106 protein-coding genes, 1 tRNA gene, 3 pseudogenes and 2 riboswitches (2 of these 112 only partly in view) are annotated in these 113,088 nt (G+C 61.3%); of the genes and pseudogenes, 80 read left to right on the forward strand and 30 right to left on the reverse strand.

The genetic code is table 11. The features are described 5' to 3' along the window. The 3 genes in view from AC0AII_RS02475 to AC0AII_RS02485 are tightly spaced (at most 24 nt apart) and all read left to right on the forward strand, a layout consistent with a single transcriptional unit that may run on beyond the window. Positions 1-366, forward strand: partial view of an inositol monophosphatase family protein gene (locus AC0AII_RS02475; RefSeq protein WP_045924645.1) — the 3' end only. It extends 471 nt beyond the left edge of the window; 366 of the gene's 837 nt are visible here — the last part of the coding sequence; the start codon falls outside the window, past its left edge; the stop codon is at positions 364-366. 24 nt (positions 367-390) lie between these two features. Next, the gene (locus tag AC0AII_RS02480; protein ID WP_490445963.1) at positions 391-594 is read left to right on the forward strand and encodes a ubiquitin-like protein Pup; all 204 of its coding nucleotides are present in this window, start codon (positions 391-393) and stop codon (positions 592-594) included. Positions 595-597: 3 nt separating this feature from the next. Continuing rightward, positions 598-2,025, forward strand: coding sequence for a proteasome accessory factor PafA2 family protein (locus AC0AII_RS02485; protein ID WP_490445964.1), 1,428 nt, complete (start codon positions 598-600; stop codon positions 2,023-2,025). A 97-nt stretch (positions 2,026-2,122) separates the two neighbouring features. Here the strand turns inward: AC0AII_RS02485 and AC0AII_RS02490 are convergent, their stop codons facing one another. The 12 genes from AC0AII_RS02490 to AC0AII_RS02545 form a co-directional block, all read right to left on the reverse strand. Continuing rightward, complete coding sequence (locus tag AC0AII_RS02490; protein ID WP_015022121.1) at positions 2,123-2,410, reverse strand: HU family DNA-binding protein; 288 nt, start codon at positions 2,408-2,410, stop codon at positions 2,123-2,125. A 169-nt stretch (positions 2,411-2,579) separates the two neighbouring features. After that, positions 2,580-5,051 (reverse strand): lysylphosphatidylglycerol synthase transmembrane domain-containing protein, encoded by a 2,472-nt coding sequence (locus tag AC0AII_RS02495; RefSeq protein ID WP_490445965.1) that lies wholly within the window; start codon positions 5,049-5,051, stop codon positions 2,580-2,582. A gap of 2 nt (positions 5,052-5,053) precedes the next feature. Next, positions 5,054-6,499 (reverse strand): adenylosuccinate lyase, encoded by a 1,446-nt coding sequence (purB, locus tag AC0AII_RS02500; RefSeq protein WP_490445966.1) that lies wholly within the window; start codon positions 6,497-6,499, stop codon positions 5,054-5,056. Between the two features lie 72 nt (positions 6,500-6,571). Beyond that, positions 6,572-7,999: an esterase/lipase family protein gene (locus AC0AII_RS02505; protein ID WP_490445967.1), complete on the reverse strand. Its 1,428-nt coding sequence runs from the start codon at positions 7,997-7,999 to the stop codon at positions 6,572-6,574. Then, positions 7,996-8,325 carry a hypothetical protein gene (locus AC0AII_RS02510; protein ID WP_306221070.1) on the reverse strand — a complete coding sequence of 110 codons (330 nt, stop codon included), beginning with the start codon at positions 8,323-8,325 and terminating at the stop codon, positions 7,996-7,998. Before AC0AII_RS02510 ends, AC0AII_RS02505 begins: the two co-directional genes overlap by 4 nt. A 127-nt stretch (positions 8,326-8,452) precedes the next feature. Then, a complete protein-coding gene (locus AC0AII_RS02515) occupies positions 8,453-8,986 on the reverse strand; it encodes a DUF6466 family protein (RefSeq protein WP_490445968.1) in 534 nt (177 codons plus the stop codon). Then, positions 8,983-10,011: a vWA domain-containing protein gene (locus AC0AII_RS02520; RefSeq protein WP_490445969.1), complete on the reverse strand. Its 1,029-nt coding sequence runs from the start codon at positions 10,009-10,011 to the stop codon at positions 8,983-8,985. The genes AC0AII_RS02515 and AC0AII_RS02520 overlap by 4 nt, the downstream gene beginning before the upstream one ends. Next, positions 10,008-11,084: a vWA domain-containing protein gene (locus AC0AII_RS02525; protein WP_313838027.1), complete on the reverse strand. Its 1,077-nt coding sequence runs from the start codon at positions 11,082-11,084 to the stop codon at positions 10,008-10,010. Before AC0AII_RS02525 ends, AC0AII_RS02520 begins: the two co-directional genes overlap by 4 nt. Then, positions 11,081-11,614: a hypothetical protein gene (locus AC0AII_RS02530; protein WP_490445970.1), complete on the reverse strand. Its 534-nt coding sequence runs from the start codon at positions 11,612-11,614 to the stop codon at positions 11,081-11,083. Before AC0AII_RS02530 ends, AC0AII_RS02525 begins: the two co-directional genes overlap by 4 nt. Then, a complete protein-coding gene (locus AC0AII_RS02535; protein ID WP_490445971.1) occupies positions 11,611-12,543 on the reverse strand; it encodes a DUF58 domain-containing protein in 933 nt (310 codons plus the stop codon). The genes AC0AII_RS02530 and AC0AII_RS02535 overlap by 4 nt, the downstream gene beginning before the upstream one ends. Then, complete coding sequence (locus tag AC0AII_RS02540; RefSeq protein WP_144085759.1) at positions 12,540-13,595, reverse strand: AAA family ATPase; 1,056 nt, start codon at positions 13,593-13,595, stop codon at positions 12,540-12,542. Before AC0AII_RS02540 ends, AC0AII_RS02535 begins: the two co-directional genes overlap by 4 nt. A gap of 45 nt (positions 13,596-13,640) precedes the next feature. Next, on the reverse strand, positions 13,641-14,429 hold the full coding sequence (locus AC0AII_RS02545; protein ID WP_232341819.1) for a uracil-DNA glycosylase: 789 nt from the start codon (positions 14,427-14,429) through the stop codon (positions 13,641-13,643). A gap of 149 nt (positions 14,430-14,578) precedes the next feature. Here AC0AII_RS02545 and AC0AII_RS02550 point away from each other — a divergent pair, with 149 nt between their 5' ends. The 3 genes from AC0AII_RS02550 (at position 14,579) to groL (ending at position 17,529) form a co-directional block, all read left to right on the forward strand. Next, complete coding sequence (locus tag AC0AII_RS02550; RefSeq protein ID WP_490445972.1) at positions 14,579-15,217, forward strand: LytR C-terminal domain-containing protein; 639 nt, start codon at positions 14,579-14,581, stop codon at positions 15,215-15,217. A 169-nt stretch (positions 15,218-15,386) separates the two neighbouring features. Further along, the gene (locus AC0AII_RS02555) at positions 15,387-15,590 is read left to right on the forward strand and encodes a cold-shock protein (RefSeq protein ID WP_045924634.1); all 204 of its coding nucleotides are present in this window, start codon (positions 15,387-15,389) and stop codon (positions 15,588-15,590) included. Positions 15,591-15,909: 319 nt separating this feature from the next. After that, on the forward strand, positions 15,910-17,529 hold the full coding sequence (gene groL, locus AC0AII_RS02560) for a chaperonin GroEL (protein ID WP_101432598.1): 1,620 nt from the start codon (positions 15,910-15,912) through the stop codon (positions 17,527-17,529). Positions 17,530-17,724: 195 nt separating this feature from the next. Here groL and AC0AII_RS02565 read toward each other — a convergent pair whose 3' ends face one another. Beyond that, entirely contained in the window at positions 17,725-18,018 is a 294-nt protein-coding gene (locus AC0AII_RS02565) for a WXG100 family type VII secretion target (protein ID WP_024626574.1), read from the reverse strand. 69 nt (positions 18,019-18,087) lie between these two features. Between AC0AII_RS02565 and AC0AII_RS02570 the strand changes: the two genes are divergently transcribed. The 6 genes from AC0AII_RS02570 to AC0AII_RS02595 all read left to right on the forward strand — a co-directional run bounded on the left by AC0AII_RS02570 (position 18,088) and on the right by AC0AII_RS02595 (position 25,860). Continuing rightward, a complete protein-coding gene (locus AC0AII_RS02570; RefSeq protein WP_490445973.1) occupies positions 18,088-18,879 on the forward strand; it encodes a TPM domain-containing protein in 792 nt (263 codons plus the stop codon). 4 nt (positions 18,880-18,883) lie between these two features. Then, complete coding sequence (locus tag AC0AII_RS02575) at positions 18,884-19,642, forward strand: response regulator transcription factor (RefSeq protein ID WP_144085762.1); 759 nt, start codon at positions 18,884-18,886, stop codon at positions 19,640-19,642. Positions 19,643-19,661: 19 nt separating this feature from the next. Then, entirely contained in the window at positions 19,662-21,566 is a 1,905-nt protein-coding gene (locus tag AC0AII_RS02580; protein WP_490445974.1) for a sensor histidine kinase, read from the forward strand. 86 nt (positions 21,567-21,652) lie between these two features. Then, positions 21,653-22,042 (forward strand): cold-shock protein, encoded by a 390-nt coding sequence (locus AC0AII_RS02585; protein ID WP_490445975.1) that lies wholly within the window; start codon positions 21,653-21,655, stop codon positions 22,040-22,042. 68 nt (positions 22,043-22,110) lie between these two features. After that, positions 22,111-23,115: a DUF3027 domain-containing protein gene (locus AC0AII_RS02590; RefSeq protein ID WP_490445976.1), complete on the forward strand. Its 1,005-nt coding sequence runs from the start codon at positions 22,111-22,113 to the stop codon at positions 23,113-23,115. 102 nt (positions 23,116-23,217) lie between these two features. Further along, entirely contained in the window at positions 23,218-25,860 is a 2,643-nt protein-coding gene (locus AC0AII_RS02595; protein ID WP_490445977.1) for an ATP-dependent Clp protease ATP-binding subunit, read from the forward strand. A 183-nt stretch (positions 25,861-26,043) separates the two neighbouring features. Here AC0AII_RS02595 and iolD read toward each other — a convergent pair whose 3' ends face one another. Beyond that, a complete protein-coding gene (gene iolD / locus AC0AII_RS02600; RefSeq protein WP_490445978.1) occupies positions 26,044-27,918 on the reverse strand; it encodes a 3D-(3,5/4)-trihydroxycyclohexane-1,2-dione acylhydrolase (decyclizing) in 1,875 nt (624 codons plus the stop codon). Positions 27,919-28,174: 256 nt separating this feature from the next. Here iolD and AC0AII_RS02605 point away from each other — a divergent pair, with 256 nt between their 5' ends. The 12 genes from AC0AII_RS02605 to AC0AII_RS02660 all read left to right on the forward strand — a co-directional run bounded on the left by AC0AII_RS02605 (position 28,175) and on the right by AC0AII_RS02660 (position 40,614). Next, positions 28,175-29,635 carry an NAD-dependent succinate-semialdehyde dehydrogenase gene (locus tag AC0AII_RS02605; RefSeq protein WP_490445979.1) on the forward strand — a complete coding sequence of 487 codons (1,461 nt, stop codon included), beginning with the start codon at positions 28,175-28,177 and terminating at the stop codon, positions 29,633-29,635. Between the two features lie 161 nt (positions 29,636-29,796). After that, a complete protein-coding gene (locus AC0AII_RS02610) occupies positions 29,797-30,630 on the forward strand; it encodes an IclR family transcriptional regulator (RefSeq protein WP_490445980.1) in 834 nt (277 codons plus the stop codon). Continuing rightward, positions 30,611-31,411: an IclR family transcriptional regulator gene (locus AC0AII_RS02615; protein WP_490445981.1), complete on the forward strand. Its 801-nt coding sequence runs from the start codon at positions 30,611-30,613 to the stop codon at positions 31,409-31,411. Before AC0AII_RS02610 ends, AC0AII_RS02615 begins: the two co-directional genes overlap by 20 nt. Before the next feature lie 251 nt (positions 31,412-31,662). After that, complete coding sequence (locus AC0AII_RS02620) at positions 31,663-33,090, forward strand: sugar porter family MFS transporter (RefSeq protein ID WP_490445982.1); 1,428 nt, start codon at positions 31,663-31,665, stop codon at positions 33,088-33,090. Positions 33,091-33,158: 68 nt separating this feature from the next. Next, positions 33,159-33,944, forward strand: coding sequence for a TIM barrel protein (locus tag AC0AII_RS02625; protein ID WP_490445983.1), 786 nt, complete (start codon positions 33,159-33,161; stop codon positions 33,942-33,944). A 96-nt stretch (positions 33,945-34,040) separates the two neighbouring features. Then, positions 34,041-34,583 (forward strand): heme-degrading domain-containing protein, encoded by a 543-nt coding sequence (locus AC0AII_RS02630; RefSeq protein WP_463428562.1) that lies wholly within the window; start codon positions 34,041-34,043, stop codon positions 34,581-34,583. Positions 34,584-34,651: 68 nt separating this feature from the next. Beyond that, positions 34,652-35,539 (forward strand): 5-deoxy-glucuronate isomerase, encoded by an 888-nt coding sequence (gene iolB, locus AC0AII_RS02635; protein WP_490445984.1) that lies wholly within the window; start codon positions 34,652-34,654, stop codon positions 35,537-35,539. Between the two features lie 118 nt (positions 35,540-35,657). Beyond that, entirely contained in the window at positions 35,658-36,710 is a 1,053-nt protein-coding gene (locus tag AC0AII_RS02640) for a 3-isopropylmalate dehydrogenase (protein WP_198230084.1), read from the forward strand. Between the two features lie 27 nt (positions 36,711-36,737). Further along, positions 36,738-37,607, forward strand: coding sequence for a sugar phosphate isomerase/epimerase family protein (locus tag AC0AII_RS02645; RefSeq protein WP_463428565.1), 870 nt, complete (start codon positions 36,738-36,740; stop codon positions 37,605-37,607). 75 nt (positions 37,608-37,682) lie between these two features. After that, positions 37,683-38,570, forward strand: coding sequence for a sugar phosphate isomerase/epimerase family protein (locus AC0AII_RS02650; RefSeq protein WP_490445985.1), 888 nt, complete (start codon positions 37,683-37,685; stop codon positions 38,568-38,570). 63 nt (positions 38,571-38,633) lie between these two features. Then, a complete protein-coding gene (gene iolE / locus AC0AII_RS02655; RefSeq protein ID WP_490445986.1) occupies positions 38,634-39,500 on the forward strand; it encodes a myo-inosose-2 dehydratase in 867 nt (288 codons plus the stop codon). Positions 39,501-39,549: 49 nt separating this feature from the next. Further along, a complete protein-coding gene (locus tag AC0AII_RS02660) occupies positions 39,550-40,614 on the forward strand; it encodes a Gfo/Idh/MocA family oxidoreductase (protein WP_490445987.1) in 1,065 nt (354 codons plus the stop codon). Between the two features lie 166 nt (positions 40,615-40,780). On the opposite strand, the gene AC0AII_RS02665 is transcribed toward AC0AII_RS02660, so the two are convergent. Both AC0AII_RS02665 and AC0AII_RS02670 read right to left on the reverse strand, forming a co-directional pair. Beyond that, positions 40,781-43,213, reverse strand: a complete 2,433-nt coding sequence (locus tag AC0AII_RS02665; RefSeq protein WP_490445988.1) for an energy-coupling factor transporter ATPase — start codon at positions 43,211-43,213, stop codon at positions 40,781-40,783. 33 nt (positions 43,214-43,246) lie between these two features. Further along, on the reverse strand, positions 43,247-43,852 hold the full coding sequence (locus tag AC0AII_RS02670) for an ECF transporter S component (protein WP_490445989.1): 606 nt from the start codon (positions 43,850-43,852) through the stop codon (positions 43,247-43,249). A gap of 5 nt (positions 43,853-43,857) precedes the next feature. Next, positions 43,858-43,992: riboswitch (FMN riboswitch) on the reverse strand. 165 nt (positions 43,993-44,157) lie between these two features. Here AC0AII_RS02670 and AC0AII_RS02675 point away from each other — a divergent pair. From AC0AII_RS02675 to AC0AII_RS02705, 7 genes are all read left to right on the forward strand, one after another. Continuing rightward, positions 44,158-44,808 carry an RNA polymerase sigma factor gene (locus tag AC0AII_RS02675; RefSeq protein ID WP_490445990.1) on the forward strand — a complete coding sequence of 217 codons (651 nt, stop codon included), beginning with the start codon at positions 44,158-44,160 and terminating at the stop codon, positions 44,806-44,808. Continuing rightward, on the forward strand, positions 44,795-45,658 hold the full coding sequence (locus tag AC0AII_RS02680) for a hypothetical protein (protein ID WP_490445991.1): 864 nt from the start codon (positions 44,795-44,797) through the stop codon (positions 45,656-45,658). Before AC0AII_RS02675 ends, AC0AII_RS02680 begins: the two co-directional genes overlap by 14 nt. A 34-nt stretch (positions 45,659-45,692) precedes the next feature. After that, the gene (locus AC0AII_RS02685) at positions 45,693-46,550 is read left to right on the forward strand and encodes an ABC transporter ATP-binding protein (protein ID WP_490445992.1); all 858 of its coding nucleotides are present in this window, start codon (positions 45,693-45,695) and stop codon (positions 46,548-46,550) included. 154 nt (positions 46,551-46,704) lie between these two features. Then, positions 46,705-47,838, forward strand: a complete 1,134-nt coding sequence (locus AC0AII_RS02690; RefSeq protein WP_490445993.1) for a hypothetical protein — start codon at positions 46,705-46,707, stop codon at positions 47,836-47,838. After that, positions 47,831-48,568: an ABC transporter ATP-binding protein gene (locus tag AC0AII_RS02695; protein ID WP_198200110.1), complete on the forward strand. Its 738-nt coding sequence runs from the start codon at positions 47,831-47,833 to the stop codon at positions 48,566-48,568. Before AC0AII_RS02690 ends, AC0AII_RS02695 begins: the two co-directional genes overlap by 8 nt. A gap of 140 nt (positions 48,569-48,708) precedes the next feature. After that, complete coding sequence (locus AC0AII_RS02700) at positions 48,709-50,625, forward strand: FtsX-like permease family protein (RefSeq protein WP_490445994.1); 1,917 nt, start codon at positions 48,709-48,711, stop codon at positions 50,623-50,625. Between the two features lie 61 nt (positions 50,626-50,686). After that, entirely contained in the window at positions 50,687-51,712 is a 1,026-nt protein-coding gene (locus AC0AII_RS02705) for a glycosyltransferase (RefSeq protein ID WP_490445995.1), read from the forward strand. Between the two features lie 12 nt (positions 51,713-51,724). Here AC0AII_RS02705 and AC0AII_RS02710 read toward each other — a convergent pair whose 3' ends face one another. Together AC0AII_RS02710 and AC0AII_RS02715 are read right to left on the reverse strand one after the other, a co-directional pair. After that, positions 51,725-52,498 (reverse strand): histidine phosphatase family protein, encoded by a 774-nt coding sequence (locus tag AC0AII_RS02710; RefSeq protein ID WP_490445996.1) that lies wholly within the window; start codon positions 52,496-52,498, stop codon positions 51,725-51,727. A 52-nt stretch (positions 52,499-52,550) separates the two neighbouring features. After that, positions 52,551-53,330: a nitroreductase family protein gene (locus AC0AII_RS02715; RefSeq protein ID WP_490445997.1), complete on the reverse strand. Its 780-nt coding sequence runs from the start codon at positions 53,328-53,330 to the stop codon at positions 52,551-52,553. 168 nt (positions 53,331-53,498) lie between these two features. On the opposite strand from AC0AII_RS02715, the gene ppgK reads away from it, so the two are divergent. The 4 genes from ppgK (at position 53,499) to AC0AII_RS02735 (ending at position 59,342) form a co-directional block, all read left to right on the forward strand. Beyond that, positions 53,499-54,269 carry a polyphosphate--glucose phosphotransferase gene (gene ppgK / locus AC0AII_RS02720; RefSeq protein WP_101432572.1) on the forward strand — a complete coding sequence of 257 codons (771 nt, stop codon included), beginning with the start codon at positions 53,499-53,501 and terminating at the stop codon, positions 54,267-54,269. A gap of 75 nt (positions 54,270-54,344) precedes the next feature. After that, entirely contained in the window at positions 54,345-55,526 is a 1,182-nt protein-coding gene (locus tag AC0AII_RS02725) for a pyridoxal phosphate-dependent aminotransferase (protein ID WP_490445998.1), read from the forward strand. Between the two features lie 131 nt (positions 55,527-55,657). Further along, positions 55,658-57,034 carry an MFS transporter gene (locus AC0AII_RS02730; protein ID WP_490445999.1) on the forward strand — a complete coding sequence of 459 codons (1,377 nt, stop codon included), beginning with the start codon at positions 55,658-55,660 and terminating at the stop codon, positions 57,032-57,034. 70 nt (positions 57,035-57,104) lie between these two features. Continuing rightward, positions 57,105-59,342: an exo-alpha-(1->6)-L-arabinopyranosidase gene (locus tag AC0AII_RS02735; RefSeq protein ID WP_490446000.1), complete on the forward strand. Its 2,238-nt coding sequence runs from the start codon at positions 57,105-57,107 to the stop codon at positions 59,340-59,342. An 18-nt stretch (positions 59,343-59,360) separates the two neighbouring features. Here AC0AII_RS02735 and AC0AII_RS02740 read toward each other — a convergent pair whose 3' ends face one another. Next, a complete protein-coding gene (locus AC0AII_RS02740) occupies positions 59,361-61,619 on the reverse strand; it encodes a hypothetical protein (RefSeq protein WP_490446001.1) in 2,259 nt (752 codons plus the stop codon). A gap of 50 nt (positions 61,620-61,669) precedes the next feature. Here AC0AII_RS02740 and AC0AII_RS02745 point away from each other — a divergent pair, with 50 nt between their 5' ends. The 3 genes from AC0AII_RS02745 (at position 61,670) to AC0AII_RS02755 (ending at position 68,921) form a co-directional block, all read left to right on the forward strand. After that, positions 61,670-65,098 carry a tetratricopeptide repeat protein gene (locus AC0AII_RS02745; protein WP_490446002.1) on the forward strand — a complete coding sequence of 1,143 codons (3,429 nt, stop codon included), beginning with the start codon at positions 61,670-61,672 and terminating at the stop codon, positions 65,096-65,098. Next, positions 65,091-67,655 (forward strand): NAD-dependent DNA ligase LigA, encoded by a 2,565-nt coding sequence (ligA, locus tag AC0AII_RS02750; protein WP_490446003.1) that lies wholly within the window; start codon positions 65,091-65,093, stop codon positions 67,653-67,655. The genes AC0AII_RS02745 and ligA overlap by 8 nt, the downstream gene beginning before the upstream one ends. Positions 67,656-67,724: 69 nt before the next feature. Then, a complete protein-coding gene (locus AC0AII_RS02755) occupies positions 67,725-68,921 on the forward strand; it encodes an Mrp/NBP35 family ATP-binding protein (protein ID WP_490446004.1) in 1,197 nt (398 codons plus the stop codon). A gap of 44 nt (positions 68,922-68,965) precedes the next feature. Here AC0AII_RS02755 and AC0AII_RS02760 read toward each other — a convergent pair whose 3' ends face one another. From AC0AII_RS02760 to AC0AII_RS02780, 5 genes are all read right to left on the reverse strand, one after another. Beyond that, positions 68,966-70,312, reverse strand: a complete 1,347-nt coding sequence (locus tag AC0AII_RS02760; RefSeq protein ID WP_490446005.1) for an MFS transporter — start codon at positions 70,310-70,312, stop codon at positions 68,966-68,968. A gap of 202 nt (positions 70,313-70,514) precedes the next feature. Next, entirely contained in the window at positions 70,515-71,951 is a 1,437-nt protein-coding gene (gene glnA, locus AC0AII_RS02765) for a type I glutamate--ammonia ligase (RefSeq protein WP_101432564.1), read from the reverse strand. 143 nt (positions 71,952-72,094) lie between these two features. Continuing rightward, the gene (locus AC0AII_RS02770) at positions 72,095-72,829 is read right to left on the reverse strand and encodes a DUF4191 domain-containing protein (protein ID WP_490446006.1); all 735 of its coding nucleotides are present in this window, start codon (positions 72,827-72,829) and stop codon (positions 72,095-72,097) included. A 48-nt stretch (positions 72,830-72,877) separates the two neighbouring features. Then, positions 72,878-74,365 carry a dihydrolipoyl dehydrogenase family protein gene (locus AC0AII_RS02775; protein ID WP_490446007.1) on the reverse strand — a complete coding sequence of 496 codons (1,488 nt, stop codon included), beginning with the start codon at positions 74,363-74,365 and terminating at the stop codon, positions 72,878-72,880. Positions 74,366-74,505: 140 nt separating this feature from the next. Next, the gene (locus AC0AII_RS02780) at positions 74,506-75,132 is read right to left on the reverse strand and encodes a DUF3043 domain-containing protein (protein ID WP_101432561.1); all 627 of its coding nucleotides are present in this window, start codon (positions 75,130-75,132) and stop codon (positions 74,506-74,508) included. A gap of 66 nt (positions 75,133-75,198) precedes the next feature. On the opposite strand from AC0AII_RS02780, the gene AC0AII_RS02785 reads away from it, so the two are divergent. The 5 genes and pseudogenes from AC0AII_RS02785 to AC0AII_RS02805 all read left to right on the forward strand — a co-directional run. Beyond that, a complete protein-coding gene (locus AC0AII_RS02785) occupies positions 75,199-76,575 on the forward strand; it encodes a dipeptidase (RefSeq protein ID WP_490446008.1) in 1,377 nt (458 codons plus the stop codon). A 3-nt stretch (positions 76,576-76,578) separates the two neighbouring features. Beyond that, positions 76,579-76,694, forward strand: a riboswitch (TPP riboswitch). Positions 76,695-76,743: 49 nt separating this feature from the next. Next, complete coding sequence (locus tag AC0AII_RS02790; protein ID WP_490446009.1) at positions 76,744-77,418, forward strand: ECF transporter S component; 675 nt, start codon at positions 76,744-76,746, stop codon at positions 77,416-77,418. Positions 77,419-77,428: 10 nt separating this feature from the next. After that, positions 77,429-77,989, forward strand: a pseudogene (locus AC0AII_RS02795) (energy-coupling factor ABC transporter ATP-binding protein); the annotation flags it as partial. Between the two features lie 213 nt (positions 77,990-78,202). Then, a pseudogene (locus AC0AII_RS02800) lies at positions 78,203-78,886 on the forward strand (energy-coupling factor ABC transporter ATP-binding protein); the annotation flags it as partial. Positions 78,887-79,195: 309 nt separating this feature from the next. After that, a pseudogene (locus AC0AII_RS02805) lies at positions 79,196-79,924 on the forward strand (energy-coupling factor transporter transmembrane component T family protein); the annotation flags it as partial. Positions 79,925-80,033: 109 nt separating this feature from the next. Here the strand turns inward: AC0AII_RS02805 and AC0AII_RS02810 are convergent. Continuing rightward, complete coding sequence (locus AC0AII_RS02810; RefSeq protein ID WP_015022073.1) at positions 80,034-80,654, reverse strand: superoxide dismutase; 621 nt, start codon at positions 80,652-80,654, stop codon at positions 80,034-80,036. 235 nt (positions 80,655-80,889) lie between these two features. Between AC0AII_RS02810 and AC0AII_RS02815 the strand changes: the two genes are divergently transcribed. The 20 genes from AC0AII_RS02815 to AC0AII_RS02910 all read left to right on the forward strand — a co-directional run bounded on the left by AC0AII_RS02815 (position 80,890) and on the right by AC0AII_RS02910 (position 102,626). Continuing rightward, complete coding sequence (locus AC0AII_RS02815; RefSeq protein WP_490446010.1) at positions 80,890-81,810, forward strand: TrmH family RNA methyltransferase; 921 nt, start codon at positions 80,890-80,892, stop codon at positions 81,808-81,810. A gap of 69 nt (positions 81,811-81,879) precedes the next feature. Further along, entirely contained in the window at positions 81,880-82,947 is a 1,068-nt protein-coding gene (gene pheS, locus AC0AII_RS02820) for a phenylalanine--tRNA ligase subunit alpha (protein WP_198200149.1), read from the forward strand. Between the two features lie 7 nt (positions 82,948-82,954). After that, a complete protein-coding gene (pheT, locus tag AC0AII_RS02825) occupies positions 82,955-85,561 on the forward strand; it encodes a phenylalanine--tRNA ligase subunit beta (RefSeq protein ID WP_490446011.1) in 2,607 nt (868 codons plus the stop codon). A gap of 25 nt (positions 85,562-85,586) precedes the next feature. Next, entirely contained in the window at positions 85,587-86,204 is a 618-nt protein-coding gene (locus AC0AII_RS02830) for a DUF4190 domain-containing protein (RefSeq protein WP_490446012.1), read from the forward strand. Positions 86,205-86,264: 60 nt separating this feature from the next. Further along, a complete protein-coding gene (locus AC0AII_RS02835; protein WP_490446094.1) occupies positions 86,265-86,717 on the forward strand; it encodes a DJ-1/PfpI family protein in 453 nt (150 codons plus the stop codon). Positions 86,718-86,824: 107 nt separating this feature from the next. Next, positions 86,825-87,919, forward strand: a complete 1,095-nt coding sequence (gene argC / locus AC0AII_RS02840; RefSeq protein WP_490446013.1) for an N-acetyl-gamma-glutamyl-phosphate reductase — start codon at positions 86,825-86,827, stop codon at positions 87,917-87,919. Continuing rightward, positions 87,916-89,085: a bifunctional glutamate N-acetyltransferase/amino-acid acetyltransferase ArgJ gene (argJ, locus tag AC0AII_RS02845; RefSeq protein WP_490446014.1), complete on the forward strand. Its 1,170-nt coding sequence runs from the start codon at positions 87,916-87,918 to the stop codon at positions 89,083-89,085. Before argC ends, argJ begins: the two co-directional genes overlap by 4 nt. A gap of 71 nt (positions 89,086-89,156) precedes the next feature. After that, positions 89,157-90,104: an acetylglutamate kinase gene (gene argB / locus AC0AII_RS02850; RefSeq protein WP_490446015.1), complete on the forward strand. Its 948-nt coding sequence runs from the start codon at positions 89,157-89,159 to the stop codon at positions 90,102-90,104. Between the two features lie 28 nt (positions 90,105-90,132). Further along, positions 90,133-91,407: an acetylornithine transaminase gene (locus tag AC0AII_RS02855; RefSeq protein ID WP_490446095.1), complete on the forward strand. Its 1,275-nt coding sequence runs from the start codon at positions 90,133-90,135 to the stop codon at positions 91,405-91,407. 47 nt (positions 91,408-91,454) lie between these two features. After that, positions 91,455-92,429 (forward strand): ornithine carbamoyltransferase, encoded by a 975-nt coding sequence (gene argF / locus AC0AII_RS02860; protein WP_490446016.1) that lies wholly within the window; start codon positions 91,455-91,457, stop codon positions 92,427-92,429. After that, on the forward strand, positions 92,429-92,965 hold the full coding sequence (locus AC0AII_RS02865) for an arginine repressor (RefSeq protein ID WP_101432549.1): 537 nt from the start codon (positions 92,429-92,431) through the stop codon (positions 92,963-92,965). The genes argF and AC0AII_RS02865 overlap by 1 nt, the downstream gene beginning before the upstream one ends. 59 nt (positions 92,966-93,024) lie before the next feature. Further along, the gene (locus AC0AII_RS02870) at positions 93,025-94,260 is read left to right on the forward strand and encodes an argininosuccinate synthase (RefSeq protein ID WP_121912662.1); all 1,236 of its coding nucleotides are present in this window, start codon (positions 93,025-93,027) and stop codon (positions 94,258-94,260) included. A gap of 17 nt (positions 94,261-94,277) precedes the next feature. Beyond that, on the forward strand, positions 94,278-95,723 hold the full coding sequence (argH, locus tag AC0AII_RS02875) for an argininosuccinate lyase (protein WP_490446096.1): 1,446 nt from the start codon (positions 94,278-94,280) through the stop codon (positions 95,721-95,723). Positions 95,724-95,816: 93 nt separating this feature from the next. Beyond that, positions 95,817-96,548 (forward strand): SGNH/GDSL hydrolase family protein, encoded by a 732-nt coding sequence (locus tag AC0AII_RS02880; RefSeq protein ID WP_490446017.1) that lies wholly within the window; start codon positions 95,817-95,819, stop codon positions 96,546-96,548. Between the two features lie 227 nt (positions 96,549-96,775). After that, complete coding sequence (gene tyrS, locus AC0AII_RS02885; RefSeq protein ID WP_490446018.1) at positions 96,776-98,107, forward strand: tyrosine--tRNA ligase; 1,332 nt, start codon at positions 96,776-96,778, stop codon at positions 98,105-98,107. A gap of 23 nt (positions 98,108-98,130) precedes the next feature. Then, positions 98,131-100,251: a tetratricopeptide repeat protein gene (locus AC0AII_RS02890; RefSeq protein ID WP_490446019.1), complete on the forward strand. Its 2,121-nt coding sequence runs from the start codon at positions 98,131-98,133 to the stop codon at positions 100,249-100,251. Further along, positions 100,251-101,312, forward strand: a complete 1,062-nt coding sequence (locus AC0AII_RS02895; protein WP_490446020.1) for an HAD-IIA family hydrolase — start codon at positions 100,251-100,253, stop codon at positions 101,310-101,312. The genes AC0AII_RS02890 and AC0AII_RS02895 overlap by 1 nt, the downstream gene beginning before the upstream one ends. Positions 101,313-101,317: 5 nt before the next feature. Continuing rightward, positions 101,318-101,638: a hypothetical protein gene (locus AC0AII_RS02900; RefSeq protein ID WP_490446021.1), complete on the forward strand. Its 321-nt coding sequence runs from the start codon at positions 101,318-101,320 to the stop codon at positions 101,636-101,638. Positions 101,639-101,685: 47 nt separating this feature from the next. Next, complete coding sequence (locus AC0AII_RS02905; RefSeq protein ID WP_490446097.1) at positions 101,686-102,444, forward strand: TlyA family RNA methyltransferase; 759 nt, start codon at positions 101,686-101,688, stop codon at positions 102,442-102,444. A gap of 105 nt (positions 102,445-102,549) precedes the next feature. Next, a tRNA-Arg gene (locus AC0AII_RS02910) sits at positions 102,550-102,626 on the forward strand. Positions 102,627-102,768: 142 nt separating this feature from the next. Here the strand turns inward: AC0AII_RS02910 and AC0AII_RS02915 are convergent. From AC0AII_RS02915 to AC0AII_RS02930, 4 genes are all read right to left on the reverse strand, one after another. Continuing rightward, positions 102,769-102,969 carry a hypothetical protein gene (locus AC0AII_RS02915; RefSeq protein WP_490446098.1) on the reverse strand — a complete coding sequence of 67 codons (201 nt, stop codon included), beginning with the start codon at positions 102,967-102,969 and terminating at the stop codon, positions 102,769-102,771. Between the two features lie 5 nt (positions 102,970-102,974). Next, positions 102,975-103,340: a hypothetical protein gene (locus AC0AII_RS02920; RefSeq protein WP_490446022.1), complete on the reverse strand. Its 366-nt coding sequence runs from the start codon at positions 103,338-103,340 to the stop codon at positions 102,975-102,977. Between the two features lie 72 nt (positions 103,341-103,412). Beyond that, on the reverse strand, positions 103,413-103,865 hold the full coding sequence (locus AC0AII_RS02925) for an ImmA/IrrE family metallo-endopeptidase (protein ID WP_490446023.1): 453 nt from the start codon (positions 103,863-103,865) through the stop codon (positions 103,413-103,415). Further along, positions 103,855-104,268, reverse strand: coding sequence for a helix-turn-helix domain-containing protein (locus AC0AII_RS02930; RefSeq protein ID WP_490446024.1), 414 nt, complete (start codon positions 104,266-104,268; stop codon positions 103,855-103,857). Before AC0AII_RS02930 ends, AC0AII_RS02925 begins: the two co-directional genes overlap by 11 nt. Before the next feature lie 94 nt (positions 104,269-104,362). On the opposite strand from AC0AII_RS02930, the gene AC0AII_RS02935 reads away from it, so the two are divergent. Together AC0AII_RS02935 and AC0AII_RS02940 are read left to right on the forward strand one after the other, a co-directional pair. Beyond that, positions 104,363-104,605 carry a helix-turn-helix domain-containing protein gene (locus AC0AII_RS02935; RefSeq protein ID WP_490446025.1) on the forward strand — a complete coding sequence of 81 codons (243 nt, stop codon included), beginning with the start codon at positions 104,363-104,365 and terminating at the stop codon, positions 104,603-104,605. A gap of 14 nt (positions 104,606-104,619) precedes the next feature. Further along, positions 104,620-104,775 carry a hypothetical protein gene (locus AC0AII_RS02940; protein WP_490446026.1) on the forward strand — a complete coding sequence of 52 codons (156 nt, stop codon included), beginning with the start codon at positions 104,620-104,622 and terminating at the stop codon, positions 104,773-104,775. Here the strand turns inward: AC0AII_RS02940 and AC0AII_RS02945 are convergent. Then, positions 104,772-105,503 (reverse strand): hypothetical protein, encoded by a 732-nt coding sequence (locus AC0AII_RS02945; protein WP_490446027.1) that lies wholly within the window; start codon positions 105,501-105,503, stop codon positions 104,772-104,774. The two genes, AC0AII_RS02940 and AC0AII_RS02945, sit on opposite strands and share 4 nt — an antisense overlap. Before the next feature lie 72 nt (positions 105,504-105,575). Between AC0AII_RS02945 and AC0AII_RS02950 the strand changes: the two genes are divergently transcribed. The 15 genes from AC0AII_RS02950 to AC0AII_RS03020 form a co-directional block, all read left to right on the forward strand. After that, positions 105,576-106,397, forward strand: a complete 822-nt coding sequence (locus tag AC0AII_RS02950; RefSeq protein ID WP_490446028.1) for a BRO family protein — start codon at positions 105,576-105,578, stop codon at positions 106,395-106,397. Continuing rightward, positions 106,394-106,642: a hypothetical protein gene (locus AC0AII_RS02955; protein WP_490446029.1), complete on the forward strand. Its 249-nt coding sequence runs from the start codon at positions 106,394-106,396 to the stop codon at positions 106,640-106,642. Before AC0AII_RS02950 ends, AC0AII_RS02955 begins: the two co-directional genes overlap by 4 nt. A 71-nt stretch (positions 106,643-106,713) precedes the next feature. Further along, positions 106,714-106,971, forward strand: coding sequence for a DivIVA domain-containing protein (locus AC0AII_RS02960; RefSeq protein WP_490446030.1), 258 nt, complete (start codon positions 106,714-106,716; stop codon positions 106,969-106,971). Next, complete coding sequence (locus AC0AII_RS02965; protein ID WP_490446031.1) at positions 106,964-107,683, forward strand: hypothetical protein; 720 nt, start codon at positions 106,964-106,966, stop codon at positions 107,681-107,683. The genes AC0AII_RS02960 and AC0AII_RS02965 overlap by 8 nt, the downstream gene beginning before the upstream one ends. After that, a complete protein-coding gene (locus AC0AII_RS02970) occupies positions 107,683-108,312 on the forward strand; it encodes a hypothetical protein (protein WP_490446032.1) in 630 nt (209 codons plus the stop codon). Before AC0AII_RS02965 ends, AC0AII_RS02970 begins: the two co-directional genes overlap by 1 nt. Continuing rightward, on the forward strand, positions 108,312-108,521 hold the full coding sequence (locus AC0AII_RS02975; RefSeq protein ID WP_490446033.1) for a hypothetical protein: 210 nt from the start codon (positions 108,312-108,314) through the stop codon (positions 108,519-108,521). Before AC0AII_RS02970 ends, AC0AII_RS02975 begins: the two co-directional genes overlap by 1 nt. Continuing rightward, the gene (locus AC0AII_RS02980) at positions 108,521-108,730 is read left to right on the forward strand and encodes a hypothetical protein (protein WP_490446034.1); all 210 of its coding nucleotides are present in this window, start codon (positions 108,521-108,523) and stop codon (positions 108,728-108,730) included. The genes AC0AII_RS02975 and AC0AII_RS02980 overlap by 1 nt, the downstream gene beginning before the upstream one ends. Continuing rightward, positions 108,727-108,876, forward strand: a complete 150-nt coding sequence (locus AC0AII_RS02985; RefSeq protein WP_490446035.1) for a hypothetical protein — start codon at positions 108,727-108,729, stop codon at positions 108,874-108,876. The genes AC0AII_RS02980 and AC0AII_RS02985 overlap by 4 nt, the downstream gene beginning before the upstream one ends. Positions 108,877-109,086: 210 nt before the next feature. Next, the gene (locus AC0AII_RS02990; protein ID WP_490446036.1) at positions 109,087-109,590 is read left to right on the forward strand and encodes a single-stranded DNA-binding protein; all 504 of its coding nucleotides are present in this window, start codon (positions 109,087-109,089) and stop codon (positions 109,588-109,590) included. A gap of 18 nt (positions 109,591-109,608) precedes the next feature. Next, complete coding sequence (locus AC0AII_RS02995; RefSeq protein WP_490446037.1) at positions 109,609-109,986, forward strand: putative PDDEXK endonuclease; 378 nt, start codon at positions 109,609-109,611, stop codon at positions 109,984-109,986. After that, positions 109,979-110,380: a DUF2493 domain-containing protein gene (locus tag AC0AII_RS03000; RefSeq protein ID WP_490446038.1), complete on the forward strand. Its 402-nt coding sequence runs from the start codon at positions 109,979-109,981 to the stop codon at positions 110,378-110,380. Before AC0AII_RS02995 ends, AC0AII_RS03000 begins: the two co-directional genes overlap by 8 nt. Further along, positions 110,377-111,495, forward strand: a complete 1,119-nt coding sequence (locus tag AC0AII_RS03005) for a DNA cytosine methyltransferase (protein ID WP_490446039.1) — start codon at positions 110,377-110,379, stop codon at positions 111,493-111,495. The genes AC0AII_RS03000 and AC0AII_RS03005 overlap by 4 nt, the downstream gene beginning before the upstream one ends. A gap of 69 nt (positions 111,496-111,564) precedes the next feature. Further along, positions 111,565-111,957, forward strand: a complete 393-nt coding sequence (locus tag AC0AII_RS03010) for a hypothetical protein (RefSeq protein WP_490446040.1) — start codon at positions 111,565-111,567, stop codon at positions 111,955-111,957. Beyond that, on the forward strand, positions 111,947-112,831 hold the full coding sequence (locus tag AC0AII_RS03015; protein WP_490446041.1) for a hypothetical protein: 885 nt from the start codon (positions 111,947-111,949) through the stop codon (positions 112,829-112,831). The genes AC0AII_RS03010 and AC0AII_RS03015 overlap by 11 nt, the downstream gene beginning before the upstream one ends. Continuing rightward, on the forward strand, positions 112,828-113,088 hold the 5' portion of the coding sequence (locus tag AC0AII_RS03020; protein ID WP_490446042.1) for a hypothetical protein. It continues 252 nt past the right edge of the window; only the first 261 of its 513 coding nucleotides appear in the window; its start codon is at positions 112,828-112,830; its stop codon lies beyond the right edge, outside the window. The genes AC0AII_RS03015 and AC0AII_RS03020 overlap by 4 nt, the downstream gene beginning before the upstream one ends.

Consider the following 113,088-nt stretch of genomic DNA (forward strand, 5'->3'; position numbering starts at 1 on the left):
TCCACGATGACCACCCTGAACGGATCAGTGATCAGCTTCGGCATGTCCTACTTCCCCAACGAGTCCGAAAAGGTCCTGCAGATCGTCTCGCGCATGGCCGGCAAGCCTGCCGACATCAAGCGCGTGGGTCCGGTCTCGCTGGATCTGTGCCGGGTGGCGGACGGCAGCTACGATGCCTACTTCGAACCGGCCCTGCACTCCTGGGACATCCCTGCGGTCTCTGCGGCGGCTGTCGTGGTCCGGGAGGCCAAGGGTACCCTCTGGCGCTGGGACGGCGGGCACGTGCGCTGGGAGGGCAGCAACGACGTGGTGGCCACCAACGGGCTTATCGCCGAGGATTTGAACACGTATCTGAGCGGGCGCTGATCCGCGCCGGGAAGGAGAACGACCATGGCTGAGGCATCCCAGCAGGGACGGCGCATGGCAGCCGGGCAGCAGCAGGAGCAGGAAGAGGATCTGCCGCAGACCAGCGCCCAGGAACAGGGCCAGGCAGCTGGGTCCGACCTGGATGCCGTCCTGGATGACATCGAGACCACCCTGGAGACCAACGCCAAGGAGTATGTGCAGGGGTTCGTCCAGAAGGGCGGCCAGTGATTCATGGCGGATGGGCAGGGGGCTGACTCGGACTTTCGAAGGATATTCGGCATCGAGACCGAATACGGACTGAGCCTGACCGGCGCCAGTGGACCCTACGCTGCTGGCCGGGTCGCCATGGCCATGTTCCGCCCTCTGATTGAGAAGCACGGGTCAACCAACATCTATCTGCCCAATGGCGCCCGACTCTACCTGGACGTGGGCTCCCACCCGGAGTATGCCACGGCGGAGGCCCGCGATCCGCTGACGGCTCTGACCCAGGTGCTGGCCGGTGAGCGGATCATGACCGACCTTGCCGAGGGCGCCCGGAAGCGCCTGGCGGAGGACCTGGGCAGGCCGGTGAAGGTTCACCTCTTTGCCAACAATATGGATGCCCAAGGCCATGCCTTCGGCTGCCATGAGAACTATTTGCTGGACCGGCGAGTCCCCCTGGACATGATCGGAGCCTGCCTGGTCCCCTTTCTGGTCACCCGACAGCTGATCACCGGGGCGGGTCGTCTGAGCCCAGACGGGTTCCAGCTCAGCCAGCGGGCCGATTTTCTGGACGAAGGGGTCTCCTCGGCCACCACCCGTGCCCGTCCTATGGTCAACACCCGTGACGAGCCTCTGGCTGATCCCGAACGATGGCGGCGTCTGCATGTGATCGTGGGTGATACCAACCGGTCGCCGCTGGCCACCTGGTTCAAGATGGCCAGCACCCACCTGGTCCTGAACTTGATCGAGCAGGCCTGTCGCCAGGGCCGACGGCCAGACCTGGCCGACTGGGCCTTGGCTGATCCCGGTGCAGCGGTCCGAGCCGTCAGCCGGGATCGGACCGGCCGGGTAACCTTTGAGCTGCAGGCTTCCATGAAGACCGGCAGCATCAGCGCTCTGGGTCTGCAAGAGGCCTATTGGTCGGCCTGCAAGGCCTTGGTGGACCAGCAGGAGGATATAGGCATCGACCGGCCCCAGGCTCTGCGTGCCCTGCGACTTTGGAGAGCGGCCTTGGATGCGCTGGATGCTGGGCGTTGGCAGGATCTGGCTGACTGGGTGGACTGGGCCGCCAAGCTGCGGTTGCTCCAGGGCCTGAGTCGGCGAGGCGCCGGACGGGATCTGGACGAGGCGCTGGACCTGGACTATCACGATCTGAGCGCGGGAAGGTCCTTCCCTGGCCTGGTCAGGCATGGGCTCATGCGCTCGCCGGTCGACGACTCTGAGATACGTCGCGCCATGGATCAACCTCCAGAGGATACCCGGGCCCGTCTGCGTGGCAATTTCGTCCGTGCCGCGGACCGGGGAACGCGCACCTGGTCTTGCGACTGGAGCCACCTGGTCCTGGGCGGCTCTCACCGCGTCGAGGTGGCCCTGCCTGACCCCTTCGACCATCTGGGCCCACCCCGATACCACTCCCTGATGGATTTCCTGAGGGGTACAGCGGAGCCGCATGCCTAGGGATGGTTTGCATATGGGACATCGGTCAAGTCTGCTGTAAAAAGAAGGGCCCTGGCATCCGTGGATGGATGCCGGGGCCCTTGCAGAAAGGCTGGTTTCACTTCTTGTTGGTGACGGCCTTCTTCAGCAGCGAGCCGGCAGAGATCCGCACGCCATAGCTGGCCGGAATCTTGATGGTCTCACCGGTGCGGGGGTTGCGTCCGGTGCGGGCGGCACGCTTGACGCGCTCGGCCGAGAACAGACCGGTCAGCTTCAGACCCTCGCCGGACTTCATGGCCTCGACGAAGACATCCTGGAAGGCGTTGACAGCAGCTTCCGCCTGAGCCTTGGTCAGGTTGGACTTCTGCGCAATCTTCGAAACGAGATCAGACTTGTTGTATGCCATAGAACATCCTTCTTTCGGGGGCCTCCCATTGCTTGATTGGGGGAAAGCCCAACGGTCAATGACTGATATTACCGCAGATTAGGCCCAAACACCGCATTTTCCGGGGGTTTCCGACATTTCATCAAGCGATTTTTGAGGCCCTTGGGAATGAAAGTGTCCGAGGGGCCCTTTAGATGCGATTATGGTTGCTCAGCCAGCGCATGGCCAAGGCTCCCAAGGGGATGCGCAGCCAATAGGTGGCCACCCGGAAGACCAGAGTGGCCGAGATGGCTACGCCCGAGGGAACGCCTGCCAGGCGGAAGGCGGAGAAGAGCACCGCCTCTATGGCTCCCAGGCCGCCGGGTGTGGGGACAGCCGAACCCAGCGTATTGGCCAGGAGGAAGACGAAGGTGGTCTCGAAAACGTTGGTCCGGCAGCCGAAGGCCATCAGGGCGGCCCAGAAACTCATGCCCAGGGCGGCTGACTGCATCACAGCCCCAAGCACGGCCACCACCAGCTGCCTGGGCTGAGTCAATATCTCCACAAGGTGGCGGGCGTAGGAGGCCACGATGGGCATCAGGCGTTCCATGACCAGTCGCCGTGTGTAAGGCACGGCCATGATCAGGGCTGCGATGATGGCCACTGTTCCGATGACGATGACCAGGGTGTTGGTGGGGATCATCCCGGATAGGGTGTTGCGCCCGGTGAACAGCCCGATGCCGATCAGCAGACAGAAGGTGGTCGCGAACTGGACGGCCACCACGGCGCTCATGATGGCCGTGGCCATGGTGTTGTCATAACCGTCCCGCCGCAGGAACTGCAGGTTGACGAAGGCCGGCCCCACCCCGGCGGGCATGGAGACCGAGGTGAACGAGGAGGCCACCTGGGATAGGAAAATGCCCTTGAAATCGCGCTTGGCCGGGTCGATGAAGACTCCCAGGGTGATGGCGCAGCCCACCCAGGACAGTGATCCCAGCAGGAAGGAGAGGCCAGCCATCCAAGGGTTGGCATTGCGGACGGCGCTGATGACCTGGGGCAGATTGAACTGGGTGACGATGACGGCGACAGCTACTACCAGCAAGGCCAGGGCCACGAAGCTGCGCAGACTGAAACGTGAGAGGGTTACCTGGCCGGTCTCAGCCACCGACTCAGGAGGAGCCAAGGTCTGCAGCTGTTTGCGCAGATCAGTCAGAATCTGTCGATCCCAGCCAGGCAGGGCCTGGGTCTGTGAGGGGATGGCCACCATCTGGCAGAATGGCGATAGCCCCGCCAGGGTCTTGACCCCCCAGGAGGCTCGGGCGGCCGTGATGGCTTGATCCACGCCGATCATCGCGGCGATCAGGGCGAGAAGCTGGACCCGGTCCAGGGCGATGTTGGCCTGGGAGCTGGCGCTGTCTCCGTTCTCCCAGCCGGCGATGACCGCGGATCCCGACTGATCCAGGGCCAGAGTCTCTGGGCGGATGCGGCGGTGTGTGAAGCCGCGCTCGTTGGCTCGGCGAAGATAGTCCATCAGCTGCTTGGCCCTGTCGGCGTCCAGGTTCTCAGGTTCCAAGGGCCCAAGATGGACATCATCCTCAAGGACCAGAATTGAGGATTCGGCGCTCTCCGCCAGACCATAGGGGTGCAGGGTGGTCAGTCCCAGGTCCCGCAATTCAGTCAGCATGGCCATGTGGTGTTGCATGGAGTTTCTGACCGACCGATCCCGGCGCATGGAGACTCCGGACAGTTTGATCCACTGCCAGAGCTGCATCAGATAGCCCATGGTGTGCAGCTGGCCGTCCATGACCGAAACCGTGTAGGTGCGGCCATCCCTGTCACGGGCCCTGTAGATGCGTGAGGCCTCGATAAGGTCGTCGTCGAGGGCGGGCAGTGGCTGGCCATCGTTGTCTAGACTGGGATCCTGACGCTCCAGGCTGGCGGCATGGATGCCGATGGAGGCTATGGCCTGCACCACGCCCTGCCCCCAAGCGCCCTTGTTCTGCGTGCCCGCCAGGTATCGGACGACCATGCCCATGATTCGGCCAAGGATCAGCGAGACCAGAACCCCGCTGGCCGAATTGGAGGATATGGCGACCATGATGATGGCCACGACGTATAGAGCGTTCCATCCCCACTTGACCGAGCTGCGTAGTCGACGGGGTCCTGCTGCACTCAGGAAGGCAGCCAGACCGGCATAGAAGTCAGGCAGCAGGACGGGAGATCCTATGGCGTTCTGGGAGCTGAATGAGGCGATCAGGGTCGGGTTGCCCGCCTTCAGGATCAGGTTGGAGGTCAGCATGACCAGCCCGAAGCCCAGGAACATGGCCAAGGGGGCAGTGATGGCCTGGATCCATTCCCTGTTGACCAGCAGATGGACAAGCACCGCCAGGACCACGGTCACGGTCACTGCCTGCTGAAGGAAGGCCGTGGGCACGTCCATGAGCCAGTCCATGGCATTGCCGGCCTGGCGCATGTCCGACTCGACCCCGGCGGCTATGCCCTTCAGATAGACAGCTGCCAGGGTGACCAGGATTCCCAGGATCAGTGCTGCCAGGGCTCGAAGCAGGTCTTCGGCATCATGAACCCGCTGGGGTGGGGTATCCCGAATGATGACCTGGTCTTCCTGCACAGGGTCGGCGGAATCGGTGTCCTCGGGGGTGATGGTCGACTGGGACGGGGTCATGGTCAGTCGCGATCGAAGTCCACCAAGGTTCCGGCTGCACCGGTGTAGGTTGCCGGTGTCAAGGCCTTGAGCCGGCTCGCCGTGTCCTGGTCCAGGTCCAAGCCGTCGATGAAGTGCTCGACATCCTCCCGGCCGATCCTCTTGCCCCTCATCAGCTCCTTGACCTGCTCATAGGGGTGATCCATGCCTGAGCGTCCAGCCAGTCCGGCGGCCCGCATGGCCGTCTGTATGGGCTCGCCCAGGACCTCCCAGTTGCTGTCCAGCTCGTGGGCCATTAGGGCCTTGTCGGGGTGGATGGTCTGCAGGCCGCCGTCCAGGTTGTCCAGAGCCAGCAGGCTGTAGCCCAGGGCCGAACCGATGTTGCGCTGGGTGGTGGAGTCAGTCAGGTCCCGCTGCCAGCGGGTTTCGGTCAGGGTGGTGGCCAGGGTGTCCAGCAGGGCTCCTGAGATCTCCAGATTGGCTTCGGCGTTCTCGAAGCGTATGGGGTTGACCTTGTGGGGCATGGTGCTGGACCCTGTCGCGCCTTTGACGGGTTCCTGGGCAAAGACGCCGCGGGAGATGTACATCCAGACATCCACGGCCAGGTTGTGCAGGATCCGGCCCAGGTGGGCGATGTTGCCGAAGAGCTCGGCCTGCCAGTCGTGGGACTCGATCTGAGTGGTCAGCGGGTTCCAAACCAGGCCCATCCGCTCTGTGATGAAGGCCCGGGTCAGATCGATCCAATCCACCTGCGGCAGGGCGGCCAGATGAGCGCCAAAGGTTCCAGTGGCGCCATTCATCTTGCCCATGTAGTCCTGATGACGGATCCTGCCCAGCTGTCGGTGCAGCCGGTGGACGTAGACCGCCATCTCCTTGCCCAGGGTGGTGGGTGTGGCTGGCTGGCCGTGGGTCAGGGCGAGCATGGGCAGATCCCGGTATTGCTCCGCCATGGTCGCCAGATGGCTCTCGATTCGGGTGGCCTTGGGGAGCCAGACCTGTTCGACCCCGCCTCGGATGCAGCGGGCATAGGCCAGATTGTTGATGTCTTCGCTGGTGCAGGCGAAGTGGACCAGGGGTGTCAACCCGGGAAGTTGGGACTCAGGGCCAAGGGCTGTGGCTGAAGCCTCCAGACGGCGGTCGATGTAGTATTCCACAGCTTTGACATCGTGGTGGGTCTGGGCTTCAATGCCTGCCAGTTCGGTGATGCCATCGGCATCGAAATCCTCGGGGATGGCTCGCAGGTAGGCCTGTTCTGCCTCTGTTAGAGGCTCTACGCCCGGCAGGACCGGGTGCTGGCCGTTGCCCTGGTAGCCGTTGGCCAGCATGATCATCCATTCGACCTCGACCCGCATACGCTCGCGGTTCAAGGCAGGTTCGCTCAGATAGTCCACCAGATCGGCGGTCTGCCTGCGGTAACGTCCGTCCAAGGGATTGAGGGGGATGACTGGGGTGATTCGGCTCAGGTTCATGCCTCCAGCCTAGACGACCGGGTCAACCAGCAGGAATCGACATGGGCGCTTCTGGTGGATCGCGTGTCCTGCTCATCGCTGCAGCCTGCCGCGGTAATAGCGGGTCTCCTGCAGATCGCCCTCGATGGCATGGGCGAAGTGGTCGTCCTGGCGTCGTACTGCCGGTGAGTTCTGATCCCGGGCATCAGCCCAGGCCGCCCGCTGGTAGGCCATGCCATGGGTGGATTCCTTGCCGGATCCGGCAGTGGTCACTGTCCGGCCAGTTTGGCTGCCGCCTGGAGGGGGAGGTCCGCCTGCCCTTCCCCTGACGGTCAGTTGATTGGGCCGTGAGGGGTTGTCGGCTCCATCGAGGCTGGAGACCAGCTCTTCGCGCATTTCCACGCTGGTGACCCAGGTGCTTGACCCTATCTGGCGATGGGCGATGGGCGATCCGACGGTCACGATGTGATCGAAGTGGTAGCGGTTGGAAAGATCCGAGGCCATGGTGGCGGCCACGATACCGCCCTGGGAATGACCCACCAGGCTGACCGGATCGTCCGGACGCACCCCGGCATCCTGCATGGCCTGGTCCACTAGACGCAGCGAGGCCGCCCTTTCGCGTACTGAAGCCTTGTCGCTCATGAGCTGGATGTTTTGGCACCAGCCGATGGGGGAATCGAGATGGGAGCTGGTGCCGGGTATGTAGACCAGCCAACGGTCCCTGCCGTCCGCCACCCGATATCGTTGTACAGCGATGGTTGCGTAAGGAATGCCGTCCTGGCAGGATCCCAGGCTCTCCAGATTTTGCAGGGCGGTGGCAATGTCATGAGCCTCGCCCAACCCCTTGCCCTGTGGCTGTATAGGATCCATCGTGAGCTGGTCACCCTGAAGATGAGCGAGGATGAAGGGCACCAGCAGGCCTGGATCGGTGACCAATCTGCCAATAGGATCGCGGTGGTCCGAGGTCAGGTCGGATGCGGCGGCGGCCAGCAGAGGCTGATGGATGCCGGCCGTAGTTTCCAGAAATTCCTGGAATTGCGAGGCATCCAGTTTGCCGGTCAGTTTAGCTGCTCCCAAGCTCAGACCGATGGTTCCCAGCATGAACGGGGCAATAGGCTGAAACAGGGTCAAGGCCTTGGACATCAGGGAGTCTATCAGCCTTTCCATGAATGATTCCGCCTGCGAGTACAACCCGTAGGCCTTGGTCAGCCGATCGGCCACAGACTGGAGCTTGGTGCGTAGGTCTTCGCAGGCCTGAGCTTGGTCACTGCAGAAGGTCACCATCAGGTCCAGGGGCAGACTGGCGTGGCCTGGCGGCGGCACGGCAGCCTGGGTGCAGGGGAGGGCGGGCAACCCTGGCATGGTTCTGCGGATGGCCTGATTGGTGAGAATCCATTGCGTCTGCAGGGTGGCCAGGGCTCCGCCTGCCTGGTTGAGCCGGTCCGCCATGCCGGTCAGGTGGTCCAATTCTGTGCTGGTGTAACCGTTGGCATCGGGTGTGGCGGTGACCGTCCGCTTCATGGTCGGCTCTCTTGATCGATCAGGTTCAGGGTGCGTCCTGCCTGGACACGCTGATCCTGGCAGAGGGCATCCATGGCCCGTACCTGGGCCCGGTAGGCCTGAGCGGCCTTTCCCTGCCAGTCGACCCTCAGAGCCTGGTCGGCTAGTTCGCTCAGGTGGACCAGGGTTGTTCGCGACTGCCGAGCCATATCGGCCAGCATGGTCCGGCAACGGGCCACCCGTGCGTGGCAGGGGCAGGCTCCGGCCGCCTCAGGATCGGACAGGTAGGAGGGCTGCTCGAGGAAGGGGCCTAGGGTGGGTAGTGACGATGGTGATGACTTGTCCATGCGTCTACTTCATCACTGCAGTCATGCTTGCATGGCGTCGATTGGGCCATGTGGTCGAATGTTGCCTGATCCGTTTTGATGGGGACAGGTCTTCGAAAAATGATCGAGCAATGCCTGGTAAGGCCGGTCACCAGGGTTTGACGCCCTTTTCCTGATCCTGGTGGCCGCCCGTATTGCCTGTTGGGTTGGGGGAGGAGGAGGGATCGCTCTGTTGTTGGTTGCGCCTGAGCAGGTCCTCCACCTCAGCCTCCTGCTGCTTGGTCAGCCCAGAGGATGAGCCCTTACCTGATCCACTTTTTCCATCCTGCCCATTCTTGGTTGTGGCTGCTTGTTGTTTTTTGAGTATCCGTTCCGTACGTTTGGTCAGTGCAGTGCTGGTCGCTTGGTTGGCTTGCGCGGCCTGCCTGGTCTTCGGCAGAAGCAAGGGGCCCGGCCGCTCCACTTGGGCGAAAAGGCGGTCCGCCTGATCTTGCAGCGCCTTGATTGCTGCCGGGTCTGCCTGTGGGTTTCGAGCCTGCCGAATGCTGGTGTTCAGTGTGCGCGTGGCCTCGTTGTACGTGGCGATGGCTCTGACGTTGATCAGGCCCCATGCCCCGGCCAGCGCTGCTATCAGGGCTAAAACGATAAGGACCAGACGCGTTCGAAGGGTGTTCCTGCTCATAGCAATCTCCTCGAAGTACGGACCCATTGTCCTGCCTCAACCAGGATCAGGACCAGTTCTACCAGTGCCAAGGGCCAGACCAGCGGGGTGACATGTCGGCGCACCTGGTCGACCGTGGTCACCCGGTAGCGCTTGGAGACCGAAGCTGTAGCGCCCTCGCGGACAGTGACCCCCTTGGCCAGGGCCTGATAGTGGCCGCTCATCTCGTCGGCCATGGCCTTGAGGGTGTCCGGATCCATGGCCGAGATGCCCGGCTGGCCGGTCTGCGGATCCGTCACCCAGCCTCCGGCGCCGCTGCCGCCGACATCCGAGGTCAACGGCACCCTGCCTCCCTTGGCTGAGCCGGTTCCCAGGACAAAGGCCTCGTCCAGCCCCTCTCTAAGAACGCTGAAGGATCGCCGTTCGTCTCTGCCAGTCTGCTCTCCATCGCTGATCAGATAGAGCAGGATCCGGTCGTTGGGATGTCGGTCCCTGGTCTGCTTCAATGCCAGAGTCAGCCGATCCAGAGGAGCATCCAGACTGGAGCCGGAGGAACGGGAGGTGGGTTCTGTGGCCAGCCCACGGGCCCAGTTGTCCACAGCTCGCACGTCGGGGGTCAGGGGCAGATCGACGCTGGCCGAGGCGCCGAAACTCAGGGCCGAGAAGGATGCATCCGGATAGGTGTCGACCAGGTCGCGGACGGCTGCTTTGGCCGCCTCCAACCGGCTGATGCCGTCCTGGGCCCCATATCCGGCATCCTTGACTGCCATGGATCCGGTCACGTCAACCGCAATGAAGACATCAGTGGCGTTGACGGCCTTGTTGGTGGTTTTGCTGACGGTGCTGGGGGTCAGGACCATGAGGGCCAGGATCAGGACCATGGCGGTGCGCCGGGCCAAGGCCCAGCGATCGGCATCCGTATCCCGGCCCTTGCGCAGTCCATGGATGACCAGCGCAATGGCCAGGAGCAGCAGCAGACCTGCCAGAAGGCCGCCGGCCACCCAGCCCAGGGCAGGCTCAAAGGTCAGTGACTTGAGTATGTTCATCGCTTCAGCCTCCAGGCCAGGAGCAGATATCCGGACAGCGCCAGGGCCAGGGCCAGGGTCCACCAGCCGGGTGCATCCACCAGGCTGGACTGCTCCTGCTGGCGTGGGTCGGCTCCATGGCGATGTTCGATCCGGCGGACCAGCGCGTTGATGGAGTTCCCGTCCTGCCGTCGCAGGAAGATGCCGCCGCGGGCTTCGATCAGCCGCTGCATCTGCCGGGTGCTCTCCGCCTCGGTGCCTTGGTCCGGTCCCGAATAGAGTCCGTCCACCGCGATTCCTGCGGCCGAGGTCAGCTTGAGCGCCTCCTCCAGGGTGTATGTGGGTTTGCCGGAGACTACGTTATCGGTGGCCAGGACCAGGGAGCTCGAACGTTGGTCGGCCTTTGCCGGTCCGGGTTGGCCCTTGGGAGCGAATTGCGGCAGGAGCGCAGCGCAGCCCACCAGCCCGTCGCCGATCAGTGAGGTGGTGTCCCGGCGGTTCTGCGTGCCCTCCAGCCAGTCGCTGATGTCCTGGTACTGTCGCCCGCTCATGGCATCGATGCGGTCCTGGGACTGCACTCCGTCCAGGATTCGTCGTGCCTTGCTCAATTCGGCGGTGATCATGCCGTAGTCGTCGGTCAGGGGGAAGACGGTGCGCGAGGTGGAGTTGAAGATGCTCAGAGCCATGCGTTCGCCCCGGAAGTTGCGGACCAGATCGAGGTAGGAGGCGATCACCTGCCGGTCGTAGGGCAGGGTGGAGCCGGACACATCCAGACACAGCACGATATCGCGGTTGTGCCCCTGCTCCAGTGTCCGATCGACCCGGGCGGGCCTTGCCGCCAGGCTCAAAACCATCAGCAGGGCCAGAGCGAGCAGGATTGCGGCGCAACGGTTCAATCGTCGCCAGCGCTTCAGCGCCTCATGGCCCTCCTCGGTGTCCAGGTCGCTGTCCAAGGTCCAGATCCGGGCGCCCCGTTCCTGATCCAGCTTGCGACGACGCGCCGCGCGGGAGGCCAGCAGGCCGAACGCCAGGGCCAGGAACAGGGCCAGCACTGGCAGCCAGGGCCACCTCCAGGACAGATTGCCTATGCTCATCGTGGCCACCGTTCAATCAACTCCCGTACCCACTCGGCTGCCTGATCCACCGTGGCGTCGGTTCCTGTGCTGTTCCTGGGAAGGGCAAATTCAGGCGGGTAAAGGGCATCTATGGTCTGCCGAAGCAGGTCCAGACCCTGCCGGGTGCTCGGCGTACGGGGCTGAGCCTGGATTTCGGCCAAAGTCTTGGACTTCATATCACTGTTCCAGGAGCGGGAGGCAAATCCACGAGCGATGGTGGCCAGTGCCGTCATGGCCTGGTCGCGGTTCAGATGGCCCTTGTCGTACTGGGCCACCACCTGATCAATCCGCTGACGCCATGCATTGAGGGAGTCAGAGCTCGCTTGGATCGGATGCTCTTCCTGCTGACGGTGGAATCTAGGCAGGAGAATGGCTGCTCCGGCCAGGGCCAGGGCCAGTATGATGGCGGTCGCCGTCAGAGCCAGCAGCCAGGTGGGCTGAGTCATGGCGGGCATGATCTTGATTTGACCATGACCGGACGCAAGACGAATCAGGACGACAGCACTCATGCCGCCATCACCGTCCGTCGCATGGGAATGCCTGGTCGGCCGGCTGAGAGCAGGTGGATGAACCTGTTGAACATGGCTGTGCTGGAGTCGGCCCTGATCAGCGAGGCTCCGATTCTGGTCAATTCCCGGCTAAAGGCCTCGATCTGATAGCGCCTGTGCAGGTCCACGGCTTGCGTCCCGTTCGCGGTACGCAGGAAAGCCGGGATCTTGCGTCCGCTGGGCGCATCCGTTACCGAGCCCATGGCGGGCTGTTGCCGCAGGGGATTCATGGTCTCCACTCCGATGAAATTCAAGGGGTGGGTGGTTGCCAACTGTCGGATGGTCGGCATCAGGTCAACATGCAAGGCCGACTGGTCGGTGGCGATGACCAGCATGGCCTGCCTGTCCTGGATGCCGGCAGCGTAGCCCAGCAGTGCCTCAAGGTTGCGTGGCTGATCCAGCGGTGACTCCAGAGCCCGGTCCAGGGTCTGTTCGAATCGGGCGAAGCCCCCCTGGCATGGTATGCGGCGGATGGCGGATGAATCGACCAGGACCAGGTCCACCTCATCGCTGCGGCGCAGGCAGAGGGAGGCGAACATGCAGAGGGCGTTGGCGGCCACCTGGATGGCCTGCTCCCCGTCAGGGCACGTTCCAGACATCTCGCGGCCGACATCCAGCAGCAGCCAGACCTTGCTGGTAACCAGGCGCTCGCGCTCAACCACCATGGGTCGACCCATCCGTGCGCTGGCATGCCAGTCGATCATGCGGGTTTCGTCTCCGAACTCATAGGCGCGCAGGTCGGCACGTTCGTCTCCACCGCCGCGTCGGCCAGAGGAGTGCTCGCCCTCCAGCAGTCCAAGGGCCCTGCGCACCGTGGGAAGCCGCAGACTGGTGTCCAAGGACTCGATTCGTCTGCGGACCGGGTCGCGATTCGAGCGTCGGCGGCTCATGGCACCGGCACCGTGTCGACGATCTGGTCGATGATGTCGTCGCTGCTGATGCCGTCGGCCTGAGCCTCAAAGGTCAGCAGGATCCGGTGGCGGAGTACCGAATGGGCCCAGTCCTTCAGATCCTCGGGAATGACGTAATCCCTGCCAGTCAGCAGGGCCCTGGCCTGGCCGATGCGCACCAGGGCGATGGAGGCACGCGGGCTGGCTCCCAGCCTCACCTGCTCGGCCAGCCCTTGGATGGGCCGCGATCCAGCCCCCCTGCTGGTGGCCGCCAGATCGACCGCATATCGCATGATGGGCTGTGCCACGTGGACCTGCCGGGCCTTCTGCCTCAGGAAGTCCACATCGGCGATGGTCAGTGCGTCCCGATCGTCCTTGCCGGGCATATCGGTGCCTCGGCTGGTCAGCATCTGCAGCATTCGGGTCTCCTGGTCGGCATCAGGATAGGTCATGACGGCCTTGAGCATGAACCGGTCCATTTGGGCCTCGGGCAGGTTGTAGGTGCCCTCCTCCTCGATGGGGTTCTGGGTGGCTATCACCATGAAGGGCCGGGGCAGGGCTATGCGTTCGCCGCCGATGGTGGTGGCGCCCTCGGCCATGGCCTCCAGCATGGCTGACTGGGTCTTGGCGTTGGAGCGGTTGATCTCGTCCATGAGGACGAAGTTGGCGTGAATGGGACCCAGCTGTGTCGAGAAGCGCTGTGTGGAGAAGTCGTAGACCTGGGTGCCTACCAGATCCGAGGGCATCAGGTCGGGCGTGCACTGGATCCGCTTGAAGCTGCCGGAGACCGAGGTGGCCAGAGTCTGGGCGGCGGTGGTCTTGGCCAGGCCGGGCACGGATTCGATCAGGATGTGTCCTGAGGCCACCAGCGTCAGGATCAGGGCCTCGCGCAGGTTCTCCTGGCCTACCAGAGTCCTGGAAAAGCGGGTTCGAATCCGGTCGGCCAACTGACGGCAACGTTGCAGGTCGTCCTGGCTGATTGGCGGAACCTGCCGGTCCTGACCGGGCTGAACAGATGGGGACTGACTGGGTCGAGGTGGGAATAATGCCATAGCAGATATGGTAACGGCATTTCCTGACGACTCAGCCAGCAGGACTCAGGTCAGGGACCAGTCCACCGGCTGGGCGCCCATGGCCTCCAGCGCTTGGTTGGCCTTGGAGAATGGGCGGGATCCGAAGAAGCCGTATCGGGCCGACATGGGGCTGGGATGCGGGGATTTGATGATGGCCGCATTGGTCAGCAGGGGCTCCAGGCTCTGGGCCTGTCGTCCCCAAAGAATGGCCACCAGGGGCCGGACCTTGCCCTCCTGGTCGCGTCGGTCGTTCAGAGCTCGGATGGCGGCGTCGGTGATCTCCTCCCAACCCTTGTTCCGGTGGCTGGCCGGCTTGCCCACCCGTACCGTCAGGCAGCGGTTGAGCAGCATGACCCCTCGCCTGGTCCAAGGCGTCAGATCGCCGTTGGAGGGCGTGGGCAGGCCCAGGTCGGAGCTGAGCTCGGTGTAAATATTGCGCAGGGAGCCGGGAATGGGGCTGACTGCAGGGTCCACGCAGAAGCTCAGGCCCACCGGATGGCCGGGCGTCGGATAGGGATCTTGGCCCACGATCAGAACCTTGATGGAGTCGAAGGGGATGGTAAAGGCGCGCAGGATGTTCTTGCTGGCAGGCAGATAGCGGTGGCCCTGGGCCAGCTCGGATCTGAGGAAGTCGCCCATACGGTGAATGTTGGGCTCGACAGGAGCGAGAGCCTCGGCCCAGCCGGGGTCCACCAAGGCGCTCAGAGGTTTGCGATGGGTTCGGCCCTGGCCTCCTGCTATGGTCGGAGGGTTGGTACCGGTTCCGTTCGTCGGCGCGGGGGAGGTTGCGGCAATAGGCTGGCTGCTGTTCATAAGGTCACTATATCGCTTGGTGATATGAGCCGGTCAGGGTTGTCATGGCTCTCTTAGGCTTGCGGGGAACGTCGGATGGTCAGCGGGATGCTGCTCCGGCGTCCCATTACATATAATGGTTCAGGATCCGGTGGAGCGGAGGAGAGTTCATGGCTAGCACGCGCGACAATGGGACGCAGGCGCGCCCCCAGGTTCATGATGCGTTCGACAACCCTCCCAAGGGGCCGGTCGGTGTGCATCGGGGGCCGCGTTCCCTGCCGGTCAGGGCTCTGCCCTACCTGCTGGTGGTGGTCTTGGCCGTGCTGTGCGGACTGGGCTTATGGGCTGCAGTCAGCGGCTCCCTGCCCTGGCAGCAGACCCACACCGATGCCTCCCGGGTCATCAGCAGCCATCTGCCCAAGCGATCCGCCTCCTCCTCAGACAGCAAGCCCTCTGCTGAAACATCCTCCCAGGAGCAGGCTTCACAGGAGTCCTCGCAGTCGCCTTCGGCGAGCGCATCCAGCAGCAGCCCGGCACCTGTGGTCAACAGGGGCACACAGGTGGCCGTCATCAACGGAACCAGGATCACCGGGCATGCGGGCAGCAAGCGCCAGGTCCTGGTCAATGCCGGTTACACTGCGGTCACGGCAACCAACCCGCAGGGCGCTCTGCCTGGCGTAAGCACGGTCCGTTACCGTGATGAGGCCGACAAGGCTACCGCCCAGGAGGTGGCCAGCCTGTTGGGCATCACCCAGGTGGAGCAGTCCTCCGTGGCATCCACACCGGTGGAAGCCATCCTCATGCAATGAGGTTCAGCCAGCCGGACGACCAAGGAAATTCGACGGCAAAAGTTCCCGAATTTCGGCTCGGCGTTTTGCAATTGCCCTATCGATAGGCCTAAACTGACCTTGCCGACCAGGCAGATGCGGTCAGTCTCGTATCTGTTGTGACGCGGCACCTATGTTAAGGAAGTTAGTTATGGCACAAGGCACTGTGAAATTCTTCAGCGCTGGCAAGGGTTACGGATTCATCAATCCCGACGATGGCGGCGAGGACGTGTTCGTGCACTACTCGGCCATTCAGTCCGACGGGTTCAAGACCCTTGATGAGGGAGATAAGGTCGAATATCAGGTGGAAGAGGGCCCCAAGGGTCTGCAGGCAACCAAGGTCACCAAGCTCTGATTGTCGTCTTCTGTATTCGTCATGGTGGATCCCGGTTATTCCGGGGTCCATTTTTTGTAGCATGTGTTTCGAATTACAGTGCTGAGCCGGGACTGTGCAGGGTGCGGATTGCCTGTGGGCGCGGCCGATGGGTCAGGGGCGATATGGCATACAGCCTGCAGCGTATTTTCCCCTGGGGTTGGCACTCGGCTCCACCGAGTGCTAATCTGCTGAATTAGCACTCGAGGTGCGGGAGTGATAACACGACAGCTGACGGTCGGGTTCCGTTCCACGCCGACGGTGGGTCATGAAACCTCAAGCCATGACGGAGGAAGCAACAATGGCAAAAATCATCGAGTATGACGAGGAAGCTCGTCAGGGCATGCTTGCCGGCCTGGACAAGCTGGCCGACACAGTCAAGGTCACCTTGGGCCCCAAGGGTCGCAATGTGGTGCTGGACAAGTCCTACGGCGCGCCGACCATCACCAACGACGGCGTCTCCATCGCCAAGGAGATCGACCTGGAGGATCCTTACGAGCGCATCGGCGCCGAGCTGGTCAAGGAAGTCGCCAAGAAGACTGACGACGTAGCCGGAGACGGCACCACCACCGCCACCGTACTGGCCCAGTCCCTGGTGCATGAGGGTCTGAAGAACGTGGCTGCAGGGTCCAACCCCATCGCCCTGCGTCGCGGCATTGAGAAGGCCGCCGACGCCATCGTCAAGGAGCTCGTGGCGCAGTCCAAGGAAGTCGAGACCAAGGACCAGATCGCTGCCACCGCCACCATCTCTGCAGGCGACCCCGAGATCGGCAATGAGATCGCCGAGGCCCTGGACAAGGTCGGCCAGGACGGCGTGGTCACCGTCGAGGACAACAACCGCTTCGGCCTGGACCTGGAGTTCACCGAGGGCATGCGCTTCGACAAGGGCTACATCGCCCCCTACTTCGTCACCAACAACGACGACCAGACCGCCGTTCTGGATGATCCTTACATTCTGCTGACCTCGGGCAAGGTCTCCAGCCAGCAGGACGTGGTCCACATCGCCGAGCTGGTCATGAAGACCGGCAAGCCGCTGCTGATCGTCGCTGAGGATGTGGATGGCGAGGCGCTGCCCACCCTGATCCTCAACAAGATCCGCGGTACCTTCAACTCCTGCGCCGTCAAGGCTCCTGGCTTCGGCGACCGCCGCAAGGCCATGCTGCAGGATATGGCCATTCTGACCGGCGCACAGGTGGTCTCCGACGAGCTCGGCCTCAAGCTGGACTCCATCGACATGAGCGTGCTGGGCACCGCCAAGAAGGTCATCGTCTCCAAGGACGAGACCACCATCGTCTCCGGCGGTGGTTCCAAGGATGAGGTCTCCGCTCGCGTGGGCCAGATCCGCACTGAGATCGAGAACACCGACTCCGACTACGACCGCGAGAAGCTGCAGGAGCGGCTGGCCAAGCTGGCCGGCGGCGTGGCCGTCATCAAGGTCGGCGCGGCCACCGAGGTCGAGGCCAAGGAGCGCAAGCACCGCATCGAGGATGCTGTCCGCAACGCCAAGGCCGCCATTGAAGAGGGCCTGCTGCCCGGAGGCGGCGTGGCTCTGGTTCAGGCCGCTGCCAAGGCTGAGAAGGATGTCAAGCTGGATGGCGACGAGTCCACCGGCGCATCCATCGTCTTCCGCGCCATCGAGGCCCCCATCAAGCAGATTGCCGAGAACAGCGGCATCTCCGGTGACGTGGTCATCAACAAGGTCCGTTCGCTGCCTGCTGGCCAGGGCTTCAACGCCGCCAACAACGAGTACCAGGACCTGCTGGAGGCCGGCGTGGCCGACCCCGTCAAGGTGACCCGTTCTGCCCTGCAGAACGCGGCCTCCATCGCCGGGCTCTTCCTGACCACCGAGGCTGTCGTGGCCAACAAGCCTGAGCCTCCGGCACCTGCCGCCGCTCAGCCTCAGGGCGACATGGGCTACTGATCCTTATAGGTTCGGCCGAGGGCTTTCCGGCTGAACCTGGTGATCGCCAAGGACAGGGGCCTGCACACCGGACTATGGTGTGCAGGCCCCTGTTCGCTTGTTCGTTTACTGCGCCATGAGTTTTCACGATCCGGGTTTGGCAGCAGGTACTCATGGTGAACCGGTTGAAAGCTGCCAACATCCATGGTCTGGTGCTCAGGCTCCGGCGAAGAGACGGGTGGCCTGGGCCTCGGTGTCCGCATAGAGCGACGATGCCTGTGTCAGAGCTGCCTGGATACCTTCAAGCGCCTGTTCCATCTGAGCCTGTGAGGCGCGCCACTGCTGGGCCACTGTGGCGAATTGGCTGGCCGCCGAACCCTGCCAGACGCTTTGAAGATTGTCCAGATTGGTGTACATTCCCGCCACGGCATCTCTGATGGCCCCTATTGAGCCACTGACCGCGCCGGAGGCCGTCTGTATCTGATCCGAATCAACTTGGAACCGTGTCATGATTGTCCTTTCCGTGAATGGCGGTGATGGTGGGGGAGTCCAATGCCGTCAACCGCTACTGTGGACACTATGACAGTGTTCACGCAGTTGCCCCGTCCGCGGACCCATGTGGTCGAACGAGTCCCCCTCCACAAGACGAATCCGGTCGGCGTCTCATCCTTGAGGCGGGTGCTGGCTTTCCTGCTCTTGATGATTTTGACGGTCGGCGTTCCGGGGCCGACCAAGGCTATTGCCGATGAGCCTCAGACTGGGGCCGGAACCATGACCGACACGATCACCGATCCGCAGAATCTGCTGGGTTCGGATGTGGGATCCGTCAAGGATGCTATCCAGGAAACCGCCGAGCAGACAGGAGTATCGGTCCGACTGCTCTACCTTCCGCATTTCTATCAGGGCGTCAAGCCTGAGACCTGGGCATCCAGGGTGCTCGAATCGATGAAGCCCACCCACGACACGGTTCTGTTGGCTGTGGCCTCTCAGGACGGCAAATTGGTCGTGGCGGTCTCCAGCAACTCGCAGGCCTGGCTCAAGGATCAGTCCAGCGTAGATCAGCTCTCGCAGGCTGCTCTGGAGCCGGTCACCAAGGGCCGCAATCCCGACTGGGTGGGCTCGGCCAAGGCCATGATGGACCAGGTTGAGACTCTTGACCAAAACCACCGGCATCACCGGGTGATGATCATTGCTCTTTCGGTGACGGTTGTCGTCCTGGTCATGCTTGGCGTAGCCGTTACGATTTGGTGGCGTCGCAGTAGCCGAACCGGGGCCCATCATCGCAAGTCCAGCTCTGGGAAGAAACAATCGCGCCCGACAGAGACGGTCAGCAAACTATCAGATAATACCCAGAAAGACGCGGCAAGCTGAAACCATGAGCAAACCGACGCAAGCACAACTGGTCGTGGTCGACGACGAACCGTCCATCAGGGATCTGCTAGTGGCCTCTCTGCACTTCGCAGGCTTTGCGGTTGAGACCGCGGCGTCCGGCTCCGAGGCCATTCAGGTCATTGAGCGCACCCAGCCGGATCTGATCGTCCTGGATGTCATGCTGCCTGACATCGATGGATTCACGGTCACCTCTCGTATCCGTCAGGAGGGAATCGAGGCGCCGGTGCTCTTCCTGACGGCCAGGGATGATACCCAGGACAAGGTCATGGGGTTGACTGTGGGCGGCGACGACTACGTGACTAAACCCTTCAGCCTGGAGGAGGTCGTGGCCAGGATCAAGGCCATATTGCGCAGGACGCGCGAGCATCAGGAGGACGACCCGATCATCCGGGTGGGGGATCTGGAGATCAACGAGGATTCGCACGACGTCACCAGGGCCGGGCGACCCATCGACCTGAGTCCGACCGAATACAAGCTGCTGCGCTACCTGATGGACAATGAGGGTCGTGTGCTCAGCAAGGCGCAGATTCTGGACCATGTCTGGCAGTACGACTGGGGCGGGGATGCAGCCATTGTGGAGTCCTACATCTCCTACCTGCGCAAGAAGGTGGATGGCATCACCATCAGCGACGGACACGGCGGGGAGCGCAAGGTCACCCCGCTGATCGAGACCAAGCGGGGCATCGGCTACATGATTCGGGCCCCTAGGCAGAACGCATCGGATGGCGGCGATGGCGACTAGTCCCTTGGGCTCGACTCCCATGGCAGAACCGTCGGCTGACAGGACCAACTCCGTCATGGGTTCGGATTCCGGCAAGGGAAAGGGCTCCGGCAGACCGAGGGGTCGGTTCATGCGCAGGTCGCCGCTGGCTGCCATTCCCCTGAGCACCAAACTTGTGGCCAGCATGCTCATCCTGCTCATCGTGGGCACGGTGGGTGTCTCTGTGGCCATCTGCCAGATGGCCGACGACTATCTGATGAAGCGCACGGACTCCCAGTTGATCCGCCAGGCCAACCTGGGCATCCGCAACGCCACCCTGCTGCGCCAGGAGGATCTGAGCAAGAATGGCCTTGGCCCCACTGACTACTTCCTGCAGATCCGCGACGACAAGCTGCACATTATTTCGGACGATCTGAATCCTATGCAGGTCAACGGGGTCATTTCCCGCCCGCGTCTGCCCGCCGACGGCAGCCTGGACTCGATACCCCTGGGCAAGCCGACCACGGTGCCAGCCTATGTGCGCGTCTCGCGACAGGCCTCGCCAGACCGGGACACCATGAAGCGAGCCCGGGCCTCCTGGCGGGTGGTAGCCATGCAGTGGAAGCTGCGCAACGAACTGGACGGCTCCGAAATCAGCGGGATCCTCTTCATCGGTCTGTCCATGAGCGACCAGGACGAGGCCGTGCACGATCTGACGGCTTTCTGCATGATCATTTCCGTTGTTGTGGTCCTTCTGGGCGGAGTCATCTCGGTCCTGCTGATCCAGTCCACCTTGGTTCCCCTCAAACGCATCGAGAAGACTGCTGCCAAGATAGCGGCCGGTGACCTATCCCAACGCATTCCCAGCTTCCCGGAGAATACCGAGGTGGGTTCCCTGGCAGCATCCCTGAATGCCATGCTGGCGCGAATCGAGCATTCCTTCGACGAGCAGCGCCAGACCACCGAGAAAATGAAGCAGTTCGTTTCGGATGCCAGCCATGAGCTTCGTACCCCTCTGGCCGCCATCCACGGCTACGCAGAGCTCTACAGGATGCAGCGCGACTATCCCGGGGCTCTGGAGCGGGCCGACAAGTCCATCCAGCACATCGAAGACTCTTCGACCAGGATGACGGTCCTGGTCACGGATCTGCTCTCGCTTGCACGTCTGGATGAGGGCAGGGGGATCGACACGACCCTGCCGGTCGATCTGACTGGACTGGTGCGAGACGGGGTCGACGACCTGCATGCCTTGGATCCGGGCAGAGAAGTGGTTACCGGAAGGGTTTGCCTGCATACCGAAGATCAGCCCGCTCCCCAGGAGATGCCGGTCACGCCCAACAAGGGTCTGCCAGGCCTCAAGGGACGCAACAAGGAAAAGATCACCGTGGGCGGGCACCTGGGCCCAGCCGTCAGTCTGGACATCCAGGAGGGTCCCCTGCCCTCGGTGCCGGTGACTGGAGACCCCAGCCGCCTGCGTCAGGTGATTACCAATATCATAGGCAATATCCACCGCTACACCCCATCTGATTCGCCGGTCCAGGTGGGAGTGGGCCTGGTCAAGGCGACCATCGCACCGGCGGATCTGACCAGGTTGGAGGCCACTGAGTCCTCGCTGGGACACCTGACCGAGGCGATCCAGGTAGCAGAGAACAGCCATGTGGGCACCGACTATGCCATCATCCGGGTGGTTGACCACGGGCCAGGCGTCCCGGAGGAATCCAGATCCAGACTCTTTGAGCGCTTCTACACGGCCGACCCGTCCAGGGCTCGGGAGAAGGGCGGCACGGGGCTTGGACTGGCCATTGTCCAGTCCATTGTCAAAGCTCATCAGGGGTTCATCTGCGCCTCGCAGACCCCGGGGGGCGGTTTGACTTTCACCATCGTCATACCCCAGGGCGGCAGCCGGGATCAGGGGCACGCTGAGGACCAGGCCAATTCGGCCGGCAATCGTCCCGTACGCCTATGACAAGATGGGTCGTCCTGCCCCTTCCGTTCAGGTAGACTGAACTCGGATATATCAGTTCAAGAAGCAACATAAGGAAGTGGCAGAGCATGCCCAGCGGGAGAGTACGGTGGTACGACGCCAAACGGGGGTTCGGGTTCATCACGGATGAACAAGGTGAGGATGTCTTCCTGCCCTCATCGGCCCTGCCCGCCGGAGTGTCCACCATACGCAAGGGATCCCGGGTGGAGTTCTCAGTGGCTGAGGGCCGCAAGGGCCCCCAGGCCCTGGAGCTGAAGCTGGTGGGGCCGACCCCCTCCATTCTGCGTGCCAAGCGACCTGATCCGGACGACATGGCCGCCATCGTGGAGGACTTGATCAAGCTGCTGGACTCCGCGGGCAATGGCCTGCGTCGACACCACTATCCAGGTCGGGCTGAATCCGCCAAGCTGGCTACCCTCTTAAGGGCTGTGGCCGATGACTTTGACGTGCCGGACTGAGCAGACGGCGAGAAAAATCCGACGTGGATCGGTCTGATCCGGTCCCACTGATGATGAAGGTGTGATAGATGGTTCAAGAGGACCTGGATCCTGAGGAACTGGCTAGGCGAGTGGCTCTGAGCGTGGCCGCCGACAGCGATGAGGTCGGTGGGCTGGTCGGCCGCACCCTGATTGGGGACGGAGTCTGGGACTACCGGTTCGCCTCGGCCATCAAGGGCTATGAGGGCTGGCAGTGGTCAGTCACCCTCTACCGCGATGAGGATGCCGATACCTGGACTGTGGATGAATCGTCTTTGGTGCCTACTGATGCGGCCCTGCAGCCACCCGCTTGGGTTCCTTGGAAGGATCGCCTGCTGCCCTCGGATCTGAGCGTGACCGATGCCATGGGAACCGAGCCCGACGACCCCAGGCTGACAGCCGGATACAAGCCAGCGCAAGCTAGCCATCAGAATTCTCAAGTACAGCAGAACCCCGAAGATGATGAAGAAGGTCAGCAAGAATCGAGTTCCCCTGCTGTTGATGGGGCCGATCAGGAGACTGACGGCGTGGTCTTCCGCCTGGCAGACCGCCCAAGTGGAGAAAAAGACGTTCACGAGCAGGAATCGAATGATCAGATTCCCCTCGGCGCGCAGACCTCTTCCGATGACCTGGATGAGGCCGTCGACCGCTTCGCTCTGAGCCGCCGGCACGTGATGACCGCCGAGGCCAGGACGGCCACCGCCAAGCGCTGGTACGAGGGGCAGCACGGCCCCAAGTCCCTGTCGACCCGCACAGCCAAGGGCAAGGCCTGCGAGACCTGCGGCTTCATGATTCCCTTGGCAGGTGATCTGGGGACCATGTTTGGCGTCTGCGCCAATCGTTGGAGCCCGGACGACGGACGCGTGGTCTCCTTGGATCATGGCTGCGGCGAGCATTCCGAGATCGAACCCCAGGAGGAGTCCCATCTTTGGGTTCAGTCCCAGCCGGCCTATGACGATCTCCATATCGACGTGGTCAGGCAGAAGCCCCGCGAGGAGCGCCCTGAGGTGGAACTCATGGAGCAGATGCAGTCAGAAGACGGCTCACAGGACTGATTCCAAGGCCTCGTTGCGTTCAGAGCGCAATCACCGGCGGGCCGAGAATAAACGTCACCGTAAATCTGTAGAGTGAATTACGGATCAAAGGGAAGGACAAGTATGTTCGAACGGTTTACCGACCGTGCGCGGCGGGTGATTGTGCTGGCGCAGGAAGAGGCCCGCACCCTGCAGCACAATTATATCGGCACCGAGCACCTCCTCCTGGGCCTGATCAGGGAAGGTGACGGTGTTGCCGCCAAGGCCCTGGCCTCCAAGGGCGTGGAACTGGATGCCACCCGCAAACAGGTTGAGGAGATGATCGGTAAGGGCAATGCGGTCCCCAATGGGCATATCCCATTCACACCGCACGCCCGTCAGGTCCTGGAGCTGTCGCTGCGCGAGGCGCTTCAGCTGGGCCACTCTTACATTGGCACTGAGCACATTCTGCTAGGGCTCATCCGTGAGGGTGAGGGCGTCGGCACCCAGGTGCTGATCAAGATGGGTGTGGACCTGGGCGATCTGCGGACCGCCACTATTGACATGATTCGCGGCAATCACGAGGGCGGCGATGCTAGCAAGGGCGATCTGGCCAATGCCGGCGGCGTTTCCAACAAGGGCGGACAGACCGGTTCGGCCATCCTGGATCAGTTTGGCAGGAACCTGACCCAGGAGGCCGCTGAAGGCAAGCTGGATCCGGTCATCGGCCGGGCCAATGAAATCGAGCGGGTCATGGTCGTCCTGTCCAGGAGGACCAAGAACAACCCCGTGCTGATCGGCGAACCTGGCGTAGGCAAGACTGCCGTGGTCGAGGGCCTGGCGCAGAAGATTCATGAGGGCGATGTGCCCGAGACCCTCAAGGGCAAGCAGGTCTACTCGCTGGATCTGGGCTCCATGGTGGCCGGTTCACGCTACCGGGGCGACTTCGAGGAGCGCCTGAAGAAGGTGCTCAAGGAGATCAAGACCCGCGGCGACATCATCCTCTTCATCGACGAGATTCACACCATCGTCGGCGCGGGTTCGGCTGACGGGGCCCTGGGCGCCTCTGACATGCTCAAGCCCCTGCTGGCCCGCGGCGAGCTGCAGACCATCGGTGCCACCACCACCGACGAGTACCGCAAGTACATCGAGAAGGATGCGGCCCTGGAGCGGCGCTTCCAGCCCATTCAGGTCTCCGAGCCCACCATCGCCCAGACCATCGAGATCCTCAAGGGTCTGCGTGGCCGTTATGAGCATCACCACCATGTCACTATCACTGACAAGGCCCTGCAGTCGGCGGCTGAGCTTTCTGCACGCTACATCCAGGACAGGAACCTGCCTGACAAGGCTATCGACCTGATCGATGAGGCCGGCGCACGCCTGCGCATCAAGCGGCTGACCGCCCCGCCGGAGCTCAAGGAGCTGGATGCCAAGGTGGATCGCATCTCCGCCCAAAAGGATCAGGCCATCAAGGACCAGGACTTCGAGAAGGCCGCTCAGCTGCGCGACAGCCAGGAGAAGCTGGAGGCCGAGCGCAAGGAAAAGGAGCAGGCCTGGCACGAGGGTGAGTCCGACGTCAAGATGGTTGTCGACGAGGATGTAATCGCCGAAGTGGTCTCTTCGACCACCGGCATCCCGGTCTTCAAGCTGACTCAGGCCGAGTCCAAGAAGCTCTTGGGCATGGAGAAGGAGCTGCACAAGCGGATCATCGGCCAGGACGAGGCTGTCTCCGCCCTGTCCCGTTCCATCCGCCGCACCCGTGTGGGTCTCAAGGATCCCAAGCGTCCCGCAGGTTCCTTCATCTTCGCCGGCCCCACCGGCGTGGGCAAGACCGAGCTGGCCAAGGCTCTGGCCCAGTTCCTCTTTGACGATGAGGATGCCCTGATCCGGGTGGATATGTCCGAGTTCTCGGAGAAGTACTCCACCTCCCGTCTCTTCGGCGCCCCTCCGGGGTACGTCGGATATGAAGAGGGCGGCGAGCTGACTGAGAAGGTCAGGCGCAAGCCGTTCTCCGTGGTCCTCTTCGACGAGATCGAGAAGGCTCATCCGGACATCTTCAACACCCTTCTGCAGGTGCTGGACGACGGCCACCTGACTGATGGGCAGGGTCGCATGGTGGACTTCAAGAACACCATCATCATCCTGACCACCAACCTGGGAACCCGCGACATCGCCAAGGCGGCCAATACCGGCTTCAATGTGAGCGGCAACACCGAAACCTCCTATCAGCGGATGAAGGACCAGGTGACCAGTGAGCTCAAGCAGCAGTTCAGGCCCGAGTTCCTGAACCGTCTGGATGACATCATCGTCTTCCAGCAGCTGACCGAGCCCCAGGTCCGTCAGATCGTCGATCTGGACATCGCTCAGCTCAACGATCGTCTCTTTGAGCGCCACATGTCCCTGGATCTGACCGACAAGGCCAAGGATCTGCTGGCCGAGAAGGGCTTCGACCCGCTCCTGGGTGCCCGGCCTCTGCGCCGCGTCATCCAGCGGGACATCGAGGATGCGGTCTCCGAGAAGATCCTCATGGGCGACCTTACGGACAACGAGTCCGTCCAGGTTGATGCCGAAGGCGAGGGCATCCTGGGCGAGTTCACCTTCACCGGCAAGCCCTTTGAGGGACCCCGGCATGCGGCCAGCTCGGCTGATGGGCAGGACCAGAAGTCTGAACTGGTCGGAGCGCAGGTGTCTGCTGCCCCGGATGCCGACCTTTCCGAGGATGCCTCCCAGGTAGAGCGGGCAGAGCATCCCCTGGGCGATGAGCCATCAGAAGGTTCAGCTGAGTAAGCAGATCTGAATCGTCTCTGGAGATGTTCAGCGGCGAATCAAGGTTCAAACCACAGTGATGGGGTGGGAACACGGCTTGTGTTCCCACCCCATCACTGTTATTGTCGGGCTCTCCCGGTTCAATCCTGACACCCTGCAGGCCCTGCTTTTGCAGCAGGGCCTGGTCAGGGATGAGAGAGAAGTTTACAGGTAGAGCCTCTGCTCCTTGGTGCGTACCTCCTCATAAGTCTGGTGGGCCTGCTTGCTGGAATCTATATGGGCCACCTGGGGTGTCGCTACATCCCACCAGGCCTGGGAGGAGTCGTCGCGGACAACAGGGTCTACAGTCACGTAGATGGCGGCTATGGTCTCGCCGTCGACGGCCTTCTTGACCGCATCTTTGAGTTCCTCAGCATTGGTGGGGCTATAGGTGGGTACACCATACCCCTCCAGTATCTTAGGAAAATCGATGGGCAGGTAGTGGTCCTTGTCCTCCAGTCCCTGCTCATTCTTCATGTAGAAGCGGGTTTCGAATCCCTGTGATCCCACCTGATGGGAGAGAGTGTTGATGGAACCGAATCCATGATTGTCGACCAGGATGATGATGATTTTTTCATGTTCCTGGATGGCAGTGAGCACATCCTGGTGGTACATGAGAAAGGAGGCGTCCCCGATGAAGGTGAAGATCTCCCGATCCGGTGCCGCCATACGCATTCCCAGGCCAGCTGGTATTTCGTAGCCCATGCAGGAGTACCCGTATTCGACGGAATAGCCTAGGGGGGATCCTGGTCGCCAGAGCTTCTGCAGGTCACTGGGCATGGATCCGGCGGCGTTGACCACCACATCCTGAGGCTTGGCGAAACTGTTGACAATGCCGATCACCTCCTTTTGACCGAGCTTGTCGTCTCCGGGAATATGCTGCGTCTGCCGAACAACTTCCGCTCTTGCTTCATCTGCAGCCTCTTCTGCCTGTCTGCGGTAGTCAGCAGGTACTTGCCAGTCTTTCAAGGCCCGTCCCAGTTCACGAATTGCCTCCCTGGCATCCCCGACAACCGCGATGGCTGCTTCCTTGTTGGCATCAAAAGAGGCTACGTTGATATTGACAAAGCGTACCGAGGGATCCTGGAACATGGTATTCGAGGCTGAAGTAAAGTCGGTGTACCTGGTTCCGATGCCGATGATCAGGTCGGCCTGGCGTGCTAGCTGATTGGCGTATTTGAGTCCGATGGAGCCGAGAGGTCCGACATTCAAGGGATGTTCATAGGCTACGGCGCCCTTGGCTGCCTGAGTGCTGCCCACTGGGATGCCGGTGCGCTCAATGAAGTCGGTCAGTTCCTGGCTGGCTGAAGAGTAGACTGTACCGCCGCCGACAATAATGAAGGGACGTTTACTGGCCCGTATGGCTTCGGCGGCTGCAGCCAAAGCGTCCGCATCCGCACGGGTCCGGCTGATCCTCCAAGTGCGTTCCTTGAAGAGGGAAGTGGGGAAGTCGTAGGCTTCGGCCTGAACATCCTGGGGCAGGCAGAGGGTTACCGCCCCTGTCTTGGCCGGGTCTGTCAGCGTTTCCATGGCTGCCAAGAGCGCGGCCGGTAGCTGTTCAGGGCGGTTGATCCTGTCCCAGTAGCGACTGACGGGGCGCAGGGCATCGTTGCCGGAGATGTCATAGGAGCGTTCATCTTCAATCTGTTGCAGGACTGAACCGGCACGACGGGTGGAGAAAATATCGCTGGGCAGCAGGAGGACGGGAAGATGGTTGACAGTTGCCGTGCCAGCAGCTGTCACCAGGTTGGCGGCTCCTGGGCCGATGGAGGTGGTCACAGCCATGGCTCCCATACGGTTTTTCAGGCGTGCGTAGCCGACGGCTATGTGGCCCATGCCTTGTTCGTTGCGTCCCTGTATGAAGCGGATTCGTTCTTTCTCCTCTAAAAAGGCCTGCCCAACGCCGCCGACATTGCCATGCCCCATGATGCCCAGTGCTCCTCCAAAGAAGGTGTTGGTCTGTCCGTCGCGGGTGACCTGCTGGGCCTCTAAGAACCGTACAATGGCCTGTCCGACCGTCAATCGTATCGTTGATACCATTTCGATGTATCCCTCGCTTTCATGTATACATACCTTCGAGTAGCCACTGGCTCATGCCTACAGGCGTCCTTGCCCTGCCTGCCTTCTGCCTGGGACCGGACTGGGTCATGGCTGTCAAACTCAATGCTACTTACAGCATATGCAAAAAATATCATTAAATGGACAAAATGTCTAAAATTTAGTATGTTGAAGGTGTTTATCCGTGCAGAAGAATGTGTTTGCTGCAGAGAAGCGGCGAAAGGGAGGAATAGACGGTATGTGGAAATACAAGGTCGAGTCAGTGCTTCCCCAGTCGGGAAAGAGTCTGTTTATCGATGGGCAGTGGAGGGCTGCCGACAGTGGCAAGGTATTTGCTGTAGAAAACCCTGCCGATGGCTCTATGCTCTACCAGGCATCAGACGGGGACAAGCAGGAGGCGCTGGCTGCCCTGGACAGTGCTGACCGGGCCCAAGAGTCCTGGGGTCAGTCAACGCCGGAAGAGCGGAGGAACATTCTGCAAACGGCCTATGAGGCCCTGATGGACAACAAGGAGATTTTTGCAGAGCTGATGACCCGGGAAATGGGCAAGAGTTTCAAGCAAGCGCTGGGGGAGGTGGACTACGGTGGCGGTTTCCTCAAGTGGTTCTCAGAGGAGGCCATGCGTGAATATGGCAGGACTTTCCACCTGCCGGACGGCCGTAAGGGTCTGGTCACCCACGATCCGGTGGGCCCCTGCTATCTGATCACCCCCTGGAACTTCCCGCTGGCCATGGGAACCAGGAAGATTGGCCCAGCCCTGGCTGCCGGCGATACTGTGGTGGTCAAGCCTGCCGAGCTGACCCCCCTTACCACGTTGGCGCTGGTGGAGATTCTTCGGCAGGCAGGAGTGCCTCAGGGTGTGGTCAATGTCATCACCACCTCTCACTCATCGCATATCTCAGATGCCCTCTTTGCAGACCAGCGGTTGCGTAAAGTGAGCTTTACGGGTTCCACCCCTGTGGGTGTCAAGCTGATGAAGCAGGCGGCCGACAATGTGCTGCGCACTTCCATGGAGTTGGGTGGCAACGCACCGTTTGTAGTCTTCGACGATGCCGACATTGACGCGGCTGTCGACGGGGTCATGCTGGCCAAATTCCGCAACTATGGGGAGGCCTGCACTTCAGCCAACAGGATTCTGGTCCAGGATGGGGTTGCCGATCAGTTTGTGGCCAAGGTGAAGGAGCGCATTGAGGCCCTGGTCGTGGGGGACGGCATGGATGAGGCAACCGATATTGGCCCCCTGATCGATGTCAAGGCCGTAGAGCGCATCAGCGGCCTGGTTGATGAGGCAGTCAGCCAAGGTGCGGAGCTTGTCGTCGGCGGTCACAGGGATGAGCATGGAGAACGCTACTTCCAGCCGACGCTCCTGGACCGGGTTCCCCGCCAGGCTCGGGTATACGCCGAGGAAATCTTTGGGCCTGTTTTGGCTGTGAGCCGTTTTGGCAGTGACGAGGAAGGCATTCAGGCTGCTAACGACACGCCTTACGGGCTGGCGGCATATGCCTATACCAGTTCGATCAAGCGTAGTGAACTTATGCAGCGTCGTAGTGAGTCTGGTGTCCTGGCCATCAATTCCGGTGTGCTCTCCGATGCAACGGTTCCCTTTGGCGGGGTCAAGCAATCGGGAGTCGGCAGAGAGGGAGGAGCCGAAGGCATCTTTGAATATATGACCACTAAGTACACCCTGCTGGTGCCCTGATACTCTAAGGCTTTCAGCTTGCAAACCCGGAGGATCGGGGGCAGGTTGGCAGGGTTTGGTGCCAATCGGGAGTGGGTTCCGTTGTGAGGAGGATAGCCTGCTGACACCATATAATGTGCACTAGGCATGAATGGTTTACCTAGGACAAGAAGGAGGGTGTCATGAGGCAGGGTACCGAATCTGATTCGGGGCACAGCGTTGGCACCCTGACCAAGGCCAAGGCAGTGCTTGACGCTTTGGAACGGCTTGGTCCCTCCAGCATCCATGAGATCAGCGCCTATGTGCACGAACCTGCCAGCTCCACCTACCGCCTGCTGTCCAATCTCGTGACCCTGGGCTGGGTGGATCATGGTCTGCATCGCGGCGAATACCGATTGGGCATCGCCTGTGTGCGCATTGGCGGCCGTATTGAGGCAAGGCTGGATGTGCAAAGCATCGCCAGGCATGTCTTTAAGCGGCAGGAGGGCTCAAACGGCAGCTGGAGCCTTTTCGTTCGTCACTATGTGCGCTCGGTCTGTGTGCAGATGACCTTCCTGGGGCAGAGTCGATTGCGCTCGCCTCAGATTGGCTACTCGTTGCCGATCAGCCTGGGTGCCCCTTCAGACGTGCTCATGGCCTTTTTGGATCAAGCACGCTTTGAGCGCCTGATTGAGCACTATCGCTACAACGCTGACCTGGGTGGGCTGCTGTCCACCTTCCGGGAACGCTCGGTGCAGATGGCTGAAAAGGTCGTCCAACGAGGATATGCCTACGATGTTGATAAGACAGTGCCGGGGGCGCTCACCCTGGCTGCCCCCATCTTCGATCACTCTGGTCAGATAAGGGCAGCGGCCTGTTATAGTGGGCTGTCTCGATCCAGCAAGGCTCTGGTTGAGTCAGGTGCCGATTTGTGCGAGGTCACCCGCCTGCTCCAGGCTGCCAGGCAGATATCACAGGGATTAGGCTACGTGGTTGATGGCGAAGAGGGAAGATCCGATGGTAAGAAAGAGCAGTAAGGCCAGCAATCGGGAGCCGACCGGAGCCCTTTCCAAGGCTGGAAAGATCATCGATGTCCTGGCTGACAACAACGGCATCGGGCCTGCGGAAGTGGCGGCTGCCTCTGGCATCCCCCGTTCTTCCGCCTATAGGATTCTGGATGGACTGGTTCAAGTCGGTCTGGTCAAGGCCAACCAGGATGATACCTATTCCCTGAGTTTGAGCTGGCTCAATCTCTCTGATGTGGCGCGCAGTTCCTTGACTGAATGGCCCAATGCCAATGAACTCTTGGCTGAGGTGACAACTCTTACTGGGCAGACGACTTTCCTGACCGCCATCAGTGGTTTCGAAACCGTCTGTGTGGAATGCGCACAGGGGCCCAGCATTGATGCGCTGATCCTGCGGCCGGGTGGTACCTTGCCCTTCTTCGCCGGTGCCGCAGGCCGGGTTTGTCTAGCCTACTCCGATGAGCAGATCCAGTATGACTACCTGAAACAGGCGCCCTTTGCGGGCTATAACGAGAACTCACTGGTCACCGCTAGCGCCCTGCGTACGGATATCAAGCAGATTCAGGAGAGAGGATTTGCCATTTCCAACGAGGACATCACCATCGGTGTGGCCTCGATTGGTGTCCCTATCTTTTCCCAACAGGATGGCATGGTGGTCGGAGCCTTGTCGACTGGAGGATTCGTGGACGCGATGATGCCGCGCTGCGAAGAACTGGCAGGACAGCTCACGGCCTATGTAGACCGTCTGGGATCAGGTCAGCTTTCGGGAACCTCATCCCATTTTCATGTCTGATGTCCAGTCCTGACGGGGCAGCGGAACAAGAAGGTCCGCTCGGGCTGCTGACCGTCAATTGCAGGGAAAAAATCACTTTCAGTCAGCTCATTATTCAGGTAATATTCCCGATTTATGGATAGTTTTCTGAAAAAACATCAGTTATCTGCCTTTTTGATTTTCTTTTTTGTATTTTATTTCGTATACTGAACATGTTGACCGTAATTTGATAACGGTGTCAAATTTGGTGTTAATGGGAAGCAGGAATAAACATGGGAACATTTCAAGAGGCCTCCCAAGACATGGATGTCGAAGCCTTGGCCCGCAACCGCAAACGTTATGTCACCATGATGGTCGTGGTGGGAATTTTCGGCGGGGGACTGTATGGCTATACGCTAACCTTCCTGTCTGGGGCGCTCGTAACAATGAATTTTGGCGGGTCGAATAATCAGCTCAGCGCTTGGAATCAGAGCATCATCACTGCGGTCATGCTCCTAGGTTGTGCTGTTGGTTCCTTCTGTGGCGGCAACTTGGCAGACCGCTTGGGGCGCAAGCGACTGATCCTTTATGGGGCTCTTCTCGCTCTGGTCGGGGCGCTAATGTGTGCTCTGGCGACCAACATCGCCTTCTTTGCCTTCTCCCGGATGATCGTAGGCTTTGCAGTGGGGACGACCTCCTGTGTGATCCCTATATATCTTGGTGAGATGGCGCCATCCGCGCAGCGTGGCCGACTGGTTTCGGTCAATTCGGTCATGATCAATATTTCCCAGCTGCTCGCCTCGCTGGTCAACGCTGTCCTGGCAGTCAAGGCAGACTGGCATGCCATGGTTTGGGCGGCTGTGGTTCCAGCGGTCCTGCTGGTCATAACGGCCATTTTTGTCCATGAAACACCAAGCTTCCTTGCCAGGCATGGCATGGAAACCGAGGCAGTCAAGCTCCTGCTGGAAACTCGTCCAAAGTCCGAGGCGGAGGAGACTTTCACCTCCTTCCAGGCAGCGGAAAAGAATGAGACGAAGGGGACCAAGGAGAATTTCTCTACCCCCTGGCTGCGTAGGGTCTTGATCGCAGGAGTTGGTGCAGCCCTGATAAACCAGCTGGTCGGATCCAACGCCATCAACTTCTTCGCTCCTACCATGTTCTCTTCCACATTGGGCATCGACCCTGATAACTCGATTATCGCCATGGTTCCGGTCATGATTGTTTCGTCTGTTGCTGCCGTCATCGGTGGCCTCGGCTTTATCGACAAGATAAACCGCCGCACTGCTCTGATGGTCGGCCTGGGCGGGGTCTCTGTCTTCCTGGCCCTGGTGGGGGTCTGCTATCTCTTTATCGACCCCAACCATCCCTCCACCAGCATGTCCTGGCTCCTCATCGGTCTGGTCATGTTTGATCTCGCCTTCGCCCAGGGCATGGTCTCGCCGGTGACCTGGCTGCTCATTGCTGAGGTATTCCCGGCAAAGGTCCGCGGCAAGGGCGTGGGGTATGCCAATGTGGCCATGAATGCAGCAAACTTTATCATCTCCCTCCTCTTCCTTCCCCTGCTCAACGCGGTCGGGGGAGCGGTCACCTTCTTCATTTTCGCACTCATCAATGTAGGAGCCGTCTTCTTTACCAAGGCCTTCATCCCAGAGACCAGGGGGAAGAGCCTGGAGCAGATTGAACAGGAGGCGAGGGCCCGCACTGCAAAAGCGGAAGCCTGAACAGGAATTCTGAATGAACGGGACTGCCTGCCGGCAGGTGGGCGGTCATAAGGAAAGGAAATAGTACGATGGCACACAATCAATTGACGATTTGCGCTGAAATGGTCTATCTGGATCTTCCTATCGAGGAGAGAATCAAGCGGATTGACCAGATGGGCTTCGGAGTGGATATCTGGACCCACTACAGTCATGATCTGAACAAGCTGAAGGCTACCGGGGTGCCCATCAACTGTGCTCAGGGCTACGTGCATGGCAACCTTGCCTATCCTGATGACAGCGAAGAGATGCTGCGGACCGCCAAAGAGATCCTGCCGGAATTGAAGGATCTTGGCATCGACAAGCTTGTAATCCACGGTGCTGAGTTGGTCGATGGCAAGGCAGCCAAGTGGATTGACCGGGTCACTCCCGATATGTGGCTCAACGCCTATGACACCCTGTCGAGGTTCGCCGAGCTGGGCCAGGAGAATCAGGTGACCTACCTGCTGGAAAATCTCAACTCGAGGGTTGACCATCCGCATGTCCCCTTCTGCCATAGCTATGAAACGCTGACCCTGGTCAAGCGTGTCGACAGCCCCAACCTCAAACTGATGCTGGACCTCTACCATGCCCAGGAGGATGATGGCCATCTCATCGAGACCGTCAAGGAGGCCAACACCTATATCGGTGAGCTCCAGGCGGCCGATGTCCCTGGCCGGTGCGAGCCGGGCACCGGGGAGGTGCGCTGGGAACAGGTGGCGGCAGCCGTCAATGAGACTGATTTCACTGGCCCAATCGGGATGGAGGGGTATGCATCGGGCGACAGCGATAAGGCCCTCCAAGCCTTTGGGCAGGCCTTCGCCCAGTGCAAGGATTGAGGCCTCATAAGCTGTAGGCCTGGCATTGAGCAATGCAAATTTTCATAATTCCGATAAGGATTGGAAGACAACCTAGATGAATACAAAGGAGTAAAAATGAAGCAGATTTCAGTTGATGCTGTAGTGAAACGGTATAACGAGTACAAGGCGGTATTCGACGCCAACGAAGGCAAGCTTGCTGAGCGTAAACAATTTATCGAGTCTCAGGAAAAGGAACTGCGGTTCAGCGACTTTAGCGTTGATGATGCCTGGGAGGTAGGTAGCGCCATCTACTCCGTAGCCCACCGCCTGCAGTTGCCGGTTGCCATCGATATACGCCTGGGCAGGCAACGGGCTTTTCACGCGGCCATTCCAGGGGCTGCAGAAGACAACGACGCCTGGGCTGAGCGCAAGGGCAATGTGGTGCTTGCTTACGGCCATGCCTCACTCTATGTGGGCACTGACTTCCAGCAGAAGGAGGAGGACTTCGACCTGACCTCCCGGAGGAATACTCACGACTTTGCGGCGCATGGCGGAGCTTTCCCGCTTCTTTTGCCCAGTGGTCTGGTGTTTGGGGTTACAGCCGTCTCAGGGCTGCCCTCGATCTATGACCATTCTCTGGTCACGGCTACCTTGAAAGAGTTTGTCTCAGCCCAATAGGACCAGGCAAGCCAGGCGGGAGTCAAGCACACAGCCGATATAGGCGGAAAGACAATGGAGGAATGAATATGACACGATGGGTATACCCCAAGGGGAGTGCGTCGCAAGGGGACTGGGAAGTTTCTCTGGGCGCCCAGGATAGCCAGGCGGTACCGGGCTGGCAATATGCGGGTCTGCAGGTTGCTAGGCTGAACCAGGGGGAGCAGGTGAGTCTGCCTGCCGGAGCCTGGGAACGTATGGTGGTGCCCTTGAGCGGTTCCTATGATGTGACCTCTCCCAGGGGTACCTATCACCTTCGTGGTCGTCATGACGTGTTTAGCACCCCCACAGATACGGTCTATATCGGCTGTGACAGCCCCTTGGCCATTCGAGCAGTCCAGGCTGGCCGGGTGGCGGTTGCCACGGCGCCCGCCACAACCCATTTCCCGGACCAGCTTGTTCCAGCGCAGGATGTTGACGTCGCCCTGCGCGGCAATGGGCCTATCTCCCGCGAGGCCAGGAACTTTGGAATGATGGATAATATCCAGGCCGAACGCCTTCTGGTCTGTGAAGTCATCACCCCAAGCGGGTCCTGGTCCTCCTACCCGGTGCATAAGCATGATCAGGCCGGTCCGGATGAGACTGCTTTGGAGGAAATATACTACTTCGACATGCAGCCCCTGCCGGGGGCTCCAGAGGGGGTGAGGCCCTTTGGCTATCAGGGTGCGTCTGCCTCGGACGACAGGCCACTTGATATTCTCACTCAGATACAGCCGGGTGACACGGTCTTGATACCGTACGGCTGGCACGGCCCTTCCATTGCAGCCCCTGGCTTCGACCTCTACTATCTCAATGTCATGGCGGGAGGTGGAGAGCGTGACTGGAAGGTCACCATTGACCCCGGGCAGAACTGGATCTACCAAGCCGTAGAAGCAGTCCCTCTTGACCCCCGTCTCCCAATGGAGGGACAAAAGTAAATTCTGAGAATATAGATCTGATATTCGGAATACTATCGTAGAATTATTAGGAATTCTCACAGTTTACTCATAAATATTGATTATGTACATTAGAAAATGATAATGATAGGTTAAGCATATGGCAGACAGTGACGTAGGGAAGATAATCAATATAGCGGTTATCCCGGGAGATGGCATCGGCAGGGAGGTTACTCCGCAGACCCAGGCGGTCATGGGCAAAGCCGTCGGCGACCAGGTAAGGCTGAACTACGTGGACTATGACCTGGGGGCTGAGCGATATCTGCGTGACGGCACCCTGCTCAATGATGAGGATCTGGAATCCATCGGGCAGCAGGATGCCATCCTCCTAGGGGCTGTGGGCGACCCTCGAGTCCGTTCGGGGATTCTGGAGCGAGGTCTCTTGCTCAAACTCAGGTTCAGCTTTGACCAGGCTGTCAATCTAAGACCGACCAAACTTTATCCAGGTGTAAGCTCGCCGCTGAAGAATCCAGGACAGATCGACTTCGCCGTGGTCAGGGAAGGGACTGAAGGCCTTTACTCGGGAATGGGAGGGTACGTTCGTCGGGGCACTGACCAGGCCATTGCTACCGAGACCTCCCTCAACACGGCTTTCGGCGTCGAGCGGGCGGTACGTTATGCCTTTGATTTAGCGCGTAAGCGTGGGGGCAAGCGCAATGTGACCATGGTCAACAAGACCAATGTCCTGCCCCATGCCGGTGCCCTCTGGCTCGACATCATGGATAAGGTGGCGCAGGATTACCCCGATGTGACTTGGGACTATCTGCATGCGGACGCCTGCACAATCTTTCTGGTGACGGATCCTTCGCGATTTGATGTCATTGTCACCGACAATCTTTTCGGCGACGTGCTCACCGATGAGGCGGGGGCCGTGGTCGGCGGTATCGGATACTCCGCCTCAGCCAATATCAACGTCACTGACGAGCATCCCTCAATGTTCGAGCCCATTCACGGTTCTGCGCCAGACATCGCCGGCAAGGGGATCGCCAACCCGACAGCCTCGATCCTGTCTGGAGCCATGCTGCTGGAGCACTTCGGGTATGACCAGGCTGCTGAACGCATCCAGCGGGCCGTGGAAGAAGACGTTGCTGCCAATGCAAGCAGGTCAAGGTCCACGCAAGAAGTTGCTCAGGATATTATCGCCCGCCTGTAAGCGGGCAAAAGGAAGAAGCTGATACTTATGAAGATTGCACTTGACCCCACCCCCTTCTATTACGACTGCAAACTGCTGGAACTGCCGCAGGCTGTGGCTGATGCAGGCTACCGGTACATGCAGTTGGCCCCGCATGATGACTTCCTGCCCTTCTACACCCACCCCAAGGCTGATGACGAACTGGTCCACGATCTGGCAAAGGCCTGCAAGAACGCCGGCGTCGAACTGGTCTCCCTCTTACCCGTCTACCGAACCTCATGGCCGGATGAACGTGAAAGGCAGTGGGCAGTGCGCAACTGGAAGCGGGCAATCGAGATTGCGGCCATCTTGGGCATCCATACCATCAACAGCGAGTTCAGCGGCATCCCCGAGCGCTATGAGGAGTCGGAGGCCGGCTTCTACTCGACCATGGAGGAGATCCTGCCCTTGCTTGAGCGGGAGGGGATTGTGATCAACTTTGACCCTCATCCATATGACTTTGTGGAAAATGGCATGGATGCGCATCGTGTACTGCGCGGGCTCAACTCAGACCTTGTCGGTTCCGTCTACGTGTCCTCGCACACCTTCCACTACGGGAACGCAGTGCACGAGATCACCAAGGCGGAATCTACCAGGCTGCGTTCGGTCTATATTTCCGATGCCTATGATCACAACCGTTCACACGGCCTGCGCTACATTTCCAATCCTCCAGGGACCAACGCACGGGTCCACCAGCATCTGAAGGTGGGGGACGGGGATGTGAATTTCCAGGACCTCTTCCAGGCACTGAAGACCAATGGTTTCCTGGACAGGGAGGATTCCCTGATAGTCTCCAACGTCTTCGCCGAGGATGAGACCGCCCATGATACTTCCGTCTACCAACGTCAGACTATCGAACAATTAATCAAGGAAGCGTAGGTTTCCAGGACTTCAATGGAAACCTCACGGTTGCAGGAAAACCTGCGCCGAGCCACCACAACAAAGGAGTCAATGATGGCACGATTATCAATGAACGTAACTACCACCTTCTACGGCAATGTCTATGACGACGTACGCTTTGCCAAGGAGGCCGGCTTCGACGGCATAGAGATGCAGAGCCCCAAGCTCTATCGTTTTCTCGATCAGGGCTATACAGCCCAGGATGCAGCTGAAATCCTGGATGGTTTTCCGGTCAGTGGGCTGGGGGCTATCCAGGCAATTACCAGGAGGACTGAAGAAGACCGGGCAGAGTACCTTAAAGAGGTTGAAAGGATGTGCCAGATAGCCCGGGTCATCGGTGCTCCAGCCGTCCAGATGTGCACGGATCCAGTGGATTGGAACGTGGTCATGGATTTCAATGCCGGCAAACTGGCTGCTGATGATCCGCGTTGGCGGGGCCCCCTAGGCTTAAGTGAGCAGGAAGCCATTGATGTAACAGCACATAATGTTCAGCTGGCCTGCGACATCGCCAAACAGTACGGGCTGGGTATCTACCTGGAGCCTCTCTGCTGGGCGCCGATCAGCCGGTGTTCCCAGTTGCTGCAGATTGTTGATAAGGTCAACCGGGATAACTTCGGCATCACCGTGGATACCTGGCACTTCTGGACTGCCGGTGACACCCTGGAGGACGTAGCCAAGATACCGCCGGAGATCATCACCGCTGTCCACGTCTCTGACGGGCTGGAAATCGACAGGGGTCGGGAGGTCCCCAACCAGGATGTGCACCGCAATGTGGTCAATGGTGGCGGGTGCATACCCCTGCAGGAGTGGATTGATGCGATTAAGGCCACAGGCTATGACGGCTGGTACTGCTCTGAGATGTTTTCCGACAGGGCCAACGAACACGAAATGGGCATGGTAGCCCAGACCATGAAAAACCTGCTGACCATTATGATCAAGTAGCCTCAGGCAGACAGAAAACCGGGTGACATGATGACAAATAAGAATGAAGCAATTCGCGTGGGCATGGCTCCGATCAGTTGGACCAATGACGACATGCCCGAGCTGGGTGGCGAAACCCCCTATCAGCAGATCTTGAGCGAAGTCGCTCTGGCCGGGTTTGAAGGCACTGAAATTGGCAACAAGTACCCCAAGGATCCCAAGGTTTTGAAGGAGCAGCTTCAGATGCGGGGGATCAGCATTGCCAGTGCCTGGTTCAGCGCCTATCTGACTACGCAAACCTGGGAGGAGAACGAGCGGAGTTTCATCGCCTTCCGCGACTATCTCCACGCCTTGGGTGCAAAGATGATCAATGTAGCTGAACAGGGCAATACCATTCAGGGCCAAATGCATACACCGATCTTCGAAGGCAAGCCTAAATATACCAGCCAGCAATGGGATCAACTGACCCGTGGCCTTGACCGATTCGGAGATCTGGCCCATGACGTCGGCATGGAGATTTCCTACCACCACCATATGGGCACGGGTGTGCAGACCACTAGTGAGATTGACCGCCTGATGGAAGGGACTGACCCTGACAAGGTGAAGCTTCTGGTCGACGTGGGCCATCTGCTCTTTTCGGGGGAGGATCCGGTTGACATCGTGAAGCGCTACGCTTCGAGGGTCGGGCACGTCCACCTGAAGGATATTCGGCCCGATGTCCTCCAGCGTGCCAAGGACGAGAAGCTGAGTTTCCTCCAGGCCATCTTGGAGGGTGTGTTCACCGTGCCAGGGGATGGGAATACCGACTTTAAGAAGGTTCTCCAGCCCCTGCTTGATGGGGGTTACCAGGGGTGGTTCATGGTAGAGGCCGAGCAGGACCCGGCCAAGGCTGACCCGCTGAAGAACGCCCTTACTGCACGTCGGTACTTAAGAGAGCATCTCGGTGTATAAGTCCCCTCTGCTGTCTGACAACCGTGGAAGGGTGCGGAAGGAATAAATCATGGTACAAGAGCAAAATCACAATCTCAAGATTGCCCTTATAGGCTTTGGCTTTGTGGGGCGGGTCTTTCACGCCAACATGATTGATCAGACCGAGGGGCTGGAACTGTCGGCAGTAGTAACACATAACGAGCGAGCTACAGCCCAGGTTCACCAGCTCTACCCGCGGGCTCGGGTCTATGACAGTAACGAGAATTTTTTCAAGGATATTGATCGTTACGATGCAGTCAGCATAGGCACCCCTGATGATACTCATCTGGAGTTTGCCACCCGGGTCATGCAGGCCGGCAAGCCTGTAGTCATTGACAAGCCAGTGGCCGGTTCCAGCCAGGAGGCGAACAAGATCCTTGAGGTGGCTCAGGTTACCGGTACACCTGCGGCGGCCTTTCAGAATCGACGCTATGATGCAGAAATTCTGACAGCCAGCAAGTACCTGAAAGAATTGGACCTGGGCCGTATCATACGTGTCGAATCCAGGTACGGATCTTTCCGCCCCAGTGTGGAAACGGGCTGGCGCGAGCAGAAGACGCGTGACCAGCCCAGGGGAGCGCTCTTTGACCTTGGCGCTCACATTCTGGATCAGGCCGTGCAGCTCTTTGGTCCGGTCACCTCGATTTATGGTGAAGTGTCCACCCAAAGAGAAAATGCAGTCGTGCCTGATGATTTCTTCATTGCTGCTACCCATCAGCAGGGCATTATCTCGCATATTGTCGGCGGTCTTGTACAATCCACACGGCAACCCCGACTGACTGTTCAGGGAACACTGGGGTCCTTGCAGATCAACGATCAGGACCCTGAGGAAGACCAGCTCAAGGCAGGCATGCGGATTGATGATCCGCACTTCGGTGTCATGTCTGACCCCACTGCCTGCTATATCGACAGGGAGGGTGAGGAGCATATACTCCCGGCCGTTCGGGGCTGGCAGCCGGCATTCCATGAGGGCTGGCGTGACTTCCTCCAGGGCAAGGCCGACAATCCGGTTCCCCTGGCTGACAGCGTCCATGTTCTGGAACTTTTGGACCAGGCCATGCTCTCCAGCCAGGAGAAGAGGATCATTCAGGAATGAGGTAGATGCACTCAATACTTGGTCTCTGGGCTTACTGATAACAGGTTGGGTCCCCGCTGATCAGCCATTTTGCGATCAGCGGGGACCCAACCTGTTCAAAGCAGGACTGCCTGGCGAGAAGAGCCAGGAACCATAGCATGTGCTTCTGCTCACGAGTCCAGACTGCTCAGAACAAAGGATGCAGCAGCAGGGCCAGCAGATAGAGAGCCATAAGAGCGATGAACAGGATGTCCATCCTGCCCAGTCGCAGCAGGCGGTAGTGGGTGCGCTCTTGACGGCTGCCCTCATAGCACCGGGCATCCAAGGCCCGGCTCAGGTTGTCAGCGTGGCGCAGGGCTCCGGCGAAGACGGGAACCGTGATAGCCATGGCCGCATGCAGGCGTTGCGAGAGCGAGCCGGACTCGATGGATCCGCCACGGGCTGCCTGGGCTTCCACGATGGCCTGAACCTCACGTCCTAGGGTAGGGATGAAGCGCAGAGCCAGTGAAAGGACCAGGGCGATTTCATTGGTGTGGATGCCCAGCCTGGACAGTGGGCTCAGCAGGGATTCACAAGCATCGGTCATCTGTGTCGGGGTGGTGGTCTCCACCAGGAGCGCCCCCAGAAAGATGATCAGCATGAAGCGGCAGGCATAGAGTACAGCCACCCAAATGCCGCCGGTGGTCAGCACGAATGGACCCCAGGCAGCCAGTCTGCGGCCGGTCTGAGTGACCAAGAGATTGAACAGGGCCAGCAGAAGCATGAGGGCCAGAAAGCCCTTGACTGATTTCATAATGGAATGCAGTGGTGCCCGGGCGGCGGCAAAGAGGCCTACAGTGACCACCAGCGCCAGAACAAGCTGCGCAGGCGTGGAAATGGCGAAAGCGGTGAACATGGCTAGGAGGAAGGTCACCAGCTTGGCTCGCGGGTCCAGCCTCGCCAGCAAGGATAAGGGTTTCTGCTCGGCTTGGGTGCGATCCGCTTTCCTGCCTGAAGTTTCTTTGCCAGCAGCCTTCTTCTCCGCTGCATCTGTGGCGAGCAGCTGATGGTAGCGCTCCACGACTTCGGCAGTAGGCCCATAGGCTAGCGTTTCTCCATGCTCCAGGAGCAGGGTCTGGTCGGCCAGATCCAGGGCCTCGCGATCGGCGTGGGTGCTCATGACGATGGTGACGCCGCGCTGATGGAGGACTCGAAGCAATGCCATAATTCGTGCGCAGGCCTGGGGGTCGAGACTGGCGGTGACCTCGTCCAAAACCAGCAGTTGCGGGCTGCAGGCTACGACGCCGGCGATGGCCACCAGGCGCCGCTGACCCCCCGAGAGGTCGAAGGGGGAGCGGTCGGCCAGATCACCGATGCCCAGAAGCTTCATGGCATCATCCACCCGCTGCTGCACCTGTTCGGGCCCATAGCCCAGGTTGTGTGGACCATAGGCGATGTCCTGACTAACAGTATCTGCAAAAAGCTGATGTTCGGGGTATTGCATGACATAGCCGACCCTTTGGCGCAGAAGCTTCAGATTCTGGCGTCGCAGATGCTTGGCCTTGGGCCGGTCGGGTCCGGCCAGGGGCAGGCCGGCCACCTGGATGGATCCGCTGTCGGGATCTGCCAGTGCACAGATGAGCCTGGCCAGAGTTGACTTGCCGGATCCGTTGCGCCCGATAATGGCTAGGGTCTGTCCTCCAGCGAGCTCCAGATTCACCTGGCTGAGGGCTTTGCTGCCTGCGTCAGGAAAGCTGTAAGAGACATCCGAGAACTTGACCATGGGGATAGCGTGGTCATCGACTGCGGTCTTTGCGCCCGTATCCGATGCCCTGCTTTGGGTCAGCGAATTCTGGTCAGCTTCGCCAACAAGGGCAGGCAGATCCTGCCTGGTCAGAATCTGATCAGGTCTTCCGGAGGCCACGATGCGCCCATGGTCAAGTACCAGGACCCGATCAGCCTGTCTGGCTTGCGCGAGCAGGTGGGTGATGTGGACGACAGCTGTGCCCTGGGCTGTCAGCCGGCAGAGGATTGATTGAATCTCCTGTCGGCCGGCCGCATCGAGCATGGCACCTGGCTCGTCCAGCACCATCATGCCTGGATTCATGGCCAGGCTGCCGGCCAGGGCCAGTCGTTGCTGCTGTCCGCCCGACATGCGGGTGGGATCATCATTCATCCGCGTCTGCAAGTCGACCTGTTCCAGGGCCGCTGGCACGCAGGAGAGCATCTTCTGGCGGGGCAGGCCCAGATTCTCGGGTCCGAAAGCCACGTCGTCCTGGACGACGGTGGTCACGATCTGGTCCTCAGGGTTCTGAAAGACCATGCCGATGCTCCGCCGTGCCTGCCGGTAAGCCTCAGCGTCGATCTGGCGGCCCTGATCCGGGTTATCAAAGCAGACTGTACGGCCCATAAGCTCAACTTGGCCATGGTCAGGTGCTGTCGCACCCGAAAGTATGTTTCCCAGCGTGGATTTGCCGGAACCATTTGCCCCCAGGATGCATAGATGCTCGCCTGCATGCACCTCCATGGACAGATGGTCCAAGGCCCAGGTCTGCTCTCCGTCATAGGAGAAGGCGACCTGGTCCAGGCGGGCGACCGCTGCCTTCGAATCCGCTGAATCCGAGACTGCGGATTGGGTCATGGGTGCTGCCATGACGTGCCGAACCGCCGAGGCCTACTTGTTGATCAGTGTGGAGATGGGCTTGTAGATCAGGAAGGTGACCACGCCGTGGATGGCGAACTTCATCAGGTTGAAGGGCAGGAGGATGGGCACGATCATGGCGACCACCTTGGCCATGGACATGTGCGCGTAGAAGGGGGTGATCACCACGTTGCACAGGATGGCTGCGATCACGCCCAGAATGGCGCCGGAGACGATTCCGATGACCGCTCCCTTACGGCTGTGCATCCTGCGGTAGACAATGGCTGCCGGCACGCTCAGGGCCAGAGCCACGATCATCGAGATCAGAGCGCCGAAGGGGTTGGTGAACAGGTGCGGGACGAATCCCAGAATGGAGATGATTGCTGCAGCAGCAGGGCCGAAGGCGAAGCCGCATACCAGGACAACGATGCCAGAGGGGTCGTATTTGAGCCAGGGAGCGGCAGGAAAGATCGGGAATGAGAAGAAGCTCAGAACCATGGCCAAGGCTACGAAGAGTGCGTAGACCGCAATCCGTTTGGTCGACCAGCGTCCTGAACCGCCTGCACCTGTGGAGTGGACATCGTTGAAGCGCGTGTCCTTGTTTGCAGTGGTGTGTGAATGAGAATTGGGCATGCTCATAGAGGGCCTCGTTTCTTCCATCCGGACTGTAACCGTTGGCTTCGGACTTGAACCGATATCCACCGCTTGCGCGGGTCGCGGGCTCCCGGCATTCAGCCGGATACCGCCAGTAAGGACTTTCACCTTCCCTGAAACTGACGATTTCAATATAGCTGCGGTCCTTGGAATGGTCAATTCTTTCTCACTGATAGTGCATTTCTAGACACGCCAGGAAGGAAATAAAACCGCCTTCCATGCAACTATTGCAGCCTGCACAACGAATATGAGGTTGTCGAAAGTTCACAATGCTGCAAGGAGGCTGGAGCATGGCGAGGATGGGTGACCATCTGCTGCCTGCGGATGAAGCTATACATCCGGCCTTGGTCAGACAAACCAGTGACGGAGACGCTGATGGTAGCCAATCCCAGGCAGAGGACCTGGAATGGATCAGAAACATACTGTCAACTAGATCCTTTCGCGCAGCCGATGACCTAGTTCGCAAGTACTACGACGACATCCTGGCCTACATCCGAGCTCAAGTAGGCGATAAGGAGGAGTCGCTGAACCTTGCCCAGGATGCCTTTGTTGCCATTCTGCGGTCTTTGGGCAGCTACGATTCGCACAAGTCCAGCTTCCGTACCTGGATCCACCGCATTGCAACCTACAAGGTTATTGACTACTGGCGGATCCGTCGCAGGCGGCAGCGGCAGGAAGCACAAGTATTTGTGGCATCCGGCCACGATCAACATGACGACCCCGCCGACCAGACCTTCAAGGACGACCTAGTTGGTCGGATTGAAGACAAGATCTCACAAGCCCCGGTCCCGGCGCAGGAAGTTTTGCGTCTCCATCTGTATGCCGGCTATGGGTTCGCGCAGATTGCCGAGGCCTGCGGAGAGCCTGAAAACACGGTCAAGGCTCGGTATTACCGACTTTTGGACAATTTGAGGAAGGAGTTTGATCATGAATCGGTCTGAACCTGATATCCGTCCCGTTCTGGCGGCTCTTCAGGGTAGTGACCTTGAGCGCGATGATTTTGCTGAATCACCGATCGGCAGTTCCCGGATGCGCGAGCGAACCATAAAAACGATTGTCCGCAAAGGGATGGGAAGACGTCCTGGGCTGATCTGGACCCTTGTAGCCATGGTTCGTTCCCTAGGCCTGAGAAATCTGCTCTTTGGCCTCTGGGACTGCGTCTTTATCGGCTTGATTCTGACGGTGGCAGTTTGGGCGACCGTCTTTGGCTCCTTCGTGAAGACTGCTTGGCCCAGCAGAGTCGATAGAATCTTCGGTCTGGTTGTCCCCATATTCGTCTGCTCGCCTGCTCTTTTCCTGGTGGTGCACCTTTTGGTAGTGCTCAAGGAACGGAATCTGAATACCCTGAATCTGATCAGAACCTGCAGGTGGTCATTCCGTCAGATAGCCGCAGTCAGGATGCTTCTGTTCGGCATGGTCAGCATGATGATTTCATCCTTGGCTACGGTCTTGCTGGCGCAGACGACCAATCCGGGGCTGTCCACCATGACCCTTCTGGGGATCAGCTTCTCCTCCCTCTTTCTCTTTTCCCTGGCACAGATCTGGGTGGAGGAGCATATGCATGGAGAACTGTCCATCTATCTGGTTCTCGGACTCTGGATTGTGCTCGGCATGATGCTTTATCTTACTCGATTCGCCACCGCCCCCATCCTTGTCTCCATTCCGCCGGCCTTGAGCCTGGCGACGGGCCTTGTTCTTCTGGCGATCTTCCTGCTTGTTCTGCATGGACGCTGCGTAGGGTCACCTCTGCCAAGGTGGGTATGGCATATGAAAAGACTGGCGACGGCATGAGGGCGGAATCCTGCATGTTTAGCGTGAAAGGACGGTGAGTTTCGTGCTGCACTTGGACCATGTGTCAAAGAGCTTCAGGAACAAGCGGGTTATCAACGATCTGAGCCTTTCTATTGGAACCGGTGTCCATGGGCTCCTGGCACCCAACGGAGCAGGCAAGACCACGCTGATCCAAATGATCGCCACCCTGATCCGCCTGGATTCGGGAAACATCACTTGGAACGGGCAGGACATCATGGTTATGGACGAGGACTATCGCGGCCTCTTGGGGTATCTGCCCCAAAAATTCGGCTATTACCCAGACTACAGCGCTGAAGATTTTTTGATGTACATAGCAGCCCTTCAGGGAATCGGCCGGAAACGGGCCAAGCCCCTGGCGAAAGATCTCCTGAAGACCGTGGGGCTTAAAGACCAGGGTAAGCAGAAGATGAAGACGCTCTCTGGGGGCATGATTCAGCGCGTGGGGCTGGCACAGGCCATGATCAACGACCCGGAACTGATGATTTTGGACGAGCCGACCGCTGGTTTGGATCCACGGGAACGTGTCCGCTTCCGCAACCTGGTCCATGCTCTTTCGCGCGACCGGATCGTTATCCTGTCCACTCATATCGTCTCTGACCTGGAGACCATCGCCGACCGGGTCATCATGCTCAAGGATGGGCAGATCTGCTGCAACCAGTCCCCAAGGCAGATAAGCCGCTGGCTGGAAGGCAAAATATTCCTGGTTCCTGCGAATTATCGCTTAGGGCAGGGGCAGCTGCTCCTTGAGGACGAGCTGGATGGGGATGCGACCCGGCTCAGAATTTACTCACCTGAGCCGCCGTCCCAGGGCCAGGCTGTTCCTGCCAACTTGGAGGATGCCTTCCTGGTGATCTACGGGGACGAGGAGTAGCGATGCAGCATACCCCGCCGAATCGGGCTCGCAATCTTATTTCTTGCTACGGATGTCTTCAATGAGATGGACGGTGGTAAGGAACGAAATGCGGCACCTTCTGGGTACCTCTTTTTGGGTGGTGCTCAGTCTGTCTCTTGGATTCGTTTTCTGTATGAATCTAGCTATGTATGACCAAATTCCCACTGACGAAGCCCATCATGACCTAGCTAGCTACGGACCGTATGTCAGTCAGTCCACCATTGCTGGATTCAAGCGTGGGGCTGACAGACTTGAACCGGTGGTATCCAAAGATCTGATGGCACTTGGTCCTCAGGCTGTTCAACTGGGCGTCAAGAATTATCAGTCGGCCAGGGACCTGGTCGATTCGGTCGAGAGCTCGCGCTGGACAAATCCTTCAGTATTGAATACAGACCGGGGCAAACTGACCGGCCGCATCAATGCCTTGCCTAGCTATCGTCGGCTTGCTCATTGCCATGATGTCATGGATGCCTATCGTGGATGCAACCGGGAAGCCCTGACCGCAAGAGCCGAGAAACAGTTGCGTAAGGGCGGTAGTAATGGCATCGAACTGCCTGAATCGGTGACGAAGCGGCTTGACATCTTAAGTGGACAGTGCAGGGCGGGTATGGGCCTGGCCGCTCCTGAATTGCTGGACTACACTCAGAGCAACTTCAGACTTTCAGTCTATCTGGTCCCGCTTCTGGCAGCCTTGGTTGTCGTGGCCCCACGCCTTGTTAAAGACCAGGTCCATGGGGTCCGGCAGACGCAGTTGACGACAAGGACCGGACGCTTCTTGCCTGGGCTGCAGGTGTTCGCCATGGTCTGTGCGGGCCTGCTGATGATGCTCATGGTGGCAGCGGGATCATTCCTGATGTGGGTGCCCAAGATCGCGGGTTTGCAGGATCTTCCGGTTTTTGATGGACATGCATTGCCTTGGTTCACCTGGTCCTTGGGGGAGTATCTGGCTGTGTTCGTATTGCTCTGCCTGGGGTCCGCCTTTCTTGTTTTTCTCTTGGTTCTCTGGATTTCCATGCACTGCAGGACCTACACGCGCTTGGTCTTGCTTGCAGTTCCGGTGGTATTGCTGGCCGTTCATGTCTTTGTCGTCTGGCTTCTCGTGGATCCATGCTGTATTGGCAGTGTGGTGACTCGGATTGTGCCATTGCCCGGCATTGAGCTCTACCTAATCCTGGGACTGCTGGTTTTGACCCTTTGTCTTTGCTGGTGGTCGGCCAGAAAGCTTTGTTGCCTAGGCGATCTGAATGAAAGGAAGATCAATGAATGAACTGCCACTGAAAATGGAGGGGGTGTCCTTCCATTACAAGGCTGGTGAAGCTGGAATAGACCAAGTCGGCCTGGAATGCTCGACAGGATCTTGGACCGCAGTTATGGGTCCTTCCGGAGCGGGGAAAACCACCTTGCTTTATTGCGCCTCAGGGCTCTTGCCAGTACAGCAGGGATCGGTCGAGATAGCCGGCCAGAACATAGCCAGGATGAAGGAGTCCGCCCTAACCAGGATGCGCCGCGACCATATCGGTTTCGTTTTTCAGGATTACAACCTGGTCGAGGCCTTCACCTGCTTGCAGAACGTCATGCTGCCCCAGCTCTTCGGCGGTCCCAAAGTTGGTGTCGTCCAATCGCTGCAGGCCTTGAAGATTTTGGGTCTAGATGGGTATGCGCAGCAATATCCGTCTGACATATCTGGCGGTCAAAGGCAACGCGTGGCCATTGCCAGAGCGCTGGTCGCCCAGCCAGATATGATTTTCGCGGACGAGCCCACCGGGGCACTGGATACGCGCAGCTCGGAAATGGTTCTGGATGCCCTTTCGACCTTGGTGGAGAGCGGACGGACCGTGCTCATGGTGACCCATGACCCCAATGTGGCGGCCTGGGCGCAGCGCACGGTCTTCTTGGTGGACGGCACAGTGCATTCGATATGCCAAGGATATACGGCCGAGCAGCTGTCCACTCACCTGACCAGCATGACTCAGGTCGGCCAGGGGGTAGGACGATGATGCATGCGGGTAAAGGCCAAGCAGGAAGAGGAGAAGTTCCCGGACGGGATTCCCTGCATGTATTCTCCTCGATCAGCCGACCGACCCTGTTCTCCTTGGTCTTGTCCCTGATCAGGAAGCATCGAGCATCGTACGCGGTCATGGGTCTATCCACCTTCCTGGCATCCCTGCTGACCTCTTCGACCATGCAGGTCTACCAAGCGGGAAAGTCCTTTGACAATATCGGCGATCTGAATAGGTTGAACACCTACCAGCGTCTCCAAGCCAAGGTACCTTATTCAAATCTCTCCATGGTCACTATTCCGGCGCTGGCTTGCTGCCTGCTGGTGTCGGTCTTTTTGGTCCTCTCGTCGGTCACTTTTCTGATTCATGAACGCCGACGCGAGTATGCAATGATGCGGTTGAACGGAGCCTCACGCAGGAGGATCCTGATCATAGGTATCTTGGAATTCTCGATCCCCCTGGCCCTCTCGAATCTCATTGGCTGCCTGGTCGGATCTCTCCTGACCATACCAGTTGGACGGTTTTACGCGCGCTCTGCCGAGTTCAGCGACAGTGGCATGGTTTTCACACCGCGGATTCGACCTTCCATTGCAGTTGTCACCTTCATCATGATGATGGTCACCTGCCTGTTGGGAGTATGGATGGCTATGCGCAAGGTGGGCTGGGCAGCTCCGCTCCAGCTCATGACGGAGACCAGTGACAAAACCAAGCGGATCGGATGGATTCGTTCTTCGGCAGCCCTGGTCTTCCTGATCCTGACCTTGGTGGTCGGGTTCGCCCCACTGCCTTCTATGACCCTGGACCTGCGTATTATGCTCGAGGTCATCCTTGTCATCACTACGGTCTATTTGGCGGCTCCGATCCTGGTTGTCCTGACTGTGTCAGTCATTGGTCTGATCCCGGCGAAGGTGGCCGGGGGGCCAGGTCTTCTGGCCCTGCAGCGTGCTCGAAAGGAGAGCGCAGGCTCAACCGCTATAGCCCTCCCCGCCATGATGATCCTGACCATCGTCATTTCCCTTGTGGCAGCCATGCAGGCTGGCTCCATCGGAGGGGCGGTTCTGAGCCTATATCCGCTGAAGGCCGATGTTATGGCTACTTCCCTTGATTCGGATGCCCAAAACCGCAACCCATCCGATCTGATCGGTGGGATGCCTGAGGTTCGAGACTTTGTTACCTACCAGACTCAGCAATGGGCTATGGAAGGATCACCGGGCCAGACGGCAACGGTGGTATGGGAACCTGCCGAGCAATTGCAGGGTCAGAAAGTTCAGAGTTCGCCGAGCATTCATTTCTCCTTTGTCCAAGGGAATTCGTCTGATCTCGGTTCAGACCGCGTCGCTGTGAATCAGGATTCCTCCTATTCCATAGGCGACACCGTTCGTCTTCTTGATCGCCATGATCAACCGCATGAGGTGCGGGTCGTTGCCCTTGTTCAGTCGCCTGAGGGCATTCCAGAACTATCTGCAGGCAATAACTATCCTCTGTTTCTGACGGCGGAGGATGACCTGCCTCAATTGGGTGAAGACGCACATACGATCATTCCCATATCGGCTGTCAATCCAACAGATGCGCACGGGATTACCTCCCGTCTGAAGAGTGGCCTTCAGGGCGATTTCGCGGTGCAGACCAGGCAGGAGTATATAGATGACTTCATTCAACGAGGCCTGTCCGGGCAGACGGCCATGACGGTCATGATCGTCGGCGGGACCGTTCTTGCCCTAATTTTCATGATGCAGTCCATCGCCATTTCGGCTTGGGAGCGCAAGCGGCAGAACCAGCGGCTCAATCAGATCGGGGTGGCCTGGAGGTCAATAGCCTGGTCGGGAGTGATGGAGACACTGACCGATGTGGCCGGCGGTGCAGTGATGGCGCTGCTGGGGATCGCCATTGTCGAGGGCTGTATTGCCTTGAGTTTTGTCCAGGCTGGCATGTCTATGGCTCTGACCCCTGTGCCCGTCGGCCGGTTCCTTCTGGTGACTGTGGTTCTGCTGCTGGTGGCGGTGTTCACAACCAGGGTGTGCAGCCTGCGATCCAGGAAGGCGGAAGAAGGCTGAACCTACTAGGAGGATTTTGCTTCAGTAAGCAAAGTTGCGGGGCGGTGTCACAATGGAGAGCATGGGAAAGACCTTGAATAAGGCGGCTATGGTCGTCGTAACCTATAAGCGTCAGGAATTGCTGACAGGCCTGTTCGACTCCATCCTCCAGCTCACCCAGGCCCCCTGGCGGATCGTGGTGGTGGATAACGAGAATTCGGCAGACACGCGAACCATGGTCGAGCAGTTCTCAGAACGTGTGACAGGACGTTGGGGCAGGACCATCATCGACGGCTCCGGCAATCAGGATCGTGTCGTGTATCTGCCACAGGATCACAATGGCGGTGGCGCGGGAGGCTTCTCCGCTGGCGTGCGCAAGGCATACGAGCTGGGGGCCAAGTGGTTCTGGGTCATGGATGATGACGTTGCAGTAGAGCCCGAAGGACTTGACCTGCTGGCTAAGTGGAGTGAACGCTATCAGGTGGTGCAGGGTTCCCGGCTGGATTATGATGGCGGCCCCTTCTATTGGCAGTATCATTTTCTGACCGCCTTGGGCATTCCAGACCCGATTGCACCGGGGGAGTTCGGCCCATCGGGCTGCCGGCCTATGAACACCATGTGCTTTGAAGGAGGCTTCTTCTCGCGGCAGATTGTGGATCAAATCGGTCTGCCTGACCCGCGCTTCTTCATCTATTGGGATGACACCATCTATGGGTATTTGGCATCCAAGGTTACACAGCCTGTGGTTGTATCCGATGTAGTCATGCGTCGGACTCGTAACATCGCCAATTGGAACATCGCCGGGGTGCGCCAGCTCAATTCCACCTCGGATATGAATCGTTACCACATCATGCGCAACAGGGGCTTCATGGCCAGGTATTTCATGGTCCATGGGGACTATCGGCCTCTGGCTTTCGCGCTGGGGACCCTGGCTACGGCTCTCAAGGAAATCATCCGTCTTCTGGCTGTTGATCGCAGTCACATCATGACTGGTATCCCTGCCATCCTGAAGGGATGGGTGGATTCGCGCCAGATATTGCATGATCCCGACTGGAGGCCCATGGAGCCCCTCAAGGGCCAACCAGCCGGGGAAATACAGGACGCCTGAAAGTTTTGCCTGCTACTTTTCCTGACTGCCTGCCTGGAAGTACTCCATGGAACCGATAGGCCCTGCCAGATGGAAACCGTCATCCTGGTAGACGACCTTGGTGACAGCGGTGTTGTCCATATCAGGGATGGGGCAGTGGTCATCGATGGCCACCAGGAACTGTTGCAGGCACATGCCCGAGGAAACAACCAGGACAGGCCCGCCACCTTCTTCGATGGCAGACTGGGCGATGCGCGTCAGCACCGCGATCATTCTGTTGCGGACCTGGGCGGTGGTCTCAGCCCGATCCTGTTCCTCAAGTCCGGCGGAAAGGACGTCCTCAGCATCCAGCCGGTGGAAGGTGTCCTGCATATGGACGGAGATGCTCCTGCCGTAGGTTGCCTTGGCCGTAACGAAGTCCTTAAAACCCATGGCGGCGCAGACCTGGTCCAGGGTGGTGCGCTCGTCCCGGCCCTCGAAACTGCCGAAATTATCCTCACGCAGGTCGGGGTCCACACCCACGGGCAGGTCCCCGTTGCCTGACATGTCAAGGGCCAGGCGGGCCGTTTCATACTGACGACTCAGATTGCCGCTCCAGGCCGCCCGGAAACGAATGGGCCGCAGGCCTCGGCCGAACTGGCGCACGTCCTCGCGGCCTTGACGGGTGAGTGGGAAATCTGACCAGCCCTGCATCAGATGCATGACATTGGCCGTGGTTCTGCCGTGCCGGGTCAGGTACAGGGTTGTCGAACCTGCTTCAGTGCTCGGTTCGGCGGTGGACTGAGATGATGATGCTCCATTGTTCATAGTTCATCACCCTACACGGCCCCCTTGCCGGAGCACTATGGCACATCCATGGTCAGGACCTGATGAAACGGCCTCCGTTGCCCCAAGTCCATGTGCCGCCGCTGGCGCCAATCTGGAAGTTCATTTTGGCTATGCCCAGATCGACTGCGGATCCGTAGGCGACCGAGGGATCCAGGGTGGCGATCGCATCGCCCGAGTCCTTGTCCCAGGCGAAAACCACTGGCTGTCCGTTCATGGCCGAAGGTGCCTTGGCGGCGGCTGCAACGCCGGCCTTGAACCATTCCGGCGCATCCTGGCGGTCCTGCGTGCTCATGGCTGAAGTCAGTTCCTCATAGCTCTTGGATGTTCGATGTTCGGCTTGACGTTGGCAAAGCATGGCGAAGTCCTGGTTGCCGTAGCCGATCTGGTCGGCCGGATAGCCGATGGTGACCACCAGGTAGAGCGACTGACTAGGGGTGATCCGGCAGTGACGCTCGGCCGCCTGACGGTCCCAGCTGCCCGACACCCATCCTGTCCCCAGTCCGTACAGGGTGGCGGCAAGGACCATGCGCTCGCCGTAAAAGCCGGCTTTCTCCAGGCTCTCCTGATCATCCTTGGGTCCGACCAGGGCCAGGTAGTTGGCCGCATTGGTCAGGTGGCCGGAAGCGTTGTCGGCCGCAAAGGCGTCAGGTTTGCCCAGGACCAGCTGCATGTCCAGACCGCTCAACGTGTTCAGAGCGTTCAGGGTGCTGCCCAGCTGCCTGGCCAGGTCGGGATCGATGGGCTTGGGGTCGTATTCTCTGGTGGTGATGCGCACGTTGACTGCGTCAATAAGCTGTGTATGTTCGGTCATAACTTCAATTATCCCACCCAATCCTTCTTCCTGCAGTCTGCAGCACACGGCCAGCGAGACTGCCCTGGGTTGGCTTATGCCGCTCCCCGGGCTGCAGAGGCATGCCTTGGGGTACAATCGCTACCGTGCCGGTTCGGACCCTCATCTTTGATCAGCTAAGGAGCAGCAATGATTGAAACAGCGCAGGCTTTCGGAGTGGATATTGGTGGATCCGGCATCAAGGCTGCCCCTGTCGACCTGACGATCGGGGATTTTGCCGAGCCTCGCAAGAAGATTCTCACTCCCGAGCACTCCACGCCGGAGGCTGTGGGTGCTGTCGTCAAGGAGCTTTTGGACCGCTTCGAAGTTTCCTCGGACGTGCCTGTGGGCATCGCCTTCCCGGCCCCTGTCAAGCCTGACAAGCCGCTGGATTTCATGGCCAACTTGGACCAGGCCTGGGTGGGTACCAATGTCCAAGAGGTTCTTTCCAAGGCCTGCGGCAGGCCCGTCAGCGTTGTCAACGACGCGGATGCGGCTGGCCTTGCCGAGGTGCAGTACGGGGCTGCCAAGGGTCAGAAGGGTCTGGTCATCGCCACCACATTGGGCACCGGCATCGGCACGGCGCTGATTTATAACGGCGTGCTGATTCCCAACAGCGAGCTGGGCCACCTGACGCTGGACGGCAAGGACGCAGAGAAGTACGCAGCCTCATCGGTGCGTGACCGCAAGAAGCTGAGCTACAAGAAGTGGGCCAATCGTCTGACCAAGTACTACCGCCTGCTTGAGCACTACTTCAACCCTGACTTCTTCGTCGTCGGCGGCGGTGTCAGCCGGATGAGCGAGAAGTTCCTGCCCCACATCGACATCAAGACCCCCATCGTAGCTGCCAAGCTGCGCAACCAGGCTGGCATCGTAGGCGCCGCCTATCTGGCTGATCTTCGGCAAAAGCACCTGGGGTGAAGCGGGGCTTTTCCTGCGACCAACCTGTTTGGGGCGTTCTGGCCATCGCTGGATCGGATGAGGAGCTGAGAAATCGTGCATTTTTCTCACCGTACAGGGTCTGACCGCCCCAATCGCATTGCTCTGGCCGAGTCGGAAGCCCGAGCTCATGGCCTCAAGCTGGGCAGGCTGAACGACTCGAATCCCACCCGCTTCGGGCTGGCCCCGGCATTCCTGCCACAAATCTATGAGGCGGAACCCAGGGGGCCTCGTAAGGCCCGTCAGGCCCTGGCTGAGTTTCTGACCAGACGCCAGGGATTGAGCCAGAACGAGGACGGTGCAGCAGTCAATCCTGACGACCTCTACCTGCTCTCCTCCACATCCCAGGCTTATTCCTGGCTGATGAAGCTCCTTTGCGACCCGGGTGACGCCATTCTGGAGCCCAGACCCGGATATCCCCTGATTGAATCCATCGCCGGTCTGGAATGCGTCCGAACTATCCCCTACCGTCTGTCCTACGACGGATCCTGGGTTCTTGACTTGGCCACAGTCAGGCAGGCCTTGGAAGGACCTGAGGGCGACCGTATCCGTGCCTTGGTCCTTATCAACCCCAACAACCCCACCGGTTCCTACATTCATTTGGAAGAACGCCAGTCACTGCTGGAACTCTGTCAGCGGCATGGGGTGGCCATCATAGCGGACGAGGTCTTCTTCGACTACCCTCTGGACCCTCTGCCGGGTCGTGCCCGGCTGGCTGGTGAGGAGCAGGTGCTGACCTTTGCCCTGGACGGGTTTTCGAAGAGCCTGGCAGCTCCCCACGCCAAGGTGGGCTGGATCCAGGTTTCCGGGCCAGCCGATCAGGTTGCCCAGGCCAAGCGCCATCTTGACCTGATAGCCGACGATTACCTGCCCATGAGTCTGCTGATCACCAGGGACATGGAATCCATGCTGGCAAGTATTCCCAGTCAAACCAGCCGAGTGGGGGAGCGTGTCAGGGGCAATCTTGAAACCCTCAGACAGCTATTGGTCCAAAAGGAGTCCTGTGTCTCCCTGCTCAGGCCCGAGGGAGGCTGGAACGTTCTGTTGCGCTTCCCCGAGGTCATTGACGAGGAGGAACTGATTCTTCGTCTGATCGGATCCTACAGGTTGACTGGCCAGCCCGGATACTTTTTCGACATGCCAGGCAACGGATACCTGGCCCTGTCACTCCTACCGGAAACCTTGGAATTCCGCCGAAATGTTGACTCAGTCGTCTCAGCTATCGAAAAAATGCTGTGATGAAAACCCTCCTCTTGCCTAGTTTGCTCCGATAATAAGTGCGGAATGATCACCCGTCATGGAAGGGGGAGATTGGTGGGGCTCAATGATGAGCCACTGATTGCAAGGTTGCACACGAAGGAGCATTGATGATGGGGAACGGAAATAAGGATCGAAGGGGAGACTCGGCCGATGGGGTTGGCCCTCGAATCGGGGAGGACATCAAAGCCATGGCCTCTGCAGATGAGACCGGAGGTGCCGTCGCAGGCCAAGGCATGGATGCGAGCCTGGCTCCGGATACGGGCAGAAGGCTCAACAGCATGGAGAAGGTTCGTTTCGCCATCGGGTTCGCCCTGGTATCCCTGCTCTGGGCCGCGCCCTTTTCCATGGGTTCGGGGGTTCTTCTGCCTCAGATCTTCAATACCCTGCACGGGGTCAGCGCCGAAGCGGCCCTAGGGACGATGAATTCGATTGGCTGCGTATTCGCCTTGGTAGCCAACGTTGTTTTCGGCGCTCTCTCGGATATGTCCAGGTTCCGCGTCGGCAAGCGCACCCCCTGGATCGTGCTGGGCGGTATCGTAGGTGCCCTCGGTTTTCTGATGATCATCCAGTCGCATACCCTTTTCATGATCATCTTTGGCTGGTGCATCGTCCAGGTGGGCATCAACTGCCTGATAGCCCCGGCTGTGGCGGTCCTCTCAGACAGGATTCCCGAATCGACTAGGGGAACCTATTCGGCACTGTATGGGGCCAGCCAGGTGGTCGGCCAGCAACTGGGAAATATCATCGGCAGCTCGTTTCTGACCAACATTCGCACCGGCCTGGTAGTCGGCATGATCATCTTCCTCTTTTCGGGAATCCTCACCGTGCTGATCTGGCCCCGGGAGAAGTCGGCAGCCAACACAGTCGTGGAGCGCACCTGGGCTGATGTCGGCCGGTCCTTCATACCGCCCACCAAGAACAGCCGGGACTTCTACATGGCGCTTCTGGGCAGGTTCACTTTCATCGTCGGCTGTTACATGATCCAGGGCTACCAGCTCTACATTCTGCAGAAGTACTGCCATTTGAGCAATGACCAGGCTGCATCCACCCTCAAGGTCATGGCTCTGCTCTCGGTAATCACCACCATCCTGGCCGCTGTGGTCTCAGGCCCTCTCTCGGACTTCCTGCAGAAGCGGAAAGTGATTGTGGCCATCAGCTGTCTGATCATTGCTCTCGGTATGGTTTTCCCCTTCCTGATGCCGACCGCAACGGGCATGTACATTTATGCCACCCTGGCTGGAATCGGCAACGGCTGCTACATGTCAGTGGATCAGGCGTTGAATGTCGATGTGCTGCCGAATGCCAAGGAGGCCGGCAAGGACCTGGGCATCCTCAACCTGGCCAATACCATAGGTCAGGTGATCGCTCCCGGGTGCACCACCCTGGTCATCGGCATCTTTGGCGGCTACAGGATGATCTTCCCCGTCGCCATCGTCTGCCTGCTGGCGGGGACCATCTTTATCATGATGATCCGTAAGGTCAAGTGAGTCTGAAAACCTGTAATCCGGACCAGTGCTGAGCAGCGGCCCGGGCAATCGAATCCGAAAGGACACAGACATGACGGAAAAATCGCATACCAAAGCCGAGGATCTGGATCTGCAAGAGGAGGCCTCGCTGACCTCGGGATCCGACTCCTGGCACCTGCAGGGACTTCCCGACAAGGGCTATGAAGGCTATATGATCACCGACGGCCCTTATGGCCTGCGCAAGGCCACAGGCTCCGACGTCTACGGCTCGGTCCCGGCCACCTGCTTCCCTCCGACCGCCGGACTGGCCTCCTCCTGGGATCCTGATCTGACCTACCAGGTGGGCCAGGCCATGGGCGAAGAGTGCATCCAGGAGAAGGTGGCCGTGATTCTGGGCCCCGGCATCAACATCAAGCGCAGCCCGCTGGGCGGCCGCAACTTCGAGTTTTACTCGGAGGACCCGGTCCTGGCAGGCCACCAGGCCGCAGGCATGGTCGAAGGGGTCCAGTCCAAGGGAGTCGGAACCTCTCTGAAGCATTTTGCAGCCAACAACCAGGAGACCGACCGGCTCAGGGTCAGCTCTGACGTCGACGCACGCACCCTGCGCGAGATCTACCTGCCGGCCTTCGAATACGTGGTCAGGAAGGCCAAGCCCTGGACCATCATGTGCGCCTACAACAAGATCAACGGGGTCTTCAGCTCGGAGAACCGTTGGCTGCTGACGGACGTGCTGCGCGGCGAGTGGGGCTACCAGGGCATGGTCATGTCGGACTGGGGCGCTGTCCACAACAGGGTCAATGCCCTGCAGGCCGGGCTCAACCTGGAGATGCCGCCCTCCCGCACCGACGACCAGGTGGTTCAGGCCGTGCAGGCTGGCAATTTGGACAAGGAACAGCTGGACCGGATGGCCCAGGGGATCCTGGACCTGATCGACAAGGCCCGTCCGGCCATGTCCCAGCAGGGGTATCGCTACGACGTCCAGGAGCACAACAACGTGGCCCGTCGCGCGGCCCAGGAGTCCATCGTGCTGCTGCGCAACGAGGATCGGATCCTGCCGCTTGATCCGAAGAAGAAGGTCGCTGTCATCGGCGAATTCGCCCGGACTCCGCGCTACCAGGGCGGTGGTTCCTCGCACATCACACCCACCGAGGTCTCTTCGGCGCTGGATGGTTTCAAAGAGGCAGGCATGAATGTGGACTTCGCGCCCGGGTTCACGCTGGATGAGAAGGAGCAGGATCCCGCCCTGACCCAGCAGGCGCTTGAGGTTGCGCGCGGAGCCGATGCCGTGGTGCTCTTCCTGGGATTGCCTGAATACGCCGAGTCCGAGGGCTTCGACCGCACCAGCATGGATCTTCCTGACAAGCAGGTGGCTCTGCTCAAGGCTGTCTCCGAGGTCAACGACCGGGTGGTCGCCGTCCTCTCCAATGGAGCCGTGGTGACAGTTGCCGACTGGATGGACAAGACCAAGGGTCTGCTGGAGACCTGGCTGCTGGGCCAGGAGGGAGGACGCGCCGTGGTGGATGTGCTGACCGGCGCCGCCAATCCCTCGGGACATCTGCCTGAAACCATTCCGGTCCGGCTGGAGGACAACCCCACCATCACCTCCTTCCCCGGCGAGGAGGGTCACTCCCGCTATGGCGAGGGCGTCTACGTGGGCTACCGCTACTACGACACCTTCCAGCGTCCGGTGGCCTTCCCCTTCGGGTTCGGGCTGTCCTATGCCGACTTTGACCTGGATCAGGTTGCGGTGACCAAGACCGGAGCCAACTCGGCTCGGGTGGAGGTGACGGTGACCAACACCTCGCAGGTGGACGGCGCTCAGACCGTGCAGGTCTATGTGGCCCCCTGCGCCAGCCGGGTGAACCGGCCCTGCCATGAGCTCAAGGCCTTCGCCAAGGTCTTCCTGAAGGCCGGGCAGTTCTGCCGAGTGAGCATGGACCTGACTGAACGCGACTTCGCCTACTGGTCCACAGCCATGGATACCTGGCACGTGGAGGCGGGCACCTACCGTATCCAGGTGGGTACCTCCAGCCGCGATCTGGTTGCGGAGCATGACCTGCAGGTGGACGGCGACGGCAGGTTCATTCCGTTGAATGCCGAATCGACCATGGCCGAGTGGCGTGAGAATTCGATCGGCGGGCCCATCCTGCGTGACCGTGTCGAGCAGGATGGCATACCGCTGCCCGACGATCCCAATACGGCCCAGCTTTTCGACACCATGCCTCTGGCCTCGGTCATCACCCTGTCGGGCGGCGATGGCAATGGCATCGTGGCTGACATGGTCGACCGGTATAACCAGGCCCTCAAGCAACAGGGTCTGGACTCCTGACACCGAGGTCGGCTGGGCTCAGGGTCCTAGGAACCAGACGGCCACGTTCATGGCCTGGCTGGAGTCGAAGTGCTCCAGCAGGACCATGGCGTTGACAAATGTCAGGATCAGACCAGCCAGGCAGGCCAGTGTCAGCAGGCTCATGACGGCCGCTCCCGCAGTGGAGCGGCCGTCTTCGTATATTGAGGATGCTGCGGCCATGACCACCACGGCGGCCAGGCAGATCAGCCAAGCGAAATCGATGGTATAGCGCACTGAGAATCCGCCAATATAGGAGTCCGCGGCCATGACCAGGACCGCCAGGGCCAGGGCCAGGCTCAAGGCGGGCATCCATCCCCGGCGCTGCAGATAGTTTCGCACTCGGGGCAGGGCGACAAGGGCCATCGCCAGCAAGAGTACCGGGGAGGTGACCAGGAGCCCGCCCAGGCCAGGTTCGGTGAAGTGCCAGATCCGCATGGGAGCCGGGGAGAATTGCAGGTAGGGGAAGATGGGCAGACTGGTCAACGGCTGCAACAAATAGTAGCCAAAGATCTGAAGCAGGCCCTGGGTGCCGGGATGATAGTTGGTCAGGTCCAGGACGGTCATTTGATACCGGTTGCCGAAGTCCAGCAGGGATCCGAATCGCCAACGGTTGTACCAGAGCAGGGGAGCGGCGACCAGGAGAACTGGCACGAGGCCGCAGACCAGCAGGGACAGCGCCCGCCCCCGGGACAGGCCGTCAGGATGGCTTCCACGCGTGAACAGGGTACTGAATACTGCCTGTATTTCCTGGGCGAACAGGGGTAGTGCCAGCAGACCGGCGGCCAGGAAGGTGGGTCGGCAACCCAGGGTGGCAGCCATTGACAGCGATCCCAAAAAGAGCCGGGTTCGGGACAGATGCCAGGAGTGGTCCCCGTCTTCTACGGTCCACATACGTGTTGACCGATGACTCGGATGTTCACCAGCGCCCGCAGACTGCTGCTGGACCCGTCTGGCCCCCATCCAGAGCCAGAGTCCGGTCATCACGGCCAGCAAGGAGGCATCGAAGGGAATCGTATAGAAATTGCGGCGACACCAGAGGTAGACCATGCCGGATCCTCCCAGCATGGTTATCAGGGCCATGCCGACCACGGCCAGGTTGACCCGAGGGAACCAGCGGGCCATCAGGCGGATGGTGGCCAGAGTCGTCATGATGGTGGCCGCCGCAACCAGCAGGGCTGCAGCCGAACTGGTGGGCAGGGCATAGCCGCCTGGATGCACCAGACCGGTGATCACTCGGTAGGGCAGGAAGAGCAGCAGCACCGGCAGGACACCAAAGTAGGAATACCAGTGGCCGCCCCGGTAGACGTAGTCCCAATATATGGGTTGCTGGTCCTGGGCCAGCAGTGCGTTGCGGGTGGCTATGTCATAGGGGTTGGCTGCCTTGGCCAGACCTGGCGCCTGGCCCAGATCCAGCCAGGGGCGTCCATGAAGAAGGGCCTGGGCCACATGATCGTACTGGTTGAAATCGTAGACGTAGGCATGCGGCTGGTGGTAGGCCATGGGGGTGAAGGTGGACAGATCATGTTGAATGTTCCAGCAGGACCAGGCTGCCAGTGGGGCCAGAATCAGGGCCAGGACCAGGCGCTGGCTCACCGAGCCCGTATTCAGCCGGGTCCGCCAGAGGATCGAGCCGGGCAGGTAGCCCAGGATCAGCGCCGCCAGACAGGCCAGCATCAGTATCCGTGCCAGGTTGAGATCCAGGGGGACTACCTTGGCCGGGGTCATCCCGGTCAGCTCCAGCCGGGATCCGGCGGGTTCCTGTATCCACAGGCGCAGGGACTGGATCCGGGCGCCGCTGGGTTTTCCGCGGATGCGCAGGTAGTTGCTGCGGGCCTGACCGGGGCAGACCAACCCTCGGGTGCCCTGGGTCCATCCCTTGCCGCCGGCCAGGCGCAGGTCCAGACGTACATGGATCTGCGACAGGAATGAACCCTCGATGTCTTCTGCCAGGTGGGCCTGAACAAAGGAGGCCCGTCCATCGGCAACAGGGACATCCATCCAGGCGCCAGCCGGATCGTTGATTTTCAGGCCCCCGCCTGGCAGAGGGGACAGCCCTGGTCCCAGCCGGCCTGGTGGGGAGTGGGCATCGCCCGTCGTCCGTGCCGGAGAGTTTGACCTGGAGCCCATCAGCGACTGCCAATGGGCCAGATTGAATACTCCCAGTTCGAGGATGAGCACAACAACAAGCGCTACCAGCAGCCGGATGGTCATGCCCCTGGCCGGGGTGGGTCGTCGCAGGGCTGGCAGAGTCATCACGGTTTTATTCTAACGGCGACATGTCGCGCTGGATTGGGAGAATCAAAAGTATGTCCAAGAACGCGAAGAAGTCCCGGGGGCTCGGGGATCTGTCCGGCCTGGGCCGTTCCATTCTTTCCGCACTGGAGGGATTGGTGGGCTCCTCTCGGCCGACCACAGGGGGTCGTGGGGATCGTCCCCTGGATTCTTCGGTGGCCGACATGGTCGATCTGATCAACCGGACGGGAGGCCATCCGGATGATCGGCAGATGCGCGAATTCCTGGCCTCTCACAGCCGTATTTTAGGTATTGCTGTCAAGCGCCGGCTTTTTCCCCGCCTGCAGGGCGTGCCCGAGGGGCTGACGCTGGGCTGGGTCCAGTGGCCCGATGCCCCAGGCCGGGGCTTCGCATTGGGGATCTTCACCGATCGCCGTCACTTTGCCCAGATCGCTCTGGCTGACGACCATGGCCGGGTTTTCATTGGCGAGCAGAGCCGGATGGATCTGCAGAACATGGAACCTGCCTTCCTGCTGGGCCGGGAGGAGGTGACCTTGGCCGACGGTCGTCGGCTGGGCCTTGATCCAGAACAGGGTTCGGGGCCGGTTCGAGCCCTGCAAGGTGCTGTAGTTGGTCGTGACGATGCCGGCCACCTGCGCTGGTTGGCCTCCTGGCTGCGGGCCAATGGCCGCTATTGCCTGGAGCAGCTCCGTCCCCTGCTGCCTCCGGAGATGCGTCTGGACCTGGAGTATCGGGATGCTGTGGCCATCGCCTTCTTCGCCGCCTACCTGCTGCCGCGCATCCAGGGGACCTTCACCGGGTTCGGCTCGGGCAACATCTTCTACCGGCTCAACCGGGAGGCACCGATGGGAGCCATCCGACGCAGCGTGGGCGACATGATCCAGGCACGCTCCCATGGGCAGCGGGTCTCCGGGCTGGAGGATCTGTTCGCCGACCTGATGCGTGAGGCCGGGGCCCTGTCGCCCGTCTCGGGTTTGGAGGCCGTTCACGGGGCGGAGCCCCTGCATCTGTATGCTTCCTCCTACTCCGGCGCTTACTTCCTGAGCTGGGATAACGGACTGGAGTTCACCGCCGCCTTGGCGGCCCTGCGCATCGAAGGCAATCTGAACAGGTTTGCCGCTGTCAGCGCCTGGCTGGAGCGCAATGCCCGCCTGGGGACGCTGCCCACCGAGGACTCGATCAACCGCGTCCAGGCTACCCGGCTGGACCAGGCCCTCTTGGACGATCCTGCCATTGTCGCCCTGCTGCGCCCAGGTGACTATCCGATTCGCTTCGACCCGCTGGAGGACGACGGGCGGACCGCCATCAACGCCATGGTCGACAAGGCCGCAGCCACCGCTGTCATGGTGCGTCAACAGGCTCCCCAGGCGCTGCCGGTGCGGGCGGACGGCCAGGGTCAGGAGCCCGTGCAATCCGAGTGGGTCTACCGGCAGACGCTGGCCATGCTCATGCGATCCCTGCGGCTGCCCTTCCGCTTTGATGTGGAGTTCAGGTCCAATCTGGCCCAGGGGCAGGTGGCCCTGGCCTTCACTGCGGCAGGGCGCACCATGATGCCCTCCAGCCGCTACGAGGACCAGTCACGGGCCTGGCGGGACCTGGACGAGGGCGAACGTTCCGCCATGAGCGCTGACTACAATTTGCGCGTCGGGCTGATGATGGCCGCCTTGGCCTTCGGAGCGGATCCAGCTGTGCGCGAGGTCAGCCTGCAGATCGACTCCATCGGCCTGGAAGAGGCTGTCGACCAGCAGAACTCGGCCATCAGGACCATGATGGGACAGGCTTTGGAGGCCTTTGAACGCATGCGTTCGGGTGAGGTGGCCCCCACTGGGTCCAAGGCTGATCCCAAGGATGGCGACGTACACGGTGATCCCACCAAGCCCATCGCCTCCCGGATGGCTCCTGAGCAAGGACAGGACGAAGAGGAAGACAAGGTCGAGGATCAGGGGGAAAAGGAATCCGTAGATCGTGAGTTCAAGGATCTCATGCAGGGCGTGGACCTTGACTCTGCAGCCTTTGCCCAGCCTTCATCAGCCAATGGATCCGATAAGGACGAGTCTGCCACCGATGGAGCCTCGAACGAGGATATCTCCAATGATGATGCCTCCGCAGACCAGACCGAGGACGACGCATCCCAGAATCCGCTGAGCGCCCTGCAGAGCAATCCGACCATCCGAACCCTGGTCTCGGTGGTCTTCAGCAGGGAACTCTTCCTCTCCCGCATCCGTTCACAGGGTCTGAAGGATCCACGTGCCATCTACCGCTTCTTCGACGCGGCCATGCAGGTGGATTCCCAGGGAGGGCTCAAGCCCACTGAGGCTGTGTTCGACATGCGCGACGACCACTTCAGCCCCCATGGCAGCCAGGAGGAGCCCGAGTTTTCCGAGGTGACCTTTGCCGACAAGTCAGCCCAGGCCATGGGCGCGCATAAGGCCGTGGATCTGTCCATCCAGCGGGCCGACCTGCTGCAGAGGGCTGTAGGCGGCTTCCATCAGCTGGCCTCTGACCGGACCATGACTTCGGCAGCCAAGGCCCAGGAGGCCACAGGCATCATCCAGAGCATCGGCGACCCGGAGCTGGAACAGCTGGCCCCTCAGGTTGCCAGCGCCATGATCGACGGCACCCCTGTTCCCGACTTTGACTTCTCCCTGTCCTCCCAGCTGGACAAGGAGCGCGTCAAAGCCCGCGATCTGCTCTTCTCCGGCGGCGCAGCCCAAGGCATACAGGTTGAGCAGGATGCCATCGCCCATATGGATGCCGTCTTTGCGGCCGAGGGCCAGGTGCCCCGCTACTTCAACTCCTACGCCGAGCGGGTGGTCTATAACCGCCTCTTCGCCACCCCGGGGGAGCGGACCCTGCTCATTCCTGACAACCTCTTCTACGCCCACCTTGAGATAGCCGACCTGCTGGCCCAGCTCAAGGAGGACCAGGCGGCCCTCAAGCATTTGAACGCCATGGTGGCCTATGCGCCCGCCTACCCGCTCTCCCACCTGAAGCTGGCAGTCATGCTGGCCAACCGGGAGGACTGGGATTCGGCCCGGGCTGCTACCTTGAACGCTCTGCGGGTGGCCCTGGATCGGGACGATGCCTCCTTCGCTTACTACCGTCTGGCCTATGCTTCATGGATGCGCGACGAGTTCGACGTGGCTGCTGCGGCTTATTTGATGAGCGAGCATATCAGTCCCGACCGAATACCGGCCCTCAAGAGCGAGTTGGCCGAGCTGCAGGCCAGGGCCCGCTCCCAGTGCGTGGTCCTGCCCGAAAACCACCGGCAGGCCCGTCGGGTGCTGGCCGAACATGGCCTGCCGGTCTGGCCTCATACCGAGGTGGCCTCGATAGTGCGCCAGGCCGCGCGCATCTGTGTGGACGGCGGGCTCTTCGTCCCGGCCCGGACCCTGTCAATGGCGGCCGCCAGGATGAACGACGACGATAATGAAGGTGTTGATGTGGTACAGGCACAGTTCATGAGGTCGCTCAATGCATGACAAAACAGCTCAGGAAGATAATCAGCAAACCAGTGATGAGGAGGGCAATGCCCAGTCCAGGCCCAGGCCGGGCACTGACCGATGGATAGCCTCCCTGCAGCCCGACGATGCCGATGCCATGCGGCTGGGGGAGCTGGATCTTGACTCCCTGGGAGCCCAACAGGCCCAGCGTCTCTGGTCCAGGCTGGCCGCCTGGGTGGAGTCCGACCAGGTCGCCTACTACATAGACGATGCTCCGGTCTCCTCCGACGCGGCCTACGATGCCAGGATGCGCTGCCTGCAGGAGCTGGAGTCCCGCTTTCCCAGCCTGGATACCCCCCAGTCGCCGACGCACCGGGTCGGAGGGACCTTCTCCAACGACTTCGCCTCGGTCCGCCACCCCTCCCAGATGCTCAGCCTGGATGATGTCTTCAGCGTCGCCGAGCTGCGCCAGTGGTATGAGGGGCTGCGCAACGAGCTCGACTGGCCAGAGGACAAGGCCCTGCTCATGACCAGCGAGGTCAAGATCGACGGCCTGGCCCTCAACCTCCTCTACCGCAACGGAGTGCTGGAACAGGGCCTGACCAGAGGGGACGGGGTGACCGGGGAGGATATCACCCTCAACGTCAGGACCATCCCAAGCATTCCGCAGAACCTGTCCGGGCCGGCCCGTGACATCCCCGAGTTCGTGGAGGTCCGCGGCGAGGTCTTCATGCGGTTCGACGACTTCAACGCGCTGAACGAGCAGCAGGAGCAGGAGGGCAAGGCGCCCTTTGCCAACCCCCGCAACGCCGCCGCCGGGTCTCTTCGGCAGAAGGACCCGCGCATTACAGCCAGCCGTCGTCTGAGCTTCTACGCCCATGGCCTGGGCTCCCTGAGGTGGGGCCCGGCCCATCCCAGGGGGACCCACGACGAGGTCATCGACCAGTCCCAGGCCTACGACCTTTACAAGCAGTGGGGGATTCCTGTTTCCCCCCACAACCGGGTCGTCACCTCCTTCGACCAGATCCTGGACATGATCGACTATTATGGCCAGCACCGCAATGACATCGAGCATGCCCTGGACGGCATCGTCGTCAAGCTTCAGGACCGGGATCTTCAACGCAGGCTGGGTGCCACCTCACGCGCCCCCCGCTGGGCCGTGGCCTACAAGTATCCGCCGGAGGAGGTCAATACCCGGCTTCTGGACATCACTGTCCAGGTGGGCCGGACCGGGCGAATCACCCCGGTGGCTGTGCTCACCCCGGTCACCGTGGCTGGGTCCACGGTCTCCAGGACCACCCTCCACAACGCCTCTGAGGTCAAGCGCAAGGGCATTCTGATCGGGGACACGGTCGTGGTCCGCAAGGCGGGCGATGTGATCCCCGAGCTGGTCGGACCGGTCGTCGAGGCCAGGAAGGGGCGCGAGAAGGAGCTGAGGCCCTTCGTCATGCCCGAGACCTGCCCCAGCTGTGGCGCCCGTCTGGCTCCGGCCAAGGAGGGCGACGTGGACATCCGCTGCCCCAACGTGGAGTCCTGCCCGGCCCAGCTGACCGAGCGGATCATCCATATGGCCTCGCGAAAGGCCCTGGACATCGAGCATCTGGGGGAGCAGAGCGCCATAGCCCTGACCAACCCCGATGAGAACCGGCCTGATTCCGTTGAGGTCTACGCCCCCGGCCTGCGTGAGGTCCTGGTCGACCAGGGCGGCCAGGCAGCCCCCTACCAGCCGGACCCGGACCTGAAGCTTCCGCCACGTCAGGATCCGGTCCTGACCAGCGAGGCAGGCCTCTTCGACCTGAAGGTGGAGGATCTGCGTCAGGTCTATGTCTGGCGTGAGGTTCCTCTGATGGAGCAGGTGGAGGTCGAAGGCCGGCAGGGGCGTGCCACAACCAAGCGCAGGACTGGCGGCAGCGGCCTCTGGTACCGGGTGCCGGCCTTCTATAACCAGGGCGAGCGGGCCATGAACAGTCATGAGACCCAGATCCAGGAGGCCGCACTGGACAGTGCCGATGCCCAACCCTCCAGGAACACCCTGCAGATGCTTGAAGAAATCGACAAGGCCAAGCATGCCGACCTATGGAGGGTCCTGGTGGCCCTGTCCATCCGGCACCTGGGACCGACCTCGGCCCGGGCCATCGCCACCCGATTCCCCTCGCTCAAGGCCGTGGAGGAGGCCAGCGTAGAGGACCTGTCCGAGCTGGACGGGGTGGGCCCCGAGATTGCGCACTCCATCCACGACTGGTTCCAGGGCGCCCGACAGCCCGGTGACTGGCGCGGACGCATCCTGGATGCCTGGCAGGCCGCAGGGGTGGGCGCTCACGTCGAACGCAGCACCAAGCCGCAGACCCTGAAAGGCATGACCGTGGTGGTCACCGGCAGTCTGGAGGACTTCTCAAGGGACTCCGCCAAGGAGGCCATCGTGGAGCGCGGCGGCAAGGCTTCTGGGTCTGTCAGCAAGAAGACCACCTATGTGGTGGTCGGTGCCAACCCGGGATCCAAGGCCGACAAGGCTGAGAGCCTGGGCCTGCCCATCCTGGACGAGGCGGCTTTCCACCGTCTGCTTGACACCGGCGACCCAAGCCCGGCCCAAGGCTGATTGTGACATTCGCAATATCCGACCAGCCGCGCCCTGGCAGCCGATGGCTGGGCGCGATATGGTGACGGCATGGAACAAGTAGAGCATCGCAAGGAAGGGACCCGGGATCTGGAGGAGCTGCCTCGAAGAATCAAGGGGGAGGTCTATGAGCGGCTCAGCAGGGTCATCGATCCAGAGCTGGGGCGGTCCATCACCGATCTGGGCATGATCACCGACATCATTGTCGAGCCGGCCAGGGATGCCCAGGCCGACTATGAGGTGACCGTGAGGGTCGAGCTGACCATCAAGGGATGCCCGCTGTCGACCACCATCACCAACCAGATCAATGGAACCGTGACCTCCTACCCGCGAGCCCGGCTGCGCCCGCATATCGATGTCTCCTCCATGAGCCGGGAGAAGCTGGACAACCTGGTGGCCGACCTCAAGGCCGCCCGGCGCAGCAACCCATTCTCCAAACCGGGCGTGGGCACCCGCATCTTTGCCATCGCCTCGGGCAAGGGGGGCGTGGGCAAGTCCTCGGTGACCGTCAACCTGGCGGCCACGCTGGCTGCCCTGGGCTATGACACGGCCGCCATTGACGCGGACATCTATGGATTCTCCCTGCCTGGGCTCTTCGGCGTACACAGCCGGCCCACCAATCTGCACGGCATGCTGATGCCGGTCACCGCCTGGGGGGTCAAGCTGATCTCCATCGGCATGTTCGCTGGGTCGGACCGGGCCATCCTCTGGAGGGGGCCGCGCCTGCAGCGCTCGCTGGAACAGTTCCTCTCCGATGTCTGGTGGGGGGACCCCGACGTGCTCCTGCTGGATCTGGCTCCTGGCACCGGGGACATGGCCCTCTCGGTGGCCCAGGCCCTGCCCAACAGCCGGCTGATTGTGGTGACCACCCCCCAGCCATCGGCCTCGCAGGTGGCCGTGCGTTCAGGGCTGGTGGCCCTGCAGCTGCCCACCAAGGTCCAGGGTGTAATCGAAAACATGTCCTGGTACGAGCACAATGGCGAGCGGCTGCGCATTTTCGGCCAGGGAGGCGGCCAGCGGGTGGCTGACCAGCTGACCCGGGATCTGGGATACCAAGTGCCCCTGCTGGAACAGCTGCCCCTGCAGACTGACCTGCGCGAGTCGGGGGAGTCCGGTCGGCCGGCCGTGCTCAGACCGGATGGCTCCCTGGATGATTCGCCGCTGACCAAACGGTTTGTGGACCTGGCCAAGACCCTGATGGCGGGTTCGGAGCCTGGCGATGCCCATCGGGCAGCTGACGAAGGCTGACTCTAAGACAAAGTTGTCAGTCAGGTGCCATGCCTTGGCCGGGATTAGACGGCGGCCGGGCTCTGCTGGCTGGTGTTCTGCCGCGAGGGGATGGCCAGGAACCAGGGGACTGCCAGCACGACCAGGCCGATGGCGCACATGGCCAGGAAGGGAATGACCTCATGTCCGGCCAGGATGTAGGAGGCGAACATGGGTCCCACGATGTAGCCCAGGGAGGCGGCCGTGTTGAGCAGGCCGAACATGCGCCCGCTAAAGGAGGGCCCGGCCAGTTCGGCGGCCACAACCGGCTGGGAGATGCCCATCATGACCTCGCCCAGCCCGAAGATGGTGATGCCCAGGGAGGCCACGCTCAGGGCGCCGGGGGTGGAATCCAGGCGCAGGCCCAGGACGATGATCACCCAGGCCGCAGCCCAGAAGACCGGCACGGTGCGCAGCAGGCGCACATGGTTGGCGTCCTTGAGCCTGGGCAGCAGCACGATGTTCATGATGACCACCGAAAAGGTATTGACCACGTCGACCACTGACAGGGACCAGCGGGGAATGTGCGGATCCGAGATCAGGGTGGTGACCAAGCCGGCATCGAACTGGGAATAGCCGAACAGATCCATGAAGAAGGTGCCCAAGGTCAGCAGGGCCATTGAGGCCAGCACCCTGGTCAGGGAGCTGGTGCGTCCGCCGAAGGTGCCGTTGACGGCCATGCTTGCTGTGCCGTCTTTCTGGCTGGCTTTCAGGGCTTGGGTTGCCCCTGCGGATTCCTGGACGACCTCCCGCTCTGCCTGGGCCTTGAGCTCAGCTGTCAGGCGGCGCAGCTGCCAGTGTCGTTCGATGACCAGCAGGGACAGGCTAAGCAAGGCGAATCCCAGTGCCCTGCCGCCGAAGCCAATCCGATAGAGGAAGTCCTGACCTCCCGCAGCCAGCAGGCCGCCCACGGCTGCACCGAGGCCTATGCCCAGGTTGAGCTCGGCCTGATTGATTCCATAGACAACCCGATGCTGCTCCCTGGTGGAGATCTGTGTCAGAATACTGGCCCAGGAGGTCTGCATGCCCATCCCCAAGCCTGAGACGAAGGCTCCCGCCACTGCTGCCCGGTAGTCGTGGGCCACGGTGAAGATCAGGGGGCCGATGACCGAGAAGATCATGGCCGTATGCATAGCCAGCCAGGAGGAGCGCCGGTCTGAGACCCAGCCGATGATGGGGTTGGAGATCAGGGACCCTGCTGAACTGATGGTCACCAGGAGGGCGGCCTCGCTCATGGTGGCACCCAGGGAATGGGTGGCGAAGAGCAGCTCGATGGGCATGACCAGGCCGATGCCGAAGTTGCACATGAGGTCCACGATGAGCATGGCTCGCAGATAGACGGGCAACTCCATGAATTCGCGCAGCCAGCGCATCGGTCTCCACCTCCATCGGATCCGTTTTTCAAACCTCTCCTCATTCTGGCCTGACCGCCTGCCGGGATGCCGGTGCTGGCGTGTTGCCGTCAATGGGTGGATGCCGATAGTCCTGACGACGCAAAGAGGCCCGACCCTTCTGCAGGAAGGATCGGGCCACATGTGACCTGGCCGGTCAGCCAGCCTCAGTCATCAGGCGAACTCAGATGTGGAAGTAGAGCTCATACTCCAGGGGGGTGGGGGCCAGACGGGTCTGGTCCAGTTCACCGCGCTTCAAGTCCAGCCAGGTCTGGATCAGATCGTCGGTGAAGACGTCGCCCTCGCTCAGGAAGTCGTGATCCTCCTCCAAGGCGTTCAGGGCCTCCTCCAGGGAGCCGGGCACCTGCTTGATCTGGGCGTGCTCCTCCGGGGGCAGCTCATAGAGATCCTTGTCGATAGGGGCCGGGGGCTCGGTGTGGTTGAGAATGCCGTCCAGTCCTGCCATCAGCTGGGCCGAGAAGGCCAGGAAGGGGTTGCAGGAGGGGTCGGGGGCACGGAACTCGATCCGCTTGGCAGCTGGTGAGGTGCCGGCCAAGGGGATGCGGATGGCCGCCGAACGGTTCCGGGCGGAGTAGACCAGGTTGACCGGGGCCTCGTAGCCGGGCACCAGCCGCTTGTAGGAGTTGGTGGAGGGGTTGGTGAAGGCCAGAACAGACGAGGCATGCTCGATCAGGCCGCCCACATACCAGCGGGCGATGTCGGAGAGTCCGCCGTAGCCGTTCTCGTCGTAGAAGAGGGGCTTGCCATCCTTCCAGAGGGACTGGTGGCAGTGCATGCCGGTCCCGTTGTCCCCGGCAATGGGCTTGGGCATGAAGGTGGCCGCCTTGCCGGCCAGGGCGGCGGTCTCGTGGACCACGTACTTGTACTTCATCAGGTCGTCGCCTGCATGCAGCAGGGTGTTGAAGCGGTAGTTGATCTCCTGCTGGCCGGCGCCGCCCACCTCGTGATGGGAGCGTTCCAGAATCAGGCCCACCTTCTGCAGGTTGGCCACCATGTCGTCGCGCAGATCCTGGTAGTGGTCGATGGGCGGTACCGGGAAGTAGCCCTTCTTGACCCGGTTCTTGAAGCCGATGTTGTCGGAGCCGTCCTCCTCGACGTCGACGCCCGAGTTCCAAGGAGCCTCGATGGAGTCGACCTCGTAGAAGGAGCGCTGCATGCTGTTCTCGAAGCGGACCTTGTCGAAGATGAAGAACTCGGCCTCGGGAGCGAAGGAGGCCGTGTCGGCGATGCCGGTGGAGCGCAGGTAGGCCTCCGCCTTGGCGGCAATCTGCCGGGGGTCGCGCGAGTAGGGCTCATCGGTCACCGGGTCAACAATGGAGAAGGCCACATTCAGGGTGCGATGGCGGCGGAAGGGATCCAGGTAAGCAGTCTCTGGATCGGGAATCAGCTTCATATCCGATTCGTTGATGGCTTGGAAGCCTTGGACGGAGGAGCCGTCGAAGGCCATGCCGTCCGTGAAGGCGTCCTTGAGGAATTCGCTGGCGGGCACGGTGAAGTGCTGCTGGACCCCGATCAGGTCCGTGAACCTGACTGAGACATATTCCACGCCCTCCTGGTTGATCAGAGCTTCGCAATCGGCCTTTGACTTCAGTTCTCTCACTGAACTGCTCCTTTCGTGGAAACCGTAACGGTCACCCAGTCTAGGGGACCGGTTTTTTCGGCAATGCGCCGCTGAGGTTACGGGGGTGTTTCATGCGAAGGTCCCGGCGCCTTCCTGGTGGAAGATGCCGGGACCTTGAAACATCAGCGCCCGCGCATGGCCTTGCGGCTGACGTGTATCTTGGTCGGATCGATGCCCTTGGGCATCCCCAAGGCGCTCTGCCGCTTTTGCAGGGTGACCAGCCGGTCGTTCAGGGTCTCCAGCTCGGTGGCGGTCAGCTTGACTTTCTTCTTGATCACGGTCCGCTGAAGTTTGCTGAGCGGAACCTGATCAGGTCCGTGGCCCACGCTGATCCGGTAGATAGGGATGGCTGACCCACGGGTGATGCGGCGGATCTTTTCCTCCTCGCGGTTCATGGCCTTGTTGACGCGGTTGTAGTCGCCCTCGGCTATCAGGTAGACCCCGGTGCGGCCGGTGCCTCTCCAGACGGCATCTTTGGTTTTAGCATCGATCCAGACGGGTTCCTGGGGGAAGGAGAAGCCTGCCTTGGAGATGCTGCTCAGCACAGCGGCGGCAGCGCCTGGACGGCCCTCCATCTTGGCGTAGCCGACCCTGTCTGAGCGCCTGGTCAGGGTCATGGTAGCCAGGAGCAGGCCGACCATGATGCCCAGAAGCACGGTCAGGATCCAGGACAGCCAGCTGAAGTGGGCCAGCAGGCAGATCACCACCGCTATCAGTGTGGGCACCAGAATGGCCGCAGTCAGCAGCCAGGGAAGCGCCTTGTCCTCTGCGTAAGTGAATTGGTAGATCTTGACGATCTGACTGATCGTGCTGTTCTTCTTTTTTGCTTTTTTGCCCTTGGTGTCCTCTGTAGCCATGCCATCCTCACTCGGAAACGTTCACTGGTTGACCAGTCTACCGCATGCCTAACGCATGTTCAGGGGTCTGCCGTCAGCCTTGAGCAGGGCCTCTCCAATGGCTTCCGAGAAGGTGGGATGGGGGTGGATGAGCCCGGCCGCCCGGTGCAGGGGGATCTGGTTGCCCACCAGCTGCTGGGCCTCGGCAATATTCTCAGAGGCCTGTGGGGAGACCATCTCCAGACCGACGACTATCTGATTTTCCAGATCGGTGGCTTGGCAGGCGGTGATCAGACTGAGGGTGCCCTGCAGGCCGCTCATGCGCATGCGCGAGTTGGCCATCATGGGGTAGATGGTTTCCTTGACCTGGTTCAGTGATGGATCGTCCTCGGCCTCCTGGCGGCTGAAGCCCACTGCTGCGGCCTGTGGGGAGGAGAAGACCACGCGGGGGATGGTGGCCTCGTTGACCGGTTCAGGATCCAGGCCAGAGGCGGCATCGGCCAGGGTGATGCCCTGCTGGAAGGCCCTGTGAGCCAGATGGTGACCCGGGGTGATGTCGCCCAAGGCCCAAACCCGGTCACGGCTGGTGCGCCCCTGGGAGTCGGTCAGGACCTGGCCTTGCTCGTCCAGGTCGATGCCCAGCTCCTTCATATGCTTGGGGTCGGTATTGGGGTCCCTGCCGATGGCCACCAGGACCAGATCAGTCTCGATCGATCCCGCCTGGCCCTTGTCGTCGGCCGGCTGGTAGTCGACCTGAATGCCCCCATCCGCGGGCAGACGGTGCCCCCCCGAGCAGCGGGCGTGGGTAATGATCTGAATGCCCTGGCGTTCCAGCTCACGGGTCATGATCTGGCCGGTCCGCCGACCCCAGTGGGAGAGCACCCGGTCTCGCCTGACCATCAGGGTCACCTGGCAACCGGCTTGATTCCAAATGGTGGCGAATTCCAGGGCCACCGCACCTGAGCCGATAATCAGGGCCCGGCGAGGGAAGGGCTTGAGGGTCAGCGCCCGGTCGGTGTCGATGACCAGATCATCGAAGGGGAGTTCCTCCAAGGGCCTGGCGTGGGATCCGGTGGCCAGGATGGTATCGCAGGTGGTCAGCCTGGTTCGATGGCCATCTTCGTCGGTCACCTCCACCAGGCCGTCGCCGACGATGGTGCCGTGGCCGTGCACCACGGTGATGCCACGCTGCTTCAGCAGGCTGGACAGGCCGCCGGTCATGGCGTCCACCATGCGGTCCTGATAATCCTGGAGCTTCTGGTAGTCGATGTTGGTCGACTCGACATTGATGCCCATGGCGGCCCCAAGGCTGGCCTGTTCGAGAACCTGGGTGGCGGTCAGCAAGGCCTTGGTGGGGATGCATCCCCGGTTCAGGCAGACGCCGCCAACCACAGGGTCCTGCTCGACCAGGGCCACCCGTCCGCCCAGCTCTGCCGTGCGCAGGGCCGTGGCATAGCCGCCTGGGCCGGATCCGATAATGATGGTGTCGTACTGGCGGCTGTTGGCATCCCACGGGTCAAGAGACTCTGTGCCGGCTTGGTTGATCGATTGCTGCATAACAATCCATGCTAGCCGTACCGGCTGGGAGAATGAAGAGCATTCGCACAATGTGGAGTGAGTGCAAAGACCGCCCGGAACCCCAAGGGCACCGGGCGGCGCGGCTATTCCATCATTCGGTCGGTCAGGACCATTGGCTGTCAGTCGGGCCAGTGCCCGCGCTTGCTCTGATTGGGCTTGGGAACCCGCCACCGCCGGACCATCATGGCCCGTTGCCAGGCGTAGGAGGCCGAACGCGAACCCTTGGCCACCGAGCGCTCGCCGAACTTGTCGATCAGCAGGCGCTTGAGTTTGCGCCACATCAGCCAGGTATCGATCAGGGCAATGATCAGGTAGCCATAGAGCAGGACGGTCACCACCATGGTGAAGGTGGCATAATGCTGAGGGCCCACGAACATGCCCAGCAGTGTGGCGACGAACATTAGGATGATGGCCGGGAATATCCATTCCAGCAGATTGAAGCGGGCATCCACATAGTTACGGATGTAGATCCTCCAGGGCAGGCGCTCCGACTTGGGCATGTGATCGAGGTCGCCGGTCCGCATAGCCTCATACTGGGCATCCTCACGGGCGCGGATCCGGGCCTTGGCGGCCTTGCGAGAAGCCTTGCGGTCCTTGGGGACCAGCGGACGCAGGTTGCGGGCCTCGGCCTGCTTGCGCTTGGGTGTGGGGCGTCCCTTGCCTCGTGCCTCTTCAGTGGAGGCCGTCTGGTCCGCCTCCGCCTCTGTGTCCCGTCGATCCTTGCGTGAGAAGGGGTTCCATGTCATGCGAACAGGTTACGGTGACGCCTAGACTCGCAAGCATTGATTCGCAAGCAATCACAGGAGGTAACGATGGCGGAGCTGGGCCTGGAGACGATCCGCACACGTGTGCAGGACGATAGGAGCCGGATCGTTGATCTGCTCAAGGACAAGATCGCCCTGGCTTCGGTTTCGGCCAAGGGGATCACCGGGGATCACATGCGGCGATCGGCCGACTATGTGGCCGGGCAACTGCGGCAGGTGGGTGTAGATGCCCGGGTGGTCCAGGCGACCAATCCTGACGGGACCCCGGGCGCCTTCGAGGTGATCGGATCCCGGCAGGTGGATGACAAGGCCCCGACCGTCCTGCTCTACGCTCATCACGATGTGCAGCCGGTGCCCGATCCCTCCCAGTGGTCCACTGACCCCTTTGCCGGCGTGGAAAAGGAGGGACGGCTCTACGGACGCGGATCGGCCGACGACGGCGGCGGCATCGCCATCCACTCGGGTGCCCTGCACGCCCTGGGCAAGGACCTGCGCGTCAACGTCAAGGTCTTCATCGAAGGGGAGGAGGAGATGGGCTCGCGCAGCTTCATCCCCTTCCTCCAGGCTCATCGGGACGATTTCGCCTCGGATCTGATCATCGTGGCCGACTCGGGCAACTGGTCGGCGGACACCCCCAGCCTGACCACCTCCCTGCGAGGGAATGCGGACCTGGATGTCACGGTCACAGTCCTTGAGCATCCGGTCCATTCCGGGCAGTTCGGCGGGCCCATCCTGGATGCCAACACCCTGTCCGCCATGCTGATCGCCTCCATGTATGACGACCAGGGTCAGCTGGCGGTGCCCGGCCTGGAGGGCGGACAGCCCATAGGCGGCCTGCAGCGTGACCTGGACCAGGCCCAGCTGCGTGCGGATGCCGGCGTGGTGGACTCCTACCGGCTGGCCGGAACCGACTCTTTGGCCTCCCGGCTCTGGACCAAGCCTGCAGCGGCGGTGATCGGCTTCGATGCCCACCCGGTGGAGGGCTCCTTCAACGTGCTGGCTGATACGACCCGCTTCCGCATTTCCCTGCGCACTGCGCCCACCCAGCGCCCTGAGCAGGCCGCGCAGGCCTTGGCTGATTTTTTGATCGCCCATGCTCCTCAGGGGGCCAGGGTGGAGGTCACGCCCGGCGACATGGGCATGGGATGGGCCATGGATGCCGGCAGCCCGGTGGTCCGGCAGGCCGAGGAGGCCATGCGGCAGGCCTTCGGACGGGACCCGGTCAACAAGGGCGAGGGCGGATCCATCCCCTTCATCCCCGAACTCAAGCGGCTCTTCCCTGAGGCCCAGGTCCTGGTGACCGGCCCAGAGGATCCCCAGTCCAACGCCCACAGCCCGAACGAGTCCATCTCCCTGCAGGGGCTGGTCGACAACATCATCACCGAGGCCCTGCTGCTGGATTCCCTTGACCATCGTATGTTCTAAGATGGCAAGTGACACGGGGGCCGTATGCCTATGGGCGTGCGGCTGAGAGGAGGCTCAGCCTCAACCGGACGAACGTTTACCGGGTAATGCCGGCGCACGGATGTCACTGGACCCGTGCCTGAACGGGATGGCGCTCACAGGGAGCGCCCCGAGGAAAGGCACAAGATCATGACCGATGGTCATTTCACCAACAACACTGCTTCCGGATCGGAGCCGGAGTCTGAGCGGACTCCCTCCCAGGTCAGGACCCCCTCCCGACGGTGGAGGGTGGTGGACATCGCCGTAGCCTCGGTCATCGGGGTGGCCTCCGCAGTGATCTACTGGGTGGTCGCCATGGTGACCACCATTCCCTGGTCGTTCCTGGACGGGGTCGTGCCCGGTCTGGGCGGCATCCTCAACGGTCTCTACCTATTTGCCGGGCCCCTGGCCTCGGTCATCGTGCGCAAGCCGGGTGCGGCCGTCTATGCCGAGTTGGTCGCAGCCATCCTGGAGTCGCTGCTGGGCAGCCTTTGGGTGCCTGTGGAGACCATACTGATCGGTCTGCTTCAGGGCTTCATGGCCGAGCTGGTCTTCATACTGCTGCGTTACCGGCGCTGGAACATGTCCACGGTGGCACTGTCGGGCGCTGCCGCCGGTTTCGGCTGCTGGCTGTACTCCTTCTGCACGCACCTGCAGGCCATCAACCTGACCGGTCCCTACGGGGTGATCTATCTGATAGCCACCCTGATTTCGGGCGCGCTGATCGCCGGAGTGCTGGTTTGGTACCTCTATAAGGCCATTGCCGCCACCGGGGCTCTGGACCGCTTCGCCTCCGGCCGCGATATTCGTACGACCGGGAAGTAGAGGTCTGGGCGTGGACCAGAGCATCGAGGATAATCCCTACCGACCCGCAGCCTTGGAACTGCGCGGTTGGGGTTATCGGCATGCCTATCGGAACCACTTCGCCGTCAGGGATCTTTCCCTGAGCATTCCTGCAGGTCAGCGGGTGCTGTTGCTGGGAGCCTCCGGCATCGGCAAATCGACCATCCTTGAGGGTGTGGCCGGGCTGCTGGGCGATCATGCCCCGCAGAACGGCCAGGACCAGGTCGAGGATGATGAAGGCGGGGTGACCCAGGGCCAGGTCTTGATTGATGGCAATCCGGCCGTCTCCAGCCGGGGGCGTGTGGGTCTGGTCCTGCAGGATCCGGATGCTCAGGCCATCTTTCAGCGGCTTGGTGACAATGTGGCCTTCGGGCCCGAGAACATGGGGCTGCCCCGCCAGGAAATCTGGCCACGGGTACAGAAGGCCATGGCCGAGGTAGGTTTGGCTGACCTGCAGCTGACCCGGTCCACCGTGCATTTGAGCGGAGGGCAGATGCAGCGTCTGGCCCTGGCCGGCGCCCTGGCCATGCAGCCTGGGCTGCTCCTGCTGGATGAGCCAACGGCCAACCTGGATCCGGTCGGTGTCGAGCAGATTGTCGGCGCCGTGAGGAAGGTCCTGGACCGGCAGGGCTCCACGATGGTTCTGGTCGAGCACCGGGCAGGTCCATGGATGGATATGATCGACCGGGTCATCGTGCTTGGGCTGGGCGAGGTTGAAGACAGCACCAGCGGATCCGTTGCTGCAGCCTATCGAAAGACTGTGATCATGGCCGACGGCAGCCCCCGGGAGGTCTTCACTGATCCTGGTTTGGACCTGGCCTCCCTGGGCGTCTGGGTTCCCGAAGCGTATAGGAGCGCCAGGGATTCGCTCCCTGAGCTTGGAAGGTCCCGGGTTAGGTCCGGGCAATCTGAATCGGGCCGCAATGACCATCCTGTCCTGCTGGCCACTCGGGATCTGGCGGTGGGCCGTCAGGGCCGGGCGGTTGCCGAGCATATCGATCTGGAATTCAGGGCCGGGCAGGTCACCGCCTTGGTCGGAGCCAACGGAGCCGGCAAGTCCACGCTGGCCATGACCTTGGCTGGTCTGCTGGATCCGGTGGCCGGTTCGGTTCTTGCCCAGGACCGCCTCCTTCGGGGATCACAGGGGCAGATGCCTGCTGAGTCCGAGCCCATTCGATGGACCTCATCCCAGCTGGCGGCGCGCATCGCCTACGTTTTTCAGAATCCCGAGCATCAGTTCGCCCGTGGCACGGTCCTGGATGAGGTCAAACTGGCCCCCCTGCGCACCGGCATGAGCGAGGACCGGGCCCAGGCCCGCGCCCTGGAGCTGCTGGGCCGTTTCAGGCTGAGGCAGTACGCGCGTGCCAACCCTTACACGCTCTCGGGCGGTGAGAAGCGTCGGCTCACCGTGGCGTCGGCCCTGGCCGCTGCGCCACAGATGCTGATTCTTGACGAGCCCACCTTCGGCCAGGACAGGAATACCTGGGTCAGCATGGCCCAGCTGATTGCAGACCTGCGCGACCAGGGAGCCTGCATCATCCTGGTCACCCATGACCGGGAACTGGTCCAGGCGCTGGATGCTCGCTTGGTGGAGATGACGCCTCCGGGAGCCCAGAAGGCCGTTTGGCCTGTATCAGGGTCAGATTTGCAGGCTCGTCAGGAGACTGTTGCGGCCAGACTGACCGTCACGCCCATGGATCAGCGGGACGAGCCGGTCAAGCCGGCCAGCCGGTCGCCATACATAGCCTCCATCAATCCGGCCTTCCGTCTGATCGGGGCCTTTCTGGCCGCGCTGCCCCTGCTGATCAGCCTGGACCCGGTCTCGGCCACGACGGCCCTGATCCTGGAGTTCCTGCTATTGGGCGCGGCAGGCTTCACGCCTCTGCGCGTGGTCAGATCCACCTGGCCTATCTTCCTGGGGGCGCCTGGCTCAGCCTTGGCGATCATCCTCTATGGCAAGAGCGGTGGCGCCACCTTCTGGCAGTGGGGGATGATTCATATCACCCAGCGGTCGCTGGATCTGGCCCTGGCTACGGCGCTGCGGATTCTGGCCATCGGGATCCCGGCTATCATTACCGTCCTGGGAATAGACGCCACTGACCTGGCCGATGCCTTCAGCCAAGTGCTCCGCCTGCCTGATCGCTTCGTCTACGGAGGGCTGGCCGGCATGCGACTCTTCACCGTCCTTAAGGATGATTGGTCGGCCCTGACCGCCTGCCGCCGGAGTCGAGGGCTGGGCGATGAGAACCGTTTCAAGGCCTTTATGCCCCAGGCCTTCGCCCTGCTGGTCCTGTCCATCAGGCGTTCGACAACCTTAGCCACGGCCATGGAGGCCAGGGGCTTTGGGGGCAGCACGCCACGCACCCATGCCCGGGTCTCCCAGGTCAGACCACGTGATGCGGGCTTCCTGCTCATCTGCCTGGCTGTGCCTGCCATCTCCCTGACCGCGGCTGCGCTGACCGGCTCCATCGCCTTCTTCGGCAACTGACCGCCAGGGTTTCTCGAAGGCTCCAGATACGGAGGAACCCCGGTCCTTTCCGCCTCCCGCAGAGAGGGGAAAGGACCGGGGTCCGCCTGTGGTTGGAAGCGCTGGCCTCTTACCTGGCCAGAGTGGTGTTGATGTTGCGCACCTCGTCGAAGCGCTTGGAGGCATCCTCCCAGTTGACGATGTGCCACCAGGCCTTGACGTAGCTGGCCCGGTCGTTCAGGTACTCCAGGTAGTAGGCGTGCTCCCAGAGGTCCAGCAGAACCAGCGGGAAGATGGTGACGGGCAGGTTGCCCTGGTGGTCGTACATCTGCAGGGTGACCAGGCGCTCGCCCAGGGTATCCCAGGCCAGGACGGCCCAGCCGGAGCCCTGGATGCCGGCGCACATGGACTCGAAGTAGGTCTGGAAGCCCTGGAAGGACCCGAACTGGTCCTCGATGGCGGCCTTGAGTTCGCCAGTCGGCTCCTGGCCGATGGCCGGGGCCATGTTCTTCCAGAAGATGGAGTGGTTCTTGTGACCGGCCAGGTTGAAGGCCAGGTTCTTCTCCAACAGGTTGGACTGGGCCACGTTGCCGGACTCGGCTGCGTCGTGGATCTGCTCCAGGGCCTTGTTGGCACCATTCACATAGGCCTGATGGTGCTTGTCATGGTGCAGCTCCATGATCTTGCCAGACACGTACGGCTCCAGCGCCGAGTAGTCGTAGGGCAGATCGGGAAGTGTGTATACGGGCATATCGTCTCCTCACAATGATTCTGGCCAAGCCAGATGTGCGATGGTCGGTCTGCGCCATACCAACGACGGACGTGGTCGACCCGACCGGTTCTTTCACCCTAGCCCCTTGTCCGTCGAGCACAAGGGGCGCAGACCTTTCTTTCAGTGAACTTTCCCACACATGCGGACTCACCGAGGTGAAGCCGCAGGCTTCTGGACTGCGGGGCTCTCGACTGGCGGGGCTAGAGTGGTGCCCATGCCCTTTGATGACACCCTTCTTGACAATCCCCGCGCCCAACGCGTTCATCGCTTGACTGAACTGCAGGATCGGAGGGCCCGGCAGCGTCATGGCCGCTTTCTGATAGAGGGGCCGCAGAGCGTGCGCGAGGCGGTCCGCTGGCGTCCCGACCTGCTGACTGACCTCTATATTCAGGCGGATGAGTCCTCTCCTGCAGCCCAGGGCGGCCATCGGCGCCCGCTCAACGAGACTGTAGGCGCCATCATGGAGCAGGCTCGGGAGCTGCCTGACTGCTACGGGCACTTCGTCTCCGCCCGGGTCATGCGTGCCATCAGCGGCAATGCCCAGGGGATCCTGGCCCAGGCGCGGACTGATGGATTTTTGGCCCAAGCGACGGACCTTGACGATTCCCGGAGCCTGACGGGGGAGGGGCCCGACCTGGTGGCAGCCTTCTGGCAGATTCGTGATCCAGGCAATGCCGGAACCGTCATGCGCACCGCCGATGCCGCCGGTTGCAGGGCGGTCATCCTGGTGGATCAGTGCGTGGAACCCACCAATCCCAAGGTCATTCGCTCTACGGCTGGATCGGCCTTTCACATACCCCTGATAACTATGGGCACCGAGGACTTCCTGGCCCTGTGCAGACGGCAGGGACGGATCATGGTGGCGGCCGATGTCTATGGCACGCCGGACAAACCGGTCCGCTCTCTGACTGAATGGATGGCGAGCGGTGCCTTGTCCAAGACAGACACAGCGGGTCAACCCATGGCCCTGCTCTTCGGCAATGAGGCACGTGGACTGCCCAGTGACCTGCTGCAGTCCACGGATCAGATCGTTCGCATACCCATATACGGGCGGGCTGAATCACTCAATCTGGCTACCTCGGCGGCGGTGCTGCTCTACGCCATGGCCATGTCGAGTCGTATTGAAAGAATGTGAAGGCGTCAACGACCGGGATTTCCGCTGATTCGCGGCCCGGACACGGCATTGGCAACAGTGGAAAGGTCCATGGTGGCACAGGAAGAATTCGACCCCGCGGCGATGACCGACGAGGTCAACGAGGGCATCGGCAGGATTCGCGAAGCCTCCGATCTGGAAGAACTCAAGGCGATCAAGGCCAAGTATGCAGGGACAGGTTCAGCCCTGGCCGGATCAGGCCGGATGATCGGACGGCTGCCAGCGGATCAGAAGAAGACCGCCGGTCGCCTGGCAGGCAAGCTCAAGGCTGACTTCGGCCGTGCCTACGGGCTCAAGGAGCGGCAGCTGCGCCAGGAGGAGGAGTCCCGCCGCCTGGCCGCCGAACAGGTGGATATGACCCTGCCGGTCAACCGCCGTCCCCAGGGCGCCCGCCACCCGTTGTCCAAACTCATGGAGGACGTGGAGGACTTCTTCGTCTCCATGGGTTGGAGCATCGCCCAGGGTCCTGAGCTGGAGGCCGAGTGGTACAACTTCGATGCCCTCAACTTCGGCCCTGACCATCCTGCCCGCCAGATGCAGGACACCTTCTACGTCAAGGGCAGCCAGGCCAGGGATGCCGCCGGCTTCGTCGGCTCCAACATGGTCATGCGCACCCATACCTCGCCCGACCAGGCCCGTTCCCTGATAACCCGTGGCGTACCGCTCTACGTGGCCTGCACGGGCAGGGTCTTCCGCACCGACGAGCTGGATGCCACCCACACCCCGGTCTTCCACCAGTGCGAGGCCATCGCCGTCGATGAGCACCTGACCATGGCCGACCTCAAGGGCACCCTGGACAAGCTCGCCGTGGCCATGTTCGGCCCCGAGGCCCGGACCAGACTGCGGCCCTCATACTTCCCCTTCACCGAGCCCAGCGCCGAGATGGATCTCTGGTTCCCGGACAAGAAGGGCGGACCCGGATGGATCGAATGGGGAGGCTGCGGCATGGTCAACCCCAACGTTCTGAGGTCGGCCGGCGTGGATCCGCAGCGCTACTCAGGCTTCGCCTTCGGCGTGGGCATGGAGCGCACCCTGCTCCTGCGCCACGACATCAACGACATGCACGACCTGGTCGAGGGCGACGTGCGGTTCAGCCAGCAGTTCGAGATGGGGGAGTGACCGTCAGATGCCAATGGTAGATATCGACTGGCTCAAGGAGCATGTGCAGGTCCCCGAGGATCTGACCTATGAACAGCTGGCCAAGGACCTGGTCCGGGTCGGCCTGGAGGAGGAGGACATCCACCAGTCCACGGTGACCGGCCCCATTGTGGTCGGCTATGTGGTGGATGCCGAGCCCGAGCCTCAGAAGAACGGCAAAACCATCAACTGGTGCCATGTGGATGTGGGCGAGCAGTATAACGCCGTGGACGACCAGGGCCGCAAGGTGCCCCGGGGCATCGTCTGCGGGGCCCCCAACATGGCTGCGGGCGAGAAGGTGGTGGTGACCCTGCCAGGGGCTGTCCTGCCTGGAGATTTCCGCATCGAACCGCGCAAGACCTATGGCCACATCTCGGATGGCATGTGCGCCTCCGAGCGTGAGTTGGGGCTGGGTTCGGACCATCAGGGCATCATCCTGCTGCGCAATTACGGGTTCACTCCCGAGCAGTACGAGCAGCTCAAGCCCGGGGACGACGCCATGAGTCTCCTGCATATGAATAGGCCCGTGCTTGAAATCAACATCACCCCGGATCGTGGTTACGCCTTTTCCTACCGGGGGGTTGCCCGCGAATATCACCACTCCACGGGCACCGAGTACACCGATCCGGTGATTGAGCTGAACAAGACGGTGCCGGCCTGCGCAACGCAGGAGGATCAGGCTCCGCTGGCCGTGCATGTTGAGGACGACAATCCCATTCATGGTCAGCCCGGATGCGACCGCTACTACCTGCGAGCCCTGACCGGGTGCGACCCCAAAGCCGCCACTCCCAGCTGGATGCGTCGTCGGCTGGTTCGGGCCGGCATGCGCTCCATCAGCCTGCCGGTGGACATCACCAACTACGTCATGCTGGACCTGGGCCAGCCCCTGCACGCCTACGATCTGGACAAGCTCAGCGGCCCCATCGTCGTACGCAGGGCCAGGCAGGGCGAGCACCTGACCACCCTTGACGGCAAGGATCGCGAGCTCAGCACCGAAGATCTGCTCATCACCGACTCGCCCGAGGGGCACGAGTGTTCCCGAATCCTGGGTCTGGCCGGGGTTATGGGCGGCCTGTATGGAGAGGTGACCGATCAGACGAAGAACATCCTGATCGAGTCCGCCCACTTCGACCAGGTGACCATCGCCCGGACCGCCCGTCGTCACAAGCTGCCCTCGGAGGCCTCCAAGCGCTTTGAGCGTGGGGTGGATCCGCAGATGCAACCGGCTGCCGCAGCCATGGCCGCCGATCTGTTGCATCGCCTTGCCGGTGGCCAGGACCTGGATGCTCCGTTGGATTTGAACCAGACCAAGCCCATGCCGGTCATCGACTTTGCCGTCAGCGAGGTGGCACGTCTGACCGGACTGGAGGTGGAGCCCCAGCGCATCGTCGCCATTCTGCGTGACATCGGCTGCACGGTCCAGGGTGATCCTCAAGACCGGCTGTCGGTGACCCCGCCAACCTGGAGGCCCGACCTGGGCGAGGGTTGTGATTTGGTCGAGGAGGTGGCCCGACTGGTGGGCTATGACCGCATCCCCGTCACCGTGCCATCGCCCAAGGTGTCCGGTGCGGTTGGCCTGACCGATCGTCAGCAGCGCCGCCGTTGGGTGGCTGACACCCTGGCCGAGTATGGGCTGACCGAGGTTCTGGACTACCCGTTCGTCGGCGACAATGATTTCAAGGCCTTCGGCATGGATCCCGATGAGGTTCATGTCAACAGCGTGGAGCTTGCCAACCCCATGGCCGCTGACAGGCCCTATCTAAGGCAGAGCCTGCTGCTGCCGCTGGCCAACACCTTGGAGCGCAACCTGCGACGTGGCAACACGGATGTGCGTCTCTTCGAGATCGGCTACGTCTTCCGTCGCGATCCCAAGGCCCCTGCGGTGCCGACCCTTCCGGGCGGCGTGCGGCCCAGCGACGAGGATCTGGCCCGCCTGGACCAGGGTCTGCCGGAGCAACGGCTGCATGTGGCGGCCCTGCTGACCGGCCGTGCTCAGGAGGATGGCTGGCTTAAGGACAGCAGGGATGTGGACTGGACTGATGCAGTCGAGTCGGCTCGTCGTGTTCTGGACAGGCTGGGGGCACACTATCGGCTGGAGCAGCCCCCTGCCGAGCAGGTGCCCGACCAGTGGCATCCGGGCCGTACCGCCAGGCTGGTCTTGGATGACGGCACGCTTGTCGGCATGGTGGGCGAACTGCATCCTCGGGTTGATCAGGCTCTGGGCTTCCCTGCCCACTCGGCCGCCTTCGAGCTGAGTCTGGACATGGTGCTGGACCACCTGGACTACACGCCCCTGCAGGCTAAGCCGGTCTCGACCTTCCCGCCGGTCCGTCAGGATCTGGCCTTCACCGTGCCGGACACGGTTTCGGCCGCCGACCTGACTTCCGCCATCAGAGAAGCGGCTGGGTCTAGTCTGGAATCCATCGAGCTGTTCGACGTTTTCACTGGCGATCAGATCGGTGAGCATGCAAAATCGCTGGCTTTCGCAGTCACCTTCCGCGCCCCGGACCGCACCTTGACGTCCGAGGACAGCGAATCCCTGCGGCAGGCCATCGTTGACAAGACTGCAGGTCTGGGCGCCGTGCTGCGTGCCTGACCGGGCATCGAGGGGACCGAGGGACATGACGGATTCTCAAGAACAGGGCACAGCCGGTGAACCTGACCGCCAGGATCATGATGGGGGCGACCAGCCCTTGTACGGCGCACGCGCCGATCGTTATCCAGGATGGAATCCGTACATATACGGTCGCCCAGACCCCGAACCCAAGGCCAAGGAATCGGATTCGTCCCAAGGCAACCCCGCCAACCGGCCTATGCCCATGGCGGGGCAGCCGGGTCCCGGTCGCGGCGGAAATCCTGGGAATCCTGGGAACCCTCAGGCCCGTCCCGGCGCTCCGGTCTGGCCTCCCCAGGGCATGCCCGATCTGAACGACCCCTCCCAAAATCCGGTTTACGGCCACTGGGATCCCTGCGCCATCATCGCCTTCCTCATGGCCCTCTTTTTGCCCATGCCTGTGATTCCCGCCTTGCTGGGTGGCGTTTCCATGTATCGGACCCGCAAATTGCATATGAAGGGCTATGGATTGGCCATGGCTGCCCTGATCATCAACCTGCTCTTCACGCTGGCCTGGATCTGGCTGCTGGTCAACGGGGTCTCTCTGAACGACTTCTACCAGCAGATGATGCCGTCGCCCTCGACGGGTGGCGGCGGCTCCGGCTCAGGTGGCGTCAGCGCCTGAAATCTACGATGGGGGTCGATCAGACCGGCTTGGATATCAATAGATATCAATATTGTCGTAATTGTCGTATTCGACAGGTTTGAACCCTTGGATGTCTTTGGCACCTTTGAGGTATTCATCAATGCTGATGGCGCCCGGGTGCTGCTTTTCTCTCTTGACGGGCCTGGCGTGAAAGTCGATGAGGGCGGTGTCTGGGTCGAAGCTGTAGGACCCGAAGATATCGGTCCTAGGGGAGTTTTGCTGATACCCGGCGGTTCTGGTACGCGAACCCTGATTGGAAACGACCAATGGACTGGGCAGCTGGCAGGTCTGGCCGCCAGTTCGCCGCAGGTAATGACGGTCTGCACAGGCTCAGCTCTCTTGGCCGCCGCCGACGTGCCTGATAATCCTCGTGCGACATCCAATGACCTGGCCTTTGCGGAGGACGCATGTGGGCCCGAGGCTGATGACAAGGTCATCGTGCAAATGGAATACATCCGCAACCGAGACTCCGGTTATGACCCCTTCGGATAAATGAAAGTGATGCGCAGCTAAACAGACACATAGCGACACGCCGAATTGCATAAATATGCGTTTTACTGCATGAGTATGTATGATGGTGCCCGATGAAGGGAGCACTCATGCGGCAATACACGGTGGCTGTGGCGGGAGCTTCGGGGTATGCCGGCTCGGAGATGATCCGTCTATTGGCGGCCCATCCAGCCTTTCAGGTATGCACGGTCACCGGTCATGGCTCGGCGGGGCGACTGCTGGGAGAATTCTCGCCTAATCTTCCTGAATCGCTGGCTTCGATGCAGATTCAGGACACCGATCCGGAGATTTTGGCCGGTCATGATCTGGTGGTCTTGGCCCTGCCTCACGGAGCTTCGGGTTCCCTGGCCGAGCAGCTGGATCCGCAATCGCTGATGGTCGACCTGGGCGCTGATCACCGGCTGGAGGATCCGGAGGACTGGCAAGACTATTACGGCGGACCTTTCTCAAGCCCGTGGACCTACGGGATGCCTGAGCTGCTCAATCCGGGTGGCGGTCGCCAGCGTCAACTGCTTGGGCAGACCCGGCGGATCGCTGGTCCCGGCTGCAATGTCACGGCAGTCACTCTGGCCTTCCAGCCTGCCCTGTCCGCCGGACTGGTCCAGACTGATGATCTGGTGGCCGACCTTGCTGTCGGCTACTCGGGCGCTGGGCGCTCGGGCGGCAGAATGGATCTGCTGGCAGCCCAGGCCATTAATTCGGCCCATCCCTACTCGGTCGGAGGCACCCATCGGCATATCCCTGAGATTGTGCAGAACCTGCGCAAGGCCGCAGCTGCGGACCCCAACCTCGGGGGTCTTGGGAAACAATCCATCCGCTTGGGGCTGACCCCCATACTGGTTCCCATGTCAAGGGGGATTCTGGCTGTGGTCTCAGCCAAGCTGAGCGCGCGTGGACGGAGCATGGAGATGGCTGATATTCGTGCCGTCTGGGGAAAGATCTATGCCCAGGAGCAGTTTGTCGATCTGCTCCCCGAGGGCAGGCTTCCCTCCACGGCCGATGTGTATGGCTCCAACCGGGCCCAGGTCCAGGTAGCTGTGGACCAGCGCGCCGACCGCCTCTATGCTTTCGCCGCCATCGACAACCTGACCCGGGGCACCGCAGGCCAGGCCCTCCAGGCCGTGAATCTGGCTCTGGGCCTGCCCGAGGAGACCGGATTGACAACCATAGGAGTGGCACCATGAGCATCACCTACCCCGCAGGCTTCCGGACCGGCACCGCCATCGCCCATCGTCCGGGAGGATCACAGCGCCGCAACCTGGCCTTGGTCGTCAACAGCGGACCCATGGACACGGCTGTGGGGGTCTTCACCCCCAATCGTTTCCGGGCTGCTCCGGTCGTCTGGACCAGCCGAATCTTGGAAGAAGGCCATGCTGGAGCCGTGGTCATCAACTCCGGCAATGCCAACGCCTGCACGGGTCCCGAGGGCCTGGACCAGGCCAGGGCCATGGCCGAGCGGACAGGAGAGCAATTGGGCCTGTCCACCGAGCAGATTGCCGTCTGCTCAACCGGGATCATCGGCCATCTGCTGCATCTGGACTCCATCTTGACAGGCATCGACCAGGCTGCCCAGGGGCTGTCGGCCAGTCAGGAGGCTGGCGAAGAGGCCGCCAAGGCCATATTGACCACCGACACCTGCACCAAGACCGTGGCTGTGGACGGCTCTGGCTGGCGGCTGGGCGGCATGGTCAAGGGTTCCGGGATGATCGCTCCGCAGTTGGCCACCATGATCTGTGTCATCACCACTGACGCCATTCTGGAACCGGCACAGGCTCGCCAAGCCCTGTCCGAGGCTTGCCGGCTCAGCTTCAACCGGATCGACGTGGATGGGTGCATGTCCACCAACGACACCGTCCTGCTGATGGCCTCCGGGGCCTCTGGCGTGCGGCCTGACCCCGACCAGTTCCAGGAGAAACTGGGTCAGGCCTGCGCGGATCTGGCCCATCGGATCGTGGCTGACGGTGAGGGCAGCAGGCATCGGATCCGCATCCGGGTGGACGGTGCTGACAATGAGGATGCAGCCCTTGCCTGCGCACGGGCGGTCTCCGGCTCTACGCTGCTCAAGTGCGCGGTGGCCGGCGAGGACCCCAACTGGGGCCGAGTGGTGTCCTCCCTGGGCACCGTCCCGGCTGCGACGGCGGCCTATGATCCGGCCCATGTGGATGTGAGCTTCAACGGCATCAAGGTCTGCCGGGGAGGCCGTCCCGGGCAGGACCCGGAGCTGGTCGACCTGCACGTTCCCGAAGTCCATATCGACATCGACCTTGGTCAGGGCGACAGCCAGGCCACGGTATGGACCGATGATCTGACCCACGAATACGTGACCATCAATGCCGACTACCACACCTGACAGGAAGCCTGATCGGACACGGTGCCAAGAGCCGCAGCAAACGGAAGATGGTCATAAGGAAGGGGAAGAGGATGGCGGATGACGAGCAGGATGCCGAAGCTGAAAAGGCCCTGGACGATGCCCGCAAGGCCCAGGTGCTCATCGAGGCCCTGCCTTGGCTGGAGGAGTTCGCCGGTCAGAGGATCGTAGTCAAATACGGTGGCCATGCCATGGTGGACGACCACCTCCGTCAGTGCTTCGCCCAGGACATGGTCTTCCTGAGGCAGGTGGGCATGCATCCGGTGGTGGTGCACGGTGGTGGCCCGCAGATATCCCGCATGCTCCAGGCTCTGGGCATCCCCTCGGTCTTCCGCGGCGGGCTACGGGTGACCACCCCCGAAACCATGAAGGTGGTCCGCATGGTGCTGACCGGACAGGTGGGCAGGGATCTGGTCGGTGCCATCAATGCCCACGGTCCCATGGCTGTCGGCCTGTCAGGGGAGGATGCCGGCCTGTTCAGTGCGGCCCGCCGAACTGGCACGGCGGATGGTCAACCAGTCGACCTGGGACTGGTGGGCGAGGTCGTGGGCGTGGATGCCTCAGCCGTCGAAGATCTGATCGATGCCGGGCGTATCCCCGTGGTCTCCTCCGTGGCTCCTGACGAGCAGGATCCCACCCAGGTGCTCAACGTGAATGCCGACGCGGCCGCATCGGCTCTGGCGGTAGCTCTGGGGGCCCGGAAACTGGTCATTCTCACCGACGTGGAGGGACTGTATGCCAACTGGCCCCAGGCCGATTCCCTGGTCTCCAGCATCGGCGTGGACCAGCTTGAGGACATGTTGGAGGACATGCATGAGGGGATGCGCCCCAAGATGGAGGCCTGCCTGCAGGCCGTGCGATCCGGAGTGGGCGAGGCCCACGTCATCGACGGGCGGCGGCCGCATTCCATGCTCAACGAGATATTCACCCGCAACGGCATTGGCACGGTGGTCGTGCCGGGCCGGGACATGATCATGAGGAGGAGCCATGATGAAGGCTGATGCACCCACTGCCGAAACTGCTGAGCCCATGAGGACTCCTCAGGGGCCGCAGAGCAGTCGATGGGCAGACCGCTATGACCGCGTCCACATGCAGGTCTTCGGACGGCCGGGCAGGGTCATGGACCATGGCCAAGGCGCCTGGATCTGGGACCTGGACGGCAACCGCTATCTGGACATGATGGCCGGGATCGCGGTCAACGCCCTGGGGTACGCCCATCCGGCCTGGAACAAGGCCCTGGCTGAGCAGGCCGGGAAGATGGCCCACATCAGCAACTTCTTCGCCTCCCAGCCTCAGATCGAGCTGGCCGAACGACTGCTGGACCTGGCTCAGGCTCCGGAGGGATCCCGCGTCTTCTTCGCCAACTCCGGAACCGAGGCCAATGAGGCGGCCATCAAGCTGGCCCGGCTGCACGGCGCTCGCATGGGCGGTCACCCCGGCAGGATCCTGGCGCTGACCCATAGTTTCCACGGCCGCAGCATGGGCTCCTTGAGCCTGACTTGGAAGCCGGCCATCCGTGAGCCCTTCCAGCCCTTGGTTCCGGGTATGGGTTTCCTGCCTGCAGGAGACGGTGAGGCTATGGAGGAGGCCTTCGCACAGGGGGAGACCTCAGGGGAGCCGGTGGCCGCCGTCATTCTGGAGCTCATCCAGGGGGAGGCCGGGGTGCTGCCGCTGGATCCTGACTACGTTCGGCAGGTGCGTGAGCTTTGCAGCCGGCACGGAGCCCTGATGATTTTGGACGAGGTGCAGACCGGCATGGGCAGGACCGGACACTGGTTCGCCTTCCAGGACCAGAGCCTGTCCGGAGGAGCCAGCCCAGACGTGCTCACCTTCGCCAAAGGGGTGGCAGGCGGCTTTCCCATGGGCGGGATGATCACCTTCGGCCCTGAGCCATCGGGCCTGCTGACCCCGGGCATGCACGGGTCCACCTTCGGTGGCAATCCCCTGGGATCGGCCCTGGCGCTGACCACCCTGGAGACCATACAGCGGGAGGGCCTGCTGGAACAGGCGCGGCAAATGGGGGAGAGGCTGCGCGCTGGCCTCGCCGACTGCGGCAATCCCCTCTATGGCCAGGTCAGAGGCCGGGGGTTGCTGGATGCGGTCCAGCTGAGCGCTCCCTGTGCCGGGGATCTGGCCTCCTGGGCCCTGGACCATGGGCTGATCGTCAACGCAGTGGCCCCTGATGCCCTGCGTCTGGCCCCGCCCCTGATCGTCCAGGCCGACCAGATCGACCTGGCCGTGGATATCCTGGCTAAGGCTCCCGCCAGTCTGGCGGACGAGGGCTTGCGGCAGGATGATCAGTGAGATCAGCCCTCAATGACGTGCATCATCATAGCGATAGGGAGGCAGAGATGAACAAGGGTTTGCGGCACATGCTGCGTGACGACGACCTCAACCACGAGGAGCAGCTGGAGGTGCTTCGGCTGGGCATGGCCTTCAGGACCAATCCCTATTTGTCCCAGCCCTATCAGGGGCCTCAGGCCGTGGCCATCATCTTCGACAAGCCCAGCACGCGCACCAGAACCAGCTTCTGCGTAGGCGTGGCCCAGCTGGGCGGCTATCCCATGGTCATCGACAGCTCTGGCTCACAGCTTGGCCGTGGCGAGCCCGTGGCGGACACCGCCAACGTGCTGACAAGGATGACATCCACCATCGTCTGGCGCACCTTCGGCCAGGATCGGGTGGAGACCATGGCTGCCCATGCCACCGTGCCCGTCATCAACGCGCTGACCGACTCCTTCCATCCCTGCCAGGTTCTGGCCGACTTCCTGACCCTGGCCCAGCACCGGGGCGGGGTCGATGCCTTGGCCGGCATGACCATCGCCTACCTAGGCGACGCAGCCAACAACATGGCCAACTCCTATCTGCTGGGCGGGGCAGTGGCCGGCATGAATGTGCGTATTGCAGGACCCAACGGCTTCCTGCCCGATCCAAGCCTGGTGGAACAGGCGCGGACCCTGGCCGCGGAAAACGGAGGATCCATTCTGGTCACCACGGATCCGGTCCAGGCTGTCGAGGACGCCGACTGCGTCTTCACCGACACCTGGGTCTCCATGGGCGAGGAGGACCAGTACGAAATCCGCTCCCATCCCTTCCTGCCCTATCAGGTCAACGCCGCACTTATGGCCCATGCCCGCCCGGATGCCCTCTTCCAGCACTGCCTGCCCGCCTACAGGGGCCGGGAGGTGACGGCCGAGGTCATCGATGGCCCCCAGTCCGTGGTCTGGGACGAGGCTGAAAACCGGTTGCACGCCCAGAAGGCCCTGATGACCTGGCTGGTGGCCCGATCCAATGGTGACGAATCCCTCCTGCAGGGGGTGTGCTGATGCGTCCGACGACCAAGGTGGCTCGGCTGGATGCCATCCGCCAGGCCCTGAACCGACATCGGGTCAACTCCCAGCAGCAGCTGTCGGCCCTGCTGGCTGAGCAGGGAATCGAAGTGACCCAAGCCACCCTGAGCCGGGACCTGGACGACCTGCACGCCACCAAGCTGCGGTACGCAGACGGCAGCATGGCCTACTGGATTCCCGCCACCACCGACCAGCAGGCCATGGAGGCCGCTGCCGCCGAGGGGCCTGAGGTCGAGGGGGAGAACAAGACCGATGCCTACCTGGCCAAGATTCTGACCGGGCTGATCACCTCGGTGGCCCGGGCCCGCAACCTGCTGGTGGTCAGAACCCCGGCCGGCGCCGCCCAGTATGCGGCTTCCGCCCTGGACCGCCAGCCCATCAAGGGGATTCTGGGCACCATAGCCGGAGACGACACGATTCTGATCATCGCAGCCGACGATGAATCGGCTTCATCGCGGGCCGACTGGCTCATGACCATCGTCTCCGGCCAGGAGGATGCCAGGGCCCGATGATGGCGGAAGGCGCGAACTGGAAATCGACAAGTGTGAAATTACAAGGAAAGAGGATCGCCATGACCGAAAACAATCGCATCGTGCTGGCCTACTCAGGTGGCCTGGACACCTCAGTGTCCATTCCCTACCTCAAGGAGCGCACCGGCAAGGATGTGGTGGCCGTCTCCCTGGATGTGGGCCAGGGCGGGGAGCGTCTGCAGACCATCCGCCAGCGGGCCCTGGATTGCGGGGCCGTCGAGTCCGTCGTGGTGGATGCCCGGGACGAGTTCGCCAGGGATTACTGCATGCTGGCGCTCAAGGCCAATGCCATGTACGAGGGCGTCTACCCGCTGGTATCGGCCATCTCCAGGCCGCTGATCACCAAGCATCTGGTCCAGGCGGCCCACCAGTACGGTGCCGACACCATAGCCCACGGCTGCACCGGCAAAGGCAACGATCAGGTCCGTTTCGAGGTCTCCATCATGTCCATCGACCCCTCGCTGAAGGCCATCAGCCCCATTCGCGACCTGGGATTGATGAGGGATGTGGAGATCGCCTACGCCAAGGAGCACCACCTGCCCATCGAGCAGACCGAGGAGAGCCCTTATTCCATCGATCAGAACGTCTGGGGGCGGGCCATCGAGACCGGCTACCTGGAGGATCCCTGGAACGGGCCCACCAAGGACGTCTATTCCTACACCGACGACCCGGCTTTCCCGCCGGTCGAGGATGAGGTGACCATCGACTTCGAGCAGGGCATCCCTGTGCGCATCGACGGCAGGGCTGTCACCCCCCTGGAGGCCATCGAGGAGATGAACCGCCGGGCCGGAGCCCAGGGGATCGGACGCGTGGATCTGATCGAGGACCGGCTGGTGGGCATCAAGTCCCGTGAGCTCTATGAGGCACCTGGGGCCGTGGCCCTGATCACCGCCCACCAGGAGTTGGAGAATTGCTGCCTGGAGCGTGAACAGCACCGGATCAAGCGCGACATCGACAAGCGCTGGGGCGAGCTGGTCTACGACGCCCAGTGGTACTCGCCGGCCGTCCGCTCTCTGAATGCCTTCATCGAGGAGACCCAGCGCTATGTCTCCGGCCGCATCCGCATGGTCATGCACGGGGGGCGGGCCGTGGTCACCGGTCGGCACTCCGACAGCTCCCTCTACGACTACAGCCTGGCCACTTACGAGTCCGGCGACAGCTTCGACCAGAACGCCTCCAACGGGTTCATCGCCATCTACGGCCTGGCCGACAAGGTGGCCGCCGCTCGCGATATGCGCTTCGGCAACGGCATCGCGCAGGACGGACAAGAGCAGTGAGCACCGGCGACAAGCCCATGGCCCTCTGGGGCGGGCGCTTCAGCGGAGGTCCCTCGCCGGCCCTGGTCGAGCTCAGCCGGTCCACCCAGTTCGACTGGCGGTTGGCCGATGACGACCTGGCCGGTTCCCGGGCCCACGCTCGGGCCCTCAACCGTGCTGCATTGCTGGACGATGATGAGCTGGCACGCATGGAGCAGGCCCTGGATGAGCTTCAGGATCAGGTGGATTCCGGCGCCTTCGCCCCTGAACCTGGCGATGAGGACGAGGCCACGGCCCTGGAGCGCGGCCTGATCGACATAGCGGGGGACCAGCTGGGCGGCAAGCTGCGGGCCGGACGCTCGCGCAACGATCAGATCGCCACCCTGATTCGTATTTGGTTGCGTCGTCACGTCCGGGTGTTGGCCAAGGACCTGCTGCGCACGGCTCAGGCTCTGATGGATCAGGCCCGGGCTGCGGGGACCACGGTCATGCCTGGCCGCACCCACATGCAGCACGCCCAGCCTGTCCTGCTGGCCCACCAGCTCATGGCCCATGTCTGGCCCCTGATCCGTGACCTGGAACGGCTGAGGGACTGGGATCAGCGTGCCGATGCCAGCCCATACGGTTCTGGCGCGCTCGCTGGCACCACTTTGGGTCTTGACCCCCTGCCAGTGGCCCAGGATCTGGGCTTTAGCCGGGTCAGCGCCAACTCCATCGATGGAACAGCCGCCAGGGATGTGGTAGCCGAGTTCGCCTTCGTCGCCGCCATGATCGGTGTGGACCTGTCCAGGCTGGCTGAGGAGATCATCATCTGGAACACCCAGGAGTTTGCCTTCGTCCGCCTGGACGACGGCTATTCGACCGGGTCCTCCATCATGCCTCAGAAGAAGAATCCGGACGTGGCTGAGCTGGCTCGCGGCAAGGCCGGTCGGCTGGTCGGGGACCTGGCTGGTCTGCTGACTACTCTCAAGGGGCTGCCAACGGCCTATGCGCGCGATCTGCAGGAGGACAAGGAGGCGGTCTTCGACCAGGTGGACACCCTGGAGGTCCTGCTGCCCGCCTTTGCCGGCATGGTCGCCACCTTGACCTTCAACAAGAATCGCCTGGAGGAGCAGGCTCCCACAGGCTTCGCCCTGGCCACCGACCTGGCCGAGTGGCTGGTCAGGCAGGGGGTGCCCTTCCGGCATGCCCACGAACTCTCCGGGGCCTGCGTCAAGCTGGCCGAGGGCCGTGGTTGCGAGCTGGCCGACCTGGATGATGACGACTTCGTCAGGGTCTTCGCTGACTGGGTGCCTGCCGATCAAGCTCCTAAGGTCCGCTCTGTGCTGACCGCCGGAGGAGCAGTACGCGCTCGCCAGGGCCAAGGTGGCACCGCACCGGAGAGGGTCAAGGAGCAGATGGACCAGGCTGCACACGCGCTGGAGGAGCTGAAGGCTTTCGCCGACTCACAGTCTGACGGGCCTGCCTACCGTCCTCCCAGGTGAAGTTTCTGGTCTCCGCCGGACCGGTGGCCGCGTTAGAATGCCCAACGGCAATTCTTCAAGAGGAAGAGTAAACGGCGAAAGGCGGCGGCGATCATGAATCCGGTGGCACTGGTCCAGGCTTGGTGGGCCAAGCAGCACATCACACTGGCCAAGGAGCCGCCCGGTTCCCGTCAAGGGCTGTGCTCGCCTCCGGATCAAGGCCGCGACATGGAGCCGCTGACCATGCTGGTGGTGGGCGACTCCATGGCGGTCGGCTGCGGGGTGAAGGAGCAGAGCCAGGGCTTCGTCCCCGATATAGCCGCTTGCCTGGCTACCCGGCTGGGGCGTCCGGTATCCTGGTCGACCCAGGGGCGGCTGGGGGCCACCATTCGCAGGGTGCGCTACCGGTTCCTGCCCGCCCTGCAGGACCATCCTGATCTGCTGGTCCTATGCGCAGGATCCAACGACATCATGGCCAATCGCACCGATGAGCAGTGGCGGGATGACCTGGCTGCCAGCATCGAGCTGGCCAAAAACAAGGGCCGCCAGGTGCTGGTCCTGAGCTCCGGTCAACTTTATCGGGATCCTGCCCTGGGCCGGGCACTCAGGGCCGAGGTGGAGCGTCGGATAGCCCGCCAGACTCAGACCAGTCGTCAGGTCTGTCAAGATGCCTCGGTGCCCTTCGTGGATGCCACCCGCGACGATGTCGGCACCGATCGACCCGACTTTTGGGGCATTGACCACTTTCATCCGGGAGTTGAGGGGTACCGGCGCATGGCCGCCTGCGTGGTCGATCACATTCCCCAAGACTTCATCCATAAGTTGTCCGTGTCGGCGCATTCCTGAATTCGATACGGTAGTCGCCCCGTACTGGCAAAAGCAGTCAGCGGTCAATCGCCAATCAGCAGTGACTGATCCGCAATACATCATCAATCCATCTCCAGTCCTCGGGAATTCCGGCTTGGTGAGGCCTTGTCTGCGGCGTTCCGGGGCTCTGTCGTGTCGGTATCTGTTGCAAGAATAGTAGGGTTTAGCATACATTCATCCAAATATTCGATAGGGAGTAGCCTCTCATGTCGCAGGTCACCGATTTCAGGCAGGCGGGTTTCGACTCGCTTTTCGACGAACTCAAGTGGCGCGGTCTCATTGCCCAGTGCACGGACGAGTCCGAGCTCAGGAAGGTGCTGGCCGACCCCTCGGTGACCTATTATTGCGGATTCGACCCCACGGCCCCCTCACTGCACGTGGGCAATCTGGTCCAGCTGCTCAATATGCGCCATCTGCAGGCGGCCGGTCTGCATCCCATCGCCGTTGTGGGCGGGGCCACCGGTCTGATCGGCGACCCTCGGCAGTCGGGGGAGCGCACGCTGAATCCCAAGCAAACCGTGGCCGAGTGGACCGAGCGCCTGCGTGGCCAGATCGGGCGCTTCCTGGATACCAAAGGTGAGAATCCCGTCCGGTTCGTCAATAATTATGAGTGGACCGGGTCCATGAGCACCATCGACTTCCTGCGCGATGTGGGCAAGAACTTCCGCATGGGCACCATGCTGGCCAAGGACACAGTGGCCCGCCGCCTGGACTCCGACGAGGGCATCTCCTTTACCGAGTTCAGCTACCAGGTGCTCCAGGGCAACGACTTCCTGGAGCTCTTCGACCGCTACGGATGCAGTCTACAGTTGGGCGGCAGCGACCAGTGGGGGAACCTGACCAGCGGTCTGGACCTGATCCGCAAGGTGCGCAATGCCTCCGTCAACGTCATGACCAGCCCGTTGATCACCGACTCTCAGGGCAAGAAGTTCGGCAAGTCGGAGGGCAATGCGGTCTGGCTGGATCCCAACATGTTCAGCCCCTACCGCTTCTACCAGTTCTGGTTCAACCAGCCTGACGACCAGGTGGTCAAGCTGCTGAAGACCTTTACCTTCCTGCCCAAGGCCGAGATCGAGCGTCTGGAGGAGCGGACCGCTCAGGATCCGGGTGCTCGCGAGGCCCAGAAGGTTCTGGCCTGGCAAGTGACCTCCTATGTGCACGGCGAGCATGCCGCCCAGGGAGCCATCGATGCCTCGGGCGCCCTCTTCGGCCGCGGCAAGACCCTGGAGGAGCTGGACGAGGATGTGCTGGATTCCGCACTGGACGGCCTCAAGGTCGATGATGGTCAAGGCGGGCGAGCTCTGCCTGCAGCCAGCGAGGGTCAGCGTCTGGTGGAGGCCGGTGTTGCGGCCGGGCTCTTCCGTTCGGTCTCCGAGGCGCGCAAGACTGTGGCCTCGGGCGGCTTCTACCTGAATAACCATCGGGTCGAGAATCCGGATCAAGTATTGGAGAACAAGGACTTTCTGCATGGGCGCTTTGCCCTGGTTCGCAGAGGAAAGAAGGCCCTGGGCGCGCTTGAGCGTCGGGCCGGCAAGTAGGAACGCAGGAATTAAGGACACTGATGGCAGAAGAACACAATCATTCCCGGGGCGATCGCGGACGGGGCCGGGGCGGTTCGCGCCCAGAAGGCTTCCGGTCGGGCGGCCGTCGCTCTTCGGGCTTCCACAAGGGCGGTTCGCACTCGGGCGGATACCGCTCCGGAGGCTACCGTTCGGGAGGGCACCGTTCCGGCAACTTCCACAACCATGACAGTGAGGGCGGCGAGGAGCGTCGTTCCGAGAACAGGAATGGCCAGCGGCCCTTCCGCGGGCGCAGGAACGATCGATTCGACCGGGACCATCGCGGATACAGGCATGATCGTCAGGATGGCCACGGCGGCTTCCGCAGGGATTCCGACCAGGATCGCCACGGCCGTCGGCGGGATGGCGACCGTCCACGTCGCGACTTCCATGCCAATGGGCACGGCGGATACGGGCATCATGATCATGACAACGACCGCGGTCGGTCGGGGTATGGCGATCGTCGTTCCGAGCGCGGCTACCAGCGGCATGACCGTGACCGTGATCGTGGACAGGGCTTCCACGGGGACCGCCGTCGAGGCGACGACCGGAGGTTTGATCGTCGGCAGGATGAGCGGTCCGGCGGGGATCGTCCATGGAACAATCGTTCCCGGGATGACCGTCCACGCCACGACCGTTCACATGGGGACCGTCCCTACGGCAACCGCTCCTACGGCGACCGTTCCCGTGATGACCATCGTCAAGGCGGCTATCGGGGCGACCGCTACCATAGCGACCGCTACCAGGGCCAGCGTGGCCGCGATGACCGTCGCCATGACGACCGCCGCGGGACTTATCAGCGTGACCGCCAGAATGGCTATGACCGCGGTCGCCGCAACTCAGACGGGACCATTTCCTACCCATCGCAGAACCCCTACACGGATCGTCGGCCTGGAGAGCCCAAGATGCCCAAGGGCCTGGAGTGGTCCATGCTCTCCAAGGATGATCGCCTGCGCCTGCGCGGACTGAGCAAGGAGCATGCTGAGAACATTGGTCTGCACATCCTGGCCGCCTACGCGCTGGAGGAGACCGATCCCCAGGGGGCTCTGGCTCATGCCAAGTGGGCTGCCCGGCAGGCCTCGCGGATCGATCTCGCTCGTGAGACGCTGGCTCTGGTGGCCTACCGTCAAGGCGACTACAAGCTTGCCTTGAAGGAGTTCCGCACTGCACACCGCATGAACGGCTATTCCGATTACCTGCCCTTCATCGCCGACTGCGAGCGTGGTCTGGGCAATCCCCGCAAGGCCATTGAGGAGGCCACCTCTGAGGAGGGCAGCCAGCTCAAGGGCGAGTCCAAGGCGGAGATGTTCCTGGTCTATGCCGGAGCCTTGGGCGATCTGGGCTTGTGGGACAAGGCCATCGAGACCGTTCAGGCCTTGGCCAAGGCCCGTGGGCTCAGCGGCGACTACCGGATGCGTGCCGTGCAGGCCGAGCAGAACTTCCTCGAACAGGCTGGTCGCAGCCAGGAGGCCATGGAGCTGGAACCCCTGCTGGATCGGCTGGAAGCGGAGTATGCCGACGAGGATGAGGACGAGGATGGCCAGAAGGACGGACAGTCCGAGGAGATCCTGATCGACTACGACCTGGAGCACCTGGATTCGGCCATGATGGAGGATCTCTCCATCGACCCGGATGGCGGCGAGGATGACTCGGATGAGGCTGAAGCTGAGACTGAGACTGAGGCCGCCGAGTCTGATGTCACCGATGCATCCGATCAGGGTGCCGATGACAGCGAGGTTGAGGAATCTCCTGAATCAACAGCTTCGAACGATTCACCGGACTCAACTGACACTGGTGACTCGGCTGACTCGGCTGACTCATCTGATTCAGCTGGTTCATCCGAAATGCCGGAATCTGAAATACAGGAATCGTCAGATGCTGTGGAGCAACCCGGTGTAGATCCTTCTAACCTTGATGTGCAAACTTCGAGCGATGGTTCTCAAATCGACCAGACTGGTGACGAAACCGGCACAGCTGTTGCCGATGAACCGGCTGCTGACGACGGTGATGTGTCTGTCCAGGACGCAGGATCCGAGACCGATACTGCGGATCATCAAGATGAACAGGCCAAAGATGAGCAGGTCAATGAGCCCGATACGTCTGATGAAACTAGGACCGAATAGTGACTGTTTTCCTCAAAGGTACTGAAGACGCTCCGGCAAAGATCTACCATTTGGCCCTGCTGGATTTGGACGGGGTGGTCTATCGGGGCGCTGATCCTGTCGAGCATGCGGCTGAGGGCATCGACCGTGCTCAGACGCTCGGCATGCGCATGGCCTACACCACTAACAACGCATCCCGGTTCCCCCATGTGGTGGCCGATCAGCTGCGCGGGTTCGGGCTGACCCTGGACGATGGCCAGGTCATCACCTCGGCCGTAGTCGCCGCACGAATGCTGCGCCGACATTTGCAGGAGGGCGCTAGGGTGCTGGTCATCGGATCCGATCATCTACGTGATCAGATCCGCATCAACGGAATGGTGCCGGTAGACAAGGCTGCAGATCAGCCAGAGGCCGTCATTCAGGCCTGGTATCCCGAGCTGAGCTGGCAGGACCTGGCCCAGGCCTCCTTTGCCATCGAAGGCGGTGCACGCTACTTCACTACCAACAAGGATCAGACCTTGCCCCGCGAAGGTGGCATGGCACCCGGGAATGGGGCCATGCTCCAAGCGGTGATTCTGGCTACTGGCAAGCGACCGGAGGACTCAGCCGGGAAGCCGGAATCGGCCATGTACGATGAGGCTCGGCAGCTCTTGGCCGGCGACCAGAAGATCTTGGACATCGGCCGATGCCTGCCCGTGGGCGATCGTCTGGACACCGACATCGAGGCAGCCAACCGGGGCGGGTACGACTCCATGCTCGTCCTGACGGGTGTGGCCCGAACACCCGCCATTCTGACTGCACCGGCCAAATGGCGGCCAACCTATCTGGCTGAAGACCTGCGTGGCCTCACTGCGCCGCAACCTCAGCCCAGTAAGGAGGCCGACCAGACCTGGCACTGCGGAGGCCAAACCGCAAAGGTGGGTGACGACGGGCATGTCACTTTGCGTGCTCTTGAGGGTAGCGGCGATCCCCTGTCCGATCTGGATGCTGTGCGAGCCTGCGCCTGTGCGCTCTGGGAGTACCAGGATCGTGGTGGAGACATGGACGCGCTGAATCTGCCCGCCTTCGTCGTAGGGGCATAGCGGCCATGTCGGAAGAGGTCAAGCCCGGACAGCTGGGAGCGAGTGGACCATCCCAGGAATCCAATCACTACGGGCTACCTGAGCAGTCCGGCCAGAATGAGCAGTCTGTAGAGTCTGAGCCTTCTGGACGGTCCTCACAGACAGACGATGAGGGTACGACTGCGTCAGCTCCTGAGGAGCCCATGGACAAGCAAGCCATGGCCCCTCTTTTGGCGCGCTTCCCTGAATTAGCGGAATTGGATGATCTGGATGATGCCCAACAGGTTGAGCTGCTCGGCAAGGTGCTGACCGGGCTCCAGCAGGACCTGAACCGGGAGGGCAAGTGAACGATGAGGACACAGTCGTCAGCGCTGGGGACGGTCGTCGAAGGACTGTGGCCTACACCCGCGACCGGCTTGACCGTATCCTGCCTGCACAGGGGCTGACGGATTCGCGTGCCAGAGCCCAGGCGCTGATTCGTCAGGGCCGGGTTATGGTTAACGATCACCTGGTATCAAGGCCTGCTCAGATCGTCCAGCCAGGCGATGTGATTCTTCTGGACCCGGGCGATGACTATGCTTCTCGGGGAGCGCTGAAGCTGGAGGGTGCTCTGACGACTTTTGCGGCGCAAGGGATGTCCGATCCGCAGGACAGGCTCTGCCTCGATATCGGGGCTTCTACGGGCGGTTTCACTGATGTTCTGCTCAGACACGGTGCCAAGAGAGTTATCGCCCTCGATGTGGGCCACGGGCAGTTGCTTGAACGGATTGCCGCTGACCCTAGGGTAATTGACATGAGCGGTGTCAACATACGCAAAGTCCAGCCGGGCGACCTGCCTTATCGTCCGGAATATGTTGTCTCGGATGTGTCCTTCATCTCGTTGACCTATGTCATTCCCGTACTGCCAGGGTTGCTGGCGCCTGATGCCAACTGCTTGTTGCTGGTCAAGCCCCAGTTCGAGGTCGGACGTAGTCTGCTGGGCCACCATGGCATAGTGACCGATGAGGACCGCAGGCAAGAGGCCCTGGAGCGTGTCCTGGCCTGTGCACGCGAGCAGGGATTCGCTGTACGTGCCACTATGCCATCGCCCATAACCGGAGCCCATGGCAACGTGGAATATCTGCTCTGGCTGTCTTGGTCCCAGTCGGACTGAAGCCCGTGGTTTCCCGCTTCCCGTGCGACACACCAGACTGGACAGAATCCACAATTGCGGTAGTATAAATGAGTTGTCAAAACGAGTTCCTCGTCAAGACGACATGCGCCAGTAGCCCAACGGATTAGAGCAGCTGACTACGGATCAGCAGGTTGCAGGTTCGAATCCTGTCTGGCGCACCACACGAAAGCCCTACAGCCGCAAAGGCTGCGGGGCTTTTCCATTGCTTGCGGAGTTTCCCCAAAACACGATTTTGTTGGATATTTGTTGGATAAAAGTACCTGCAAAAGAAAAGCCCCGCCGAAGCAGGGCCGATCATCTTCTTTACTTGAACAGGTCCCAGAGGCTGAACGTGGTCTTCCGGTAGATCTTGTTGTAGGCGGCTTTCCTGGGGTTCCGTATCCACCCCATGCCCTTCCTCCCGTATCCGGGGATGAGGGCCTTCTTCGCCTGCCGCTTCCACTTGCCCGTGGTCCTGGCCTTGAGCGAGCGGCTGGGACTGGGCGTGCGCATACCGAACTTCATTACCGTCACTTCTCTTGGTCTTCTATGGTAAGCATGACATTTTGCCCGGTAGAAGATATGCCTATGCTGTATCCATTTTTTTCCAAATACCCGCTGCCGTTGTCTTGCACCTGGTTATTCAGCTCGTCAGCGGTAACGCCGACGGTTTTTGTGATGCATGAAAGGCCAGGCAAAGGCTCCGGGCTTGAGCTCGGCTCCAATTCAGATATGTACAGTATGCTGTTCTCTTTTTTGTTGTACTGGATGGCATCGGATGCTTTGCTGCATTCGGCGTTGAGCCGCTGTACTGCATCGGAGCTCTGTCCTCCGCATGCAGCGAGCGAGACTAATGCGCATACCGCCAGGAGCAGCGAGGTCAATTTCTTGACCATGTGATTCCTTTCGTCTTCTGTGACTATCAGCAGGCTACCAGTTGTTCTGTACGGAGATCTTGCTTGTGGGGATTAGCTCCGTGCTTTGCAGTGCATGTGGCTTGAATCGAGTATGCGCTGGTAGTCCTGGATGATTTGGAGGGTGACGTCGAGTTCGCAGGCGATCTGGTAGGGGTCGCCTTCGTACATGGCTTCGGCTGTCTGGTATTCGAATGGGTTGACGAGTTTCAAAGCGGTTTCGCGTCGTGCCCTACGTTCTAGACGTGCTCCGAATATGCCGTTCCTGGTGGAGTCGGCGTGCTGCCAGTGGATGAGCTCGTGGACGAGGGTGCAGCGTTTCTGGCAGTAGATAAGCTGCCTGTCGATGAGAATGGTCCTGGTGGCTTCATCGTAGAAGCCGGTCATGCCTGCCGGCAGGAGCGCGCTGCCGATGGTGACGTTCAGGGTGTCGGCGTAGTGGCGCATCTGCCCGTACGTCATCGTCGACGTCAGGCCGTCCAGGAGCCTTGGGCTCTTATCTGCCATCGCCGCCTTCTGCCTCCTTCTCCTTGTTGGGATCGTTCATAGCCGCCAGTGTCTGGTCGCCGGCCTTGACCTTGTCCAGCACGTAGGCGACCTTCTCATCCTCGGGAAGCTGGGAGGGATCCACAGCCAGAGGAGGATAGGGGCCGAGGTCTTCCGTCATACGTTGCTCGGCCCTGCGGATGACCACGGTGATGTCCATACCGATGTAGTCGCAGATCTTATTGGCAACTGCTACGTCTATCGGAGGCTTCGCATTCAGCCAGTTCGACATTGCGGATCTTGCATGGCCCAGGGCATCCGCCACCTTGCCTTGGCTGTATCCGTGTGAGGCTATGGCCCCCTTCAGCTCGGCACCAACATATTTGCTGAACAGCATCGCCCTTTTTTGAATGATATTGGTCATACAAGTACTATACACCAGTTTTGACGAATGGCATTAGCCAAATCCATCACAATTTGCGTTGACTGATTCGTTATAGACCATTACTGTTAGTCATATGAAGTACAGTGATATCAATCAAAGAATTGCGAGCAGGGTCGATGCAGCAATCAAGGCGTCTGGAATCAAGAAGGTCGCCTTGTCGGAAAAGACCGGGATGCCAAGTAGCACTCTCAATTCAAAACTACGCGCTTATACGCCGTTCACGGTTGAGGAAGTCTTCCGTATTGCAGAGGTCATCAGTTGCGATCCGATCCTGCTGCTATCCGATAAGCCTCAAGATCAGAAGCTGGCGGCGTGATGTGGAGGATTGCTATGGCGAGGCTGTTGGATGCTTTGGGGCATCAGGCTGTGTGGCTGGTTGCCTTGGGTTTTTGGCTATGGCATCCGGAATGGGTGGACGGTCCGATGATGCTCATCTGGCTGCTGGTGGCCATCATCATGGAATTGTGCTTCGACGAGGATGCCTAGAGGTTGAGCTTTACATGGAATATCTCATATGCCAAAAGGACGACCGCTCCAAGCAGGCCGCTTGTCAATACTCTTGTGGCGACTGTCGGGAAGAGTTGCGTCTTGAGCCAACTGGCCGTTTTGTCCCTGAAGGACTCTTCGTGTACGGGCTTTTCGTCACTTTCTATCGGTATGACCGGATAATGGGCTTTGATTTCGTCCGGGGTGAGTTCGACCGTCTCATTGGTGATGAGATCTATGAGCATGGAGTTGGGCCCGTTCGGAATCGGATGGTAGTTAATGCGGGACGCAGGGACAGATCCGTTGCTGTTGTTGAAGAAGTAGCCTGTTTCCGGCCACGCAATGTGTGGCGATTCCTCTGTTGCGCTAGGTTTCACGGTTATTTCCACACGACTGCGGTCGGCTCTATTGAGGTTGCGAATCAGATGGGGAAGCTGTTCAAGGTCAGGATTGGCTTTGGTGACGTCCTGCTTTTGTCCGATGTCGATGATTACCCGTTTGGGGTATCCTGTTTCGAATTCCTGGAGTTCGCGGACGAAACGCACAAAGGATGTGACGTCTGGAAATCTGCGCGGCTTACGGAAAGCCTCGGATTCGGTGATGTTCCCTTCTCTGACTGTCAGGACGTCGTGTTTCTCATACCATTCCTCCTGGAGGTGATCAGCCTTCTTCCTGAGCCTATCTATCCTCGCTTCCTTGCTGAAATATCGGCGGAAATGCGAGTGCATGAATCGACCCCTTCATCAGAAGAAAATGCCGCAGCTGCAACTGCGGCGATGACAAAGAATTGAGGTATTGCAATGTCAACTGACATTATACAGCCCTTTGATTTTAAGGGCCATCAAGTAAGGACGCTCACGTTTGAGACGGGGCAGACCTGGTGGGTGCTCAAGGATGTGTGTGATGCGCTTGAGCTCACCAACCCAAGTAGGGTGGCGCAGCGTTTGGACTCTGACGAGGTGACCAAGTTTGACCCTAAGGCTGGGTTAGGGTCACGCAGCAACGAGCCAGTGAACATAGTTAACGAGTCTGGTCTGTACAAGATCGTGCTCCGATCGGACAAGCCACAGGCCAGGGAGTTTCAACGCTGGGTCACTCATGATGTGCTGCCTTCTGTCCGTCGGCATGGCGCGTACATGTCTGAGGATGTGGTTGCCCGCACCCTGTCGGATCCGGATTATCTGATCCGTCTGGCTACCGCTCTTAAGGATGAGCGTGCGGCCAGGGCCGTGGCCGAGAAGCAGGTGGGCGAATTGCAGCCCAAGGCCAAGGCTTTGGACCTGCTGGCTGACGCTTCCGGCTCCTATTCGGTTGCCGAGGCGGCGAAGATGCTCAGCGGTGCCGGCTGCACTATGCGCGTCAGGGATCTGGCTGACTGGCTGTCCTCTTACGGCTGGGTGTACTGGCGTGACGGGCACTGGGTCGCATCCCAGATGCGGGTGAATGCGGGCCATCTGATGATGCGCGCCTATGAAAGCACCGGCCGGCTCAAGGACGGCTCTACGTTCGCGTTCGCCCCGCAGGTGAGGGTGACCGCCAAGGGATTGAGCCTGATCGCCAGGCATGTCAGCCAGGACCGGCTCGACGCCGTCCAAAGCAAGGATCTGAGGAGGGCCGCATGAGCAGGGATAAGGATCCTCTCAAGGCCGAGTTTATCAGCTCGTCCATCCGGCAGGGCCACTTGTTCTACAACCCCGACGACATCAAGCGAATGCTGGGCGGCATCCCTGACGGCCAGTTCGACAAGATAGCACGCGGGCATGGCCGGAAGATCGGCAATGGCAAGTTTTACACGCCTGATGAGGTGTGGGATATGCGCGAGGAGCTGCGTGACCCGGTGAAGGTGGTGCCCGATGACTCCCGATGAGCTGGCTCAGCTGGAGCTGGAGCGTCTTGACCCGGCGACTCGTGCCCTCTATGGGCTGGGGGGTGGGTCTGATGACTCTGATCACACCCCATGAGATCAGGTCCTGGCGGTTCACGACGCGGGGCATTCTGCATCAAAGTTATGACGCTGATGAGGTGGATGACCTGCTGGATGATGCGGCGGACAGTCTGGAACAGGTGAGCCTGTGGGCGCTGATCACCCACTCCAGGATGCACGCCCTGCAGGCCGGACATCAACACCGTCGGCGCTCGCTGAAGAGACGACGGATGGCAATCAAAAACAATCGTAAAAGGAAGAACTATGAGTGAGGAATGGTATAGCCGCCTGAATGCCGATGAGATCAACGGCAAGCATGTGCGGGTGCGCATCGATGATGACACGGTGATCGAGAGTTATCTCGTCTATGACGATCAGGGCGGGTGCGTACGGCTGGGCGACAGTGTCCTGCCGCTGCCTTGGGAGTCCAAGTCCCATAAGGTGTTTCCGAGCCCTGCTGTGCTCACGTATGAAGATGATGAGTGCCTGTATCCGCTCCAAGGGGTCGAGTCTATCGACCTGGTGTGGGATGAGCGTGACTGGGATCGGATCGATGTCAAGGATGTACGCCATGGGGACGCTGTGGTGGTCAATGGTCGGCTCTGCACCGTGGATAAGGCTTGGCCGGGTGATTACCATCCGCAGGTGGTCACGGATACTCCCGGCCGCATGCTCGTCGACCTGAGCCTGATCCCATTTGCTTTGCGTCGCAAGGTGAATGTACCCGCCAAGCCAGGTTTTTACAAGGATACGCTGGGCGAGTTTTGGGCCAGGGCTGCGAAGTCGAAGGATGACGGGCCTTGGCGGTCCGTGGAGCCTGATGCCCTCGATCAGCCGGCCAAGAGCGATAAGTATATGGCCAACCTGATGCCTTTGACCCCGGTGCATTTTGTGGATGGGAGAGCGCCTGAGCCCGGCGACGAGCTGGCATCGGTCATGAGAGTGACCTCTAAGGGTGTCACGTTTACGACGGAGGCCGCGTGATGAGCGAGCCGTTTCTGACTCAGTGGCAGTTGCCGGTCTACCTGCCCCAGGTGCGTCAGTTGGTGTCCTGGGTGCATGGCATGGGACACCGGTATCCGCACCTGCATCGCATCGCCAAGGTCGGCGACTACGCATACTTCTCGAATAAATATTTGGTGATCCGCTGGGACGTGCATGGGCTGAAGGTGCCGGACGGCGGCTGGATCAGCCTTGACCGCGACCGGGATGAAGCCAACGCGACGCCGGACACGAAGACGAACATGGCCGACTGGTGCAGGGCGGTAAGACCCGGCTCCTGGTGGGACCTGCTGGACAAGACTCGGTGGCGCAAGCCCGACGGGGCCTGGTATCCGGGTGCCGTCCCCAAGTATTTCAAACGCGCCGGCACGGCATGCGCGCCGACCTGCTTCGATGCCCGCCAGTTGGCTGGCGTGAGCCTGATGGTCAGGCCCAACAAGGATGCGCCGATCATCCTGGCCCCTACCGTGGGCGGCGAACGTTCGGGCCAGCACTGCTGGTGGGTGATGAGCAGCGACGAGCGCGTAGCCGGCCTGATCATGCCGCGGCTGATCAAGAGTGAGAATTTCAATCTGCCAAAACCCTATGAGACTGACGGGAGTGACGAGTGATGGCACAGATACCTACCGCTTTGGGCATCTATGAGGACATGGACGGCAATCGCCTGGCCAAATACGAGACGGGGAAGGACAAGTGGGTGATGGTCTCCGCCAGCAGCTTTGCCAGCCACATAAAGCAGCTCTCCTGCAGTTTTGCCAGCGACGAGGATGTGGCTGATCACCTGCCTCTCAAATCCGTGTCGGACGGGAGGGCCGAGTGATGGCATCCATCCCGAGCGATGTGGGCGTGTATGAGGACAAGGACGGCGACCTGTGGATCCGTTTCAAGCCCGCCAAGAACTACTGGGTCCATTTGACCAAGTGGCACCCAACCCCGGGTGATGAGGACTGGCTGTCCGAATTCGTCCTTGACGAGGAAGTGGCGGATCACCTGCCGCTCAAGTGTGTTTCACGGATGGCGGGACGATGATGAGATGGCTGTTCGCGGCCGCCGTCTGCGGCACGATGGGCTTGTTCAGCACCATCTGGACCCTCGTATACCCGCAGCTGGGCCTGGTCGACCTGGCGACGCTGGCCGGCTTCGGCTGGTGCCTGGAGAGAGGCGAGCGCTCATGAGCCTGCCGATAAGGGGCGACTGCCCGTGTGCCGCCTGCGCGCACCTCACGTCGGGCGTGTGCGACCGGTGCCATTCATCCTCATGCGCTCGCGCGCAGTGGCACGGGTACATGTGCAATGCCGAGGCGGAGGATCTGCACCGCACGACCAGGCGGTATCAGCACGCGGATGATCCGATAAATTTCAAGCCTTTCAGATGGAGGAAGTGATATGGCTGGAGACACGTACATCACGGTGGTGGGCAATCTGACGGCCGACCCGGTGCTGCGCACCACGTCCAACGGGGGCACGGTGGCGAACCTGACCATCGCATCCACACCCAGACAGTACGACAGGAACACAAACCAATGGGAGGACGGTGAGGCGCTGTTCATGCGCTGCTCGGCCTGGGACTCCACCTACAGTCCCATGGCTTCGAACATCCAGGCCAGCCTGGCCAAGGGGATGCGGGTGATCGCCCACGGCAGGCTGGTGCAACGCTCCTACCAGGACCGTGACGGCAACAACAGGACCACGTTCGAGCTGCACCTGGACGAGATAGGGCCGGCGCTGACCAGGAACACCGCCCAGGTGACTAGGAACACCAACACCAACGCGAACAGCAACGGCAACAGCGGCCGGCAGTCGCAGGGCACGTCCCTGCCTCCGCGGGACCCATGGGCCGGACCGGAAGACGACAGGGGAGGATCAGGCGATGACGAGCCCGAATTCTGACCACGAGAGGGAGCAGTCATGAGCCGGCAGAAGGACAAAGGCACCAGATACGAGACCGCCGTCCTGGACTACCTACGCGCCCGTATCGGCGACCCGGAGGGCATGATCCACCGGGAGGCCCTCCACGGCAACGCTGACGAGGGCGACATCAAAGGCCTGTACATCCACACCAGGAGCCTGATCCTCGAATGCAAGAACAAGAAACGCTTCGCGCTCGCGGACTGGATGAACCAGGCCAGGCAGGAGGCGGCGAACGCAGGGGCCGACTACGGGATGGTGGTCTTCCACCGTCCCGGCAGGGGCGGCAAGCGGATGCGCGACCAGTACGTGCTCATGGACCTGGACACCCTGGCCCGGCTCGCAGGAGCGCCAGACGAGGAGGCCGGCCATGAGTGACCTGCGCATCATCGTCACTGGCGGACGCAGGCGGGACTCCCAGGACGACTACACCAGGATGGTCAACATCCTGGTCGACATCGACGAGTACTGGTGCCGTGCGGTGGACTTGGTCATCATTCAGGGCGGTTGCCCTGATGGGGTAGACGCGTTGGCCCGAAGATTCGCCAAGGAATATGGTGTGCCTTTGGAAACATACCCTGCGGACTTCAAACGGCACCCCCGGGACGCTGTGGAGGTCAGCAATCAGACCATGGTCGACCATGGGGCGCACTTGTGCCTGGCCTTCCCCAACGCGCTCGCGGACGGCCCGAGTCTGGGCACTTGGGACATGATCCGGCGTGCTGTGGCTGCGGACATCGAGACCAGGATCTACCCGGAGGCCTCGTCATGAGGTATGTGAGTGTTTTCAGCGGCATTGAGGCGGCTTCCGTGGCCTGGGGTTCGCTGGGCTGGGAGCCGGTGGCGTTCAGCGAGGTCGAGGCCTTCCCCAGCGCCGTCTTAGCGGCCAGGTATCCACGGGTGCCGAATCTCGGCGACATCACCAAGATTGATTGGAGCAAGCATGACGATTGCCATACAGCCGACGTTTTGGTCGGCGGATCCCCTTGCCAGTCCTTCAGTGTCGCAGGGAGCCGGACAGGGCTTGCCGGGGCTTCAGGGCTCATGTGGGAGTATGTGCGCGCAGTACGCGAGCTCATGCCTGCTTGGCTTGTCTGGGAGAACGTACCGGGAGCGCTCAGCAGCTCGCGTGGGGAGGATTTCGGATGCCTGCTCAGAGCCTTGGATGGGCTCGGGTATGGTCTGGCATGGCGGGTACTGGACGCGCAGTACTACGGAGTGGCCCAGCGACGGCGTCGTGTCTACCTTGTCGGCAGTCTTGGAGACCAGCGTGCCGCGGACGTACTCTTTGAGCCCGACTGCCTGCGCTGGGATCATCCGACGGGCCGAGAAAAGAGGCAGGCCCTTGCCCGGCAGGCTCAGAGAAGCGTTGGAGGCGCAGATGGTGGCGGAGGCTGCCTGACCCCTTGGGACACGCAGTCGTCCAGGGTCTACCGGCCTGACGGCGCATGGCCGACCCTGGACGCGAGGGCCCGCTCTGGAGGCGACGGGAGGGCCCTGCTGTGCGCTACGGACGGCGGGGGGCATGCGGCCATCGGAGAGGATCTTGCGCCCACGCTGACCGCCCACGAGGGCAAGAGCGCCAGCTATGTGTTCTCGGGGCAGAATTCCGCGAGGGCCGGCCTGAGCCTTGACGCTGACACCAGCCCTACACTGTCGACGACCAAACAACCGACCGTGTCAGCCCGAAACCTGGTGCGCCGTCTCACGCCCACGGAGTGCGAGCGGCTGCAGGGTTTTCCGGATCAGTGGACCGACGTGCCTTATCGGGGCAGGGAGCATGCGCCTGACAGCCCAAGGTACAAGGCGCTGGGCAACTCGATGGCTGTGCCGGTCATGGCCTGGATCGGGCGACGCATCCAGCAGACGGAGGAGGCCGCGTCATGACCATCGATGATATGCGCGCACTGGTCCTGCTGGCTGCGGCTGTGCTGCTTGCCTGGATGGGAGGGCATCATGACATGGCTTGATGAGCGGACCCTGATGATCGCCCGCATGCTGCGCGAGCCGACCTTCAGCAGGGGCGAGTATGAGCGTCGCCTGCGCTGGGTCAGATCCTCGCTCAGAGTGTGGCCGTCCAGGGATTACCTGCAGGGCCGGCGTGAGGAGAGCAAGCCCATGATCCGTGTCCCCGACTGTCGGCGTCCCATCACGGATCTGACCGGCAGGAGGTTCGGGAGGCTGACCGTGCTCGGGTATGCGGGCAAGCGTGGCGGGGTGATTATGTGGTCCTGCCGGTGCGACTGCGGGCGGACGGGAGTCTACGCCGGCAGCAGCCTGGTCCGTGGCGGCACGCGGTCCTGCGGCTGCCTTCGACACAGGAAAGGAGGCTCGCGTCATGCCGGTTAGAAAGGGTTACGCGAAGCTGTACAACAACTTCTACATGAACGGGAAGATCAAGCAGTTGCGGGCCTGCTGCCCGTCGGCGGTGGGCGCGTTCGTGTTCGCGATTGCCTACTGTTCGGACAACCTTACGGACGGGCGTATCCCTTCCAGGGACATGCGCTACGTGCTGGAGGTCACGGACGAGGAGATCGGGGCGATGTGTGATGCCGGGCTCCTGGAGCAGGACGGCGACGACTATGTGATCCACAACTATATGAAGCGCAACAACAGGCGTGAACAGGTGGAGAAGAAACGGAAGAAGAACGCCGAATACTACCAGAAACGCAAAGTCAGCCAGGAGTCAGACAGCCCGGATGAAGATTCAGACGACATTCAGCCGTCTGAATCCGAACTGAATCGGACAAAACCAAAACCAAAACCAAAAGATTTATCTGACGATAAATCCCCCTACAGCCCCCCAACGGGGGGCGGGAGCGACGACGAACCCGAATACCGGCAGCCCTCCTCGCAGCCCACCCGCGAGTACGAGCAGATCATGAGCATCTACCCGAACCACGACAACCCCGACGACGGATTGAGGGAGCTCAAGCGCGTCCTGCACCGCAAGAGCCCGCACACCAGCTTCGCAGCCCTCCTCAACGGCGCGCAGATCCTCGCCGACGAAGGCAGGGACCCCCAGTACGTGCCCACCCTGGGCAACTGGCTGCGCGCCGGAGGCTGGAAGAACAAACCCAAACCGCGAGCGCGCCATCCAGGCCAGACGGCCAGCCGAAGCCAGCAGAACCTGGACCACAACCGGCAGGTCGTGGCACGCGCCCTGGCCCTGGACCAGGAGCAGGAACGCCAACAGCAGGCAGGAAAGGAGCCGACCGCATGAGCAAGCGGATCAAATACTCGGAAGCGGCCCTGGTGTACGCGAAGATCATGAGCCACCACGGCAACGCCCCCTTCGATGACACGGACGCCAAGCAATTCTGGGATGAGCTGGACGACCGGGTGAACCCCCAGGATGCGCTCGCCGCCGTGGAGCAGTTTTACGGCTCCCATCCGGGAACCGACTGGATGCGCTCGGGCGACGTGAATATCCTCACCAAACGGATGCGTGCGGCCCGCATCCCCGAGCAGGCGCAGATC

The sequence above is a fragment of the Bifidobacterium sp. VU/mBH4 (B4) genome (genome assembly GCF_058199535.1).

Bases quoted from the DNA above. Each gene is read 5' to 3' on its own strand.
- AC0AII_RS02605 (WP_490445979.1), top strand. From the start codon at position 28,175: ATGTGGAAATACAAGGTCGAGTCAGTGCTTCCCCAGTCGGGAAAGAGT.
- tyrS (WP_490446018.1), top strand. From the start codon at position 96,776: ATGTCGCAGGTCACCGATTTCAGGCAGGCGGGTTTCGACTCGCTTTTC.
- iolD (WP_490445978.1), bottom strand. From the start codon at position 27,918: ATGGTATCAACGATACGATTGACGGTCGGACAGGCCATTGTACGGTTC.
- AC0AII_RS02790 (WP_490446009.1), top strand. From the start codon at position 76,744: ATGACCGATGGTCATTTCACCAACAACACTGCTTCCGGATCGGAGCCG.
- AC0AII_RS02760 (WP_490446005.1), bottom strand. From the start codon at position 70,312: ATGCGCTGGCTGCGCGAATTCATGGAGTTGCCCGTCTATCTGCGAGCC.
- argC (WP_490446013.1), top strand. From the start codon at position 86,825: ATGCGGCAATACACGGTGGCTGTGGCGGGAGCTTCGGGGTATGCCGGC.
- AC0AII_RS02640 (WP_198230084.1), top strand. From the start codon at position 35,658: ATGGCAGACAGTGACGTAGGGAAGATAATCAATATAGCGGTTATCCCG.
- AC0AII_RS02595 (WP_490445977.1), top strand. From the start codon at position 23,218: ATGTTCGAACGGTTTACCGACCGTGCGCGGCGGGTGATTGTGCTGGCG.
- AC0AII_RS02580 (WP_490445974.1), top strand. From the start codon at position 19,662: ATGGCAGAACCGTCGGCTGACAGGACCAACTCCGTCATGGGTTCGGAT.
- AC0AII_RS02920 (WP_490446022.1), bottom strand. From the start codon at position 103,340: ATGGTCAAGAAATTGACCTCGCTGCTCCTGGCGGTATGCGCATTAGTC.
- AC0AII_RS02745 (WP_490446002.1), top strand. From the start codon at position 61,670: ATGTCCAAGAACGCGAAGAAGTCCCGGGGGCTCGGGGATCTGTCCGGC.
- AC0AII_RS02770 (WP_490446006.1), bottom strand. From the start codon at position 72,829: ATGGCTACAGAGGACACCAAGGGCAAAAAAGCAAAAAAGAAGAACAGC.
- AC0AII_RS02705 (WP_490445995.1), top strand. From the start codon at position 50,687: ATGGGAAAGACCTTGAATAAGGCGGCTATGGTCGTCGTAACCTATAAG.
- AC0AII_RS02960 (WP_490446030.1), top strand. From the start codon at position 106,714: ATGACTCTGATCACACCCCATGAGATCAGGTCCTGGCGGTTCACGACG.
- AC0AII_RS02915 (WP_490446098.1), bottom strand. From the start codon at position 102,969: ATGAAGTTCGGTATGCGCACGCCCAGTCCCAGCCGCTCGCTCAAGGCC.
- AC0AII_RS02970 (WP_490446032.1), top strand. From the start codon at position 107,683: ATGAGCGAGCCGTTTCTGACTCAGTGGCAGTTGCCGGTCTACCTGCCC.
- AC0AII_RS02650 (WP_490445985.1), top strand. From the start codon at position 37,683: ATGGCACGATTATCAATGAACGTAACTACCACCTTCTACGGCAATGTC.
- AC0AII_RS02530 (WP_490445970.1), bottom strand. From the start codon at position 11,614: ATGAGTGCTGTCGTCCTGATTCGTCTTGCGTCCGGTCATGGTCAAATC.
- AC0AII_RS02565 (WP_024626574.1), bottom strand. From the start codon at position 18,018: ATGACACGGTTCCAAGTTGATTCGGATCAGATACAGACGGCCTCCGGC.
- argB (WP_490446015.1), top strand. From the start codon at position 89,157: ATGGCGGATGACGAGCAGGATGCCGAAGCTGAAAAGGCCCTGGACGAT.
- AC0AII_RS02780 (WP_101432561.1), bottom strand. From the start codon at position 75,132: ATGACATGGAACCCCTTCTCACGCAAGGATCGACGGGACACAGAGGCG.
- AC0AII_RS02665 (WP_490445988.1), bottom strand. From the start codon at position 43,213: ATGACCCAATCCGCAGTCTCGGATTCAGCGGATTCGAAGGCAGCGGTC.
- AC0AII_RS03010 (WP_490446040.1), top strand. From the start codon at position 111,565: ATGACATGGCTTGATGAGCGGACCCTGATGATCGCCCGCATGCTGCGC.
- AC0AII_RS03005 (WP_490446039.1), top strand. From the start codon at position 110,377: ATGAGGTATGTGAGTGTTTTCAGCGGCATTGAGGCGGCTTCCGTGGCC.
- AC0AII_RS02700 (WP_490445994.1), top strand. From the start codon at position 48,709: ATGGGTCTATCCACCTTCCTGGCATCCCTGCTGACCTCTTCGACCATG.
- AC0AII_RS02815 (WP_490446010.1), top strand. From the start codon at position 80,890: ATGCCCTTTGATGACACCCTTCTTGACAATCCCCGCGCCCAACGCGTT.
- groL (WP_101432598.1), top strand. From the start codon at position 15,910: ATGGCAAAAATCATCGAGTATGACGAGGAAGCTCGTCAGGGCATGCTT.
- ligA (WP_490446003.1), top strand. From the start codon at position 65,091: ATGCATGACAAAACAGCTCAGGAAGATAATCAGCAAACCAGTGATGAG.
- AC0AII_RS02545 (WP_232341819.1), bottom strand. From the start codon at position 14,429: ATGAACAGCAGCCAGCCTATTGCCGCAACCTCCCCCGCGCCGACGAAC.
- AC0AII_RS02590 (WP_490445976.1), top strand. From the start codon at position 22,111: ATGGTTCAAGAGGACCTGGATCCTGAGGAACTGGCTAGGCGAGTGGCT.
- AC0AII_RS02965 (WP_490446031.1), top strand. From the start codon at position 106,964: ATGAGTGAGGAATGGTATAGCCGCCTGAATGCCGATGAGATCAACGGC.
- AC0AII_RS02710 (WP_490445996.1), bottom strand. From the start codon at position 52,498: ATGAACAATGGAGCATCATCATCTCAGTCCACCGCCGAACCGAGCACT.
- AC0AII_RS02490 (WP_015022121.1), bottom strand. From the start codon at position 2,410: ATGGCATACAACAAGTCTGATCTCGTTTCGAAGATTGCGCAGAAGTCC.
- AC0AII_RS02695 (WP_198200110.1), top strand. From the start codon at position 47,831: ATGAATGAACTGCCACTGAAAATGGAGGGGGTGTCCTTCCATTACAAG.
- AC0AII_RS02690 (WP_490445993.1), top strand. From the start codon at position 46,705: ATGAATCTAGCTATGTATGACCAAATTCCCACTGACGAAGCCCATCAT.
- AC0AII_RS02540 (WP_144085759.1), bottom strand. From the start codon at position 13,595: ATGGCATTATTCCCACCTCGACCCAGTCAGTCCCCATCTGTTCAGCCC.
- argF (WP_490446016.1), top strand. From the start codon at position 91,455: ATGAACAAGGGTTTGCGGCACATGCTGCGTGACGACGACCTCAACCAC.
- purB (WP_490445966.1), bottom strand. From the start codon at position 6,499: ATGAACCTGAGCCGAATCACCCCAGTCATCCCCCTCAATCCCTTGGAC.
- AC0AII_RS02515 (WP_490445968.1), bottom strand. From the start codon at position 8,986: ATGAGCAGGAACACCCTTCGAACGCGTCTGGTCCTTATCGTTTTAGCC.
- AC0AII_RS02510 (WP_306221070.1), bottom strand. From the start codon at position 8,325: ATGGACAAGTCATCACCATCGTCACTACCCACCCTAGGCCCCTTCCTC.
- AC0AII_RS02505 (WP_490445967.1), bottom strand. From the start codon at position 7,999: ATGAAGCGGACGGTCACCGCCACACCCGATGCCAACGGTTACACCAGC.
- AC0AII_RS02585 (WP_490445975.1), top strand. From the start codon at position 21,653: ATGCCCAGCGGGAGAGTACGGTGGTACGACGCCAAACGGGGGTTCGGG.
- AC0AII_RS02735 (WP_490446000.1), top strand. From the start codon at position 57,105: ATGACGGAAAAATCGCATACCAAAGCCGAGGATCTGGATCTGCAAGAG.
- AC0AII_RS02730 (WP_490445999.1), top strand. From the start codon at position 55,658: ATGGGGAACGGAAATAAGGATCGAAGGGGAGACTCGGCCGATGGGGTT.
- AC0AII_RS02945 (WP_490446027.1), bottom strand. From the start codon at position 105,503: ATGCACTCGCATTTCCGCCGATATTTCAGCAAGGAAGCGAGGATAGAT.
- pheT (WP_490446011.1), top strand. From the start codon at position 82,955: ATGCCAATGGTAGATATCGACTGGCTCAAGGAGCATGTGCAGGTCCCC.
- AC0AII_RS02830 (WP_490446012.1), top strand. From the start codon at position 85,587: ATGACGGATTCTCAAGAACAGGGCACAGCCGGTGAACCTGACCGCCAG.
- AC0AII_RS02610 (WP_490445980.1), top strand. From the start codon at position 29,797: ATGAGGCAGGGTACCGAATCTGATTCGGGGCACAGCGTTGGCACCCTG.
- AC0AII_RS02615 (WP_490445981.1), top strand. From the start codon at position 30,611: ATGGTAAGAAAGAGCAGTAAGGCCAGCAATCGGGAGCCGACCGGAGCC.
- AC0AII_RS02575 (WP_144085762.1), top strand. From the start codon at position 18,884: ATGAGCAAACCGACGCAAGCACAACTGGTCGTGGTCGACGACGAACCG.
- AC0AII_RS02715 (WP_490445997.1), bottom strand. From the start codon at position 53,330: ATGACCGAACATACACAGCTTATTGACGCAGTCAACGTGCGCATCACC.
- AC0AII_RS02535 (WP_490445971.1), bottom strand. From the start codon at position 12,543: ATGAGCCGCCGACGCTCGAATCGCGACCCGGTCCGCAGACGAATCGAG.
- AC0AII_RS02890 (WP_490446019.1), top strand. From the start codon at position 98,131: ATGGCAGAAGAACACAATCATTCCCGGGGCGATCGCGGACGGGGCCGG.
- AC0AII_RS02755 (WP_490446004.1), top strand. From the start codon at position 67,725: ATGGAACAAGTAGAGCATCGCAAGGAAGGGACCCGGGATCTGGAGGAG.
- AC0AII_RS02625 (WP_490445983.1), top strand. From the start codon at position 33,159: ATGGCACACAATCAATTGACGATTTGCGCTGAAATGGTCTATCTGGAT.
- AC0AII_RS02680 (WP_490445991.1), top strand. From the start codon at position 44,795: ATGAATCGGTCTGAACCTGATATCCGTCCCGTTCTGGCGGCTCTTCAG.
- pheS (WP_198200149.1), top strand. From the start codon at position 81,880: ATGGTGGCACAGGAAGAATTCGACCCCGCGGCGATGACCGACGAGGTC.
- AC0AII_RS02870 (WP_121912662.1), top strand. From the start codon at position 93,025: ATGACCGAAAACAATCGCATCGTGCTGGCCTACTCAGGTGGCCTGGAC.
- AC0AII_RS02855 (WP_490446095.1), top strand. From the start codon at position 90,133: ATGAGGACTCCTCAGGGGCCGCAGAGCAGTCGATGGGCAGACCGCTAT.
- AC0AII_RS02495 (WP_490445965.1), bottom strand. From the start codon at position 5,051: ATGACCCCGTCCCAGTCGACCATCACCCCCGAGGACACCGATTCCGCC.
- AC0AII_RS02485 (WP_490445964.1), top strand. From the start codon at position 598: ATGGCGGATGGGCAGGGGGCTGACTCGGACTTTCGAAGGATATTCGGC.
- AC0AII_RS03015 (WP_490446041.1), top strand. From the start codon at position 111,947: ATGCCGGTTAGAAAGGGTTACGCGAAGCTGTACAACAACTTCTACATG.
- AC0AII_RS02865 (WP_101432549.1), top strand. From the start codon at position 92,429: ATGCGTCCGACGACCAAGGTGGCTCGGCTGGATGCCATCCGCCAGGCC.
- AC0AII_RS02990 (WP_490446036.1), top strand. From the start codon at position 109,087: ATGGCTGGAGACACGTACATCACGGTGGTGGGCAATCTGACGGCCGAC.
- AC0AII_RS02930 (WP_490446024.1), bottom strand. From the start codon at position 104,268: ATGACCAATATCATTCAAAAAAGGGCGATGCTGTTCAGCAAATATGTT.
- AC0AII_RS02955 (WP_490446029.1), top strand. From the start codon at position 106,394: ATGAGCAGGGATAAGGATCCTCTCAAGGCCGAGTTTATCAGCTCGTCC.
- AC0AII_RS02985 (WP_490446035.1), top strand. From the start codon at position 108,727: ATGATGAGATGGCTGTTCGCGGCCGCCGTCTGCGGCACGATGGGCTTG.
- AC0AII_RS02950 (WP_490446028.1), top strand. From the start codon at position 105,576: ATGTCAACTGACATTATACAGCCCTTTGATTTTAAGGGCCATCAAGTA.
- AC0AII_RS02975 (WP_490446033.1), top strand. From the start codon at position 108,312: ATGGCACAGATACCTACCGCTTTGGGCATCTATGAGGACATGGACGGC.
- AC0AII_RS02555 (WP_045924634.1), top strand. From the start codon at position 15,387: ATGGCACAAGGCACTGTGAAATTCTTCAGCGCTGGCAAGGGTTACGGA.
- argH (WP_490446096.1), top strand. From the start codon at position 94,278: ATGGCCCTCTGGGGCGGGCGCTTCAGCGGAGGTCCCTCGCCGGCCCTG.
- AC0AII_RS02630 (WP_463428562.1), top strand. From the start codon at position 34,041: ATGAAGCAGATTTCAGTTGATGCTGTAGTGAAACGGTATAACGAGTAC.
- AC0AII_RS02520 (WP_490445969.1), bottom strand. From the start codon at position 10,011: ATGAACATACTCAAGTCACTGACCTTTGAGCCTGCCCTGGGCTGGGTG.
- AC0AII_RS02880 (WP_490446017.1), top strand. From the start codon at position 95,817: ATGAATCCGGTGGCACTGGTCCAGGCTTGGTGGGCCAAGCAGCACATC.
- AC0AII_RS02980 (WP_490446034.1), top strand. From the start codon at position 108,521: ATGGCATCCATCCCGAGCGATGTGGGCGTGTATGAGGACAAGGACGGC.
- AC0AII_RS02645 (WP_463428565.1), top strand. From the start codon at position 36,738: ATGAAGATTGCACTTGACCCCACCCCCTTCTATTACGACTGCAAACTG.
- AC0AII_RS02900 (WP_490446021.1), top strand. From the start codon at position 101,318: ATGTCGGAAGAGGTCAAGCCCGGACAGCTGGGAGCGAGTGGACCATCC.
- AC0AII_RS02670 (WP_490445989.1), bottom strand. From the start codon at position 43,852: ATGAGCATGCCCAATTCTCATTCACACACCACTGCAAACAAGGACACG.
- AC0AII_RS02785 (WP_490446008.1), top strand. From the start codon at position 75,199: ATGGCGGAGCTGGGCCTGGAGACGATCCGCACACGTGTGCAGGACGAT.
- AC0AII_RS02940 (WP_490446026.1), top strand. From the start codon at position 104,620: ATGGCGAGGCTGTTGGATGCTTTGGGGCATCAGGCTGTGTGGCTGGTT.
- AC0AII_RS02525 (WP_313838027.1), bottom strand. From the start codon at position 11,084: ATGAGCATAGGCAATCTGTCCTGGAGGTGGCCCTGGCTGCCAGTGCTG.
- AC0AII_RS02810 (WP_015022073.1), bottom strand. From the start codon at position 80,654: ATGCCCGTATACACACTTCCCGATCTGCCCTACGACTACTCGGCGCTG.
- AC0AII_RS02620 (WP_490445982.1), top strand. From the start codon at position 31,663: ATGGGAACATTTCAAGAGGCCTCCCAAGACATGGATGTCGAAGCCTTG.
- AC0AII_RS02935 (WP_490446025.1), top strand. From the start codon at position 104,363: ATGAAGTACAGTGATATCAATCAAAGAATTGCGAGCAGGGTCGATGCA.
- AC0AII_RS02675 (WP_490445990.1), top strand. From the start codon at position 44,158: ATGGCGAGGATGGGTGACCATCTGCTGCCTGCGGATGAAGCTATACAT.
- AC0AII_RS02480 (WP_490445963.1), top strand. From the start codon at position 391: ATGGCTGAGGCATCCCAGCAGGGACGGCGCATGGCAGCCGGGCAGCAG.
- AC0AII_RS02570 (WP_490445973.1), top strand. From the start codon at position 18,088: ATGACAGTGTTCACGCAGTTGCCCCGTCCGCGGACCCATGTGGTCGAA.
- argJ (WP_490446014.1), top strand. From the start codon at position 87,916: ATGAGCATCACCTACCCCGCAGGCTTCCGGACCGGCACCGCCATCGCC.
- AC0AII_RS03000 (WP_490446038.1), top strand. From the start codon at position 109,979: ATGAGTGACCTGCGCATCATCGTCACTGGCGGACGCAGGCGGGACTCC.
- AC0AII_RS02775 (WP_490446007.1), bottom strand. From the start codon at position 74,365: ATGCAGCAATCGATCAACCAAGCCGGCACAGAGTCTCTTGACCCGTGG.
- iolB (WP_490445984.1), top strand. From the start codon at position 34,652: ATGACACGATGGGTATACCCCAAGGGGAGTGCGTCGCAAGGGGACTGG.
- AC0AII_RS02660 (WP_490445987.1), top strand. From the start codon at position 39,550: ATGGTACAAGAGCAAAATCACAATCTCAAGATTGCCCTTATAGGCTTT.
- AC0AII_RS02925 (WP_490446023.1), bottom strand. From the start codon at position 103,865: ATGGCAGATAAGAGCCCAAGGCTCCTGGACGGCCTGACGTCGACGATG.
- ppgK (WP_101432572.1), top strand. From the start codon at position 53,499: ATGATTGAAACAGCGCAGGCTTTCGGAGTGGATATTGGTGGATCCGGC.
- AC0AII_RS02550 (WP_490445972.1), top strand. From the start codon at position 14,579: ATGGCTAGCACGCGCGACAATGGGACGCAGGCGCGCCCCCAGGTTCAT.
- AC0AII_RS02995 (WP_490446037.1), top strand. From the start codon at position 109,609: ATGAGCCGGCAGAAGGACAAAGGCACCAGATACGAGACCGCCGTCCTG.
- iolE (WP_490445986.1), top strand. From the start codon at position 38,634: ATGGCTCCGATCAGTTGGACCAATGACGACATGCCCGAGCTGGGTGGC.